General features: G+C 37.5%; 98 protein-coding genes (2 of these 98 cut by a window edge). 41 read left to right on the top strand and 57 right to left on the bottom strand.

Going from position 1 to position 115,343, the window contains the following annotated elements; translation table 11 throughout:
• Both AC0L6O_RS13435 and AC0L6O_RS13430 read left to right on the top strand, forming a co-directional pair.
• Positions 1-482, top strand: the end of a protein-coding gene (locus AC0L6O_RS13435) for an ammonium transporter (protein ID WP_473303026.1). 739 nt of this gene lie to the left of the window's left edge; 482 of the gene's 1,221 nt are visible here — the last part of the coding sequence; the start codon falls outside the window, past its left edge; its stop codon occupies positions 480-482.
• A 310-nt stretch (positions 483-792) separates the two neighbouring features.
• Entirely contained in the window at positions 793-1,881 is a 1,089-nt protein-coding gene (locus tag AC0L6O_RS13430; protein ID WP_473303025.1) for an outer membrane beta-barrel protein, read from the top strand.
• Positions 1,882-2,003: 122 nt separating this feature from the next.
• Here the strand turns inward: AC0L6O_RS13430 and AC0L6O_RS13425 are convergent, their stop codons facing one another.
• From AC0L6O_RS13425 to AC0L6O_RS13415, 3 genes are all read right to left on the bottom strand, one after another.
• Positions 2,004-3,341, bottom strand: a complete 1,338-nt coding sequence (locus AC0L6O_RS13425) for a Gfo/Idh/MocA family protein (RefSeq protein ID WP_473303023.1) — start codon at positions 3,339-3,341, stop codon at positions 2,004-2,006.
• A 41-nt stretch (positions 3,342-3,382) separates the two neighbouring features.
• The gene (locus tag AC0L6O_RS13420; protein ID WP_473303021.1) at positions 3,383-4,780 is read right to left on the bottom strand and encodes a Gfo/Idh/MocA family protein; all 1,398 of its coding nucleotides are present in this window, start codon (positions 4,778-4,780) and stop codon (positions 3,383-3,385) included.
• 137 nt (positions 4,781-4,917) lie between these two features.
• Positions 4,918-6,060: a hypothetical protein gene (locus AC0L6O_RS13415; protein ID WP_473303020.1), complete on the bottom strand. Its 1,143-nt coding sequence runs from the start codon at positions 6,058-6,060 to the stop codon at positions 4,918-4,920.
• Between the two features lie 409 nt (positions 6,061-6,469).
• Between AC0L6O_RS13415 and AC0L6O_RS13410 the strand changes: the two genes are divergently transcribed.
• From AC0L6O_RS13410 to AC0L6O_RS13400, 3 genes are all read left to right on the top strand, one after another.
• Positions 6,470-8,422, top strand: coding sequence for a DUF1592 domain-containing protein (locus AC0L6O_RS13410; RefSeq protein WP_473303019.1), 1,953 nt, complete (start codon positions 6,470-6,472; stop codon positions 8,420-8,422).
• A 259-nt stretch (positions 8,423-8,681) separates the two neighbouring features.
• Complete coding sequence (locus AC0L6O_RS13405; protein WP_473303018.1) at positions 8,682-10,061, top strand: DUF1552 domain-containing protein; 1,380 nt, start codon at positions 8,682-8,684, stop codon at positions 10,059-10,061.
• A gap of 24 nt (positions 10,062-10,085) precedes the next feature.
• Positions 10,086-11,579 carry a c-type cytochrome domain-containing protein gene (locus AC0L6O_RS13400; RefSeq protein ID WP_473303016.1) on the top strand — a complete coding sequence of 498 codons (1,494 nt, stop codon included), beginning with the start codon at positions 10,086-10,088 and terminating at the stop codon, positions 11,577-11,579.
• 77 nt (positions 11,580-11,656) lie between these two features.
• Here the strand turns inward: AC0L6O_RS13400 and AC0L6O_RS13395 are convergent, their stop codons facing one another.
• The 3 genes from AC0L6O_RS13395 to AC0L6O_RS13385 form a co-directional block, all read right to left on the bottom strand.
• Positions 11,657-13,900 (bottom strand): xanthine dehydrogenase family protein molybdopterin-binding subunit, encoded by a 2,244-nt coding sequence (locus AC0L6O_RS13395; protein WP_473303015.1) that lies wholly within the window; start codon positions 13,898-13,900, stop codon positions 11,657-11,659.
• A gap of 2 nt (positions 13,901-13,902) precedes the next feature.
• Positions 13,903-14,361, bottom strand: a complete 459-nt coding sequence (locus tag AC0L6O_RS13390) for a (2Fe-2S)-binding protein (protein WP_473303014.1) — start codon at positions 14,359-14,361, stop codon at positions 13,903-13,905.
• A 110-nt stretch (positions 14,362-14,471) separates the two neighbouring features.
• Entirely contained in the window at positions 14,472-15,383 is a 912-nt protein-coding gene (locus tag AC0L6O_RS13385) for a helix-turn-helix domain-containing protein (RefSeq protein ID WP_473303013.1), read from the bottom strand.
• A gap of 204 nt (positions 15,384-15,587) precedes the next feature.
• On the opposite strand from AC0L6O_RS13385, the gene AC0L6O_RS13380 reads away from it, so the two are divergent.
• Both AC0L6O_RS13380 and AC0L6O_RS13375 read left to right on the top strand, forming a co-directional pair.
• Entirely contained in the window at positions 15,588-16,052 is a 465-nt protein-coding gene (locus AC0L6O_RS13380) for a nuclear transport factor 2 family protein (protein ID WP_473303011.1), read from the top strand.
• Between the two features lie 136 nt (positions 16,053-16,188).
• Positions 16,189-18,420, top strand: coding sequence for a xanthine dehydrogenase family protein molybdopterin-binding subunit (locus AC0L6O_RS13375; protein WP_473303009.1), 2,232 nt, complete (start codon positions 16,189-16,191; stop codon positions 18,418-18,420).
• Between the two features lie 3 nt (positions 18,421-18,423).
• Here the strand turns inward: AC0L6O_RS13375 and AC0L6O_RS13370 are convergent, their stop codons facing one another.
• Both AC0L6O_RS13370 and AC0L6O_RS13365 read right to left on the bottom strand, forming a co-directional pair.
• Positions 18,424-19,191, bottom strand: coding sequence for a CDP-alcohol phosphatidyltransferase family protein (locus AC0L6O_RS13370; RefSeq protein ID WP_473303008.1), 768 nt, complete (start codon positions 19,189-19,191; stop codon positions 18,424-18,426).
• Positions 19,192-19,309: 118 nt separating this feature from the next.
• Positions 19,310-20,191 carry an RluA family pseudouridine synthase gene (locus tag AC0L6O_RS13365; RefSeq protein ID WP_473303007.1) on the bottom strand — a complete coding sequence of 294 codons (882 nt, stop codon included), beginning with the start codon at positions 20,189-20,191 and terminating at the stop codon, positions 19,310-19,312.
• A gap of 355 nt (positions 20,192-20,546) precedes the next feature.
• Between AC0L6O_RS13365 and AC0L6O_RS13360 the strand changes: the two genes are divergently transcribed.
• Complete coding sequence (locus tag AC0L6O_RS13360; RefSeq protein WP_473303005.1) at positions 20,547-21,689, top strand: N(5)-(carboxyethyl)ornithine synthase; 1,143 nt, start codon at positions 20,547-20,549, stop codon at positions 21,687-21,689.
• A 254-nt stretch (positions 21,690-21,943) separates the two neighbouring features.
• On the opposite strand, the gene AC0L6O_RS13355 is transcribed toward AC0L6O_RS13360, so the two are convergent.
• The 5 genes from AC0L6O_RS13355 to AC0L6O_RS13335 all read right to left on the bottom strand — a co-directional run bounded on the left by AC0L6O_RS13355 (position 21,944) and on the right by AC0L6O_RS13335 (position 29,974).
• Positions 21,944-22,381: an SRPBCC family protein gene (locus tag AC0L6O_RS13355; protein WP_473303004.1), complete on the bottom strand. Its 438-nt coding sequence runs from the start codon at positions 22,379-22,381 to the stop codon at positions 21,944-21,946.
• Between the two features lie 100 nt (positions 22,382-22,481).
• Positions 22,482-23,057, bottom strand: coding sequence for a Crp/Fnr family transcriptional regulator (locus AC0L6O_RS13350; RefSeq protein WP_111371723.1), 576 nt, complete (start codon positions 23,055-23,057; stop codon positions 22,482-22,484).
• 76 nt (positions 23,058-23,133) lie between these two features.
• On the bottom strand, positions 23,134-24,144 hold the full coding sequence (locus AC0L6O_RS13345) for a virulence RhuM family protein (RefSeq protein WP_473303002.1): 1,011 nt from the start codon (positions 24,142-24,144) through the stop codon (positions 23,134-23,136).
• Positions 24,145-24,231: 87 nt separating this feature from the next.
• Complete coding sequence (locus AC0L6O_RS13340) at positions 24,232-25,221, bottom strand: LLM class flavin-dependent oxidoreductase (RefSeq protein WP_473303000.1); 990 nt, start codon at positions 25,219-25,221, stop codon at positions 24,232-24,234.
• Between the two features lie 685 nt (positions 25,222-25,906).
• Complete coding sequence (locus tag AC0L6O_RS13335; protein ID WP_473302999.1) at positions 25,907-29,974, bottom strand: ThuA domain-containing protein; 4,068 nt, start codon at positions 29,972-29,974, stop codon at positions 25,907-25,909.
• Positions 29,975-30,138: 164 nt separating this feature from the next.
• Between AC0L6O_RS13335 and AC0L6O_RS13330 the strand changes: the two genes are divergently transcribed.
• Positions 30,139-30,852 carry an NUDIX hydrolase gene (locus tag AC0L6O_RS13330; protein ID WP_473302997.1) on the top strand — a complete coding sequence of 238 codons (714 nt, stop codon included), beginning with the start codon at positions 30,139-30,141 and terminating at the stop codon, positions 30,850-30,852.
• A 258-nt stretch (positions 30,853-31,110) separates the two neighbouring features.
• On the opposite strand, the gene AC0L6O_RS13325 is transcribed toward AC0L6O_RS13330, so the two are convergent.
• From AC0L6O_RS13325 to AC0L6O_RS13275, 11 genes are all read right to left on the bottom strand, one after another.
• Positions 31,111-31,956: an alpha/beta hydrolase gene (locus AC0L6O_RS13325; protein ID WP_473302996.1), complete on the bottom strand. Its 846-nt coding sequence runs from the start codon at positions 31,954-31,956 to the stop codon at positions 31,111-31,113.
• 152 nt (positions 31,957-32,108) lie between these two features.
• The gene (locus AC0L6O_RS13320) at positions 32,109-32,654 is read right to left on the bottom strand and encodes a TlpA family protein disulfide reductase (RefSeq protein WP_473302995.1); all 546 of its coding nucleotides are present in this window, start codon (positions 32,652-32,654) and stop codon (positions 32,109-32,111) included.
• Between the two features lie 250 nt (positions 32,655-32,904).
• Positions 32,905-33,705: a hypothetical protein gene (locus tag AC0L6O_RS13315; RefSeq protein ID WP_473302994.1), complete on the bottom strand. Its 801-nt coding sequence runs from the start codon at positions 33,703-33,705 to the stop codon at positions 32,905-32,907.
• Between the two features lie 204 nt (positions 33,706-33,909).
• Entirely contained in the window at positions 33,910-34,824 is a 915-nt protein-coding gene (locus tag AC0L6O_RS13310) for a nucleoside hydrolase (protein ID WP_473302992.1), read from the bottom strand.
• A 662-nt stretch (positions 34,825-35,486) separates the two neighbouring features.
• The gene (locus tag AC0L6O_RS13305; protein ID WP_473302991.1) at positions 35,487-36,206 is read right to left on the bottom strand and encodes an ABC transporter ATP-binding protein; all 720 of its coding nucleotides are present in this window, start codon (positions 36,204-36,206) and stop codon (positions 35,487-35,489) included.
• Positions 36,206-36,979 (bottom strand): ABC transporter permease, encoded by a 774-nt coding sequence (locus tag AC0L6O_RS13300; protein ID WP_473302990.1) that lies wholly within the window; start codon positions 36,977-36,979, stop codon positions 36,206-36,208. The genes AC0L6O_RS13305 and AC0L6O_RS13300 overlap by 1 nt, the downstream gene beginning before the upstream one ends.
• The gene (locus tag AC0L6O_RS13295) at positions 36,969-37,823 is read right to left on the bottom strand and encodes an ABC transporter permease (protein WP_473302988.1); all 855 of its coding nucleotides are present in this window, start codon (positions 37,821-37,823) and stop codon (positions 36,969-36,971) included. The genes AC0L6O_RS13300 and AC0L6O_RS13295 overlap by 11 nt, the downstream gene beginning before the upstream one ends.
• Entirely contained in the window at positions 37,813-39,042 is a 1,230-nt protein-coding gene (locus AC0L6O_RS13290) for an ABC transporter substrate-binding protein (protein ID WP_473302986.1), read from the bottom strand. Before AC0L6O_RS13290 ends, AC0L6O_RS13295 begins: the two co-directional genes overlap by 11 nt.
• A 307-nt stretch (positions 39,043-39,349) precedes the next feature.
• Positions 39,350-40,789: a SusD/RagB family nutrient-binding outer membrane lipoprotein gene (locus AC0L6O_RS13285; protein ID WP_473302984.1), complete on the bottom strand. Its 1,440-nt coding sequence runs from the start codon at positions 40,787-40,789 to the stop codon at positions 39,350-39,352.
• A 4-nt stretch (positions 40,790-40,793) separates the two neighbouring features.
• Positions 40,794-44,012 carry a SusC/RagA family TonB-linked outer membrane protein gene (locus tag AC0L6O_RS13280; protein ID WP_473302983.1) on the bottom strand — a complete coding sequence of 1,073 codons (3,219 nt, stop codon included), beginning with the start codon at positions 44,010-44,012 and terminating at the stop codon, positions 40,794-40,796.
• Positions 44,013-44,069: 57 nt separating this feature from the next.
• Positions 44,070-44,783: a DUF2064 domain-containing protein gene (locus AC0L6O_RS13275; RefSeq protein WP_473302982.1), complete on the bottom strand. Its 714-nt coding sequence runs from the start codon at positions 44,781-44,783 to the stop codon at positions 44,070-44,072.
• An 84-nt stretch (positions 44,784-44,867) separates the two neighbouring features.
• Here AC0L6O_RS13275 and AC0L6O_RS13270 point away from each other — a divergent pair, with 84 nt between their 5' ends.
• Both AC0L6O_RS13270 and AC0L6O_RS13265 read left to right on the top strand, forming a co-directional pair.
• Positions 44,868-45,035: a hypothetical protein gene (locus tag AC0L6O_RS13270; RefSeq protein WP_473302981.1), complete on the top strand. Its 168-nt coding sequence runs from the start codon at positions 44,868-44,870 to the stop codon at positions 45,033-45,035.
• 26 nt (positions 45,036-45,061) lie between these two features.
• Positions 45,062-47,371, top strand: coding sequence for a multicopper oxidase domain-containing protein (locus tag AC0L6O_RS13265; RefSeq protein ID WP_473302980.1), 2,310 nt, complete (start codon positions 45,062-45,064; stop codon positions 47,369-47,371).
• A gap of 6 nt (positions 47,372-47,377) precedes the next feature.
• Here AC0L6O_RS13265 and AC0L6O_RS13260 read toward each other — a convergent pair whose 3' ends face one another.
• Positions 47,378-47,857 carry a hypothetical protein gene (locus AC0L6O_RS13260; protein WP_473302979.1) on the bottom strand — a complete coding sequence of 160 codons (480 nt, stop codon included), beginning with the start codon at positions 47,855-47,857 and terminating at the stop codon, positions 47,378-47,380.
• A 248-nt stretch (positions 47,858-48,105) separates the two neighbouring features.
• Here AC0L6O_RS13260 and AC0L6O_RS13255 point away from each other — a divergent pair, with 248 nt between their 5' ends.
• The 4 genes from AC0L6O_RS13255 (at position 48,106) to AC0L6O_RS13240 (ending at position 55,153) form a co-directional block, all read left to right on the top strand.
• Complete coding sequence (locus AC0L6O_RS13255; RefSeq protein ID WP_473302978.1) at positions 48,106-48,651, top strand: RNA polymerase sigma factor; 546 nt, start codon at positions 48,106-48,108, stop codon at positions 48,649-48,651.
• A gap of 105 nt (positions 48,652-48,756) precedes the next feature.
• Positions 48,757-49,755: a FecR family protein gene (locus AC0L6O_RS13250; RefSeq protein WP_473302977.1), complete on the top strand. Its 999-nt coding sequence runs from the start codon at positions 48,757-48,759 to the stop codon at positions 49,753-49,755.
• 93 nt (positions 49,756-49,848) lie between these two features.
• On the top strand, positions 49,849-53,481 hold the full coding sequence (locus tag AC0L6O_RS13245) for a SusC/RagA family TonB-linked outer membrane protein (RefSeq protein WP_473302975.1): 3,633 nt from the start codon (positions 49,849-49,851) through the stop codon (positions 53,479-53,481).
• A 19-nt stretch (positions 53,482-53,500) separates the two neighbouring features.
• The gene (locus tag AC0L6O_RS13240) at positions 53,501-55,153 is read left to right on the top strand and encodes a SusD/RagB family nutrient-binding outer membrane lipoprotein (RefSeq protein WP_473302974.1); all 1,653 of its coding nucleotides are present in this window, start codon (positions 53,501-53,503) and stop codon (positions 55,151-55,153) included.
• Between the two features lie 293 nt (positions 55,154-55,446).
• Here AC0L6O_RS13240 and AC0L6O_RS13235 read toward each other — a convergent pair whose 3' ends face one another.
• Entirely contained in the window at positions 55,447-56,805 is a 1,359-nt protein-coding gene (locus tag AC0L6O_RS13235) for a PhoPQ-activated pathogenicity-related family protein (protein WP_473302973.1), read from the bottom strand.
• Between the two features lie 180 nt (positions 56,806-56,985).
• Between AC0L6O_RS13235 and AC0L6O_RS13230 the strand changes: the two genes are divergently transcribed.
• The 3 genes from AC0L6O_RS13230 to AC0L6O_RS13220 all read left to right on the top strand — a co-directional run bounded on the left by AC0L6O_RS13230 (position 56,986) and on the right by AC0L6O_RS13220 (position 61,503).
• Positions 56,986-58,389 carry a purple acid phosphatase family protein gene (locus tag AC0L6O_RS13230; RefSeq protein ID WP_473302972.1) on the top strand — a complete coding sequence of 468 codons (1,404 nt, stop codon included), beginning with the start codon at positions 56,986-56,988 and terminating at the stop codon, positions 58,387-58,389.
• A gap of 86 nt (positions 58,390-58,475) precedes the next feature.
• Positions 58,476-59,321 carry a glycerophosphodiester phosphodiesterase family protein gene (locus tag AC0L6O_RS13225; RefSeq protein WP_473302971.1) on the top strand — a complete coding sequence of 282 codons (846 nt, stop codon included), beginning with the start codon at positions 58,476-58,478 and terminating at the stop codon, positions 59,319-59,321.
• Between the two features lie 31 nt (positions 59,322-59,352).
• Positions 59,353-61,503 carry a hypothetical protein gene (locus tag AC0L6O_RS13220; RefSeq protein WP_473302969.1) on the top strand — a complete coding sequence of 717 codons (2,151 nt, stop codon included), beginning with the start codon at positions 59,353-59,355 and terminating at the stop codon, positions 61,501-61,503.
• Positions 61,504-61,581: 78 nt separating this feature from the next.
• Here AC0L6O_RS13220 and AC0L6O_RS13215 read toward each other — a convergent pair whose 3' ends face one another.
• The 4 genes from AC0L6O_RS13215 to AC0L6O_RS13200 form a co-directional block, all read right to left on the bottom strand.
• Positions 61,582-62,607 (bottom strand): IS110 family RNA-guided transposase, encoded by a 1,026-nt coding sequence (locus AC0L6O_RS13215; RefSeq protein WP_473302968.1) that lies wholly within the window; start codon positions 62,605-62,607, stop codon positions 61,582-61,584.
• Between the two features lie 359 nt (positions 62,608-62,966).
• A complete protein-coding gene (locus tag AC0L6O_RS13210; protein WP_473302967.1) occupies positions 62,967-63,926 on the bottom strand; it encodes a TRM11 family SAM-dependent methyltransferase in 960 nt (319 codons plus the stop codon).
• Positions 63,927-63,978: 52 nt separating this feature from the next.
• Entirely contained in the window at positions 63,979-65,301 is a 1,323-nt protein-coding gene (locus AC0L6O_RS13205) for a sugar phosphate isomerase/epimerase family protein (RefSeq protein WP_473302966.1), read from the bottom strand.
• A gap of 121 nt (positions 65,302-65,422) precedes the next feature.
• Positions 65,423-65,839 (bottom strand): LIC_13387 family protein, encoded by a 417-nt coding sequence (locus tag AC0L6O_RS13200; RefSeq protein WP_473302964.1) that lies wholly within the window; start codon positions 65,837-65,839, stop codon positions 65,423-65,425.
• A gap of 80 nt (positions 65,840-65,919) precedes the next feature.
• Between AC0L6O_RS13200 and AC0L6O_RS13195 the strand changes: the two genes are divergently transcribed.
• The 5 genes from AC0L6O_RS13195 to AC0L6O_RS13175 all read left to right on the top strand — a co-directional run bounded on the left by AC0L6O_RS13195 (position 65,920) and on the right by AC0L6O_RS13175 (position 72,100).
• Positions 65,920-66,543, top strand: coding sequence for a TetR/AcrR family transcriptional regulator (locus AC0L6O_RS13195; RefSeq protein ID WP_473302963.1), 624 nt, complete (start codon positions 65,920-65,922; stop codon positions 66,541-66,543).
• Between the two features lie 472 nt (positions 66,544-67,015).
• Positions 67,016-68,224, top strand: coding sequence for a glycoside hydrolase family 88/105 protein (locus AC0L6O_RS13190; RefSeq protein WP_473302961.1), 1,209 nt, complete (start codon positions 67,016-67,018; stop codon positions 68,222-68,224).
• 11 nt (positions 68,225-68,235) lie between these two features.
• Positions 68,236-69,645, top strand: coding sequence for a GntP family permease (locus tag AC0L6O_RS13185; protein ID WP_473302960.1), 1,410 nt, complete (start codon positions 68,236-68,238; stop codon positions 69,643-69,645).
• Positions 69,646-71,172: a galactarate dehydratase gene (gene garD / locus AC0L6O_RS13180; protein WP_473302959.1), complete on the top strand. Its 1,527-nt coding sequence runs from the start codon at positions 69,646-69,648 to the stop codon at positions 71,170-71,172.
• A 7-nt stretch (positions 71,173-71,179) separates the two neighbouring features.
• Positions 71,180-72,100, top strand: a complete 921-nt coding sequence (locus tag AC0L6O_RS13175) for a 5-dehydro-4-deoxyglucarate dehydratase (RefSeq protein WP_473302957.1) — start codon at positions 71,180-71,182, stop codon at positions 72,098-72,100.
• A 25-nt stretch (positions 72,101-72,125) separates the two neighbouring features.
• On the opposite strand, the gene AC0L6O_RS13170 is transcribed toward AC0L6O_RS13175, so the two are convergent.
• On the bottom strand, positions 72,126-73,073 hold the full coding sequence (locus AC0L6O_RS13170) for a hypothetical protein (RefSeq protein WP_473302956.1): 948 nt from the start codon (positions 73,071-73,073) through the stop codon (positions 72,126-72,128).
• 273 nt (positions 73,074-73,346) lie between these two features.
• On the opposite strand from AC0L6O_RS13170, the gene AC0L6O_RS13165 reads away from it, so the two are divergent.
• Positions 73,347-74,180 carry a putative zinc-binding metallopeptidase gene (locus tag AC0L6O_RS13165; RefSeq protein ID WP_473302954.1) on the top strand — a complete coding sequence of 278 codons (834 nt, stop codon included), beginning with the start codon at positions 73,347-73,349 and terminating at the stop codon, positions 74,178-74,180.
• A 222-nt stretch (positions 74,181-74,402) separates the two neighbouring features.
• Positions 74,403-74,870, top strand: coding sequence for a Dps family protein (locus tag AC0L6O_RS13160; protein WP_473302953.1), 468 nt, complete (start codon positions 74,403-74,405; stop codon positions 74,868-74,870).
• 142 nt (positions 74,871-75,012) lie between these two features.
• Here the strand turns inward: AC0L6O_RS13160 and AC0L6O_RS13155 are convergent, their stop codons facing one another.
• The 10 genes from AC0L6O_RS13155 to AC0L6O_RS13110 form a co-directional block, all read right to left on the bottom strand.
• Positions 75,013-75,789: a pseudouridylate synthase gene (locus AC0L6O_RS13155; RefSeq protein WP_473302952.1), complete on the bottom strand. Its 777-nt coding sequence runs from the start codon at positions 75,787-75,789 to the stop codon at positions 75,013-75,015.
• Positions 75,790-75,825: 36 nt separating this feature from the next.
• Positions 75,826-76,194, bottom strand: a complete 369-nt coding sequence (locus AC0L6O_RS13150) for a DUF1801 domain-containing protein (protein ID WP_473302951.1) — start codon at positions 76,192-76,194, stop codon at positions 75,826-75,828.
• Positions 76,195-76,272: 78 nt separating this feature from the next.
• Positions 76,273-76,731 (bottom strand): hypothetical protein, encoded by a 459-nt coding sequence (locus AC0L6O_RS13145; RefSeq protein WP_473302950.1) that lies wholly within the window; start codon positions 76,729-76,731, stop codon positions 76,273-76,275.
• A 4-nt stretch (positions 76,732-76,735) separates the two neighbouring features.
• Positions 76,736-77,473 (bottom strand): hypothetical protein, encoded by a 738-nt coding sequence (locus AC0L6O_RS13140; RefSeq protein ID WP_473302948.1) that lies wholly within the window; start codon positions 77,471-77,473, stop codon positions 76,736-76,738.
• A 30-nt stretch (positions 77,474-77,503) separates the two neighbouring features.
• Complete coding sequence (locus AC0L6O_RS13135; RefSeq protein WP_473302947.1) at positions 77,504-78,052, bottom strand: RNA polymerase sigma factor; 549 nt, start codon at positions 78,050-78,052, stop codon at positions 77,504-77,506.
• A 57-nt stretch (positions 78,053-78,109) separates the two neighbouring features.
• Positions 78,110-79,066, bottom strand: a complete 957-nt coding sequence (locus tag AC0L6O_RS13130; RefSeq protein ID WP_473302945.1) for a transketolase family protein — start codon at positions 79,064-79,066, stop codon at positions 78,110-78,112.
• A gap of 14 nt (positions 79,067-79,080) precedes the next feature.
• Positions 79,081-79,947, bottom strand: a complete 867-nt coding sequence (locus tag AC0L6O_RS13125; RefSeq protein WP_473302944.1) for a transketolase — start codon at positions 79,945-79,947, stop codon at positions 79,081-79,083.
• 91 nt (positions 79,948-80,038) lie between these two features.
• A complete protein-coding gene (gene bcp / locus AC0L6O_RS13120) occupies positions 80,039-80,491 on the bottom strand; it encodes a thioredoxin-dependent thiol peroxidase (RefSeq protein ID WP_473302942.1) in 453 nt (150 codons plus the stop codon).
• Complete coding sequence (locus AC0L6O_RS13115; RefSeq protein ID WP_473302941.1) at positions 80,491-82,380, bottom strand: M23 family metallopeptidase; 1,890 nt, start codon at positions 82,378-82,380, stop codon at positions 80,491-80,493. Before AC0L6O_RS13115 ends, bcp begins: the two co-directional genes overlap by 1 nt.
• Positions 82,377-82,985: a fumarylacetoacetate hydrolase family protein gene (locus AC0L6O_RS13110; RefSeq protein ID WP_473302940.1), complete on the bottom strand. Its 609-nt coding sequence runs from the start codon at positions 82,983-82,985 to the stop codon at positions 82,377-82,379. Before AC0L6O_RS13110 ends, AC0L6O_RS13115 begins: the two co-directional genes overlap by 4 nt.
• 92 nt (positions 82,986-83,077) lie before the next feature.
• Here AC0L6O_RS13110 and AC0L6O_RS13105 point away from each other — a divergent pair, with 92 nt between their 5' ends.
• Positions 83,078-83,911 (top strand): M48 family metallopeptidase, encoded by an 834-nt coding sequence (locus AC0L6O_RS13105; protein WP_473302939.1) that lies wholly within the window; start codon positions 83,078-83,080, stop codon positions 83,909-83,911.
• 16 nt (positions 83,912-83,927) lie between these two features.
• Here the strand turns inward: AC0L6O_RS13105 and AC0L6O_RS13100 are convergent, their stop codons facing one another.
• From AC0L6O_RS13100 to sucC, 3 genes are read right to left on the bottom strand one after another with little or no spacing between them, the layout of a single operon-like run.
• Complete coding sequence (locus tag AC0L6O_RS13100) at positions 83,928-84,773, bottom strand: mechanosensitive ion channel family protein (RefSeq protein ID WP_473302938.1); 846 nt, start codon at positions 84,771-84,773, stop codon at positions 83,928-83,930.
• Entirely contained in the window at positions 84,770-86,116 is a 1,347-nt protein-coding gene (locus tag AC0L6O_RS13095) for a TIGR00341 family protein (RefSeq protein WP_473302937.1), read from the bottom strand. Before AC0L6O_RS13095 ends, AC0L6O_RS13100 begins: the two co-directional genes overlap by 4 nt.
• Before the next feature lie 55 nt (positions 86,117-86,171).
• Positions 86,172-87,383, bottom strand: coding sequence for an ADP-forming succinate--CoA ligase subunit beta (gene sucC, locus AC0L6O_RS13090; RefSeq protein ID WP_473302936.1), 1,212 nt, complete (start codon positions 87,381-87,383; stop codon positions 86,172-86,174).
• 121 nt (positions 87,384-87,504) lie between these two features.
• Between sucC and AC0L6O_RS13085 the strand changes: the two genes are divergently transcribed.
• The 4 genes from AC0L6O_RS13085 (at position 87,505) to AC0L6O_RS13070 (ending at position 89,670) form a co-directional block, all read left to right on the top strand.
• Positions 87,505-88,155 carry an ABC transporter ATP-binding protein gene (locus AC0L6O_RS13085; protein WP_473302935.1) on the top strand — a complete coding sequence of 217 codons (651 nt, stop codon included), beginning with the start codon at positions 87,505-87,507 and terminating at the stop codon, positions 88,153-88,155.
• Between the two features lie 87 nt (positions 88,156-88,242).
• Complete coding sequence (locus AC0L6O_RS13080) at positions 88,243-88,536, top strand: type II toxin-antitoxin system HigB family toxin (RefSeq protein ID WP_473302934.1); 294 nt, start codon at positions 88,243-88,245, stop codon at positions 88,534-88,536.
• A 1-nt stretch (position 88,537) separates the two neighbouring features.
• Positions 88,538-88,894, top strand: coding sequence for a helix-turn-helix domain-containing protein (locus tag AC0L6O_RS13075; RefSeq protein ID WP_473302933.1), 357 nt, complete (start codon positions 88,538-88,540; stop codon positions 88,892-88,894).
• Between the two features lie 8 nt (positions 88,895-88,902).
• Positions 88,903-89,670 (top strand): queuosine precursor transporter, encoded by a 768-nt coding sequence (locus AC0L6O_RS13070; protein WP_473302932.1) that lies wholly within the window; start codon positions 88,903-88,905, stop codon positions 89,668-89,670.
• Here AC0L6O_RS13070 and AC0L6O_RS13065 read toward each other — a convergent pair.
• From AC0L6O_RS13065 to AC0L6O_RS13045, 5 genes are read right to left on the bottom strand one after another with little or no spacing between them, the layout of a single operon-like run.
• Positions 89,654-89,833 (bottom strand): FeoB-associated Cys-rich membrane protein, encoded by a 180-nt coding sequence (locus tag AC0L6O_RS13065; protein WP_473302931.1) that lies wholly within the window; start codon positions 89,831-89,833, stop codon positions 89,654-89,656. The two genes, AC0L6O_RS13070 and AC0L6O_RS13065, sit on opposite strands and share 17 nt — an antisense overlap.
• The gene (locus AC0L6O_RS13060; RefSeq protein WP_473302930.1) at positions 89,824-90,345 is read right to left on the bottom strand and encodes a YfiT family bacillithiol transferase; all 522 of its coding nucleotides are present in this window, start codon (positions 90,343-90,345) and stop codon (positions 89,824-89,826) included. The genes AC0L6O_RS13065 and AC0L6O_RS13060 overlap by 10 nt, the downstream gene beginning before the upstream one ends.
• 17 nt (positions 90,346-90,362) lie before the next feature.
• Entirely contained in the window at positions 90,363-91,547 is a 1,185-nt protein-coding gene (locus AC0L6O_RS13055; RefSeq protein ID WP_473302929.1) for a lipoprotein N-acyltransferase Lnb domain-containing protein, read from the bottom strand.
• A 15-nt stretch (positions 91,548-91,562) separates the two neighbouring features.
• Entirely contained in the window at positions 91,563-94,097 is a 2,535-nt protein-coding gene (locus tag AC0L6O_RS13050) for an ATP-dependent Clp protease ATP-binding subunit (RefSeq protein ID WP_473302928.1), read from the bottom strand.
• Positions 94,098-94,155: 58 nt separating this feature from the next.
• Positions 94,156-94,749: a WbqC family protein gene (locus tag AC0L6O_RS13045; protein WP_473302927.1), complete on the bottom strand. Its 594-nt coding sequence runs from the start codon at positions 94,747-94,749 to the stop codon at positions 94,156-94,158.
• A gap of 219 nt (positions 94,750-94,968) precedes the next feature.
• Between AC0L6O_RS13045 and AC0L6O_RS13040 the strand changes: the two genes are divergently transcribed.
• Complete coding sequence (locus tag AC0L6O_RS13040) at positions 94,969-97,704, top strand: OmpA family protein (RefSeq protein WP_473302926.1); 2,736 nt, start codon at positions 94,969-94,971, stop codon at positions 97,702-97,704.
• Between the two features lie 2 nt (positions 97,705-97,706).
• On the opposite strand, the gene AC0L6O_RS13035 is transcribed toward AC0L6O_RS13040, so the two are convergent.
• Genes AC0L6O_RS13035 through truA form a run of 3 tightly spaced genes read right to left on the bottom strand, consistent with a single transcriptional unit; the run spans position 97,707 to position 99,864 of the window.
• The gene (locus tag AC0L6O_RS13035) at positions 97,707-98,657 is read right to left on the bottom strand and encodes an L-threonylcarbamoyladenylate synthase (RefSeq protein WP_473302924.1); all 951 of its coding nucleotides are present in this window, start codon (positions 98,655-98,657) and stop codon (positions 97,707-97,709) included.
• Positions 98,657-99,118: a GNAT family N-acetyltransferase gene (locus AC0L6O_RS13030; RefSeq protein WP_473302922.1), complete on the bottom strand. Its 462-nt coding sequence runs from the start codon at positions 99,116-99,118 to the stop codon at positions 98,657-98,659. The genes AC0L6O_RS13035 and AC0L6O_RS13030 overlap by 1 nt, the downstream gene beginning before the upstream one ends.
• On the bottom strand, positions 99,115-99,864 hold the full coding sequence (gene truA, locus AC0L6O_RS13025; protein WP_473302920.1) for a tRNA pseudouridine(38-40) synthase TruA: 750 nt from the start codon (positions 99,862-99,864) through the stop codon (positions 99,115-99,117). The genes AC0L6O_RS13030 and truA overlap by 4 nt, the downstream gene beginning before the upstream one ends.
• Positions 99,865-99,956: 92 nt before the next feature.
• On the opposite strand from truA, the gene AC0L6O_RS13020 reads away from it, so the two are divergent.
• The 4 genes from AC0L6O_RS13020 (at position 99,957) to AC0L6O_RS13005 (ending at position 103,423) form a co-directional block, all read left to right on the top strand.
• Positions 99,957-100,535, top strand: a complete 579-nt coding sequence (locus AC0L6O_RS13020) for a pseudouridine synthase (RefSeq protein ID WP_473302919.1) — start codon at positions 99,957-99,959, stop codon at positions 100,533-100,535.
• A gap of 56 nt (positions 100,536-100,591) precedes the next feature.
• Entirely contained in the window at positions 100,592-101,995 is a 1,404-nt protein-coding gene (gene fumC / locus AC0L6O_RS13015; protein ID WP_473302917.1) for a class II fumarate hydratase, read from the top strand.
• Between the two features lie 35 nt (positions 101,996-102,030).
• Positions 102,031-102,330: a hypothetical protein gene (locus tag AC0L6O_RS13010; RefSeq protein ID WP_473302916.1), complete on the top strand. Its 300-nt coding sequence runs from the start codon at positions 102,031-102,033 to the stop codon at positions 102,328-102,330.
• A gap of 61 nt (positions 102,331-102,391) precedes the next feature.
• On the top strand, positions 102,392-103,423 hold the full coding sequence (locus AC0L6O_RS13005) for a YncE family protein (RefSeq protein WP_473302915.1): 1,032 nt from the start codon (positions 102,392-102,394) through the stop codon (positions 103,421-103,423).
• 108 nt (positions 103,424-103,531) lie between these two features.
• On the opposite strand, the gene AC0L6O_RS13000 is transcribed toward AC0L6O_RS13005, so the two are convergent.
• Positions 103,532-104,377, bottom strand: coding sequence for a DUF2911 domain-containing protein (locus AC0L6O_RS13000; RefSeq protein ID WP_473302913.1), 846 nt, complete (start codon positions 104,375-104,377; stop codon positions 103,532-103,534).
• A gap of 59 nt (positions 104,378-104,436) precedes the next feature.
• Here AC0L6O_RS13000 and AC0L6O_RS12995 point away from each other — a divergent pair, with 59 nt between their 5' ends.
• Entirely contained in the window at positions 104,437-104,979 is a 543-nt protein-coding gene (locus AC0L6O_RS12995) for an NUDIX hydrolase (protein ID WP_473302911.1), read from the top strand.
• On the opposite strand, the gene AC0L6O_RS12990 is transcribed toward AC0L6O_RS12995, so the two are convergent.
• Together AC0L6O_RS12990 and mnmA are read right to left on the bottom strand one after the other, a co-directional pair.
• Positions 104,966-106,594, bottom strand: coding sequence for a S8 family peptidase (locus AC0L6O_RS12990; protein ID WP_473302909.1), 1,629 nt, complete (start codon positions 106,592-106,594; stop codon positions 104,966-104,968). The two genes, AC0L6O_RS12995 and AC0L6O_RS12990, sit on opposite strands and share 14 nt — an antisense overlap.
• Before the next feature lie 48 nt (positions 106,595-106,642).
• Complete coding sequence (gene mnmA / locus AC0L6O_RS12985) at positions 106,643-107,749, bottom strand: tRNA 2-thiouridine(34) synthase MnmA (protein WP_473302908.1); 1,107 nt, start codon at positions 107,747-107,749, stop codon at positions 106,643-106,645.
• Positions 107,750-107,976: 227 nt separating this feature from the next.
• On the opposite strand from mnmA, the gene AC0L6O_RS12980 reads away from it, so the two are divergent.
• The 3 genes from AC0L6O_RS12980 to AC0L6O_RS12970 all read left to right on the top strand — a co-directional run bounded on the left by AC0L6O_RS12980 (position 107,977) and on the right by AC0L6O_RS12970 (position 110,175).
• A complete protein-coding gene (locus AC0L6O_RS12980; RefSeq protein ID WP_473302906.1) occupies positions 107,977-108,537 on the top strand; it encodes a hypothetical protein in 561 nt (186 codons plus the stop codon).
• Between the two features lie 114 nt (positions 108,538-108,651).
• Positions 108,652-109,161, top strand: a complete 510-nt coding sequence (locus AC0L6O_RS12975) for a PspC domain-containing protein (RefSeq protein WP_473302905.1) — start codon at positions 108,652-108,654, stop codon at positions 109,159-109,161.
• A 3-nt stretch (positions 109,162-109,164) separates the two neighbouring features.
• On the top strand, positions 109,165-110,175 hold the full coding sequence (locus tag AC0L6O_RS12970; protein WP_473302904.1) for a LiaI-LiaF-like domain-containing protein: 1,011 nt from the start codon (positions 109,165-109,167) through the stop codon (positions 110,173-110,175).
• Positions 110,176-110,232: 57 nt separating this feature from the next.
• Here AC0L6O_RS12970 and AC0L6O_RS12965 read toward each other — a convergent pair whose 3' ends face one another.
• The gene (locus AC0L6O_RS12965; protein WP_473302902.1) at positions 110,233-111,456 is read right to left on the bottom strand and encodes an ABC transporter permease; all 1,224 of its coding nucleotides are present in this window, start codon (positions 111,454-111,456) and stop codon (positions 110,233-110,235) included.
• A gap of 8 nt (positions 111,457-111,464) precedes the next feature.
• Here AC0L6O_RS12965 and AC0L6O_RS12960 point away from each other — a divergent pair, with 8 nt between their 5' ends.
• Positions 111,465-112,655: an exo-beta-N-acetylmuramidase NamZ family protein gene (locus AC0L6O_RS12960; RefSeq protein WP_473302901.1), complete on the top strand. Its 1,191-nt coding sequence runs from the start codon at positions 111,465-111,467 to the stop codon at positions 112,653-112,655.
• On the top strand, positions 112,655-114,184 hold the full coding sequence (gene guaA / locus AC0L6O_RS12955; RefSeq protein WP_473302899.1) for a glutamine-hydrolyzing GMP synthase: 1,530 nt from the start codon (positions 112,655-112,657) through the stop codon (positions 114,182-114,184). Before AC0L6O_RS12960 ends, guaA begins: the two co-directional genes overlap by 1 nt.
• A gap of 35 nt (positions 114,185-114,219) precedes the next feature.
• Here guaA and AC0L6O_RS12950 read toward each other — a convergent pair whose 3' ends face one another.
• Positions 114,220-115,343, bottom strand: partial view of a glycosyltransferase family 4 protein gene (locus AC0L6O_RS12950; protein ID WP_473302898.1) — the 3' portion only. 55 nt of this gene lie beyond the right edge of the window; only the last 1,124 of its 1,179 coding nucleotides appear in the window; its start codon lies beyond the right edge, outside the window — the gene reads right to left on this strand; its stop codon occupies positions 114,220-114,222.

The raw sequence follows: 115,343 nt of genomic DNA, 5'->3' as shown, positions 1-115,343 counted from the left end.
CTGCTGGTGGTGTTGGAGCGTTTATCTTCGATTTACTTAAAAACAAACAATATGATTTAACAATGATGTTGAATGGTATTCTTGCAGGTCTTGTAGGTATTACTGCCGGTGCTGACCAAATGAGCCCAATGGATGCAATCTTAATCGGTGTTATTGCTGGTATTCTTGTAGTGTTGGCTGTATCACTTGTTGATAAGCTTAAATTAGATGACCCTGTAGGAGCTGTAGCTGTTCACTTAATTTGTGGAATCTGGGGAACACTTGCTGTTGGTATCTTCGGAGCCATGAAAGGTGTTGACCAATTTAAAGTTCAATTAATTGGAGTAGCATGTTATGCAGTGTTCTGTATCTTAACATCTGGTATTATTCTTTATGCACTGAAAGCTACATTAGGCTTAAGAGTATCTAAAGAAGAAGAAATCGACGGTCTAGATGGTCACGAGCATGGAATGAGTGCTTATGGTGACTTTGTAACGAAATAAAATTCGGTTATACAATTTAGTAAAAGGGTACCCATTTTGGGTGCCCTTTTTTTTTGTGCTTGTGCTTGATCTTAAGACCTAGGAGTAAAGTGTAAAGATGAAACGGAAGATTGCTGTGTGGAATTGGCTTTTTGTGTAATTGTTGAAATTTAATGAGGTTCTTTGTGAAATTGTACAATTCTAATATTAATTAGTGAAGATTCTGAATTATGATAAAATATTAAAATAATATTTGGTCAATTATAAATAATGGCGAACATTTGTAACGGAACAAGTACAACGGAAACAATAACAATAAAAGAATAAAATAATGAAAAAAGTTTATTTAGCAATAGTATCTATCTTGACTGCATTTTCGGTTTCGGCTCAGGAAGGTGGCCCATTAACACTTTCAGGATATGTTGACACATATTATTTCGCAAATTTAAATGGTGTAAGCGGTCCAGGTGCAAACTTAGGAGCTTCAGGGTTTGAAAGAATTTTTGACCACAATGCTAACTCGTTTCAAGTTGGTCTTGCTCAGTTAATGACTACGTATGAAGCAGGTGCTGTTACTGGGGTAATTGATTTAACATTTGGTAATCATGGTGATTTAGGTAACTATGTATGGGTAAGTGGTTCTCAAACAGGAATGGCTATTAAGCAGGCTTATTTAAGCTGGGCTATGAATGATGTTTTTAGTCTTTCTGCTGGTACTTTTGGTACTAATGTTGGATATGAGGTTATTGACGCTCCAGCGAATTTTAACTATTCTTTATCTAACTTATTTGGAAACGGACCGTTCTACCATACTGGAATTAAGATGGATGTAGCAGTTTCTGATAAATTTGCTTTCATGTTAGGTGTGAATAACGGTCTTGATAGCAAAGATGATTTTAATAAGGCTAAAGGAATAATGGCTCAGATTTATACTGCTCCAGTAGATGGATGGGATGTTTACTTAAACTATTATGCATCTGACGAAGGACTAGCAGGTGCAACAGAGAAATACAAATGGTTCGATATCACTACATCTTACCAAGTAACTGATAACTTCTTAATTGGTTTAAATGCAGTTCCTTATGGTTCTTTGAATGATGGTGTTGATACTAAGAAATGGTCTGGTGCTGCCTTATATTTAAATGGTAGCTTAACAGAGAAATTTGGTCTAGGTGTTAGAGCAGAGCGTTTTGATAACTCTGAAGGAGGAATGTACTTACTTGACGAGAACGGTGATGGTTCTGCTGTTACTTCTTTAACGCTTACTGGTAATGTTGATATTACAGACCACTTAATGTTTAAGCCAGAAGTAAGATTTGATTCTTACTCTCCAACTTCTGGTTTTCAGTTAGTAGATGGTGACGGTGCAGGAAAAAATAATCAAACGACTATTGGTGCTGCAATGATATTCCATTTCTAAGAGAAAAGAATAAGTTTAACAAAGAAAACCCAGTCAACGATATGTTGACTGGGTTTTTCTGTTTTGACAATTTCTAATTGAAACGTCTTAAATAAAGCACCTCCTAAGGAGGTGGCTAGTTTTTAAAACTTTCTATAAGGAGCGTCTAAGAATGCATTGGCTTCTTCTTCTTTAAATTGTGCGGTAGCACTGTCCCAGTGTAAAGTTTGATTTGGGAACCTACCAGCTATTACACCCAGTAGAATAGTTTCTGTCAACCTTGAGGCATAAGAGAATGGTGCGGAGCACTCATCTTTTCCTAAACAGGCGTCCACAAACTGGTGGTAATGCCTTTTTCCTTCTACATCGTAGTTTCTGAAAACATCTCCAATTGCTCCTGAAGCTTTGAGTTCTGTAAGGTCTAGCTCTTCATATTTACCGTCAACTATTAGTTTAGGTAGCTGCATGAAGTGAGGAAGTAATAATCTACCTTTTTCGCCAATAAACATGGCTCCTTGGTCTGGTAATTCTTCACCGTTTGGCAATTTAAGGTCTGGATGACTCTGAGGAGCATTCACACCATCATACCAAACCCATTTAAGAGATTCAGCTGTATAAGGCGTTCCTGGAAACTCATAAGTAACTTTGTTTTCTTCTGGGAAACCAAAGCCTGTAGGCTTACGGCAATCGTTTATGATGGTTCTAGGTACATCTAATGCTAAAGCATTATAAGGCGTGTCAAAAATATGAACACCCATGTCTCCTAAAGTTCCGCAGCCATAGTCCATTATTTTACGCCAGTTTCCTGGGTGATACTCTCCTTCTTTATAAGGTCTTTCAGGCGAAGTTCCTAACCAAAGGTTCCAGTCTAAGCTTTCTGGAACTGGATCGCTTCCTGTAGGTGCAGGTCCATCATTTCCCCAGTTTTTAGGAGACCAAGCTCTCACGGTAGATACTTTACCAATTATTCCTGATTGAATTAAAAGCGTAGCTAATTTATAGTCATAAAAAGAGTGTACCTGAATACCCATTTGAGTAACCAGTTTCTTTTTAGCTGCTAATTTGCTCATGGCTCTTGCCTCAGATACATGATGGGTAAGTGGCTTTTGACAGTAAATTTGCTTGCCCATTTCCATGGCCATCATAGAAGCTGGTGCATGGCTATGGTCAGGTGTAGATACCACTACGGCATCTATATCTTTACCCATTTCTTTTAATAAATCTCTATAGTCTTTATATATTTTGGCATTAGGGTAAGTAGCTTTTACCATGTCTGTAGCCTTAGAGTCTACATCACAAAGTGCCACTACTTCCACAGCTGGGTGAGATGCTAAAGCCTCTAAATCGGCTCTTCCCATGCCACCTAAACCTATATGAGCAGTTCTTAAAACTTTCTTTTTTTCCATTGACCAAATGGCAGATGGCATGACGGTGAGTGACGCTAAGGCGGCGGCACTCTTCAGAAATTCTCTTTTTTTCATTTATGTTAGTTTATAATTGGTCGATAGAATGTTTTATTGATTTAACTAATAATACTTAAAGGTTTGGTGCTTTTCCAGTTACCTCTGGTAAAGTCTGGGAAAGGCTGAGGTGCTCCATCTGTAGCCACAGAGCGTTCGCTTAATGGTGATACGGCACTCCATAGGCAACCTTCGTAAACGTTTTGGTCTAAAGGCTGTCCGTTTTGAAGACATTCTACAATACGATACATCATCATGCCGTCCATGCCTCCATGTCCACTGTCTTTGGTTTTCTGATTTAGCCTTTTGTATAAAGGATGGTCATATTTATCATAGAGTAATTGAAGTTTTTCGCCTTCTATCCATTGGTGATGACTTTCTGTAGCTCCTTCAAAACCTCCTTCTAAAGCCACACGTGTAGGGAAACCGGCTAGTGTACCTTTGGTTCCCTGCACTAAGTTTAATCTGGAGTAAGGTCTAGGGCTAGTTTCGTCCCACTGCACCATTACGGTTCTACCCATGTTGGTTTTGATAATAGACGTATTTAAATCTCCTCCTTTATAGTTTAACTTATTCCATTTATGGTCCGAACCATAGTTCTTTTCGGCGTATAGTTTTCTGCCTAAAGATGGTGTAGAAAAAGAAACCAAACTTTTGAAGGTATCATCTGTACGACCAATATTCATATACTGAGCCACGGGTCCTAAACCATGTGTTGGGTATAGGTTACCGTTACGGTTGGCATAATGCGGTGTACGCCATGAGCCGGTGCCGCGTTCTTCTTCTTTCATCTGGAATCTTAACTCATGTATATAAGCTGCTTCGGCATGAAGTAATTCTCCTACCACACCTTGACGGCACATGTTGAGATACATTAACTCGTCGCGGTCGTAGTTAACGTTTTCCATCATCATACAGTGTTTTTGAGTAGCTTCTGATGTGTCCACTATTTCCCACATTTCTTGCGTAGTAAGAGCTATAGGAACTTCCACAAAAGCGTGAGCACCTTGTTTCATTGCCTCTATGGCCATAGGAGCATGGTTTGACCAGTTAGTGGCTATAAATACCACATCAGGTTTAACATCTTTCAGCATTTGCTTCCATTTGTCTTCTGCTCCATAGTAGACTTTTACATTCTTATGTCTTTGTCCTTTTCCAATTTCTTTGGCTTTTGCAGCCCACTTAGTGGCATTGTCTTCGTATAAATCAGAAATGGCTACTACCTCTGTACCTTCCAAATCTGCAAAGAATCTCATGTGTCCTGGCCCTCTAGCACCTACACCTATAAAAGCTGCTTTTACGGTAGGTAATTTAGGAGCAGCAAAATCTCCCATATAAGTAGCTGCTGCAGTTCTAGCAGAATGGGCTTCTGCATTTTGTGCTATTAAGGAAGCTGCAGTTATTCCTGCTGCTGAAAGAGAGGTTTTTTTAATGAAGTTTCTTCTGTTGATATTAGTCATATTTTATAATGATTGGGTTGAATATTAAATATTCAAAGTCAAAGGCTTAAAACATGCTCTGAAAGCTTGAAATGACCTTGAATTATTAAATTTATTTAAAAATATAATTTATGGCTTAGAATGCCTTATCAATTCCATTATTCTTTTGAAGAATTAATTAAATCCCAGACCATATCAGAATACTTCTCTTCACTCACTCCTGTTAGTTTTTCTAAAGTTTTGTAATAATTGGCATTTCCTTTTTCGTAAGGTCCGCTGTTTAATAATTCGAGTACAGCAGAAAATCCCATTTCTTTTTCTAGCTTTTCTATTATTAATGCGTTCGCCACATAATCAGCCATTAAGTGCTTCTCTTGGCTTTCTCCAAAGTCTTCTGGGTATTCTTTGTAATATTTCCAATCAATATCTTTTCTATGGGCGTAAGTTTCTTTGAACTTGGCCAAAATTTCTTCCCAGGTGTAGCCCCAGCTGCCACCATATAAATATGCACAGGCCTCATCCACAGGTCTATTAGTTTTTCTCCTGTTAACAGCTAAAGCCAAACGGTCATGCCATAGGTCATGTGTGTCAAACGTTTCAAAGCTTGGGTTACCGTTTCCCTGAATAATAATAGCTCTATTGTTTAAAGAAGCCATGGTAGACGCGTAGCGTCGTCCATTATAAGGAGCTAGGTAATTTATACCAATAAGGTTAAAAACATCAGTCAAGTTTTCCGTAAGATAGATGGCAGTACTCTTTTCAGGAAGTTTAAGTTTAGTATCAAATTCGGTAGTTTTCTCAATAAAGGTTGAGGCATTTTTTAGATTCAAATTACCTTGATCATAGAAGGTAGTATTTTGAAGGGTTTTAGACTTCCAGTAAATGGTGTTTCTTTTTAAAGGGGTAGAGAATTTAAAGGAGTTTGCTTCTTTATGTGCCATTAAAGTCAACTGAGCTTTTTGGTAGCTTTCATTATTCCTGACTTGTGAATAAGCCAATTGAATGAGGTAAGCCTTACTGTCTAGTTTCTGTATACTTAATAGGTAAGGTTTAAATGTGCTCGCATCAGTTATGCCTTCTAGTTCATCTAATAGTAAGAGGGTAGCCAGCTTTTCATCTTTTAGGATGGTTTCACTCTCTTTGTTGCCTTTGTCTGCCGCAAGCAAGAATTCGTTAAGCGAATTGTGAAAAATTCCTTGTTCTATGCTATCTAGAGGTATTTTGATATGGGATTGAATAATGACTTGAGCATTGCTGCTTAAAGAGCTAATAAGAATAAGTAGGAGTAGTTTTGATTTCATGTCTTGATATTTTGGTTTATTAAACCATAAAAATCATGAGATAAAAAGAGTTTTTGTGTTAACACTTTTAAAACGAAATGTTATCGATTATTAACACTTTGCTTACTTGTACTAATTGAAGGAAAACCTTTTTTGATTTAAATTATGAGCGATTTTAACGTCAAAAACGTAGAATTATTTGTCAAAAAAGAACCGTCAAATTAAATGCCGTGAGCAAAAAACTAGAGTAGCATTTAGATGATTTCAATATTTTATTTAATAAAACTAAGAGCTTAGGTGTGGTCAAATTTAATTTTCTAGGCTTTAGGTCATCAAAACTTAGCCTCATATCGATTCTATAAGGGCTTTGTTTTTTAGAAATAGAAGAATATGTTAGTTTTAATACGTATTCAATTCAACCTATCAACCATTGCAAACTAAAATTCTCATATTCTTAGCCCTGTGCTTTGTCAAATCAGCATACGCGGAAGAACCTCCTGTCATTACTTATGAAAAGGATATCAGACCGCTATTGCAAGATGAGTGTATAAAATGTCATAATACAAATACTGCAAAAGGTGGCATCAACATAGATAATTATAAAGAACAAGCACGTGTAATTCAACGTGGTTCTTTTTGGTTGGAGGTTTTGGGTGTAATTAAGGATAGGTCCATGCCGCCAAAAACGGAGAAACCCCTTTCCGAAGAAGTCTATCATAAATTGGTTAACGGCATTGATGCCATTTTGCAGGCATCGCTTGAAAAGAAAACTCCAGGAAAAGTGGTGATACGAAGGCTAAGTCATGCCGAATATCAATACACCATTTATGATTTATTCGGAGTTGATTTTGATGCTAGAGGCTATTTTCCGTCTGACGGGTCTGGTGGTGGTGGGTTTGATAATCAAGGACGAGCCCTATTTTTTACTCCCTTAAAATTAGAGAGGTATTATGACGCCGGTAGTCAGATTGTGGATGAAGCTTTGGCAGATAATGATAAATGGGACCAAATAGTGCCTTTTGCTTTTAAAGCAGGTGGCTGGCAGGGTTTTAAAAACTGGGTAAAGACGCTTTTCTCCGACAAGTATGATTACCTCAATAATTCTGATTTAGCTGCTGAAAAGGTGATTGACCAAGTAGCCAGTAAGGCTTATAGGCGATTCCTTAAGGCAGAAGAAAAAACAAAACTGCTAGAGCTTTTTCAATCAGTTTATGATGAAAAGGTAGCAATAAAGAATCCTTTAAGGTTTGACGAAAGTATAGCTCAGGTGTTAAAGGCGGTTTTGGTTTCACCCAATTTTCTTTACAAAGTAGAAGAAGAACCACAAAAGGAGGGGGCATACCCTTTGAGCGATTTTGAAGTGGCATCTAGGTTGTCCTATTTTTTATGGTGCAGTACGCCAGACCAAGAGCTGTTTGATTTGGCCTATGCAGGCAAATTGCATGATTCTACTACTTTAGCCACACAGGTCAAACGTATGTTGGCAGACCCAAAATCTAAACGCTTCGCTCAAGACTTTACCGTGCAGTGGTTAGGAATCACTAAGCTTTTAGACTCAGAACCGATGGTGGATGCTGAAATGTACCCAGGTTTTGATATGGAACTTAGAAAAGATTTGTATGAAGAGGCATCAAGTTATTTCCATCATGTACTTACCGAAAGTAAGAATTTTATGGATTTGGTAAATAGCGACTATTCTATGTTAAATACCTCTTTGGCTAATTATTACGGAATAGGAGGTGTAGAAAGTGACGATTTCCTGAAAGTACAGTTTGCAGATAATAGAAGAGGAGGAGTGCTGGGTATGGCTGGAGTTTTAGCCACTACTTCTATATCTACCAGAACTAGTCCTGTGTTGAGAGGGAAATGGGTCATGGAACAGATTCTGGGTGTATCACCACCACCACCTCCTCCAGAGGTTTCAGAACTTACAGAAGATAAGGGTATTCATGAAGCTTTGGGCCTACGCAAAATTTTAGAAAGACATAGAGCAGACCCAGAATGCCAATCTTGTCATGAAAAGATGGATCCGCTAGGTTTAGGCTTAGAAAATTATGACCCAATAGGTAAATGGAGAGATAGCTATGGAAAGGTTGATATAGATGCTTCTGGAGTAACAGCGGAAGGAGAAAAGTTTAATGGACCAGAAGAGTTAAAAAAGATATTGCTGACGGAGGAAAAGAAGATAGCACGAAACTTTTCAAAGAGAATCTTATCTTATGCCCTAGGTAGAACCATTCTGTTTACAGACGAAACAGCTTTGGTGAAACTAGAAAACACTTTGATAGAAAACGATTTTAACCCAGAACCTTTTATAATCGAATTGGTGAATAGTTATCCTTTCTTAATGAAGCAAAATGATTTTGAAAAGAAGAGTATATGATGTAAGGTGCTAGATGTTAGGTGTTGGATGCCAGATGTTCAGGTCTTTTGTCTAATATCTTTTGTCTTAAGTCTAGGTTTGGGTGTTAGATGCCAGATGTTCAGGTCTTTTGTCTTGAGTCTAGGTTTAGGTGTTAGGTTCCAGAAGTTCGGGTCTTTTGTCTTGAGTCTTTTGTCTAAATCTTGAGTCTAATGTCTAGAAGTGTAAAACTTATGAATCCACTGTTTAAAGAAGTCAAAAAAAAATAAAAGTATTAACAATGGCGAAAAGTTGGCAAATATCTAGAAGAAGGATGCTCCAGGGAATAGGAGCCACCATTGCTTTACCTGTTTTAGAGGCAATGGGTAAACCTTTTAATGCTGCAATGGCGGGAAAATCGCCTGTGCGTACTGCTTTTTTCTATATGCCTAATGGCGTGCATCCAGACCATTGGAATCCTACTTCGTATGGAAAAGACTTTGAATTGACTCGTCAATTAATGCCCTTGGCAAAACTTAAAGGGGATGTTTCTATTCTAAAAAACTTAATGAATAAGCACTCTATTTTTAAGGGTGCAGATGGTCATTATGCTAAATCTGCTAGTCTTTTGACCTGCGGTCAAATTCGTCAAACTATTGGTGATAATATTTTCAGTGGAGGAGTTTCCATTGACCAGATTATGGCTCAAAAACATGGTTCCGAAACGCTATTTCCTTCTTTAGAATATGGCTTAGATAGAATCACCACGGGAGTAGATATTAACGTCGGGTTTACTCGACTTTATGGTTCTAGCATTTCATGGAAAAATGCACAGCAACCAATGACAAAGGAAATTGACCCAAAACTAGCTTTTGATAGGTTATTTAAGTCTTTTGTGCCAGGAGCAAATGTGAAAGACGACCCTTGGAAAAAGAGTATTCTAGATACGGTTTTGGAAGATGCTAATTCTCTTAAAAGAAATTTAGGCCGCTCAGACCAAGATAAGCTGTCGGAGTACTTAGAGTCTATTAGGAGTGTAGAAAAACGAATTTTGAGTGAAGACCAACGGGAGAAATTTAGTTCTAAAATTACTGCCGATATTAAAAAAGAATTGACCAGAGTCAATCAAAATATTGAAGAGTATCAAGAAGTTTATTCTGGCGTAGATATTACAGAGAAAACACGATTAATGTTAGATATCATGGTGCTGGCCTTTTGGAGTGACGCTAGTCGTGTTTCGTCCTTTATGTTTGGTAATTCGGTGAGTAACAGAAGCTTCTCATTTTTAGATGGGGTCAAAGGAAACCATCATTCGCTTTCCCATCACATGAACCGCCCCGAATTAATGGAGGAGTACCTTAGAATATCGGCATGGCATGTGGAGCAATATGCCTATTTCTTACAAAGACTAAAGGATATCAAAGAAGGCGACAATACACTTCTAGATAACTCGATGGCAGTATTTACCTCTGATTTAAGAGATGGAAACAGACACTCCCCACGTGACTTACCTATCATTATTGGCGGACACGGCGGCGGAAAGCTTAAACAGGGTCAAAACCTGAATTTTAAAGAAGAAACGCCTTTGGCAAACTTGTATTTGACGATGCTCCAAAGTCAAAACTATGATATGAAGCAGTTTGGTGATAGTACTAATACACTAAGCCCTTTAATGTCTTAATAATTACCAGCAGAAGAATTAATAATGCCAGATAGACCTCTCGAACGCTTTCTTACAAAACCGGTTAATATTTTACTTTTGGGCTTTTTAGGTTTCTTGCTTTTGGGCTTGAAATTTATCAATATATCATTAGAATCGCCTATTTTGTTAACCATAGGCCGTTTTCATCCTATTCTTTTGCATTTTCCCATTGTGCTGGTTTTACTAGTTCTAGGGGCAGAGGTTCTGCGTTTTTTGAAAATTATTCAAATAGACAGTAAGGTATTTTTCTATTCCTTTTTGGTAATGATTGTGCTTACGCTTGTCTCTATTTTTTCAGGCTATTTGCTCTTTGCCTCTGGCGAATATTCAGGTTATCTGATGGAGCAGCATTTTAATGGAGGTGTATTAACTGGCTGTCTATTGTTTGTGAGTTTTGCCCTGTTTTTGTACCAATGGAAGTCAGGAAAACTCTATGCTCTTTATTTGATAGCCTTGCTGGCTACCAATGGAGCAGCTCTTTATACAGGTCATCAAGGTGGAAATCTGACGCACGGACAAAACTTTCTAACGGAGTATTTGCCCATGATAGGTGCGGAAGTAGAAGTGGAGTCAAAAGTAGATTCTAATCAGTACCTCTATGAGGATATAATTCAATCTATACTAGAAGCAAAATGCGTGGGTTGCCACTCTACTTTAAGGGCAAAAGGAAACTTTTCTGTGAGTTCTTTTGAAGATTTATTCAAAGAAGGTAAAAGTGGCAAGGCAGGCTTAAAACATTATTTACCAGACGAAAGTGAGCTTTACCTTAGAGTGATAATGCCCGATTCGGTGTCTGACCGTATGCCGCCTGCAGGGAAAACACCTTTGGATGATAAAGAAATTGCTATTTTGAAATATTGGATAGCAAATGGTGCCAAAATGAAGCAAGGTTTGGCGGATAGCACCACCGCAGACAGTACTAAAATAGAGATGCAATTGCTGGTAAACCAGTTAGAGCCAGCTCTAAAAAAGTATCGTTTTAATGTCCATAAATCAAAGCTGAATGCGGAGAAACTAGCTGCAGAACTAGAATATTTAGCCACCGATATGGAAGTGGTGATAAAAAGAGATGAGGAGGCGGAGGGTGAAATGTATACCCTATCGAATACTTTTCCACCAGCACCTTTTGACAGTGAAAAACTGGCTCAGCTAAAACCTTATTTAGATGTTTTTACCAAGGTTTCTTTGGTGTCGTCTCAGATAGATGATGCAGATTTATACGTCATAGCTCAAATGAGCAATTTGAAAGAGCTTTATCTTCAAAAAACAAAGTTAAAAGGTAGTGGGCTCATTCATTTAAGTCAGTTACAAAATCTCAAAGTTTTAAACGTGTCTTTCACTAAAGTGGACGACAAAGCCCTCTTAGATTTAGTCAAGTTTCCTGCTTTAAAAGAGGTTTATACCTACAGTACAGAAACTACCAAAGACGTAATCATAGCATTACAGAAATACAAGCCAACATTGCAGATTCATGCGGAGGAGGGGCCGTATTTTTAGTTCTTGTTGGAATTTGTACAAAAAAGAGGCTGTCTTATATTTCTTAGACAGCCTCTTTGACACTAAAGAATAAGCTTTTAAATATTCTCCATTTCACTTAGGAAAGGCTGATTATAATGTCTTTTTCCTGTGTTCTTGTAAAGAGCATTAGCTACTGCACCAAATACCGGAGGGAAAGGCGGTTCACCTAAACCCGTAGGGTCAACCTCGTTTTGAACAAAGTGTACTTCAATTTTCTTTGGAGCTTCATTATGACGAATCATACGATAGGTGTCAAAATTACTTTGCTCTGGCACGCCATTATTATGCGTTAAAGCACCATAAAATGATTGACCAATTCCATCAACCACCGCACCCTGTACCATATTTGTGGCGGCGTCAGGATTAATAACCACGCCACAGTCTACAGCAGAAAATACTTGTTCTACATAAGGTTGGCCGTCTTTTGAAACCATGTCTACCACATGAGCGGCGTATGAGTTATGACAGAAATAGGCGGCCACTCCACGGCTATATTTTCCGTCTTTGGCGGTAGTCCAGTTAGATTTTTCTTTAACTAGTTCTAGTACCCCAGCATACCTTTCAGCATCATAATCGTTGTTCTCACCTACAGGATTTTCTTTGGCACGTTTTAGCATTTCTAATCGCATTGCTATCGGGTCTTTGCCCATGAGTTCTGCTAATTCGTCTAAAAAAGATTGCTCTGCTGCTGCATTGAAATTAGAACGTGGAGCTCTAAAGGCTCCAATGGTGACATTAGAAGGTATTTCCCATGACTCAGCCAAATAGTTATCTACAGCACCAGCAGGGAATCTATTTGCATGAATAGGGCTTTCTGGAATTCCGCCACCTTTTACATGAAAGCCTATCAAATTCTTATTGGCATCTAAAGCTGCACGGTATGTAGCTGTGTACATGGGACGGTAAATGCCATAGGTCATATCATCTTCTCTAGAGTAAATCAATTTTACAGGAGCCTTAACTTTCTGAGAAATAAGTGCTGCTTCATAAGCATATTGAGCGTAAGCCCTACGGCCAAAACCACCACCCATTCTGGTCATTTGAATCTCAATTTTCTCAGGGGGTATTTTCAAAAGCTTTGATAAAGTAGGTTCCATCCACGCAGGTGCCTGAATGGGACCGGCCACTAAAGCTTTGTCGGCTTCTACATGAGCAAAGAAGTTCATGGGCTCCATGCAGTTATGTGCTAAAAATGGTGCATTATAGGTGCGTTCTAAAACCTGAGCGGCATTTTTAAAGGCCGTTTCGGGGTCACCATCTTTTCTTAGTTCTCTAGCTGGTTTATTGGCATATTCGGCCATCAAGTCGTGCTGTATGCTTGTAGACTCAAGCCTTGCTGGTATAGTAACTTCTCTTTGTCCACCTCTGCCATTCATGGTTTCTTTTACTTCACCAGCCGCTTCCCATTGTACTTTTAAGGCTTTGCGGGCATTCATCACTTCCCAAGTAGAGTTACCTACTATGGCAATTAACTCATTGAAAGTACGTGTGTCAAAACCTCCCTGTACAAAATCATCATCATATAATTTGAAACTAAAAACATCTTTAATACCTGGCATTTTTAGAGTTTGACTGGAGTCAAAAGATTTTAATTTCATACCAAAAGCAGGAGGATGCTGAATCATAGTCGTCAACATACCATCAACCCTATAATCCATTCCAAAAAGGGGCTTACCTGTCACCACTTTTGTCCCTTCTACATTTTTCTTTGACTTACTAATAATATTGAAGTCTTTAACCTCTTTGGTTTTGGCATCATTTGGTACAGGTAGTGTAGCTGCTTTGCTTGCAAATTCTCCGTATTTAGCCGATTTACCATTTGAATGCGATAAAACTCCTTCTTTGACCTTGATTTGGTCTGCAGGTACATTCCAAGTTTGGGCTGCGGCTTCCACAAGCATTTGCCTTGCTGATGCTCCTGCAGCTCGTAAAGGCTTCCAGTACATTCTTACGGAATTACTTCCTCCTGTAAACTGTGGGCCTAATTTGAGATTGTCATGAGGTCCCATTTCTACCTCTACATCTTCCCAAGCCACTTCCAGTTCTTCAGCCACCATCATGGGTAAAGAAGTCATTACGTTTTGCCCAAATTCAGGGTTTGGACAGAATATTTTTATGCTATTATCGGTTCCTATTTTAATATAGCCAGTAAGTTCAGACCATTCTTTAGGAAGGTTTAATTCTGCCAATGCTTCCGTGGCTTTTGCTTCAGAAAACCAATTGAAACTTAACATCAATCCACCTCCAGCTAGGGCAGATGACTTTAAAAATGAGCGTCTGTTTTGTTTGTTATTTTTCATCTTTATTTGGCTTTTGATGCAGTTTTAATGGCTTCTTTAATTCTCAAATACGTGCCACAGCGGCAAATATTACCACTCATGCTATTATCAATATCCTCATCACTTGGGTTCGGATTGCTTTTTAATAAAGCAGCCGCAGACATTATTTGACCAGATTGACAGTAGCCACATTGAGCCACGTCATGCTCTATCCAAGCTTCTTGCACAGGGTGAGACGCGTCTTCAGATAAGCCTTCTATGGTTGTTATTTCTGCTTTGCCTACGGCCGAAACTGGTAATTGACAAGACCTAACAGCCGTTCCGTCAAAATGAACAGTACAAGCCCCGCATTGTGCTATACCGCAACCGAATTTGGTGCCAGGCATATGGAGGTGGTCTCTCAGTACCCAAAGCATAGGAGTAGCCGGGTCAAGGTCTACTTTCTTTGTTTTTCCGTTAATATTTAAACTAAATTTTGCCATGGTTGTCTGTTTATTTTATAAAACTTATTACGTCAAATCTTATTACAAGTTAAAAAAAGATAATTAATTAGGGCTCTGCTCAAACTACTTCTAAGAACAATGAGGTTTTTCTAGTTTAAGCTCCTAAACTCATTGGGTGTTTTACCTACACGCTGCTTAAAGACTCTGGTAAAATGTTGTGGGTATTTGAAACCTAATTCGTGAGCTATTTCGCTTACCGTTTTGTTAGTCTCAAACACTTTACTCTTGGCCACTTGAATGGTCTTATTTAAAATATACTCTTTGGCAGATTTTCCTGTTTCTTTCTTTATTAAATCACCAAAGTAATTGGCAGACATGTTTAATTGATCAGCAAAAAAAGCCACAGAAGGCAGGCCTATCTTTTTGGGTTTTCCTGACTTGAAATATGCGTTTAACATTTCTTCAAAGTTTGCCAAGATGCCATTGTTTACATTTTCGCGGGTTATAAATTGTCGGTCATAAAATCGCTCACAGTAATTTAAAAATAATTCAATATTTGCGGCTATTAGCTTTTTACTATGCTTATCTACAGTTTGTTTTAACTCGTATTCTATTTTGGCTAAACTGTCCAAAATCATTTGTCTTTCATCCTCAGAAACGTGTAAGGCCTCATTACTTCGATAATTGAAAAATTTATAATCGCCAATGTTTTTCCCTAGGGACGTTCCGTTTAAAAAATCTGGATGAAAAAATAGACCATAACCTAATGGTTGATAAGGAACTTTTGTATTTTCAATTTCTACTACCTGACCAGGAGCAAAAAAGACGAGCGTTCCCTCTTGATAGTCATAATGGTGACGCCCATATGTTAAATCTCCACATTTAACATCTTTCAGGAAAATAGCATATAGACCATAATTAAATCTAACCGATTCTGCATCTCCCCAGTCTCTAAGATTAGCTTTTGAGAAATCTATTACTGTAGCTAATGGGTGTAGCGTTTTATGATTATTGAAAGAATTACACTCTTGAATACTATCAATGTTGACTACTTTTTGCATGTCTGCTTTTTATTAATCCTTTCCAAATTTAAACTTAAATAAACACTAGACTCATTAATCAGTAAAAATGGTAGAAGATGCAGTAGTTTATATACGATATAGTGTTTAAAAGGAAACGACCTTTGCTTAAAGACTAATATCAATTAGCTTCTTTATGATTTTTTTTAAAAGGCTAAGACAGTTTAATTATTAAATATAAAAAGTATGAAAAAAGTAAGAATCGTTTCTTTAATGTTTCTATTAATCTCTTCCATTTCAGTAATTTCTTATGGTCAATCACCTTCAAAAATTGAGCAAGAAGTTCTTCAAGTATCAAAAGATAAATGGGAGTGGATGGCCAATAAGGATGTGGTCAAACTAGGAGAGTTGTTTGATGCAAAAGCAAAATTTGTACACATGAGTGGTTCTTGGAAAACTGATAGAGAACTAGAGATTATTGAGTCTGGTAGCATTTGGTATAAAGAAGCCATAGTGCACCATTCGGCAGTAGAAGTTTCAAAGAAAACGGCAATAGTATGGAACAGAATTACGCTAGTGGCTCATGTAAGAGGAAATGACGTTTCTAACGAATTTACGGTAACTGAAGTTTATCAGAAAAAACATGGAGACTGGAAAATGTTAGGACTAACATTTAGTAGTGTGAGAGATACACATCAGATTGAGAAATAATTTAAAAGGAAGAATAAATCAAGAAGAGATAATCCATTTACTTGCTTTGTTGTTGACGTCAGGCGAGCAGCATTGACCTAAGTTTATTGACATATAATATATTTTCATTTTGAGTATTGTGTTGTAAATTGTTGATATGAAAAGTATTAAAACCAATCTTAACCGTCGCTCATTTCTTAAAACTTCGGTTTTAGCGGGTGGGGGTATACTTTTGAATATTTCTTGGCTTTCAGCCAAAACAAAAGAAGGTGTTATAGATGGTCAAAAGGAGTTTGTAGAGTTTAATGCTTTTATCAAAATTACACCTGATAATGTAATTGAAATAATGTCGCCAAATCCTGAAGGCGGGCAGAATATCAAGACTTCTATGCCAATGATAGTGGCAGACGAATTGGATGTCGACTGGGAAAATGTGGTGGTACAGCAAGCTGATTTAGACACCGAACATTATACACGTCAGTTTATTGGTGGTTCGCAGGCTATACGTCAAGGATGGAAAATACTAAGAACAGCAGGAGCTACTGCGAGAGAAATGCTTAAAATGGCTGCTGCTCAATCTTGGGCGGTTCCAATAAATGAAATCTCTACCTCAGAAGGTATTTTAAGCCATAAGAAATCAAATAAAACGGCTACTTATGGAGAAATGGCTACACTTGCTGCCAATTTACAAGTGCCTGAAAATGTTAGTCTTAAAAAACTTGAGGATTTCCATATTATAGGCACCTCGGTCAAAAACGTGGAAGGTGTAAACATAGTGACGGGAAAGCCACTTTTCGGTATTGACACCTTTAAAGAGGGTATGAAAATAGCCATGATAGTTCACCCTCCTGCTTTTGGGATGAAACTCAAATCTTTTGACGCTTCCGTGGTCAAACAAATGAAAGGGATTATTGATGTTTTTGATATCAAAGTCTTTAATGAAGACTATGAGAGAACCTTCTTTGATACCCTAACTTTTAACGAAGTAGTAGCCATAGTGGGTGAAGATACATGGTCTGTTATGAAGGCGAAAAAGGCATTAAAAGTAGCGTGGGAGCCATTTGAGGAATATTCATTTAAGCGAGACGCTTTTGGACGTAAGTCTACCGTTATAGTACCTTCTGGTTTAGAAAGTACTGAACTTAGCTTGGCAAAAATGGAGGAAATGGCATCTAATCCTGCCAGAGAAAAAAGAAAGGATGGCGATACAGATTTGGCGTTTAAAAACGCAACAAAAATTATAGAAGCCTCTTATTCAGCCCCTTTTTTAGTGCATAATTGCATGGAGCCAATGAATTTCTTTGCTCACGTGACCAAAGAAAAAGCAGAAATGATAGGGCCTTTACAGAAACCAGAACTTACCGAGCTGGCACTTTCGGCAAGGCTCGGCATGCCTTTAGAGAAAATTGACTTTAAAATGACACGCTTGGGTGGGGGATATGGCAGGCGTTCTTACGCTCATTGGGCCATAGAAGCCGCTTTGATTTCTCAGAGAGTAAAAGCACCCGTAAAATTGATATATAGCAGAGAGGATGATATGACTGCAGGCATTTATCGTTCTACCTATTTTGCAAAGTATAGGGCTGCTTTAGATAAAGAAAATAACTTAATTGGTTTTCATGTAAATGCAGGAGGAAATCCTGAATCCCCTCTATATGAAAACAGGTTTCCGGCAGGAGCTATTGACAATTATTTGGCCGAAGACTGGGAAATAGCTTCCAATATTACCACGGGTTCTTTTCGTGCACCACGGTCAAATTTTCATGCCGGTGCTGAACAATCTTTTTTAGATGAAGTAGCTGAGGCGACAGGCAAAGACCCTATAGACTTTAGACTGGCATTGCTTAAAAAAGCTAAAGAAAACCCTGTGGGAGATAGAAATGATTATGACCCAGACAGGCTTGCTGGTGTTTTAGAGTTGGTCAAAGAAAAGTCTAATTGGGAATTATTAAAAAAGACTAGAAACCTGGGTGTATCGGCTTATTTCTGTCATAATTCTTACGCCGCCGTGGTTGTAGATTTAGAAATCATAGATAAACAACCAAAGGTCAAAAATGTGTTTTGTGCCGTAGATTGTGGTATAGTTATTAACCCAGATGCAGCTAAAAATATGGCAGAAGGAGCCATTATAGATGCCTTTGGAAATGCTCTATTTGGCGGAATTAGTTTTAAAGATGGAGTGCCTGATAAAAGTAATTTTCATCAATATCGCATGATAAGAATGCAGGAGGCTCCCCAAAACATAGAAGTATATTTTGTAGACAATAAACTTGACCCAAGTGGTATGGGTGAGCCTACTTTCCCTCCAGTATTCGCAGCGGTGGCAAATGCCCTTTATCAGGCTACCGGTAAAAGGTTCTATCAACAGCCCTTTGCAGATAAGATTTAGAATTTACCTCAAACCTTTCCTCACCAAAATCATAAAAGGAAGCAATACTGTATAGCCTATAAAGAAGGGGATTATCAAGGTCATTTTGCCGAAGGCCAGAAAAAGGGCAATAATCAGAAGTTGAAAGCCAAGCCCATAGATAGAAACTAGGCTCATAAACCAGTTTGGGTAGTTTTTTGAGCGGTGAGCGTTCATGTCTAAAGCCTGAATAGTGCGGTCAAAAAAGCTGTATAGCACCTGAAATATTAGAAACATGGTATTGACAGTACTTTGCTTTTCGCCTTCAAAAGCCTTTGGAGCTTTTTGCTCAAAAACTTTACTCGTTTGGTCGCCATCTACGCTTATGTTTCGGAGAATGACATAATAGTAATTGTAGAGTGTACCTTGCATTTGTACGCAAATAAAAGCTAATAAAGTAAGCAATAGCGGCGATTGACTGAGGTAACCAATAAGAAGAAGTAGCATCAAATTGAGAATAATATCAAAAATGCTATCTAGATATCGACCTACATAGGAAGGAGTATTCTTTTGCCTTGCTAACTCGCCATCTGCCGCATCAAGAACTGATTTTAGGATTAGGAAAACTCCTGCTAAAATGAAATAGCCTTTGAAGATACAATAGACTGCGAATAAACCTGATACGCCAAAAGCCAGTGTAAGCTGAATGGGTGTTATTTTGGTATTGATTACAGTGGAAACAATAAGCTTAGCCAAAGACCGACCGTAGTCAGAGAAATCTAGAAACTTATCGTCAGGAGAAAGTTTGGACATTAGTAATCAATAGAGTGTCAATAATATAGGCTCCGATTTAAGAGCTTTTTAATACAACAAGTATGAAGCTAGAAAGATTGCATTTAGCAGATTAGAGCAACGGGTAGAAATTTAAGGCTTAAAACAAACCTGAAAAAAGAACAGGAACTTCTGTGTTAAAACGCATTTTTGATTTTGTGATGGGATGTGTAAATGCCAATACCCAAGCATGAAGACCAAGGCGTCTTATAGGATTACTGGTAGCACCATATTTACTATCGCCAACCACAGAATGCCTAATATCTTGCATATGTACACGAATCTGATTTTTACGTCCTGTCTCTAAATCTATTTTCAAAAGGCTGTAGTTTTTTGACGTTTTGAGTACTTCATAGTGCGTAACGGCTTTTTTCCCTTTGGTGGCATTTTGAGAAGAATAAACTATAAAGGCTTTGCTTTCAGTAAGGAAAGAGGAAATTGTACTCTTTGCCTTTTTTAGCTTACCCTCTATCACCGCCAGATAGCTACGCTCCAGAATGTTGTCATTCCAGTTTTCCTGAAGCATTTTCTGTATTTTTTGCGTCTTAGCGTACATCATGATGCCAGAGGTCTCTTTGTCTAATCGGTGGATTACAAAAATGCGATTACTGGCGTTTTGGTCTTTGACATATTCACTTAGAATACTGTATGCGGTATTGTCTTTTTGTTTAGCGGTGGCTATAGATAGCATTCCAGCTTCTTTATCTATAACTACGAGGTGCTGGTCTTCAAATATGATTTTAAGTCCTTTTAGCTTCTTATTTTGAAACTGCTTATCCTTTCTTATTTCTACTATTTGGCCTATTTTCAATATTTGATTGTATTGGCTCGTAGGTTCGTTTTCTACAAAAACCTGCTTGTCGCGGAGTATGTTTTTAACTACTTGGCGGCTTTTACTTGGCATAGCCGCAAGTAAGAAAATCAATAATTCTTTTTCTTCGGTAACATCGAATAGGAGGGGATTGCTCTTCTTTTTAATCATTAATTATTCTTATTACCAGTATTTTGGAGGTTCTCAAAGGTAGGCGTTAATTTTTGGTAAATACTTAATAAGTAAGCCCACTGAGTTTTCTTATGAAATATAGGCGTATAAGTATGATTATTATGGTGAAAGCGTAGCTTAATAATACTTGTGGGTTTAATTAGTGTATCTTACCAAAACAATTGATTATCAGTCGATATTAATCACCATCTCCGCTCCAAATAGTAGCAGTCTTCTCTGATTATTGAAACCTAGCCGTCATCTTAATGCCTGGTAGCTAGTAAGTAAACTCTTATTATCACGTGCCTCGCTCAATTCATTAATGATTCTTGGCCTCAATCAAAAGAAATATCTTATGGTATTATCGACAATGGGCGTTATCGGAACGTCTAAAAAAGAAGACGAAAGACGCGTCCCAATTCATCCAGAACATTTAAATAGACTTCCAGAAAACGTTCGTAGAAAACTGATTTTTGAAAAAGGATATGGCAAGCCATTCAATATAGACGATGAAGAAATTGCCAGTCAAACAGGTGGCGTAGCTTCAAGAAACGAAATTTTGACCGATATAGGCTCCGCTATTATCGCTAAACCTATTTTGTCAGATTTAAAGCAGTTAAAAGAAGGCGGCATTATTTGGGGTTATCCTCACTGTGCACAGCAAAGCGATGTTACACAAACGGCTATTGATAGAAAATTAACACTGATAGCCTTTGAAGATATGTTTGTTTGGTCGCCAAATGGTACCATTGGCAGGCATACATTTTATAAGAATAACGAGATGGCAGGTTACTGTGCGGTAATTCACGCTTTACAGCTCAAAGGAATAGATGGGCACTATGGCAACCAGCGAAAGGTGAGCATTTTTAGCTTTGGTGCCGTGAGTAGGGGAGCTATTTATGCTTTAAAAGCTCATGGTTTTAGAGATATCACCATATACATTCAAAGACCCGACCATGAAGTGCGAGAAGAGGTTTTAGACGTAAGTTATGCTCGTATTCAGAAAGGTGGTGTAAATGAACCACGACTAAAAGTGGTGGAACATGATGGCTCAGAGCGTCCTCTTTTTGATTTGATAAGTGAGTCTGATATCATCATTAACGGCACTTACCAAGACATTGACGACCCGCTTAATTTTGTTCTGGAAGAAGAAAAGGCTTGCTTAAAACCTGGTACTTTGATTATTGATGTAAGTTGTGACGAAGGCATGGGCTTTTACTTTGCCAAACCTACTACATTCAAAGAACCCATAATTAATGTAGATAAGGTAGATTATTATGCGGTAGACCATACACCAAGTTACTTTTGGGAAAGTGCTTCTCGTTCTATCTCAGCAGCGTTAATCGTTCATTTGCCATCAATGCTTGCTGGTCCAGAAGGTTGGGAGCAGAACAGCACGCTCAAAAATGCCATAAATACAGACCAAGGAAAAATTATGAAAGATTCAATTCTTAGGTTTCAAAATAGGGAAGTAGAATATCCTCATATGGTACAGTAATTTAGAGACTAAAAGTGGCTTTTAGCTTGTTTGAGTATTATAATTAACGTGAGTTCGATGTAAGAAAGAAGTTTTTAGCTCCAGAGGAGCGTAATATTGGTAGCGTAGGGCGTAAGCTCTAAGCAATCAATAGAATATAATAATTTGTTTGGCGAGATTTTGGCAAAAAAAGCCAAAATCATGACAAACTTTACCATAAAGTATCTCATTATAAGTAAAGTATGTTTTAGCCTTACGTCGAACTCATGTTATAATTAAGCCTTTTCGGCCAATTGCTTTAACTTTTCATTCATTGCTATGAAGCCATTTTTAGTGTTTTTATTCAATTGTGATTTGAAGATGGGTACCAATATTCCCTTGAAAATTTCACTATGAATAAAAGTAGTAGTTCCGTTTCCGTGGTCTTGAAGTTCAAATTTATGTGTTCCATCAAATATCCCAGAAAATAGAAGATGTCCTAGCCAGGACAATTCCTTATTCTCAACGAATGTCAAAACTGTGGGTTTGAAAGTCATTTCACTAGCATCTGGAGGAGCTATTCTAGCTGTGATTTTTTGCCCTACAGCTACCTGACCAGTAATTGACTTTATAAAAGGGTTCCAATTTGGATATGCCTCAAAATTGGTAAGAATGCTCCAAACTTTTTCTGGAGATGCGTTTATCGTAATTTCTGTTTTGATTTCGAATGCCATTGTTTATGTCTGTTTATATGTAATTGTGAATAGCAATTTGCCTTTTAAAACACAAATATCTAAACCAATTAGCTGCTTGTAATTGACATAAATCAAGAAATCAATCGAGCTGTTTTCTTCTTATTCTGCTGAAGGTTTCCGGTGTCATACCCAGTAAAGAAGCGATGTGTTGGAGTGGAACTTGATGGAATAATTCTCGATTTTGCTCAAAAAAGGCATTGTATCTTTCTTCTGCAGTCATAGAGAGGTGTCCGAAAATTCTATCTTCCATGAGGGTAAAACAGCGAACAATGAATAGCTTCTCTAGGTGATGCCATTCTGGGATAAGCGTACCAATTCTGTTGTAAGCGTCTCTACTGATAGCATAACACTCGGTATCTACCAGAGCTTGAATATTCCATCTAGAAGGGGTTTCAAAAACCAAACTAGAAAGGTCGGTCGCAAATTGACCTTTTGAGGAAATCCATTGCGTGATTTCTTTTTCCTCTGTTTCTACAAAAACTCTCAAAAGCCCAGACTGCACAAACCCCAACTTATCTGACTGACGCCCAGCTCTCAAAAAGTAATCCCCTTTCTTTATGAAAAGAGGTTTAAACAAAGCACTTATTTCTTTAAGCTGGTCTGCTTTTACCACACCAAAGTAAGATTTTATGTATTCTTCGAGTTGGTTTGTCATTTAAATTGAATGTTTACTTTATTCGTTTTAAAGGGAAGGAATAAAGATGAGTTATTTAAGACAAATTTTTTGCACCCTATTTTAGGCGATTTTTCAAACTGTTTTCAAGCTGTTTAAGCTCTTGTAAATCTTCCTCATCTGCTTTCAGGGCATCTAGTTCTTTTCTTCTATCATTGAATTGTGTATAAATATCATTTACTCTTTGTTCCATTTGAGCATGGCTAATGCTGCCTTTTCCTGAAAGTAATGGTCTGTCATTAAATTCTAAGATTTTATCAATATTCTCAGTCCAGAATTTCATTGTAATATCGATACGGTCTTTAACACGTAATTCAGCGGTTTCTAGAAAGATTATTACCAAGCGATTTAAAGTATCTATTTCATCCTTGGATAAATAGTTTTTGGCTACCAGAATATCTTGTTTTCTCACTTTTGTTCCTTTCCAGTTTGTGAGTGCCATATTTGGGCTATTTTTATCAGCCCTTGAAACTATGATTTCGGCGGCAGTCTTTTGAGTTACTGCATATAACAATTTGTTTTGTGCCTCGGCAAAAAACATTTGGGTAGCCTTGTCGGTTTTGTCGTAGTCACTACTTAAGGCAAAGAGTTCTTTTATCTTCTGGTAGAAACGTTTTTCCGATGCACGAATCTCTCTGATTCGCTCCAGAAATTCGTCAAAATAATCAGGTCGACCATCTGGGTTTTTAAGACGTTCGTCATCCATTACGAAACCTTTGACAAGGTATTCTTTTAGATGTTGGTTTGCCCAAACTCTAAACTGTGTGCCTCGTTTGCTTCGAACTCTAAAACCTATCGCCAGAACCATCTCAAGCGAATAAAAAGTAACCTTATAATCTTTACCATCGCTGGCAGTTGTTAAGTAATCCTTAATAACTGAATCTGGGTGTAATTCATTGTCTTTAAGTATGTTAGATATGTGTGTGCTGATGTTTGGTATTGAGGTCCCAAAAAGCTGTGCCAATTGATTTTGGTTCATCCATACCATTCCATCTTTGGCATAGAGTGATACCGATGCTTTTCCATCGGTGGTATTATAAATGATTATATTTTGCTGTGTCTTGTCCATGATTTGCAATTTGCATAAAAATCATAAGGAATTCTATAAACACCAAAAGCATAAACTTTAGCTCACATAGATTCTAGAATTTGTATCTCACTCCAAAGCCTCCTTTAAAATACTAAACGATTTCAATTTAGCATCCAAATCATAGATGTGTGAAGTGACTATGAGCTCGTCAATGGCAGTGTCTTCTATAAATCCGCTTACTTTGGTTTTGATACTTTCTTTGTTTCCTACAAAAGTGCAGGCCAACATGTTGTCCACCGCATTCTTGATTTCTGGGATATGATATCCTTCTGGAACTTCTTTTAGCGGTCGAAGTGGCTTTCTGGTGTTCGTGATAATGCCTATAATTAAGCTTATTAGGCTGTTTAAGAGAATAGTAGCTTCTTCCTCCGTGTCTGCCGCTAAAACATTAACACATGCCATTACATAAGGTTTAGCCAGTTTTGCCGATGGATTGAAATTGCTCCTGTAAATAGCTATTGCCTGTCTAAACTGGGCAGGGGCAAAGTGAGCGGCAAAAGCGTATGGAAGACCAAGTTTTGCTGCCAAATAGGCACTGTCTGTACTAGAACCAAGAATGTATAGCGGAATATCAAGTCCTTCGCCAGGAAAAGCACGAACCTTTGCCTTACTGTTTTCTTTGCTAAAATATCGCTGTAAATGCCCAATGTCTTCAGGGAAGTTTTGAGAGGCATTCATGTTGTTTCTTCTTAAAGCCCAAGCAGTTTCTTGGTCAGAACCAGGTGCACGTCCTAAGCCCAAATCTATTCTGCCAGGGTACATGGTTTCTAAAGTGCCGAACTGCTCAGCTATAACCAGTGGACTGTGGTTGGGAAGCATTATTCCACCAGAACCTACTCGTATTTTGCTGGTTTTTCCTGCCACATGGCCTATCAAAACAGATGTGGCTGAGCTGGCAATGTACTCCATGTTGTGGTGCTCTGCCATCCAGATTCTATTGTAGCCTAAGGCTTCCGTATGTTGGGCTACTTTTACTAGGTTATCTATAGCAATCTTGTGGTTACCGCCGTCTACTACGGTGGCTAATTCAAGAACAGAAATCGGTGTTTTTTTCATAATTGTCGATGATATCTATATAAAACCTCAAAGCTTTTTAGAAAGTTTGCTAGAGCTGAATGAATGTTTGAATCATGGTAGTTTGCTCTATGTTTTGTCATGTTTTTTGCTTTAAGGCAAAAAAACACGCCAAAAAACGGGGTTTTGATTGGTGAGCCTTTTACCCATGTCTTGTCCCTACGGGAAATTACAGTTATCAGGTTTTAAAAAATGTTTGAAATAATGGTGCCCCGTAGGGGTACAACATCGGTAGAACAATGTGATAACAACAAGGTATAACGTTGCCCCTTAGGGGCAAAACATCGGTTTTTTATCATGTTTTTTGCTTTAGGGCAAAAAAACACGCAAAAAAAGTGAGTATTGGGTTGAGGATTTTTTTACCGATGTCTTGTCCCTACGGGACATTACAGTTGTCAGGTTTCAAAAATGTTTGAAATAATGGTGCCCCGTAGGGGTACAACATCGGTAGAACAATGTGATAACAACAAGGTATAACGTTGTCCCTACGGGGCAAAACATCGGTAGCCGCCGGTGAAACCCGTGGTATAAAATTGCATCAATACGAATATGTTATTTGGCGAGATTTTGGTCGTGAAAACCAAAATAATGACAAAATGAGCCTGCAAACACAAAAAAGGCGAACCTCATTTTGAGATTCGCCTTTTAAACAAATGATTCGTTTGTGTTACTTCATCTTCTCAGCAGTAACATCAAACATGCCCATTAGGCTACCTTTTAGGTTTTGCTCATCTTCTTTTTTAAGCACGACGTTAAGGTCATAATTCATCATATTGAAATAGATGGTTACGCTATCTTCTGTTTCTTCCACTTTGTCAAGAGTTACGGCTTCAGCACCAGCTTCAGTAGGAGTAATGGTACCTTTTAAATCACCATTCTCTCTTTCCATATGAAGAATTAGTTCAGCGTCTCCCTGCGGAGTACCGATGAAGGTAGTCTTCCAGTTTCCTGCGAAAAAATCAACTTTTTCAACCACACGTTCCGATGTCACATCAATCATGTTCATCAGTTTACCACTTAGATTATTGTCGCCTTCTTTGCTCAAAGTCACGTTAAGGTCATAGTTCATCATATTGAAATAGATGGTGATGGCCTCTTCTGTTTCTTCTATTTTATCTAATTGAACGGTTTCTGCATCTGGCATATCCGGTGTAATACTCCCTACCAAGCCTCCGTCTTTTCTGGCAATGTCTAAAAGCAATTTGACATCTCCCTGAGGAGTTCCTACAAACATGGTATTCCATTTTCCTACAAAGAAATCGGCATGATTTGATTTTGGAGCTTTAATGACTTCACCTTCGGCTAGCATTTTAAATTCAATGCCCATCACTACCATCATGGATTGCGAACCCGCATCAGGATTTACAAAAACAGCATAAAGGTCTTGTAATTTATCTGCAGTTCCTTCTGGTAAATTAATGTTGGCTGTAATGAATTTGGGTTCAAAACTCATGGCTTCGCTAGGTTCTAAAAACTCAGTTTGACCTATTAGCTTGCCTTTAGCACTGCCTAATCTTATTTGAACACGTCCACCAGAAGCATTTAACTGAGGTTTTGGTGCAGTAGCTGCAAATTCTATTGCTTTAATTCCAGAAAGGTCAACTTGCTTTAAGGCCATATATGAACCATTTTTTGAAGGAATGGCTAGTTTGTTTCCACCAAAAGCCATTTTGTTGATGTCTTCATAAACATCAAAGTCATGAGGTCCCAATTTAGAATTTCTTAATACAAAAGACTGCTCAGAACGAAGCGAAGGCATGCCCATGGCACCTTGGTCTTCGTAAGAAGCACGAACTATATATACGCCTTGTCCTTTGTCTGCAGCAGGTACTTTGGCCGCAAATGTTCCTTTTACAGGAAGCGTTTTGGCCGCAGGCTTTTCATTAGCAATGTTTAAGATATACTTCACCATTTCAGAAGCATCTTCTGTAGACAATGAAGGGTGCCCCGCCATGGCTGTTTCTCCCCAAACACCACTTCCGCCAGAAATTACTTTCTTGGTCAATGTTTCTAAAGCGGCTTTATCGCCTTTGTATTTATTGGCTACGTCTGTATAACTTGGCCCTATAGATTTCTTGTTTTTGCTATGGCACGCCATACAATCACTTCCTTCTATCAGTTTTCTGCCTTTGGCAAAAGCAGCAGATGCATCCGCCGAGCGGTGTCCACGGGCTATGTCTACTTTGTCAAAGCCTTCGGCCAAATAGTCAATGCTCACAGCTACTTGGTCTGGTTCAATTCCGTTTGCTAATGAACCGTCTTCTTTATCGGTCACTTTGATGTCGTAGTCAAACGTTCTGTTTGCCACAAAAAAGCTTTTGTTACTATTCGGCATTTCTAAGCTCACTACCGGAGGCTCATTACCTACAGTCACTTCCATGCTTTGGCTATTAGTGCCGCCTTTTCCGTCTTTGACGGTCAATTTTACTTGGTAAATACCAATTTCTTTCAGCGTTAGTTTTGCGTTTTGACTGTTTACAGCTGTCGCAAAATTATCACCAGTAATTGTCCAGTTATACGTTAATGCGTCGCCATCGGCGTCAACAGTACCATCAGAAGAAAGTTCAAGATTAAAAGGAGCTGCACCGCCTAATTGGTTGGCAGTCATCTGAATTTGTGGTTGACGGTTACCGCCATTATATTCTATTCTAATCAAACGAGCATCGTCATTTCCCGTAAACCAACCAGAACCGTACTCCAACATATATAAATCACCGTTGTCGGCAAAGACCATATCCATTGGGTTACTGAATTTGTAACTTGGCATAAAACGCTCCATAGACTTAAAGTTTCCTTCTTTATCCATTGTTACGGCCATTATCCAGCCACGCATCCACTCATATTCTAAAAACTTTCCGTCGTAATACTTAGGGAAAGCTCTTTCAGCTCCTTTAAAATCATCCGAATAGAAAACTGGGCCAGCCATGGCGTTTCTTCCGCCAGTACCTACCAATGGAAACTCAGGAGACTCACCATAAGGATACCATACAAAAGCGTCTTTTGCAGGAGGGAGTATTTCTAAACCGGTGTTATTAGGAGAGGTATTGGTAGGTGCAGCAGCATCCCATTTTTCTAGTGACTTTTTCTTAGCAAAGTCATACTTGTTATAAGCCTTATTATTACCTACAAAATGTGGCCAGCCAAAATTACCAGCCTTGCGAGCTTGGCCTATTTCGTCATGTCCTGCTGGGCCTCTGCCTTCTTGTGGGTCGTTGGCATCAGGGCCAACTTCGCCCCAATACACAAAGCCAGTATGCTTATCTACTGAAATACGGAAAGGGTTACGGTGCCCCATGGTGTATATCTCAGGTCTTGTTTTCGCTGTTCCTTTGGCAAATAAGTTTCCTTCTGGAATAGTGTAAGTACCATCTGGCTGAGGCGTAATTCTTATGATTTTACCTCTAAGGTCATTTGTGTTTGCTGAAGATTTTTGAGCATCCCAAGCACTTCTTCTTGGTCTTTCATCACTTGGACTATAGCCGTTTGAACCATGAGGGTTTGTATTATCACCTGTAGATAAAAACAAGTTTCCTGCTTTGTCCCATGCTATGGAGCCTCCAGTATGGCAGCACTCTTCTCTTTGCGTAGGGATTTTTAGCATCTCTTTTTCTGAGTCCATCAAAAGTTCGTCGCCTTTCATGGTAAACCTAGAAAGTACATTATATGACCCTTTGGTAGAGGAGTAGTACATGTAAATCCAATTGTTTTTAGCAAAGTTTGGGTCTTTATTTAGTCCTAAAAGCCCGTCTTCAGCTACTGCTTCTTTTCCTTCAGCACTTACATACATTTTGCTCACAGGAATGTTGGCAATAGTTTTAAGCTCCTTGGTTTGGTTATTATAAAGTCTAACTTCTCCCTTACGCTGAATGAAAAGTACGCGGTCTTTGTCTAAAAGTGTAAGCTCCATTGGCTCATCAAGTTTGTCTTTCAAAACCACTTTGGTAAATCTGTTTTCCTCTGGTCTGGCCTTTGAAAAGTCAATGCCTGCAGGAGAATCTCCACCAGTGGCGTATTTTATTCCTGCATATAAATGATTTAGGAATAAAGGCTCAGAATAAGTCTCATCTGTATGCCCCATTGAGGTATAAAAAGAGCGACCACCGTCAAATTCCTGATACCAACTCATTGGGTGATTATCACCATTGGTTCCTCCTATATAAGAGCTTTCGTCAATTTTCAGTACTACGTTAATCTTATCAGAGATGTTTTTGAAAGCATAAAATTCATCAGTTCTTTCAAAAGATTCTGGCATACCTGCGGTCAAAGCATTTTTCTCTGTCACATAGTAACGTCCTTTTTGAACATTACTTGGTGTCATAGGATGGTCTTGAAACCATGCTCCAGCTAATTTGTTATACCAAGGCCATTCATATTCTGTATCTGTAGCGGCATGAACACCCACATAACCGCCGCCAGCTTGAATATAGCGTTCAAAAGTAGCTTGCTGTTTGTCGTTAAGAATATCACCAGTAGTGTTTAAGAAAACTACGGCATTGTAATTTTTCAAATTTGACTCGGTAAAAAGAGAGGCGTCTTCCGTAAAGCTTACAGTAAAGTCTTTTTCTCCAGCCATTTTTTTTAAGGCAGTTTGACCAGCTTCAATAGACGCATGCCTAAATGCTACTGTTTTGCTAAAAACTAAGAGGTTTAGTTTTTTCTGTGCTACGGCCGACTGTACCATAAGTAGCACTGTCAGAGGTAGTATGAGGAAGAATTTGAGCTTTGAAAATCTCATAGTTAGTAAAGGTTAATTTTATTTCAAGCTTAAAGGTATTAAGAAAAACTTTATTGTCTATTTTTTAGACATTAATTTTGTGTAAGTTTATATTTGAATAATGAAATTTGAATTAAACGGTTGATAAAGTAGATAGCGGTATTTTTGAGGATAACATGGAAGGAATGAAATTGTTTAAAGCAGAAGAATACATTGACCAACTCTCTATAGATTCGGTAGTTTTTGGTTATAAGAATAAGGAACTGAAGGTTCTGGTAGCAAAAGTCAATTTTGAAGGTGACTTTTGGTCTTTGCCTGGTGGTTTTGTTTATAAAGAAGAGGGGACTGATTTGGCGGCAGCCAGAATTTTAGAGGAACGTACTGGACTGAGAGATATTTTTCTGGAGCAATACCGGGTATTTGGGCAAGAGGGGAGGAGTAACAACGTACTTTTTGAAAATCTATTAAATGCCCCTAAAAGTGATTTTTTTACAAAGGAAGATTTTAAGTGGTTGAGTCAGCGTTTTGTGTCTATTGCTTATTATGCCTTAGTAGAAATTGACAAAGTAAAACTGAGTAAAGGCGTGTTTGATGAAAAGGTGGAGTGGGTAGATTATAAGAAACTTCCCAATTTAATCATGGACCATGGTCTTATGGTGGAACATGCTTTGGAAACGCTGCGTTTAAATTTTGATAGAAAGCTTATTGGTTTTAACCTGCTTCCAGAAACCTTTACCATGCGTGAACTTAAAGAGCTATACGAAGCCGTCTACGACAAACCATTTGCGAGAAATAACTTCCAAAAAAAGATGCTAGACTTAAACGTACTAGAGCGTTTAGATAAGAAGTATACCGGTGCTGCCAATAAAGCTCCTTACTTGTATCGATTTAAGCATTGATGTGGAAGCTTATTTGTTTTAGTTATCTCCTTTTAAGAAGGTGTGTGGGAGCTAGTTCGAAATGAAACTTTTGTTGTTTTACTGAAAAAATTGACAAAGTTTTAATCTAGGTTCACAGTTTTGGTAAACGGTAGCTTTGATAATCAATGGTCTGCCGACGGAAGTTTTTAAACCAATAGCAGAGATATTTTCTTTACAAAAAAGCAATGAAAATTCTACAAAAGAACAACTGAATAGATCTTAGACGGAGCGTTTTTTTTACTCCATATTAATTTTAGGCTCCTCTTTTAAATAACCCAATGATTTTAAGAAGGAATCTGTTTTATGAACAGTTTTCTTATAGAACTCAAACTTTGCATAATTGAAGAAGCCATGACCTTGTTCGTCATATAAATGTAAGTCACATCTGCTATCTAATTTATTCATGACAGTTTTATAATACTGCATGGTTTCCACAGGAATCAAATGGTCTTTAGTTCCGAGGAAAATAATGGTAGGGGGTGCACCTTTTTGGATGTTATGAAGGGGAGAAAAATTCTTATACTCATTCCCAATTCTTTCAAAACCATAGCCACCAGGGCCATTATCTATAACTGGATTAAAGAGAACTAAGGCATCAGGAACGGCACTTATGTTCAAATTATCGGTGTCCTCATTATAATCATTTATCAAAGCTGTAGCGGCGGCTAAATGCCCACCAGCGGAACCTCCTGATGCCACTATCATAGAAGTGTCTACCTGCAAGTTGTCGGCTTGTTCTTTAATAAATCGAATGGCAGATTTTGCATCTTTCAAAGATTCGAAAGGTGTGGTGTGTTGTCTGCTGGCTACACGATAATCTACCAAAAAACAAATCATTCCTCTTTTGGCAAAGTACTTAGCATGCGGTTCAAACTGCTTCACAGAACCTCCATTCCAACCACCGCCAAAAAAGAAAACAATGGTAGGGTACTTTTTAGTGGCATCAATATTATCAGGACGATACACCTCCATAAATAAGCTAGTGGAGTCAATCTGTTTGTAAACAATGCGTTCTTGCGAATACACCGACGAAGCTGCCATTACTGAAATTAAGAAGAGGGTGAAAAAGTGTTTTCTTGGCATTGATTTCATGGTTTTAATAAATGCGTCTAGCTATACCTTTTCAAAAGTATCAAAATACTGTTTAAATAAGTGGATTTTGTTTAATAATGGGTCCTAAATATCATTAGTGCATTTATATGAGACCATTGCTAAAAGATTGACACCAAAAACCATCACTCCAATAAAGCCCTAACTTTATCACTGTTCCAGTCGGCAGCACCGGTTTTTTCAATCAAAACAGCCCCAGATTCGTCAATTAGATAAGTGGTGGGTAAGCTGTTTCCTTCTAAGAGGGTAGGAGCTGGGCTTAGTGCTTGGTAAATGGGTAGATTAAAATGACGTTTGGCTATGAACTTGTCAATGGCTGCTCTATCATCATTGGTCACGAAAACGAAAACGGCTTTATCTTTATAATCGTCATATAATGCTTGCATGCTTGGCATTTCTGCAATGCATGGTGGGCACCAAGTAGCCCAAAAGTTGACCATTATTTTTTTGCCTTTGAATGCCTGAAAGTTCACCACACGGCCATCTAAGTTTCTTAGTTGCCATTGATAGTCTTCCAGTGTTTTTCTGTCTTCCACAGCTTCTACGCTAGGACTGAATGCTATTAGCCTATTAATAAACACTTTGATGGGAGTTCCTGTTTGAGGAATAAAAAGGAGTACTATAAAAAGTCCCCAAAGCACATTTCCGTAATTTTTCTTTATCCAGTCCATTAATGCAAATTGAGTTTTTTATAATGATAAATGGGTGAGGTTTGTTACATGAGAAACATACAGGTTAAAGATAGATTAAAAATGTCACCTAATTTTTGCTCTGCAAAGCTTCCTCCTAAGGCGGATAAATCTAGCTTTGCCGGAGTGGTATTCAGCCTCAGTCCCATATTATAAATCTTTATGTTAAAGTAGAAATAACTCATACAGGCCAGTGCTTGTGGACGCTTAACCTAAGCTTACAAGAAAAAAATCATCTAAAAACTCGGGTATTATTAATTTGTTTTTTCCAAAAGAAAAAACCTTTGTCTGTCAGTTCATAGCTGAAATTATGCGGTCCGGTTGTTTTCGTAACTATATCTTGAATTAAGAATTTTTCTTTTAAGATATCGTTTAACCCATCGGGGAATTCACCTTTATTTCTGATACTAATTCCAACTTCTAAGAAAACATTGGAAAGGTCAGAGTCGTGAAAATCATTGTATTGATTTTCATATGATTCAGTATTATTAATTACTGGAATAGAACCAGCTTCGATTAAACTATTTAATTCTTGGTTTTGATTTTTCAATTCTTTTAAAGCCTGAAAACTAGAATTTAGTTCAGCTTCTCTTTCGTCTAATTGTTTTCTTAATTGTTCAATTTGTTTGTTAGAGTCGGCCCTCTCTCTATAATTTGCTTTTAAATCTTCTAACTTACTTTCCTCAGCCGCAATAAGTTGTTTTCCGCGGAAGTCAAGAATGATTTGATTTGTTAAATTATTTTTCCTGCCTATTGAAGACTTCTTTATTAATTCATCAATTCCCCACATTAAATAGGGAAGTACAATGACATAAAAAAAAGCAATAGTTATTGGTACAATTAAATATGTTAAAATTGAAGTATATTTTTCATCAATAAGTTCAATTCGTTCAAGAATAGTCTTTTCAGAAAAAAAAACTATGGAAATAGGCCTCCAATTCAGTAGTATCCATGAAATTGTAAAAGTCCCAATGAGTGGATTCTTAATTCTTTCATTTGAAGTCTCAAAAAATGATTTAAAAAGTTCTATCATACTACGATTTTATTTTTAGCAATGTCGTGGACTATATAATCCATAAAGATAAATGAGCTAAACAGGTAATATAGAAGTTATTTAAATTCAAAAGTATTAAAATCTTGGCATCTAACTGAAAAGAGAGTTGTGATTTGGAGAAAAAGTAAGAAAAAATGCAGAACCCCCAAAAGAAGCTCTGCATAAATAATAAGTCCAAAATACCTATCTCAAACTATCCATCAACTTCTCATGATAATCTTCCACTACATCATAACAATAGGTTACGGGGAAGCCGTTTGGTTTTTCATCGCAGAGTAAATACTGCTTGAAGGCTTTTCTTTCCGTGTCTTTTACGGTGTCGTCGGGGTGTAGTTCTAAGCGTGCATATAGCTTCTCAGAGATGATATCTTCTGGGCTAATGATATAATGACTCGCCAAAACGTCAAAAGGGTTAAAACCTGCTGCACCTTGCTCTACCCATTGTGCAAGCCATGCTTCGGAGGCTTTAGAAATCCATTTGTTGGCAGCGTCTCCTTCTGCTAGTTTTTCTAAGTCTGTTTGTTTTACCCAAACCTTATTAGAAATTTCAAAAGGACATAAAACGGTTTTTACGCCAGATTCTAGCAAAATTCTAAAGGCGTCATTGTCCAAATCGAAATTGAGGTCTTTGGCATGGTTTCCCATGTTGCCTATCTCAAAATAGTCTGTTGGTTTTCTTCTTCCTGCTACTAATACCACTTCCTTTATTTGGTCTTTTAGCTCTGGGTGTTTCAAAAGCAATATGCCCACATTGGTGGCTGGCCCTATCGCCATTATCGTCACTTTGTCTTGTTTAAGAGCAGCTGCCATGGCTTCTACGGCATCGTTTGTGGCTAAGTCGGTATAATCTAATTCTTTTGACGCTCCTTCATAAATAGGGATTTTATTGTCGGCAAATTCCTTACTCATGAATCGGCTGAGTGCTAGGGCATTTTCTAATGTGGTGTTTCCAAAAACTGCAGAAATGCCTAAGATGTCTACTTTATCAGATTTCATCAGTTGAAGTACTGCATAGCCGTCGTCTACGTCGCAGTATCCTTCTCTGGTGTGTCTTTTCATGCCTACGGATAGGTCGGTGTCAATCCAAACTTTTTTCATTTTTGTGTTTTTTTAATTTTAATATTTAAAGCCCTTGTTTTCGATTGGGTCCATATCCTCAAACTAGTCTAAGCTTATTCTTCCCTTCACCTTCCGGTGTGGACGTCATTTTTTTTTGAAAAAAAACGAAGCAAAAAAAACATCGCTATATAAACTCACACATTCAAAATTCTTATGGTTATCCCCATTGTATTAGCACTTCTCCCTGAATTTTGCCTGTGCTTAGACAGTACATAGCTTTATACGGAATTTCTTATTTCATTTTTATTAAAGTTCTTTGTTCGCTTTCCAGAGTGGGGAGTTCATTTTGCGAGGCGTCGCACCGTTCGAAAAAAACGAACCGGGAGGCGTTCCTCCCAAAAAACATCGCTATGTAAACTCACACATTCAAAATTCAAATAGTTTTAGTGCCTTTGAAATAACATTTGTTCTTGAATTTTGCTTGTGCTCAGACAGTACATAGCTTTATAAGGTATTTCTTGTTTCTTTTTCTATCTGTTCTAAATACTCTTAGCTCCAGAGGAGCGGTATGTTAATAGATATATATTTGAACAACACCTCTCCGTTTTGTTTGGCGGGATTTTTGGCTTTTGTGCCAAAATCATGACAAACGCTTTCTTCTTTTATACCTTAAAACTTCGTTCCGCTTTTTTCTTGCTATTCTATTTTAAACTGCCCCAAAAATTAATTTCGTTTTGGACACCGGTGCTTGGGTCTTTTATGAAATCTTGTTTGTTGGCATATACCTTTAGGTTTCCTTTGTCCATAAAACCGATGCTGTCTCCCATAAGTACAGCCTCTTTTAGATCGTGGGTCACAAAAATGGAGGTAATACCAAAAGTCTCTGTCAAATTCTTAAAAAGCTTTTGCATTCGCTCCCTTGTGATGGTGTCTAAACTTCCAAAAGGCTCATCTAGCAGCAGCAGCACAGGATTAGTGATAATGGCTCTGCCAAAAGAAACACGCTGTCTCTGTCCGCCAGATAGCTGATTTGGCATTTTATTTTCTTGACCTTGCAGCTCTAAACTGCTAATCATTTGCATGACTTTCTCCTGTACTTCGGCTTCAGAAGTATTACGTAATCGCAGTCCAAAAGCAATGTTTTCAAAAGCGTTTAGATGCGGAAAAAGTAAATCTTCTTGATATAGATATACGATGTTTCGCTGCTCAGGTATTACGTCATTGATAACTTTTCCGTTTAAAATAATCTCACCTTGGTCTGGAGCCAACAGGCCGCTAATAGTTTTAAGCATGGTAGTTTTACCACAGCCAGATTTACCCAAAATACTCAAAGTTTTATTGGCCTCTAGCTCAAAATTGAGGTGGCTTACCACCGCCTCCTTATTAAAACTCTTATGCAGGTCTTTGACTTTTAAAAACATTATACTAGGCTTTTGAAAACGTATTTTTTATTGAAATATAGGAGTAAAACGGGCGGAAAAATCAACAAACAGCAACTCAGTGCTCCATAATAATAATTGGCTTCTTTGATGTACATAAACACCTTGATGGTGAGGGTTTGCACTTTGCCCAGGCCAATAACGGAAGTAAGTCCGTATTCAAACCATGAAATAAGGAAGGTTTGAAAAAAGCATATTAAGAGTAGGCCTTTTGCCAGCGGCAGCAAAACCATGATGTATGTTTGAAAAGAATTACCGCCTAAAGTAGTTACCAGTTCTTCATAACTTTTGATTTTTTTGTTCCAAAAACTGCTGAAGAATATCAAGGCAAAAGGATAGGTGATAAGAAACTGTGCCGCCACCACGCCAAAGGCATTACCAAATAAGCCCATTTTGATAAAGAAATAGCTAAAACAAGCCGCAAAAACTACAGGTGCTAAAATGTATGGGAAGTAGGTGAGGAGCGTCAATAGCTTATTATTTGGATGATTATAAACTGCCCTGCTGCCCCAAAAACCAGAAATGGTAGACACAAAAGCTACCGACAAGGAAATAAGAATAGATTCAAAAAAACTAGTCAAAAGACCTAGCTCAGAGCCTAAAATGGTTTTCCAGTTTTTCAAACCTAGATAGCTAGGCAAGATATTGGGATATTGCCAATCTGACGCCAATGAGAGCATTACCAAATAGACAAAAGGGAAGATGATGAGCACTCCCGCTATGGCCAGCAATATGGATTTTATATTAGGTTTCATGCAGGGCTTTTTTTCTGGAAAGGAATAAGAAAACCACACAGGCCGTCACCATCAAAGTATAAATTACGGCAATCACGTAACCCTCCGACATTTTAGTCAAATCATATTGTCTAATTTCTCTTAAAATAAGAATGGATAACATTTCGGGTGATTGCTGCCCAAGAATAATGGGCACTTCGTAGGCTCCCAAGGTCGCAATGAAATTTAAGACTATCAAAATCCAGCTTTTGCGAAGCATCAATGGCAAGAAAACCTTACGTGTAATTTGACGTTTATTTGCTCCTAAAGATTTGGCCAAAACAGAGAGTTCTTCCACTCTTTCGTTTTTATAAATATTAAGAAAAAGCAGCAGGAAAAAAGGTAGAGCAAGGGTTATAAAAGAAAGCACCATGCCTATGGCGTAGGAGTCGTTTACCATTTCAGGAAACTGATTTGCCTCTGAAATAATGCCTAGTTTATAGGCTATTCTAGAGAAAAAACCACCTTTAGAAAGTAGCTGAAATGTAAAGAAACCTGTCACAATTCCAGGGACTGCCAGTGGCAAATAAATCAAAAAAGAGTAAATGCCTTTTTCTAGTTCTTTTCGGAATTTAAGGCTAATCCACAGAGCACCCGAAACGGAAAGGAAGGTAGAAACTGCGGCTATGGCGGCACTGTAAAAGAAGGACCTAAAGAAATCGCCAGAGCTTAAAACGGTTTTCCAAAACTTTAGCGTGAAGCCATCATTTACCACGCCTATAATGCCCAAACTGTATAAAAGAGCATACAAAAAGGCAGATAGAAAGGGCAGTATGACGAATACCGCAAAGAATAGAATGCCGATATTAAAGCGTTTACTTTTCAATAACTTGGGTTCTAAAGTCTTCAAAAAGCTTAATCATGTATTCTGCAGCAGGTTCTGCCATGGCATAGTCTTTAAGGTCCTCCATATTTGGACCATAGTCTCTCTGCATGGTTGTTTTAAACTTGTCTTGAAATTCAGGATTTAACCTGTCAATATCTAAAATTGTATTTGCATCCATACCGTCTTTGCTGGCTTTTTTTAGTTGAGCCTCAGGCGACATCAAAAAATTAATAACCTGCATGGCACCTGCTTTTTGTGGTGCATTATGCAAAATTCCTAAATAATTTGAGTTTTTAACTGTACCGTTTTTCCATGGATAACCCACCGTACTTTTAGGATAAAGCCCGCTGTTTACTTTGGTTTCAATGTTGCCTTCGCCAAAACCATAAAGAACATAAAGCTCACCTATGGCGTAAAGCTGATTCATTTTTGACTGCTCACTAGGAAAGGTTTGCCCTTTTTTCCAAAAGTCTTTTTTGTTGGCATTCAAGTAGTCCCAAAGCTTAGTAGAAAGTTTAGCGTATTTTTCTTCGTCAAAGGCTCCATCTAGTGCATTGTTCCCACCTCCTAATTCAGCCAAAAAGCTTTTTAAGAGTGTCATGCCCGTAAAGTCGTTAGAAATGGTAAATGTACCAGGGTACTTTTTCACAAAAGTGGCTAGTTCGTCTAAAGTAGCAGGAGGAGCAGTACTAAGTTTAGTGCTATCATAAATCATACAAAACTGATTTATACTCCAGGGAGCTTCCATATACGCTACAGGTTGCTGAAAATCCATACCGATGTATGGGTCATTAAAATTGACCAGTTTGGCGTTTGGTAATTGCTCCACAAAAGGCCCCCAAAGTCCTTTTATTTGTCTCAGTTGGAAAAAGGTTTCGCCGTTAATCCAGACTATGTCCACCTGTCCATTGTCAATAGAAGCGTCTCTTTCGCTCATGACCAACTGCACTATTTCTGGACCTTGGCCACTACTGATTTTCAGGTCAATGTTAAACCTATTTTTCACCTCAGGAATCACATAATTATTGATGTAATTATTTATGACAGTGCTGCCCTGCCACATCATGAAGTTGACGGTTGTGCCTTCGGCTTCTTTTGAGATTTCTTCCCAAGGGGCACTTTTTAAGTACTCTTTATCTTCTTTTGGCTCTTGATTACAACTAGTAATTATTACCGTAAAAAAGAGTCCTATTAATATGTTTAGTTTATGATTGTTCATTTAGAGCTTATTGTTCTTATGCAAATATGGGGTAATATTTTTTTGAGGGTTCTAAAAATGTTTTATCCTTCATTTAAAACATCTTCTTGTCTTAATTCGATGACCCTCTTACTTTTGCTCTCCTTCCGGAGGGGAGTTCATTTTGCGAGACGTCGCACCGTTTGTAAAAAACGAATCAAAAAAGGGTTATCCTGTAAACTCACACTGGAAAATTCATTTAAATGAATTTTCTGGTCCTCAGACAGTACAGGATATTATAAGGAATTGTTATTTCTTATATCTCTGTTCGTTTTTGTTTGAAAGGTGCTTACCGTTTTTCCCACCAGCCTTTGCTGTTGATGTTGTCTCCGCCTATTTTGTCTGCTGCTGCTCGGTAGTTGGCGGCGTTGGTTGCTTGTTCCGATTCTGGGTATAAATATCGTACTGGATATTTGCCATCATTTAGGTTATCTGGGCCTGCGGTTAGAGCAGGAATGCCTGTTCTTCGGATGTTAAACCAGGCTTCGTGCCCTACAGAAATTAAGCTCATCCATTTTTGGCTTAAGATTTTTGTTAAATCATCAGTGCCGTTTAAGGCAATGGCGTCTGCACTTAAATAATCTGCTGGTAAAGTCACTTTATAATAATCAAAACTGGCTTTGATACCGTTTTGGTAATAGGTTTCTACATCGCCTGAGATATAACCTTTTTTGGCAGCTTCTGCCAAAGCAAACTGTAATTCGGCATATTGCATAAACTGAGCGTCTACACCGTTCGGAACATCTCTAAATATAGAGCCAAACAAAGAAATATCGTTCAGGTTGATGCCTTTTGTTCCTATTGTTTCGCGGCTTTGACCGTTTAAAAGTCCTTTATATGCTGGTGTTCCATTATTTACACTTAGCTGAGAGGGTTTATAGAAAACCGCCACACGTGGGTCATTCCAAAGAGTCAAAACAGAATCTACTGTTTGCGTCATTCTGTGTTCTTGGTAAAGTCCAAGGCTTTCAGAAGCCATTGGGAATTGGTTTGGAGCGGAGCTCAAATAAGGTATTACGGCATTATCTTCATTGGACTGCATCAATTTGCCAGAATTGGCAAGAGCCTGCATCTCTGAGTAGTCAGAAAGTCTGTTGCTCGCTCTTAGCAAATACCTAAAACGAAGCGAGTTGGCAAATCGAACCCATTTCTGCAAGTCACCATTAAACATGATATCGCCCTGAATTTTATCTCCTGTAGTTTCTAAAGTTGCTGCAGAAGCTTTCAAAACCGCTAGAATACCTGTTTGTGGGGCCATATAGATACTTTCCTGAGAATCATAAACGGGAGTGTAATTACCATCTAAAGCCCCCACAGCATCACTGTAAGGAATATCACCCCACATATCAGTTAGCTGGGAGAAAAGGTAACTTTTCATGATGTCGCCCACGGCCTTGTATGCTTGATTTTCGCCGGCCAACTCTTGCATGGAGCGTATGTCTGAAAGCAATTTGTAGGTACTATTCCAGTAAGCACTGTTAGAGCCCATTTCGTAACGGTCTATTCTTTCAAACTCCACACTAGCAGCAAAGTGTGTCAAATAGTTTGACAATCTAAAACCTTGTTCATAAGCGTTTTTGTCAGAGGAAATAGAAAGTACGTTTGTCAGTAAAAACTGAGGACCAACATTCTGAGGAGAGTTTGGGTTTTGATTGAGCTCCTCAAAACCATCTGTACAACTCACCGAGGAGATGCCCAGAGCAAATATTGTTATTAATATATTTTTCATATTCTTAAAATTGAGTTTTTAAACTAAGACCAAAACTTCTGGTAGATGGGTAAGAGAAATCTTCTACACCGGCTATAATGCTGGTCTCTTGCAATGCATTTAACTCTGGGTCAAAATGTGGATTCTCTGTAAACAAGAACAGATTGCTACCTACCAAACCTAGTTTCAAATTCTGCAAACCAATAGATTTGACTGCCTTAGCAGGCAAGTTGAAATAGAGACCTACCTGCCTCACTTTTACGTAAGAGGCATCATAAAGGGCACTTGCCTCGTTTCCTCGGTCATAGAAATTATTGTAAAATTGACTGGCTGGAACATTGGTGGTGTTGGGTACATAATTAGGAGCTTCTACAGTTCCTATGTTCATTACACCATCGCCTATTACGCCATTTTCTCTTCCCACTAAGGTTTCTGCTAATACGCCAGAAGTGCTTCCTAGAGCTTTGGTTCTAGAAACTATAGTGACGCCTTCTCTCCAGTCTACCAGCACTCTTAGTTCTAAAGATTTATAGGTGAAACTGTTGTTGAAGCCCATTGCAAAGTCAGGATTGTAGTTGCCTAATACTCTCAAATTTCCGTCTTGTACAGGAAGGCCGTTAGCTCCAAATAATGTTTTCCCATCAATTTCCACAAAACCAGTACCGTACATGTCGCCAACTCTTCCACCTTCTTTGGCTATGTAAAATACCGTGTTTGAGCCTCCTGAGCCACTAAATACATTGGCAACGCCTGTCACAAATTGGTCTACACCATCAGGAAGTCGGGTTACTTTGCTGCGGTACATGGAGTAGTTTACCGAAGAATTCCATTTGAAACCACCTTTATTTATGATTTCCGCACTTAGCATTCCTTCAAAACCTCGGGTTCTGACCTCTCCACCGTTTACGTTGAAATTGGAAAATCCAGAGGAGTTAGAAATAGGACGCGAGATGATTTGATTTACACTTACGTTTTGATATCCGGCTATGTCTAGTTGAATTTTGTTTTTAAATAACCATAACTCCAAACCTATTTCAGAAGCGTTTAATCTTTCTGGTTTTAGGCTGGCATTTTTTAATACGCTCTCATTAGTTACCCTAAAATCTGAACCATAATTTTGGTTAAAAAGGTAGGTTTGAGCATTCTGATAAGGGTCTGTGTCGTTTCCTACGCTGGCTGAGCTTAATCTCAAATTAAGCAATGAAATGTACTCCGGCATGGTAAACATGTTTGAGATTACATAGCTTAAACCTGCCGAGTAGTAGCCAAAAGAGTTATTGTCTGCTGGCAAGGTACTCGACCAGTCGTTTCTGTAGGTCAAATCTAAATACAGCGAGTTTTTATAAGCCAAGTTTCCTGTGGCGTACAAACTGTTGATTCTTTTTTCAAAGTTTAAACTTTCTCGTTTTAGCGGAGTTCTAGAGTTGGTCAACGTATAAATCCCTGGAATGGCCAATTGCGAAGCTTCAGAATATTGGTAGCTGATGTCTTGGTCAAATCGGTTAGCACCTCCAGAAAGTGTGTATTTAAAATCGTCGTTTATTCTGTCTTTATAAGAAAGTAAAACGTCGGTATTTAGCTCTTTAAAGGTTACAAAATCTTCTCTGTACGTTCCAAAAGGATTACTATTAGTACTCACCGCTCTTTGGGTAACTCGCTTATCGGTATAAGTGTCTAAACCATTCCTGATGCTCAGGTTTAGTTTGTCTGTAATGGCGTAATTGCCAGATACATTTCCAAGTATCCTGTTTTTGTTAAAAGCATTGGTGTTTTCATACTGCGTCAAATATGGGTTTGTCAGCCATAAATAGTTAAAATCATAATGCTGAATGCCTTCTTGACCGGCCTGCCAGTAGTTTCTCAGGGATGCTATGTCTGTTTGACGTCCCGTCCAGTTAAAACCGTACATCACGTTTTCGTAGCCGTAACCTAGATTTGGACGGTTTTTGCTTCGCGTATTGATGTAATTGACATAAGAATTTATACTGAGCTTTTTACCCAAAGCTTGGTCTAAGCTAATAGAAAGGCCATCTCTTTTAAAGTCTGTATTTGGCAAAATGCCTTTGTTTCTTAGGTTACTATAAGAAATTCGGCTGCTTCCGTTTTGTCCCGAAGAGCTTATCGCAATGTTGTTTTGACTGGTAACTCCCGTTTCAAAGAAGTCTTTCACGTTGTTTGGTCTAGAAACCCATGGGGTAGCCGTTACGTCTGTATAAGAGCCATCTGGGAAAGTTCTAGAAATAACATCTCCTGCACGTACCGGATTTCCGTTCACATCTACCGATGGACTATCAAACTGTTTTACCAAAAGGCCTTGGTCTAAAAGTGGTCCGTAACTGCTAATTCCGCCATCGTTTATTCCAGCACCTATTCCGTTTTGAAAGGCGTATTGGCCATTTGAGCCACCACCGTAAACATTTTGGTAGTCGGGAACGGTCAAAAGATTCTCTACTGTTAAGGAACTGCTCAAACTTACACCTAGACCTTTGCTGTTGCTTCCTCTTTTGGTGGTGATTAGTATAATACCATTTGCTGCTCTCGCCCCATAAAGTGCGGCAGAACCTGCTCCTTTAAGTACTGAAATAGAAGCAATGTCGTCAGCACTAAAATCTGCACCGCCATTTCCGTAATCTACTTCTTGCAGTCTTCCATTGTTTGATAAATTGCTGGTGATTTGCTCATTGCTAATGGGTACACCATCTACCACAAATAATGGCTGGTTAGTGCCGCTTAAAGAGTTTTCTCCTCTAATAACTATTCTGGAAGATGAGCCCACGCCTGATGAGCCATTGGTGATTTGAACACCTGCTACTTGCCCAGCAAGGCTATTAACAAGGTTAGTTAAAGGAACGTCGGTTAGTTCTTTTGCACTCACGGTGGTGATAGAGGAAGCTAATGATTGTCGCTCTCTTTCTATGCCTAAGGCAGTCACCACTATTTCGTCTAATTGCTCCGAACTGGTTTCTAAAACTAAGGCGGCTGGAAGGTTGCCGTCGGTCACATTTACTATTAATTCTTGATAACCGATTGAGCTGATTTTTAATGTGAAATTTGGGCTTTCTGAAGAAATGGAGAAAACGCCATCCTCATCAGAGGAGGCTACTTGTGAGGCGTTTTGCACAATCACGGTAGCAAAGGGTATTGGTTGGTTTTGCCTATTGGTCAATTTTGACTTAAAGGTTGACATTTGGCCATAAGAAATGGTCAAACATAGCTGCAGCACAGCTAATAGAAATATTTTCATATCTGATTATTGAATTACTAAATGGTAAAATTTAGACACTGAGAAATTCAGGTCTGTTTAAAGGCTATTTAGCAATAGGGAAGGAGGACCTCTTAGTAAGAAGTTGTTTGAAAAAACTTGTGGGAGTTTTATTCTATGAGCTTCTATCTGACTAAGAAGCCTTTTAGTAAGATTTAATAAGATAAACTTAACTAAATGTATTAATGAAGAATGCTGAAGGAGGGCGTACAGCGATGTTTTACTGTCTAAATCAAGAAGTTCTGAAAGCGTATTAAAGCGTAGCTCTTCCTGATGAGCATAATTAATTAGGTCTATAAAAAGCCCTGTTTCTGTCCATGAAAGGGCTTTAAATTGGTCTTTTTTGAAGGCATTTTTGTGAATGCCTATCAGGTAAATACCACCATCTAATGATGGTCCAATTATTAAGTCTTGCTGCTGTAGCTGGCCTACTGCATTCGAGAGCATTTCGGAATTCAGCTCTGGACTGTCGTTTCCTATAGAAACTATACTTTGGTAGCCTTTCTCAAAAACCGTTTGAAAGGCATTGGCGTATTTTTCGCCGAAAGTATCACCAATTTGGTTTTTCTCATCAAACCAAAAAACATCTAAGCCACTTTCTTTCGCTAGTTTTTTGGTGCCTTCAATTAATTGATGAAATAATCCTTCCGTGACGGCTTTCTTTCCATTACCAAATAGTGCTTTCCTTTCTGCCTCCAGCTTAGCTGAGAGGGAGAAAACAAGAAGGGCCGTATTTGATTTGGCAGTGTTCAATGTTAGCGTGTTTAAATTCTAATATTGGCACTTACGAGAGAAATGGAAGTAAGGACTTATGCGGCGATGAATTTTTATGAATAAATGGGAAGTGGTTTAAAATCAGGCATTAATAGGCTAGATGTGATAAGTTTTTCAGTAGTAGAAAATGATTTTATAAATCTCATCGCTTATTCTGTAAAGACTTCGGTTGGTTCTGACCTTAGTTTTGTGCTTAGGCTTCTGGCTCAAGGAATGATTTCTTATACCTAATGGTAGGGCCTTTTAAAATTAAGATTATGATGCGAATACTATTACTACTTGTCTTTTTGGTGAATTTCTCGGCTTTAGGGCAATCCGACACTACGGTTTATAAGCTCAGTATCAGTAATGTGATGGTTAACAAAACAGGTAAAAGCCAGATGGCCATGGCTATTAATGGTAGCATTCCAGGTCCTACGCTTACATTTAAAGAGGGGAATTATGCTGTGATTTACGTGACGAATACCATGAGCGTAGAAACCTCTCTACATTGGCACGGTTTACTGTTGCCAAATTTCTACGATGGTGTTCCATATTTAACCACACCGCCTATTCAGCCTGGCAAAACGCAGAAATATGAATTTCCACTTATTCAGTCTGGTACTTACTGGTATCATTCACACACCATGCTGCAGGAGCAGAGTGGACTCTTTGGTTCCATCGTGATAGAGCCCAAGGAGAAAACCTTAGATTATGATAAAGAGCTTGTCTTGGTATTATCAGACTGGACCAATGAAAAGCCAAAGAATGTATTACGAAACTTAAAAAGAGGAAATGAATGGTATGGTGTCAAGAAAGGTACAAGTACGCCACTGAATAAAGTTATTGCCAGAAAAGGTTTAGGAGCCCAAATGAACTTCTGGAAGCAAAGAATGGAAGGGGCAGACATTGCGGATATTTATTATCCAGCTTTCCTTTCAAATGGAGAAAGAACTAAAGATTATCCTGAATTTAAAGCAGGTGAAAAGGTAAGACTCCGCATAATCAATGGCTCGGCTTCTTCACAGTTTTGGATGACTTTTGGTGGAACAGATCCGCTCTTAGTGTCTTCGGATGGTATTGATGTGGTTCCTGTTAGGAGAAACAAAACCTTTATAGCAATAGCAGAAACCTATGACTTTGTAGTGGATATTCCTGAAAATGGAAAGATGGAATTTAGAGCTACCGCTCAAGATGGTTCTGGTCAAACATCTATTTTTCTAGGTCAAGGAGATATAATAGCTGCTCCTGAAGTTATGCGACCTGATAAAATTGGGATGATGAAGTCTATGGCAAAAATGGATATGAAAATGGGTGCTCCTGCCATGAAGTCACGGCCAGGTGTAGAGGAACCTCAAAAGATGAAGACTGAATGGGGAATGCAAATGGATGATTCTAAAATGGATATGGACCACTCCAAAATGAATCATTCAGAAATGGGGCATGATATGGATATGTCAAAAGAGGCTGATAAGAAGATGCCAGAAGACGATTCTAAAATGAAGATGGAGCACGCTAAAATTAATCATTCTACGGAAGATGGCAGTATGGCTATGGACATGTCGATGTACGACGATTATACCTACGATTATTTAAAGTCGCCAACGCCAGCTACTTATGATGCTAATAAGCCAGTCAAAGAAATATTATTGAATTTGACCGGAAATATGTGGCGATATATATGGAGTTTGAACGGAGTGCCACTTTCTGAAGCTGATTTAATCAAAATCGAAAAAGGAGAGGTGGTTAGAATAACTTTGAATAACCTTACCATGATGCATCATCCTATGCATTTGCATGGTCATTTTTTTAGGGTTTTAAACGCCAATGGCGACTATTCGCCTTTAAAGCATACCGTCAATGTGCCACCTATGCAGCAAGTGTCCATAGAGTTTGATGCTAGTGAAGACGGCGATTGGTTTTTCCACTGTCACGTATTATACCACATGATGAGTGGGATGGCTAGAGTTTATAGCTATGGTACACCTAGAGATAGCCGATTGGCTCCCAACAGCCTAGAAAAAGTATTGAAAGAAGGCAGTCATTATTATAACTGGGGAACATTGGAATTAACTTCTCATATGACAGAGCTAAATTTACAAAGTTCTAATATCAGAAATCAATTTAACCTGACTGCTGAGTATGGTTGGAATCAAAATATGGAAGCGGAGCTAAGTTATGAGCGATATCTATCAGATTATTTCAGAGTTTTTGTAGGTGTAAATGCCGAAAACGAAATTGAAAATAGTCTGGACGAAATCTCAACAACGGCTGTGGCAGGAATAAGATACTTTACGCCTTACATGTTTAATCTTGACCTAAGACTTGACAATAAATTAAGACCCGAAATTAGACTTAGTCGTGAAATAATGATTTTTCCAAGAACCAGCATCTTCGGTAATTATGAATACAAGGCAGACTTAGGTTTGGTCAATGAATTGTCAAATGAAATGGGTCAAAAGAAATCGTTTTTGGGAGAAACCACCTGGTCTGTAGGCCTAGACTATCTAATCTCTAGAAACTTTTCAGCCACTGCCAGTTATGATAACCGTTTTGGTGCTGGAGCCGGTTTAATGGTACGGTTTTAAACAACTTCAGGGCAAGAGCCCACGCAGCACCTTCACCCAAATGTTCCATTTAGTTCTCTTATTGGTGTTTGATAAACCATTCTCCAGTTTATCAAAGGCATCTTCTATCAAGGCATTGTGTAGAGGGCGTATCACAAAAATCCAAGCTAGTGTTGCCTTTCCTGATGTTTCCATAGCTATAGTATGAGTTATTTCGATTTCTTGTTGGGATAACTCACTGATTTCTAATTTATGAATGCCATCAAAGCCCCTTGGTCTTGAAAATCTGAATTCTATTATTTGAGTCGGGTCATATTTCTCCACTGTATATCTAATAGGACCATGACCACCTTTGGCTCCAAGCCTAATTTCCTCTTTAAATCTCATAGGCGGCCATTTATCTAAGGGCCATATTTCATCATCTTCTTTTGATAAAGAAAGCATTGATTTTTCAACTTGTAGTTTGGATGCCTTAAGAATACGTTTGTGTATGTTTTCTACCTTCATGTGTGCTCTAAAGCTTTTTATAGCTTATATGGTTATAAGTCGTCAAATTTAGGGTAAAAGGCATTTACTATAGTTTTTTTAGTTGGAGGTCTTTGTAATGATTCATTATCAGGAAGTAAATTACTATTTCCATTTGAGATTATGTAGAACAGCCAGAGGAGATTTTAGTTGATTTAATAATTCTTTAACATGGATTATTAAACATCTCCAGGGAATTGATAGAAATTTGTTCTTAATGATATTTGCTAATGGATAAGGACATTCAACATTTATTTGTTCTTCTTACTAAAGGGTCTTCTAAGGCCTTCGAAGAGATTTATGTGCTTTGTCATGAAAGCTCACTAAGGTTTTGTACTTCTTTGATTAAAGACAAAGCTGAGGCTGAAAGTATAGTGCAAGATGTTTTTACTCACCTATGGGAAAAGCGGGCTAAACTGGACGAAGGCATAGAGTTTAAGTCCTATCTTTTTGCCTGCCTAAAAAATAAAACCTTTGACAGGTTAAGAGTTATTAAGAGAAATCAGGAAGCTATTGATTTGCTTTGGGGCAATATTGAAAAAGTACAATCTATTCAAGAGGAAGAGTTGAGTGATTTAAAAATAGATTCACTTCTTGATGCCATAGATGATTTGCCACCTGGACGTAAGCGAATTATACAATTAAGATATCTGAATGGGAAATCTTATAAGGAAATTGCAGAGCAGCTCGATATATCAAGTCATACCGTTAAAAATCAATTGATTAAGGCAAAGCATCACCTTAAAAGTAGTGTGGGATATCAACTGACTTGGTAGCTCGCCTCTAGCCTTGCCTATTTTTTAGAGGCATCTTTCATAGTTTACATTTACTTAACATTGGACACTAGTCCATAACGTATTCCTTCTCGTTATCCGTTTGAAATGAATAAAGAGACAATACATAGACTTATAAAAGATTATATCCTGAATAAAATCACTAAGCAGGAGTTAATCCAATTTTTGGATGGCTTCAATGAAGAGGAGATTCAAGAGGAATATGAGATAGTGCTCCGTTCTTATTTTGATGAACTAATTGCTAATGCTGGTGAGTCATTGGAAACTGAGGTGTCGAAAAGTAAGGCTAGAGAAATAACTCGAGGGAAACCGTTTTACGGAACCTTTAAGGTTACGTATATGTATAAGCTTGCAGCTTCTGTAGCTATTCTATTAGGATTGTTTTGGGTAGGGCAGCAATGGTTTAAGGAAGATAGCGGTAAAGCAGCATTCGCAGAAGTTACTTACAAAAATGACTATGTGCCTAAAGGAGCCAAAAAAGATGTGCTGCTTAAGGATGGAACATTAGTCAAACTAAACTCTGACAGTAAGCTATCCTATCCTGAGGAATTTGACAAAGAAGCAAGAAATGTAAAACTCACTGGAGAAGCATTTTTTGATGTCGAAAGAGATGAAAGCAGGCCTTTTACCATCAATACTTCGGCTTTTGATATTAGGGTTTTAGGAACATCTTTTAATGTAGAAGTACACGAAGCAGGCCAAAAAGCAGCTGTAAGCGTGAAAACCGGTAAAGTGCGGATAAGCTTGCTTCAATCTGAAGAAGTTTATGAATTGACTAAGAACAAGAAATTGATTTTGGATTTAAGCACTGGAGATGTCACACTTCAGGATACAGATGTTGATTTGGCTCTTAAATGGACTAAGGGCATCTTATATTTTGACAAGACACCACTTACTGAAGTAGAAAAAAGCTTAGAACGGTGGTATAACATAGATATTGACATTAAAGACAACTCGTTAAATAATAAGAAACTATCTGGCCAGCATAGTAATGAAACCTTGGAGGAGGTGCTTGAAACACTCGCTTATTTATTAGAATTTAAATATGAAATAGATGGAGATAAAGTAACAATTAAGAAAATGTAAAGACGGTATGAAAAAGCCGTACAACCGAAGTGTTTTTGTTAAATCTTAAAACGAAGTGAATAAAATCTTTGAACAATTGAAAACTATTAAACTATGAAAAGAACTATACAAAAGATGCTCTATCAGGTAGCATTAGTGTTGCTCATTTTTCCAGTTGGCTCTCAAGCCTTTGCTCTAGATAGCAATCTAAAAAATACGAGAATACATCTAGGATACGAGAAAGCCAGCGTATCAAAAATTATTAAAGATGTAACGGCTAAGACGGAGTATAACTTTCTTTATGAAGAAAATGTAAGAGAAAACTTAAACCGTGTGGTAAGGGTAGGAAAGGTGTCAAACCTTTATGATTTACTAAGTTCGGTTTCTGTTCAAGCTTCTTTAGAATTGAAAGAATTGAACAAAACCATTATTATCAAAAAGGCTTCTGCCAAAACGGCTACATATCTCAAGCCAGCTGATATTAGGGTGTCAGGAAAGGTGATTGACGAAAATAACGAGGATTTAGTAGGAGCAAACATTACTATAAAAGGTACCACAAAAGGTACTATTACGGATGTTAACGGCGAGTACTCTATTGATGTACCAAATGCTGAAACCATCTTAACTTTCTCCTACATTGGTTATAATGTGACAGAAGAGCTAGTAGGTAACAGGTCGGTAATTGATGTGGCTTTACAGCAATCTTTGAATTCGTTTCAAGATGTGGTAGTTACGGCCCTAGGTTTAGAGCGAAACGAACGAACTTTAGGTTATGCCGTAGCAAAAGTAGATGGCGGTGAGGTAACCAGAGTAGCCCAAGAAAACGTATTGAACGGAATGGCTGGAAAAGTACCAGGCGTTACTATCAATTCTACAGGAGGAACTGGCTCATCTGTAAGTATGGTGATAAGAGGTGCATCTTCGCTTAATAGCGATAATCAACCTTTATTTGTCGTAAATGGTGTTCCTATCTCAAATACACTGAATAACATCTCTCAAATAGGAGGTGATAATAAAGTGGATTATGGAAATGCTATTTCTGACCTTAATCCAGAGGATATTGAGAATATTTCTATTCTTAAAGGACCTAGTGCCGCAGCACTTTATGGTTCGCGTGCTGCCAATGGTGTAGTTTTGATTACCACAAAATCTGGTAAGGGTGTTAGAAAAACTACAGTAAGTATTTCGTCAAGTACTGTATTTGATAATCCTTATAAATATTTAGATTTTCATAGCTCCAATGCCATTGGTGTAAGGCCTTACACGCCAGATAATAATCCTTATCCAGGAGGGATATTACAAATAGAAGAAGGTTCTTCTGCAGGAAATGGACCAGAACTAGATAAAGGTTACAAAGCTATTCAGTGGAACAGCCCTTTAGATGCTGATGGAAATAGAATTCCTACTGACTTGGTTTCTTATAAAGATAACGTTGCCAATTTTGTAAATACTGGAATTACTACCACGAATACCGTAGCTATTTCAAATAATACGGAGTTGATGAATTATCGTGTTGGTTTTACCAATATGCTGAACAATGGTCTTGTTCCAAATTCAGATTTATTCAGAAATAATATTTCAGTTAGTTCTGATGTGAATGCGGCTAAAAATTTGGTTTTCAGTACCAATGTAAATGTTAACCGTTCTTGGTCAAATAACAGACCTTCAGGAAACAGAGGTACTAATCCATTAGAGGCGGCTTATAAGGTGTCTCCTCATATCAATATCTTAGAATTAGAAGATTATTGGGTTCCTGGTCAAGAAGGTTTACGTCAGTTATCTCAAGCAGAAGGGGAGTATAATAATCCTTATTTCTTAGCTAATGAGGTTAATAATGGCTTCACTAGAAATAGAGTATACGGAAACTTAAAAGCTGATTGGACCATCGCTCCATCGCTTAAACTAATGGTACGTTACGGTATTGACCAATATTCGGAGCAAAGAGAAACGAAAATTGCACCGAGCTATACCAATGAAATTTACGGAGCTTTCGGTTTGATAAATCTAAATAGGTATGAAAGCAATGCTGATTTCTTAGCCACTTATACTAAAGATATTTCAGACTTAAATGTCTCGGTATCTGTAGGAGGAAATACACGTTATGAAAAAGGGGATAATACCAAAAATGCAACAAGAAATGGCGGTTCTGGACTGATAGTTCCTGGTGTATTTACATTGAGCAATACTGCTTCTGATAACTTAGATTTCTCAAGTTATAAATATGAGAAAGGTGTTAATAGCCTTTATGCCATGACCACTTTTGGTTATAAAAGACAGCTTTATCTTGATTTAACAGCCAGAAACGATTGGTCAAGTACATTACCAAAAAGTGAAGCGTCTTACTTCTACCCGTCGGCTTCTGTGAGTGCCATCTTAAACGAGATGATTCCTATGGGAACTGCCATTAACATGTTTAAGCTTAGAGGTGGATGGGCACAGGTAGGTAATGATACCAGCCCATATCAGTTAATTTCAACACTTAATAATAATGGTGAGTGGGATGGCGTTCCGCGTCTTTCTGTTCCTGGTAATTTATTGACCCCAGACCTTAAACCAGAGATTGCCACTTCGTGGGAAATAGGAGCGGATGTGTCTGCTTTTAACGATAGACTTTTTTTACAAGCTACCTATTATCAAGTCAAAAACAGAAACCAGATTTTTGAGGCGTCTTTAGCTCCATCAACGGGTTATTCTTCTAAGAAGGTAAACGCTGGTCTTATTCAGGGAAGAGGATGGGAATTTCAGATTGGTGGAACTGCCGTTCAAAAAGGAAACTTGAAGTGGGATGTTAGTGCTAATATCACAAGGTCAAGAACTAAGATTCTAGAATTGGCAGAAGGAATGGATGTGTTTAAGCTTTGGTCGGACTCTAGAGGTGGTGCTTGGACATACCTTGGAGAAGACATAGGAGATATTTATGACAGAAAACTAGTAACTGTAGAAGATAAAAGCTCTCCATATTATGGCTATCCATTGTTAGATGAAGATGGCTCATGGCAAGATATCAGTCAAAACAGTGCTAGAAATAAGGTGGGAAACTTTAATCCTGATTTTATAGCAGGACTTCAGTCTAATCTGTCTTATAAAGGATTCTCTTTAAACATGTCTTTTGATTGGAGACAAGGCGGAGATTTTGTTTCACAAACCTACAGATACTCCGAGTCTGACTTAAGAACACAAAGATGGTTAGACTTACTTATCAATCCGGGAGATAGAAGTGGTGATGTGCTAAGAGATTATCTCGTAGCAAACGCTGACCAGTTTATTACGGATGGTATCAATGTAGTAGGTGGTCCTGGTGATGCTTATGGCGGATTTCCTTTCACTTATGGTGTAACTATTAACGATGGTGTTTTTAACCCTGGTGTGATAGGAATTTATGAAGAAGGTCAATTAGTAGGCTATCAGGAAAACTTAGGAGGAGAAGGCACTAAGATTATTCCTTATGCTGATAACTACCCTTGGTCGTTCTTTAAACCTGCTATGTTTGATGCTTCTTATGTAAAGCTTAGAGAGGTTTCTCTTTCCTATAAGCTTCCAGTATCGCTTGTTAATAGAGTGGGAATAAACAATGCCTCTGTATCGGTTTACAGTCGTAACATCATCCTTTGGACAAAAGCTAAAGTGGGTATTGACCCTGAAAATGCTTTCCAACAAGAAGATGGCTATTTCAAACAAGGTATAGAACGATATAATGTAACTCCTTGGGTGTTGCCTGTAGGCTTTAAATTAAACCTAAGTTTCTAAAGATTAAACTTCTAAGAAAATGAAAACATTAAATATAAAATCGATTTTAACAATTGGCTTAATGCTCTTCGCTACTTTTTCTTGTAGAGATTTGGAGCAGCTAAATGTAAACCCAAATGGCATCAACCCTGACGGAGTAGTGCCTTCTCAAATGATGGCAACGGTTTTGACCGAAACCTCTATGAGCGTGTTAAACTTGGGTTTTCAAGATATTTCAGGCGTGATGCAGCATACGCAAAAAGATGCATGGTTTTCAGGACATAATGATTACGACTGGGCTGACCAAAGCTGGGCTAATTATTATAGAATTTTGAGAAACAATAGGCATTTGTACGAAAGATCAGTGGCTTTAAATCTGCCTTTTTATGAAGGAGTATCTGTAGTGATGAAATCTTATGTTTCTGGTTTAATAACAGACCTTTGGGGCGACGCTCCTTATACTGAGGCTGTAAATGCGGATAATGGTGAAATAACGCCAGCTTTCGATAGCCAAGACCAGATTTATGCAGGCATATTGGCTGATTTAGAAAAAGCCAATGATATTCTGATTGCTTATGAAAACGGAACGCCAATAGAAAATTTTGGTGATGATGTGATTTATAATGGTGATGCTACTCAGTGGAGAAGGTTCGCTAATTCGCTTCAATTAAGGTATTACATGAGAATATCTGATAAAGACCCTGCTACAGCTAAAGCTGGAATAGAAAGACTTTTATCTGACCCATCAAAATACCCTCTTATCTTAAGTTCGGAAGATGATGCCACTATGGATTACGTAGGTACTGGCTCTAATAACTCATGGCCTTCGAATTCAGTTTTTGATTCAAGCTCAGGAAGTGATTACAGAAGAATTAAAATGTGTGCTACTTTACTAGAAAAGCTTCAAAACTTAAACGACCCAAGAATTGAGGTTTGGGCAGCTAAAATAGAAGTTCCAATAGTGGTGGATGAAACATTGCCAGCGGGTTCTGATGAGGTGAAAGATGGCGTAAGGTATATTTCTTCTGACAAGTTTATAGCAGGACAGGTTAATACAGACCCAGAGTATGTAGGTTTACCACCTTCTGTATCTGCTTTGCCTTCTAGTTATAACTTAAACCCTACACCAGGTCAGCTTTCATATAACCCTCACGTTTCTTTCTTAAGTGAGGTTTATTCTAAGGCAAGCGACCCACTTTTAAAAGCAAGGTTATGCTCAGCGGCGGAGGTTAACTTCATACTGGCAGAAGCAGCTTTAAAAGGCTGGAATGTAGGTCAAAATGCTAAGACTTATTATGAAGAAGGTGTAAGACAATCTTTAAATACTTGGGGTGTGGCAAATTCGTATGATAGCTACATTTCTGGTGATGCAGCCTACAAAGCTTCTGCTTCTGTAGATGATCAAGAAGAGCAAATTATTTCCCAAAAATGGATAGCAAGCTGGACAGCCACTACGGAAGCTTGGTTTGATTACAGAAGAACGGGTTATCCTGTACTTTCTGCTGGGCCTGCGGCCAAAAGAGAAGTATTGCCATTAAGGTTTTACTACATGCAAGATGAGCTTATGCTTAACGAAGAAAACGCTACTAATGCGGTCAATAAATTAGAAGAAACCTCCTACACACAGGCTGATGGAAAGAATAGTCCTTGGGCTAAGTTTTGGGTTCTTCAAGGAACAGGAAAACCTTGGTAAAAGTTATTTGACATACTAAGTTTAACTTTAATGATGGCCGCTTTTGCGGTCATTATTTTTTGTTCCAATCCAACGTTTGAATCTTAATAGAAAGCCGTAGTTAGGGCATCAAATAAAACCTATTTATAGAAGGGATAAGCCTTCCATAATATTGCTTATTTGCAATTGATTTAATCGAAAAATAAAAGCCATCTCAAATTTGAGACGGCTTTTGCATAAGACCCCATTGGGGAGAGATATTGTTAGCAAGGAGTTTAACTCCTTGCATAAAATCAAAATCTATACCTATCTAATTAAAGTAATTCGGAGGCATTTGTTACGAAGGTTCTAGTACTTTCAGTGAAAGTTCCGCCATTAGCATCTTGGTATTGTAAATCAATATACTGGGCTTTGAAAGCACTTTTCGCATAACTCTCAAGTACATCAACACTCTCCACGTTTTTAATGCCAAGGCTCTTAGAAGTCCATTCGTCATCTCTAAAGTCACGGTCATCTGAATTTGCAGTCCACACAATAACATCTACTAATTTGTCTGCGGAGGTTTTTACGTTTATCGCTAATCCCTTATCAGTTGCTTCGGTAGTCCATGTACATTTAGGATATGCATTCTTTTGAATAGTATTTCCAAAAAAGGCACCTAAAGCTTCAAGTGCTTGCTCTCCACCTGCTAAGTCATGACCAGCGTTTGCCACAATATGAATATAGTTTTCACCAGGGATGCTGTCATAATAATTTTTCATCGCGTCTATCGGCCAGTATGGGTCGTTTGTGCCAATGAAAATCATCTTAGGCATGTCTAGTTTCTTTCTGTAAGAATATGGGTCAATCATGTCTACTAAATAAGCACCTGTATCAGAAGCCATAGATTGAGGTATTTCAAGAGCTACATAGTCCTGAATTTCGATGCTGTAATCGTTCCAAGTAGAAATTTGATATTGTAAACTTACTGGCATGTTTAGCACATCTATAACCATTGGCCCTATAGCTTCTACTCTGCTATCTTGAGAGCCCGTAAGCCATGTAGTCCATCCTCTTTTTGAAAGTCCTGAGATAGTGAATTTTTCTATCTTCTTGTTTAAGTTTTGCTGTCCAAACTCCTGCACGGCATCCATACCTCTTACAGCACTTTTAACCATAGGGAAAAGAAGTGGCCATTCGTAGTTTCCGTCTTTTTTGAAATTATGTAGGGTATAAGATATTAAAGCATCTTCGGTTAGGTCGCCATAAAGAGGTTGGTTAGGCGTTTGTCTTAATAAAGAAACCACCGCTTTGTTTTTAAGAGCAATGCTCGCCAAACCTGTGGCTAGGTCGTCGGTATTACTTCTAAGGTGTGGTTCTGAGTTTTCATTTTTTCCTCCTGAAATGAAAAGAAGAGAGCTGGTATAATCTACTTCCGTAGGTACAAAAACGGTTAGTTGATGTTTCCAAGTAATGCCTTGCCATACTTGCGATGTCATGATAAGTTGGTAGCCTTTGATACCTTCCAGTTCAAAACTATCTGTAACCGACCATTGAAACGCAGTGTCGGGTTTAGCAACATAGGTTTCTAAAGCATTTTTAGAATTAACTACTACCTGTGCAGGTTCTTTTCTGCAGGATTGAAAAACTAGGCATGAAGCCAGAAATAAGAAAATAATTGATTTAGTTCTCATTGATAAAAGATTAAAAATTGGCTTTCGCCAATTGTGAAATAGGATGTTTTTTTGAAATACTTTTAAAACTGAATAGTCCATTTTTATAAACTAAAAGTCTTAAAGGTGAATATCAGGAAATATTCGAGGTAAGAACTTGAACAAAAATACTAATCTATTTTAATAAATCAAACCTATAATATGAAACTTAAAGATAAGTTAAGGTGCTTTAAATTAGTGCTTTGTACGCTTTTTCTTTGTTCGATTCTAAGTCCAGTTTTTGCTCAAAAAGTAGAGCATTCTCATGGTGGTGATAAACATAGTCATGGCTACGCTCATCTAGATTCATTGATGAGACAGTATCCTGATCATAAATTGCTTTTTCCTAGCAATGTTCCTGACAGAATCATCTTAAACCTTACTGAAAATCCACTAACATCGGTTGCGGTTAACTGGCGTACCTCTTTAAATGTTACAGAAGGTTTTATCGAATATGCAAAGGCATCACATGGTCCTGAGTTTAGACAAAATCCTAATCGCATTAAGGCCATAACGGAAAGCTTAACAGTAGCTCGTGAAGAAGAGCCTATAGTAAAAGCAAATTACCATTCAGGTATAATCGAAAACTTAGAACCTGGTCAAAAGTACGTGTATAGAGTAGGAGGAGGCGGAAGCTGGAGTGAGTGGTTTCAGGTAAGTATGCCGGGTAAAGATTCGCCTATTTCTTTCGTGTATTTTGGCGATGCTCAAAATGATGTGAAGTCGATGTGGTCTAGAATCATTAGAGAGGCTTACCACACCATGCCACAGATGGATTTTTTATTACATGCAGGTGATTTGATAAATAGGCATGATAGAGATGTGGAATGGGGAGAGTGGTTTCATGCAGGTGGTTTTATCCATTCGCAAGTTCCTAGTATTATGACACCAGGAAACCATGAGTACAAAAATGTAAAGCTTTCTCCGCAGTGGAGACCACAGTTTAATTTGCCACAAAACGGTGTTCCGGGCTTAGAAGAGACCAATTATGAAATAAATTACCCAGAAATGAAGGTGATTTCATTAGATGCTGAGCAAATAGACGAGTCTGTTTTTTATAGAAAGGCCCAGGCGGAATGGTTAGATTCGGTTTTGACATATAATCCTAAAAAGTGGACAGTAATTACGTTTCATTACCCTATCTACTCTACCAAGCCAAATAGAGACAATGTTAAACTAAGAGATACTTTCAAACCTATTTTTGATAAGCACAAAGTCGATTTGGTTTTGCAAGGCCATGACCATGCTTATGGAAGGGGAACTGCCAATAATGTAACTACAGGAGCATCAGTAAGGGAAAAAAATAGTGGAACCATGTATGTGGTTTCGGTAAGTGGTCCTAAAATGTACGACATGACTTATGAGGAAAGTTGGATGCAACGTAAAGCCGAAAATACGCAGCTTTTTCAGGTAATTACAGTGGCTGAAGACTTAGTTCATTACAAAGCCTTTACGGGCAGAGGAGACCTTTATGATTCTTTTATTTTAAAGAAAAACGGCAATGAGCCAAATAGCATTATAAATCAAATTCCAGACACACCAGAAAGGAGACACATTAAAGAATAGACTACAACATATATTCAACCGAAAAAAGAGAGCGGCTTTATAGTCATGAAAACTTATTAATAGCCTTCTCAACCTTATACTTAACTATGAAAATTAAACATTTAGCAAAATCAGTATTGTTCTTCTTTTTAGTTAGTCCTGTGGCCATAGCCCAGGACTATCTTCAAGAAGCTTTTTTTGCTCAAGATGCCTCAAAAGTCTTGGTAGCAGCTCATAGAGCCGCTCATAATTTTGCTCCAGAAAACTCCCTTCTTGCCGTAGAAAACGCCATTAGAGAGGGAATCGATATTATAGAAATTGACATTAAAACCTCAAAAGATGGTATTCCTATGCTTATGCATGATGGCACCATAGACCGTACTACCAACGGTACAGGAAGGCTAGAAAACTATACGTTTGAAGAATTAAGAATGCTTCGTTTAAAAAATGTGGATGGCACATTAAGTGAGCATCAAATCCCAACATTAGAGGAGGTTTTTCAATTGGCCAAAGGGCATATTCTGATTGACTTAGATTTGAAATTGAAAAACATTAAGCCGGTAATAGCAGAGGTTCAAAAATCTAGCATGCAGTCGCAGGTTTTCTTTTTTGATAGTGATTATGGTGTTTTGAAGAAGATTAAGAGAATAGACCCAAGTTTGTATTTGATGCCTAGAACACATTCTGACAAAGAAGTAGCTAAGGCCATTCGCATTTTTGACCCGGTTATAGTCCATATAGACCCTAGTTTTTACACAAAGGCTTTGGTGGACGATTTGAAAGCTAAAAATATCAAGGTTTGGATTAATGCCTTTGGCGACGTTGATAAATCATTGACCAATGGAAGTAGTAAACGTTTAATGGACTTCCTTAAAAATGGAGCTAATGTTTTGCAAACTGACCAACCAGAAAAAATGATTTCCGCCCTTAAAGCAGAGGGTTTACATCACTAGAAAACGACAGAAATATTAAAATCAAATTGCTATGAGAATTTCCTTATTGCTCGCACTTTTTTTGTCTAGCTGTTTCGCTGTTTTAGGACAGCAAGAAGACAAACCATTTAAACAATACCTATCTGTTAAGTATAACGTTTCAGAAGAGTTTTTGGCGGCTACGCCAAAGAAATTGGTGGTGGATTATAATGACGCGGTTTATATTTTGACCGATAAAGGTGTTTTTAAGGAATTTCCTGATAATCAGGTGGCAAAAGACAATAGCTACGCATCAATTGCTTTCAAAACTGCTCTTGATATTACTACCAGAGAAACATCTGGTGAGCTGTATTACTTATATCAAGATGGCTTTTTGTCAAACGCTTTTGCAGGGCGAATAGGAGTAAAGTTTGATAAAACAAAGGCCTATAAACTAATGGCTGTAAATGCCGCGGGTGAGGTTTTATTATTGGCAGATAAACACGCTACACTATATGACGGTAATGTCAAAAAGAACGATTTTACTACGCCAGAGCAGCTAACAAAGCTTTATGCTTTCAATGGTGGTTTTTACGCTCACTCCAAAACCGCGATTTATAAATTAGGAACAAAATCTTGGCAGAAAATTTACACTGGTGGCGGTATTGCCAGTTTGACCTTTGATGGAAAACAAATTTATGTAGGTACCGATAAGGGTTATTTAAGTATTGACCCTTCGGGTAAATCAATACAGAAACTAGAAAGTGCCTTGCCTGTGGTCAATATTACAGATTTGGCAATAAGCTCAGATAAAGGTTTATGGTTTGCGACAGCACAGGGAGCTTTTACAAAAGAAACAGACCGTTACCGATATTTTGCGTCAAAAAGATGGCTGAATAGGGATGAGGTCATTGATATGGACATAGATAGCAAAGGAAATGTCTTTCTTTTGACCTCAGATGGTTTGAACCAAATCAATGCGGCTTCCATGACTTTGGCCGATAAGGCTACGTTTTTCCAAGACCGTATCAGAAAACACTTTTTACGTTATGGTTTTGTGTGTGCTCCACGCCTTACCACGCCTTATGATTTTAGTTCTGAGCATATTATTGACCATGATAATGACGGACTTTGGACCTCATTTTACTTAGGAAGTCAGGCTTTTAGGTATGCCACCACAAAGGAGAAAGAGGCTAAAAGGTATGCTTGGGAGTCTTTTGCTCCTTTTGAAAGAATTATTGACATTAACCCTATTGAAGGTTTTCCTGCTAGAACTTTTGAGCGTGAAGGTTTTAAAGTATCTGATTTGGACAGATGGCGAATGTCTCAAGAGGAAGGTTGGGAATGGAAAGGAACCACAAGCTCTGATGAGTACATTGCTTACCTTTTTGTGGCTTCTGTGATGGACCAGTTTGTGTCGGAATCTAAAGAAGAAAAACAGCGTGTGGCAAACTTTATAGATGCCATTATGACGCATATTATTACCAACGACTATAAATTTATAGACCATGACGGCAAACCAACTACATGGGGTAGATGGGACCCTGAATATGTAGAAATGTATCCAAAGCATGTGTATGACAGAAAGCTTAATAGTACGCACTTAATTACTGGATTACAGCTGGCTTATAAGCTTACGGGTAAAGAGATTTTCAAAACAGAGATGTATAAGATGATAGACGAGTACGGCTATCTGGAAAATATGATGGCAAGCTTGAAGGAAATGCGTGCCGACTCTATTCCTTATATGGAGTATACCATGGGAGATTCTTGGAATCATTCGGATGATGAAATGGCATTTTTGACCTACTGGCCTATGTATCATTATGCTCTCAATGATGACTTGAAAAAGAAGTATGCTTGGATTATTGATGAGCACTGGGAAGTGGAATTGCCAGAAAGAAATGCCGCATGGAATTTATTAACCTATGGTACTTCTGGTAAAATAAACACAGAAGATGTTTTCTGGCATTTGCGTGAATTTGGGCTAGACCAAATGGAGTACGTGGTAAAAAACTCGCACAGAAAAGACCTTAAACTATTACCGCCAAACTTCAGAGGGCAAACCACAGAAGTACTGCTTACACCAGGAGAAAGAAGAACGCACAGACATAATGCAAACCCATTTAGATTAGACGGCGGAAGCCCGGGAACTTCTATTTTAGCAGGTGATGAATACCTATTGCCTTATTGGATGGCGAGGTATTTAGGGGTTTTGAAGTAAGGGGGGTAAGCATGTAGAAGACCTTATCAGTGGGTCTTTCCATTGTCAGGTCGAGATAGCTAAGATACTTCCAAGTATTTAAGCTGCTTTTTGATGAATAAAATCTTCGTCGTAAGGAATCCCGGACCTTACAACTGCAAAGACAGTTTGTACCATTTTATTTTTAATATTGTTCATAACAACAAAGCCCTTTTTTCCTTCTTTCTTTTTCTTGGTATGATAGTCTTTGATTCTTGGACTATTCTTTATTGCTGTCATAGCTGAAGCATGGAGTAACCCCTTTAAGAAGCGATGTGCATGGTTGCTAACATGGCTTCCTCTTCTTACAGAACTGCCTGAAATTTCTTCGAATGGAGCGATGCCAACTAATGAGGCAAACTTTCTAGCATTGGTATTTTCAGTGAAGTTCCTTGTATATACTATCATCCATAGGCAGACCACTTTACCTATGCCTTTTACACTTGTAACCAGCTCTACTCTTTCTTTAAGTCCAGAAGTTTTCTCTATCAATTCGTCTATAATTTTATCAATGTCTTTTATTGACTTCTTTAATCCTTCAATAGCTTCTTTACACCCTTTTTCTACAAGTTTATAATTCTCTTCCCCACCGTAGTTTTTCAATTCTCCTAATGGTGTGGTGAGAGCTCTTAAGCTTGTTTTAAGCCTGGTTCTAGTGGTTAAAAGGTCATGTAACTCAATAAGCCGCTTATCATAAAGTTCGGCTAGCTTTAGTTTAAATCTATTGCCTAGAGCATACTCAGCGATTCTGAAGGAGTCTATTTTGTCACTTTTCCCTTTTACAATGCCACCAGCCCTTTTGATAACGTAGCCTGATTCCATACATAAGTCAAAGCCCTTGTCTTGAATGAACATTCCTAAGAGTCTACTATAAACTCCAGTGTGTTCCATACAAAATAGAACTTCACCTTCTGAGTAAAACTCGCCTAGCCATTCAAGACAGGATTCAAATCCAAAAGCATCATTTTTAAACTTTTTGTGGCCAAGTCTAACACCAGCATTGTTTACCACTCCAACATCAAAAACCACTTTTGACACATCAATACCAATGAATAAATTATAATCTTTTTTAATTGCATTCGTCATTTTCCTTTAATTTTGAAATGAAAGAAAACTTGGCCTAAGTAAAACTCAAATCTGCGAAAGCCTTTATTAGGTTGATCGTCTACCAACGATTCCTTGATAGCTAAATAGCGTTGATTAGAGTGAGGGAAGCAGGGCCTTGATCTCAGCCTGAGTTAATTCTCACACAGTCGAATAGGTTACTCCTGCTTCCCACTTAGGACAAATTACCGTCGTAAATTTATCCTATTTACTCTACAAGATTTCTAAGTGCTAATCTAAAGGCGATAGTCGAGACCCTCTTACATTTCCCAAAACGTACTATTCTTCTTTTCTGTCGCCAGAAAAGAAGAATAGTACTTTAAGGAGGGCTTAGGAGTATTTCAACCCTCCCGCTCACAAACCCAAATGCTCCGTGTGAATTTTGATTTCCCTTTTTTATCTACTGTGCAGAAATCAGCGACTTCTAATCCTAACTTGTTGATTTTGGATTCTATATCTAAAATAGAGACAATGATTACTCGCTCGCTTAGTTTAGCTGCTGACTCTATGATGTTTGTGATGATGCTATCATCAGAGTAGGAGTATAAATTATATGGTAGGTCAATGATTACTGCGTCGTATTGTTGGTCAAGTTCCTTTATGTCGGAGCAATGTACTTTGGCTGTATAATTATAGTATTCTAAGTTTTCTCTGCTGTGTTTAACGGCTTTATAATTTATATCGCAGCCTTCTATATTAAATCCAGAAAAGCAGGCTTCTAACATGGCTGTGCCCACACCGCAGCAGCCGTCTAAAAGCGTATTGGTTTTAATGCCTTTGGAAGCTATGCTTACAAGGGTTTTAGCAATATCCATATTGATGGAGTTACTAAAAGAACATGGCTTTTTCTTATGCTCATGCCAGCCAATTTGATGCTTTTCTAAAATGCCGAAGTACCATACATTTTCACTTATTCCTAGGGCATAAGTTATGGTGGGGTTTTCAAAATCCGGTTCACCTTCTATGCAGTGCCCTATGTCGTTTTGTTTGGTACGCCTCTCCGTAAAATGTGTAGAGTCACCATCTAGAATCAAATAATCTACATTAAAGCCTTCTACACGGATATTCTCGATTTTGACTTTTTCTAAGAGTGCAGCGTAACTATGGGCAGATAGAATGATGTCCAATCTACCTTTTATAAATGGACTGATACTAGGGTCTATTTTTCTATCAGAAAACAGGACTTTGCCATCTGCTTCTTTCCCAAATAACTGTCTTGACTCTAACTTACTTAATTCCGTATGATGGATGTCGTATTTAAAAGAATATAGGTAGCTGTGCTTACTTGTTTCTAATGTCAATTTGTTGATTTTTTCTTTTTGGCTGTCCTAAGCAGCTACTTTGCTCGCCAATCTACTCAAGAATTTTATGATAAAGGTATTCCCAAGCTAATTTGACACTATAAAGTGGTGGGTAATTATAGTCTTCTACCTCTGCAATTATATACTTTAAACCGGCTTTTTCATCATATTTAAATATTTCTTCGAAATCAATTTTGCCGCTTTGGCCCAATTCTTTGTAGTCTTTTATGTGCCAACTTATAAACCTATTAGGGTATTTATTGAAATAATCAATGGGTTCTACGCCACCCACTTTCATCCAATACAAATCAGCTTGAAAATGAACATAATCAGGATTGGTATGTTCTAAGAAATAATCATAAACTCGCTCGCCATCTACATATAAAAATTCGTCTGCGTGATTGTGAAAAATGAATTCCATGTCGTTTTCAGCACAGAGTTTACCTACCATGTTATAGTAGTCGGTATATCGCTTCAGCTCGCTTTTGTCTTTAATCTCCTTTATTTTGTTGTTAGAGGTTGATAAGTATTTAACACCTGCTTTTTTGTGGTCCTCAATGCACTTTTCCCACCATTTGATGGCTTCTGTCATGTCATCATCACTTGGCAAATTATAGAAGGTCATAGAGCCCAAAAACTTCATTCCTGTGTCTTCTACCAAAGTTCTAAAGGCAGAAGGGGACATGCCGTAAAACAAGCCTTTTGAGTAAACAAAAGTTTCCACATAGCTGTAGCCCATCCTACCCAGCTCTTGCAGTGTTTTTTGAGGATTGGCCTGCATATCTTTATGAACAGACACTAGCTGAATTCCAATGTCTTTATCCTTTGGGTTTTGTTTGACGTATCTCGTTTTCCAAAGGCTTTTGTTAGCGTTATCAAAACCCTCTACCACTACATCGGTATAGCTATTGAAAGTGAAACTGACACGCATGGTATTATTTCCGTCCAAATCTTTGTCCTGCATGGTCCAGTTACTGCTGCTTTGAAACTCACCTTCTCCGATAAACATTTCTCCACGGCTATTCTTGCCAAAAGCACGAATGTTATCTTTTGAGCCATCGTAGGCTATTAATTCAAACAAGGTGGAAACATATTTACCGTCTTTTTTCTGAAAAACCTCTACGCCTAAGCTTTGGCCATTAAGCTTTAATTCGCTCACCATTTTTATGTTAGGGAAACTTGAGAGACTGTCAGTGCCAGGATGTAAAGAGCTATACCATTCTCCTGAGTATTGAGTCAATCGGTCTTGCTGAGATGTTATTTGATAGCTTTCTTGTGCTTTAAGTAAGCCAATATTTAGTACTGAAAATAGTACAATGAGCGTTTTAAGAAAAGAGGGTTTCAATCGGATTTTACGGAAGTAAAGGGTTGTCATATTTAATTAAATATTGTTTAGGGCCTTTTTAGATAGATGAAATTGCAAGTAATCAAAAATATCAGCTCATAGAATGTGACGGATTGCACCTTAAAATGTTGCATAAAATGTATGCCAAAATTTAGGAGACTTTTTGCTTTAATAATGAAAAGGTAAAAGCTAAGAATGAGATTCCTGTAAAAGCAATGGGAACCGTAAAAAAGTACTTAATTGACAATGCTGTGCATATGAAAGATATGCATATGTTTAGCCATAAAATGTTTCTAGGAATCGGAGGTTCTTTAAGATTCTTTAATAACGTGAGATTAAGTAAACCGAAAGCAAAAAGTAAAAGACCCATCATCAAGCTAAAACCTTGCTGAAGAGAGAATACAGTGGTTTCTGTTCCTGCTAAATTTAAAGTAAAAGCTTTCATTGTTTCTCCTAGGTGAATTAATTCTGGAGATTTAGGGCCGAATAAGTCTGTAGCAGTATGGCCAATACCGACGAGAATGAATGCCCAACAAGCAACTTTAAAACTAACTTTTGAATAATGCATGGTCAATTTTTATATTTTAGGTCAAATGTACTAATAATGAAACATTAGGTCAAGTTTACTAATTTATTTATCTTTGAAGTATGAAAAAGACAAGCGAAAAAATAGTGGATACAGCCTTGCGTTTATTCAATACAGAAGGCTTGTCACAAGTTACGCTTCGTACCATTGCAAAAGAAATGAAAATTAGCCAAGGTAATTTGAATTATCATTTCAAAAAACGAGAAGATATTATTGAAACTCTGTATTACCGGCTGGTAAAAGATATGGACGCTGGCATGGCTGGAATAGATAGTTCCCAAGTGGGCTTATCGCAAATTTTTGCCATGTCGGCGGCTTTTATGAAAAGTGCTTTTAGATACCGTTTTTTCTTTCTTGATTTTTCTCAAATAATTCGAGATCATGATGCTATAAAAATACACTACAAAGGGCTTTTAAACATTAGAAAATCACAAATGATTGGCTTGTTTGAAGCTATGGTGGGAGCGGAGCTAATGCGTGAAGAACAACTACCAAATGAATTTAGCAACCTCTATAAACGAATACAAATTTTTGGCGATTTCTGGATAGCTTCAGCTGAAATTGAAAAAGAGAAATTGGAAGAAAGTATGCTGAATGAGTATTTAGAAATGATAAGGCAGGCTCTTTATCCTTACCTCACCACAAAAGGAGTGAAAGAGTATGCGATGTATACCGATGGTATTTGACAATTACCTAGTGATTATAGACGTTAAACTTAGCTTTTGAGAAGCTTTGTATTAGGGAGGTTCTAGTTATAGTTTTTTTAGAAAATACCATCTCACCCTAAATGTGTCAAGCTGTTTAGAGTGAAAACGTATGGCTTTTGCGTAATCTATATCATGATGTAATAGTAGATGTTTTTGGGATGGTAAAAAAGACTATAAGTCTTTCGGCATCGTTCCCGATAACGATTGCGTTAATTAATCCACTTTTTTGTTATTAGAATACAATCTTCAGGGTTAAAATTGTATCAGCGTAGATGCAGTATGCTCTACCTTTTTACCTAATTTCTTACATATACAGTTTAAGGTTTATGGCGAAGGTGCTTGTTAGTCATATTGAATAATGGGTGCCTTCGTTATGTTTTAAACATTTTATTAAGTCGTTCTCAATACAAATCCACACAAACTTTTATTCATTTTTTTTTAATTGTAGGTCATGTTTAAACTTAACACAAGTCTCTTAATTTTTTCAGCCACTGTTCTTTTTACCGCATGTCAAACTGAATCAGAAGAGAAACAAGAGAAAATAGAAATCTCAAATGAGCTTAAATGGTCGGAAAGAATGGCCATTTCTATCCTAAACAGAAACCCAGACCCAAGAACTTTAGTAAGCAAACAAAAAACGAAATGGAATTATAAGACCGGTTTATTGATGAGCTCACTAGAGCGTCTTCATGAAGAAACCAATAAAGAAATATACTTTGATTACATGCGTGATTTTGCTGATAAACTTATTGACGAGAATGGGATTATTTTGGAATACAATTTAGGCAGTTATAACATCGATAATATTAATGCCGGGAAGTACTTGTTCTACATGGATGATAAATCAGAAGACAAGCGGTATCGTGATGCAATAGACACACTTAGAAAGCAACTTGAGACACATCCTCGTACTAATTCTGGTGGCTTTTGGCATAAAAAAATATACCCTTATCAGATGTGGCTAGATGGTCTTTACATGGGAGCACCATTTTATGCCAAGTATAATGTGATGTATGAGCATGGCGATAAGCTAGATGATGTAATTCATCAGTTTGATGAAATTCAAACAAACCTTAAAGACGAAGAAACAGGGCTTTTTTACCATGGTTGGGATGAAAGCAGACAAATGGATTGGGCGGATAAAGAAACGGGACGCTCTCCTGAGTTTTGGCTTAGGTCGCTTGGGTGGTATGCCATGGCATTGGTAGATGTTATTGACATTCTACCAGAAGATTACCCTAAAAGGGATAGTCTAATTACTTATTTAAATGACTTTTCCGGTAGCCTTAGAAACTTTCAGGATGAAGAAACTGGACTCTGGTACCAAGTGCCTACGGAGCCTGAAAAAGCAGGAAACTATTTAGAAGCCTCTGGTTCAGCTATGATTACTTATGCTTTTGCTAGAGCTGCTCATCAAGGCTATATAGATGAATCTTTTTTGGTAGCAGCAGAAAAGGCTTATGATGGAATAATTCATGACTTGATAGAAGTAGAAGAAGACGGCATGGTCAATATTAAGCAGGTATGTCAAAGTGCAGGTTTGGGTGGCGACCCTTATAGAAATGGCACTTATGATTACTATATTAGTGAGCCCATGTTGGTAAATGACATTCACGCATTGGGCCCTTTTATTTTGGCTTCGTTAGAACTCGATAAATAAAAAACTGTAGCATGAGCTCTATCTTTATTATTTTGATAGCCACTGCGGTGGTACTTTTTTGTATCATTCGTTTAAAACTTCATGCTGCTGTCTCTCTTTTAATTGCGGCTCTTCTTACGGCCTTACTTACCACGCCAGAAATGATAATGGCCTTTGGGGAGCAAAAAGGCATGTCTGCGGCAGAAATTACTTCACTTACAAATTTGACCGTAGGTAAACGGCTTGCCATAGCCTTCGGTAATACCAGTGCTAAAATCGGAATTCTGATTGCTTTAGCGTCCATCATAGGTACATCACTTATGCGAAGCGGGGCTGCAGACCGAATTATAAGGGGTTTGTTAAACCTATTTGGCAAAAAGAATACCTCGCTAGCTTTACTTTCAGGCAGTTTTACTTTGGCTATTCCTGTATTTTTTGACACTGTGTTTTACCTGATGATACCTTTGGTCAAAACATTGACCATTCGTGAGCCGCGTAAATTCAGTCTTTATTTAATGACCATCATTGCAGGTGGTGTCATGGCACATTCGCTTATTCCACCCACTCCAGGGCCATTATTTGTGGCAGAAGAAATGGGTATTGACCTAGGAGCAATGATTATAGGAGGTTTGGTTATAGGTTCCATAACCGTTTTTGCAGGTTATTTGTACGCCCTCTGGGCAAATAAACGGTGGGATTTGCCAATGAGAGACACGGCAGATATCAGTGTGAAAGAGTTGGAGAAATTTTCTTTAAAGTCTACCTCAGAACTTCCATCTTTAGCTTGGTCGCTATTGCCTGTTATTCTTCCTTTGGTTTTAATAACTGGCAATACCTTTTCATCGGTTTGGTTAAAAAAAGGTAGCCTTGCCCAAAGAGTATTTGAGACTATCGGTGATGCTAATATTGCCTTATTTATTGCCGCCATTTTATCATTAGTAATTTTATGGAAACACCTGGGCGACCAAAGTTTGTTTAAGAAATATATTACGGAAGCCTTAACTAGTGCCGGAATGATTATTCTGATAACATCGGCAGGAGGAGCCTTCGGTCAAATGTTACAACAAACCGGAATAGGCTCTCAAATAGGAGCTATGGCATCTAATTATCAAGTGGCATTATTGCCAATGGCCTTTGTTATCACGGCTCTGGTTAGGTCTGCACAGGGTTCTGCCACGGTGGCCATGATTACCGCCATGGGCGTAATGAGTGGTGTGGTTAATGCTGAACTGGCCTTTCATCCTGTATATTTAGCTTTAGCTATAGGCTGTGGTTCTAAAATATTTGCCTGGATGAATGATAGTGCTTTTTGGATAATTACCGAAATGAGTGGCATGGAAGTAAAAGAGACTCTGAGGCATTTTTCCGCCTTACTTATGGTCATGGCTTTAGCCGGTTTAGTGTCTATTATGATTTTGTCAACCCTATTTCCGTTTGCATAAATGAAATCTGAAATACTCGTAATTAAATTATCTGATTTGGATAATGTAGCTGTAGTCCCGCATGCTAAAGGGCTCCAGAAAGGTACAACATTAGACGATGAACTGATAGTGCAAGAGTATATTCCAATGGGTCATAAAGTAGCCATAACAGATATATTAAAAGGCGAGAGCATCATCAGATACGGTCAAAAAATAGCAACCGCAGACGATGATATTAAAGCAGGACAATGGGTAAATGAACATAAAATTTCGCTTCCTGTTCCGCCTGATTTAGATAGTATTTTATATGTAAAACCGACGGTTCAAAAAACAGAACCTTTGGAAGGATACACTTTTGAGGGTTACAAAAACAATGACGGAAGTGTAGGAACTAAAAATTTACTTGCCATTTCGAACAGCGTTCAGTGTGTGGCGGGTTTAACAGAATTTGTAGTCAAAAAAATAAAGAAGGAGTTACTACCAAAATACCCAAATGTAGATGGGGTAGTAGGGCTCAATCATTCTTACGGATGTGGTGTGGCTATCAATGCTCCAGGGGCTATTGTGCCTATAAGGACATTGAAAAATATAGCTTTAAACCCAAATTTTGGTGGTCACGCTTTGGTGATAGGCCTTGGCTGTGAAAAATTAAGGCCTGAAAGTATTGTCAATAATGCTAGTGACGATACATCCATATTTTACATGCAAAGTGAATCTAACGAAGGCTTCATGGCTATCGTGGATGATGTGATGAGTTTGGCTGAAAAGCATTTAGAAGCCTTAAATGAAAGGAAAAGGGTGACCTGCCCAGCTTCTGATTTGGTGGTGGGAATGCAGTGTGGCGGTAGTGATGCATTTTCTGGAATTACGGCTAACCCTGCCGCAGGTTTTGCAGCGGACCTTATAGTAAGAGCTGGTGGTAGTGTGATGTTTTCGGAAGTAACAGAAGTGCGAGACGCCATACATTTACTGATTCCAAGAGCTGTGGATGAAGAGGTAGCTGATGCCTTAAAAAGAGAAATGCTGTGGTATGACGATTATTTAAAACTAGGGCAAGCAGACAGAAGTGCCAACACATCGCCAGGGAATAAACGAGGCGGATTGAGCACCATAGTAGAGAAGGCATTAGGCTCAATTGTGAAGTCGGGTACTTCGCCCATTGTTGATGTTTTAGGGCCAGGTGAAAAAATAAGAAAGAAGGGGCTAAACTTTGCGGCTACGCCCGCAGGGGATTTTGTTTGTGGAACATTGCAGCTAGCTTCAGGAATGAATATGCACGTATTTATGACCGGAAGAGGTACTCCTTATGGACTTGCAGAAGTTCCTGTTATTAAAGTTAGTACCAACTCTGTTTTGAGTAAAAGGTGGTTTGACCTTATAGATTTAGATGCAGGAGAAATAGCTACTGGAGCCAAATCTATTGAAGAGATGGGCTGGGAGCTTTTTAAAATGATTTTGGATGTGGCCAGCGGTAAAATGCAGGTGGCAGCCGACAAATTAGAATTACATAATGACTTGGTACTTTTCAACCCAGGTCCGTTAACATAAAATACTGATGAACTTACAGAAAATTATTGACGCCCTAGGCAATGGCCTTTTATCGTTTCCAATTACTGACATGGATTCCGCAGGGAATTTTGACCAAAAGTCTTATGAAAACAGACTGGAATGGTTTAGCTCAAAAGAGATTTCATCTGTTTTTGTAGCAGGCGGAACTGGGGAGTTTTTCTCTTTATCAAAAGAAGAATATGGTCAAATAATTCAAAGTGCAGCCAAGGTAGTAGGGGAGCGTTTGCCCGTAATTTCTAGTGTAGGCAGAAGTATTCCTGAGGCTATAGAATTTGCAAAAATGGCAAAAGATGCAGGAATGCATGCACTTTTACTAATGCCACCTTATTTGACAGGATGTCCTAAAGATGGTTTGGTGAAGTATGCCGAAACAATAATGAACAATACTTCATTGCCTGTGATTTACTATAACAGAGGAAACGGTATTTTATCTGCACCAGAAATAAAAGAGCTGGCTGATAAGTGTGAGAATTTTATTGGGCTAAAAGACGGCACTGGAAATATGCAGGAGCTGAATGATATTATCAAAACAGTAGGGGATAGGCTGGTTTATATTGGTGGTGTGCCCACTGCCGAGATTATTTCAGAAGCTTATTTGGCCATTGGTGTCAATACCTATTCTTCGGCGGTTTTTAACTTTGTGCCAGATTTGGCCATTCGTTTTTACAAAGCTCTGCGTGCTGGAGAAAAGGAAATAGTCACTCAAATTATCAAAGAGTTCTTTATTCCTTTTGTGAATCTTAGAAGCAAAAAATCTGGTTATGCCGTTAGCCTTATCAAAGAAGGAGCAAAGCTGATTGGCCAGAGTGCTGGTGACGTAAGAGCACCTTTAGTAATGCCAAATACGGAAGAGTCTAAAACCTTAGAAGCTTTGATTAGTAAGGCCAAAGAGCTTTCTAAGAGATAAAACGAACATTATAAATGGAGGAATCTTACTTCTTCCTTTTAAAGGTTTTGATAATACTTTGAATTTCTGTTAAGGTTTCTTTACTACTGGCTAAATAATTAGCCACAAAAATGTAATAGGTATTGTCTGAATCAAACAGAATGACTTGGTACATTTCGTCATTGCTATCATCGCTAGTTTGGGCAAAAAGTCCGAAACCGCTGAGCTCGTCTATTTTAATATTACGGACTCCTTTGGCTTCAATAACTGTATAATCTTCAGGGTATTCTTTTAGCCTTGAGATGCAAAACGATTTCTTATCCTCGATTGCCATTTTAGCAAAAGACTTGTCAACAATTAGTGTCGCCTTGTCAGGGCTTTCGGTAGGTGTTTTTAGGTCTCTGTTAAAAAGTATTGCATTTCCCATCACAGAGTGAAGTTTTAATGTGCTAACACCCTCATCTATGGTGTAGTTTAAGGCGTCTCTCGGATTGGTTTCCAAATTTGTATCTACAACGGTAGTTAGTATACTTTCTTTAATTTTCTCTCCTATAACCGTATTATCTTGAAGGTAAACACCATTAATAAAGGTGGTTTTTGTTTCGTTACCATAGATTAATAGAAGCTTTGAAAATACCATACCATTAGCAGCTTGGTCGAGCTCAATTAGTAAGCCATCGAACTTATCAACTTTGATATTTTTCTTGGTTTTTAACTCCATCCCTCTTGCTTTTAGCATTTCAGAATTAAAACCTTTTGTGATTTCAGCATATGGGCCAGGGATTTCAATTGCCATAATCATAGACGTCTGATCAAAAGGTTTTGCGAAGCCTTTGAAATTGCTAGAGGATTCAAACTCGGTTGGAGGAATCATGAATATGTTTGTTCCTTCGATTTGAACATGATTCTCAGATTTTTCTGTTGGTAATACCTGTCCAAAACCAATGAAAGAAGCGAAAACTAGAAAAGCTGTGTACCTAATTATATTTATCATATTTTCCCGAATAGCGATGATTTCAATTTCCTCAAAAATATTAAAATAGTTCTAGAAAGCATTAGCTAATGTGTTTCAATTCTGTGGGAATTAGCGTATTCTAGCTAGTTTTTCAATGTATATAGGCTGGGAGTTTACACGCTTTGATGGTAAACTGTTACCCGAAATTTACAGTCAAAAAAGTATTTACAAAAACATATATATTCTATTGCAATTAACATTAAAAAATACCGCTCAATCTCTGCTAAAAAAGCAAACAATTTAATAAAAACAATGAAAAAACAGAGACTCACAAATGTGTTACTAGCCCTTTTTATAGCGGCATCTTTTATTCTTACATCATGCTCTACGGATGATGACATTACTCCACAAAACCCTGAAGGCGAAGACGGTGCCATTACACTTTATACCGTAAATGGTGCATCTATTACAAAGAAGACTGATTTTCTAGTTACTAGTTCAGATTTAGAGGACCAATTAAGTACGGAAAAACATGACGAAATCTGGGAATTGGCTAAAAAGGTAATTACACCTGAATACTTAGCTAAAATCAAAGAGTTTGTATTATACAATGGCGTCTCTCAGAATAGCGATGCCTTTGTGGCTAAAATAACCGACGATTTAACAGAGTGGAAAATAGGTGTGGCTATTAACTATGCGTACGAAGACGGTTATAATCATGATGGCTCCCTTCAGAAAAGCTTAACCCATGAGTTTGGGCACCTTTTAAGTTTGAATGATTCTCAATTAGACGGATTAACGCCAGAGGCTAGTTGTTCAAACTACTATCCAGAAGATGGATGTGCTAAAACCGACGCATATATCAATATTTTTTATAACACTTTTTGGACAAGTGACTTGGTAGAAGAGTTTGATAACAATGCCAATAACACCCAGTTTTACAATGACAATAAGGATAAGTTTGTATCAGAATATGCAGCCTCTAGTCCTATTGAAGATTTTGCTGAAGTCTTTGCTCAATACGTTATTCATGATTTACCTGCGGCCAATAGCACAGCTATAAAAGACCTGAAAGTATTATCATTTAATAACCATCCTGAGTTGGTAGCTTTAAGAGCTACTATTAGAACTAATTTAGGTTTGTAAGAGCCACTTTATAAAAGGAGTTATTAGGAAAGACCGTAAGCTTAGAAAGCCTATGGTCTTTCTTTTTTTGTGCTACTTAATTAGGTCTACTGAATTACTATTTTTTAATAAAAATATAAATGCCGTTTCAGGTAAAAACGATTTAAATCAGCTAGAGAAGTAACCAAAGTCACATTAAATTTATCAAATCGGAATTACCTTTATAAAAACAAAAAGAAAAGCATGAAGAATTTAATAGGAATAGACAAAGACAAAGCTGAAAAATTGAGTGTTAAGCTAAATGATTTATTAGCCAATTATCAGTTGTTTTATCAAAATTTAAGAGGATTACACTGGAATATAAAAGGGAGAGAGTTTTTTGAATTACACTTGAAGTTTGAAGAATTATACAATGACGCAATTCTTAAAGTAGATGAAATAGCCGAACGTATATTGACTTTAGAGGCAGAGCCATTACATACATTTTCTGATTACCTAAAAACGGCAGAAATTAAAGAAGAAAAAAGTGTTACTGTTGGTAAGCAAGGTATTGAGATTGTGGTGAAAAACTTCTCTACTTTGATACAAAAAGAACGTGTTATTCTTTCATTAGCAGCAGATGCAGAGGATGAAGGTACTGTAAGCCTAATGAGTGATTATATTTCTCAAACAGAGAAAACCTTATGGATGCTTAATTCTTATTTGAGATAAGTAATAATTACAATAAAACCCCTTTTAAAGCCCTTGCGACCTTTTGCAAGGGCTTTGTTGTTATTGGAGCAGAAGCTTAGTTTTCAAAATACAAGTATTGACGATTCATCTCTTAAATTTGAGAGTGGATGAATTTGGAAGGTTATCTCGGTGCATCTTCCACCAATATTCCATCTAACATGTGCCCCAAAATAGGCCTGCATTTTTCATCGCAAGCAGGATAAAATTGTTTGTGTTTCCATTGGTCAGATTTGGGCGATAGCCCCCACCAAAATTCAGCCATGGCTATGGGTTGCATTTTGTTTTGAAAGGCATATTGTAGAAGTTTTGGCGTAGCACATTCTCCTGCACCCGCAGGTGGATTTCCATTCAGGTTGTTTTTGAAAATCTCTCTAATGCTTTTCTCCTCGCCATGTTTGTTTAAAAAGACATATTGGTCAAAGAGCTTTTCTTGAAGTGCTTGCGAATGTTTTTTTCTGGCTTCTTTAAGGGCAGTAATTTCTGTGGCTGAGGCGGTGTTTTGAAGCTTTTTGATGTTATCACCCATTCTAGTAAGTTCCTGCATTCCTACGTTAAGGAAACTACCTTCTACCAATGCATCATAAACGGGTGGAACAAATTTGGGGTGAATATTTCCTCCAGCTAGTTTACCGGAAAAAGCAGCCAGGTATCCAATTTTGTCGTCCTGCGTTTTAACCACCAATACACCAAACATTTTACCAATGATGGTTCCTTCCATATCAGGAACTAGTCCAAAATTATGTACCCAATCTTTTTGCTCTATGAGATGCTTTTGAAGCTGTTTGACAGCTAATAAACTTATAGGACTTACTTCGTAATCAAAAGGATAAGTAAAGCGTTTTGGCAAGTCGCCAATAGTATCTTTAGAATCAAATGGAGTGAAAAATGGGTCAGTCAAATGCTTATTCTAGGTTGGATTGAAGGTAAACAGGATTTATTTCAGGGCTATGATTCCATTTCTATACAAATTTAGAGCTTGGTTTAGTAAGAGCTCTATGGTATCTATAGGTAAATCCTCTGATGGATTCACAGTAAAAGTCTTCATACGAGCTCTTTTACCAGCTTCTAAGTTAGGATGTTCTAAATGTTTGCCCTCTACAAAAAGAATATAAGGTTCTTCCGTTTTTTTATCTGTCCAGAGGTAGCAGAACATCTTTTTCTTATAACAGAAGCATGGCATGCCATACTTTCTGGTTTCTGTTACGTCTGAGTCTTGTAGAAGAATAATATCTCGGAGCGTTAAAAGGCAGCTTTTATTTGGCTCCGATTTAGTCAGATAGTATTGATTGTATTCTTCATTCATTTAAAGAGCGTTTTTGATAAGGTGCTACCAATTTATCAAAATTGAATTTGAAATTTAAGCTTAATAAGTAGTATAAACTTAGTTGTTTCTTTCTCTTCGTCTTTCATGAAGCTCTCTAAGTAGCATTTGATTAAACTCTCTTTCTGCTAGTACTAAATCAGAATATTGTTTGGCCGAAATCGATTGTAAAAATTCAGGACGATATTTCTTAGCTAAATCAACCTCTTTTGCTTTAAGAGCAAAAACCTCATCTTGCCTTTTAATCTCTTCTTTTTCTGTTAACTCACGTCCAGCATTGAGTTTCATTTTCTCTCTCAGCGTTCGGCTTAATTGTCTTTTTTCACCTTCAAACTTATTATAAGTTGGCCAGAATGTCTTGGCTTGCTCCTCGGTCAGTTGTAGTTTTTCTGTTATCAAACCCACTTTCATGGCTTTAATCCTTTCCATATTGCCCCCTGAACGTCCGGATGGCTTTTGAGCGAAGCTTAAAACCGAGAGAAATAATAAGAAAGTGCTAAGTAAAAGTTTGGTTCTCATAGGTTTAAATTTCATCAGTAAATTGAAAGTCAATTAGTTGTAAAAGTTCTTCTTCAGATAATTCTTCTGTATCCGTTGTGTTAGTCAGGTCAAATGCGGTATTTTCAAAAGCATTATCATCTAATGTGTTGAAATCATCCAAGCTTAGATTTTCCTCCTGTAAGTAAGCGTAAATGCTTTCCGTATTAAGTTCAGCTAGAGTTAACTCTTCGCTGCTGGAAGTAGCCTCTTTATTATTATAAATACTAAGCCCTAAAAAGCCAACTATAACAAGGGTAGCAGCTACTCTTATAATATTCCCATAATTCCTCCAAATGGTTTTGAATGGCGAATTTGATTCAGTGCTTTTATCAGTGGTCTTACTATAAATTTGCTCCTCAATCTGGTCAAAATAGCCAACTGGTGCTACAAACGGATGAGCTATGTTTTCCTGCAGAGAAAAATGTTCTGTAGTAGCACTAAGTACCTTTTGTTCTAAAGTGTCAAAATATCCTTCAGGTGTAGTGAATGGATGAGTGACGTTAGCTTCTAATAGATATGAAGTGTTATTCACCGTATTCGCTACAACTGTAGCTTCTAATGCCTCAAAATAACCTTCAGGTGCCACAAATGGGTGCTTCACATCAAGAGGCAAATGAAATGCATCTCCTAAAGCTTTAGACAGTATGCTTTCTTCCAAAGACTTGAAGTAGTCATCGAAGGATTCTTTTCTGTTGCCGTTATTTTGTTTTTTATCTTCCACGTTCATTAGATGTCAATTCGACACAAAGGTTTAACGCTTGCCTAAAATATCTTCAATTTTCTTTTTAGCCGCATGGTAATTGGCTTTTAGCCCACCTACGGTAGTGTCTGTCACTTCGGCTATTTCCTCGTAAGTCATGTGTTCAAAGTACTTAAGGTTAAACACTATACGCTGTTTTTCAGGTAATTGAAGCACGGCTTTTTGAAGAGCCATTTGAATATCATCACCAGAAATATGGAAGGTTGAACTCCCCGATTCTAGCAAGTTCATAAGCTCAGGATTTTCGTCTACAGAAATATTTCTGGCATCTTTTCTTCTTCTTAGGAAGGTTAGAGCCTCATTGGTTCCAATTCTATAAAGCCAAGTGTACAAACTGGCGTCTCCTCTAAATTTCTCAAGGTTTTTCCAGATTTTGATAAATGCTTCTTGAAGCACATCATCCGCATCGTCATGGTCAATGACTATTTTACGAATAAGAAAATACAAGCGTTCCTTGTACTCTTTTACGATAAGCTTAAAAGCTTCAGGATGCGACTCCTTACTAAGGAGAAGCTCTTTTATTGTTTCTTCTATTGTCATAAAAAAAGGGTTTCCCGATATATGTATCAGGAAACCCTTAAAATTAGGAATAAATTCTTAGTTTTTTCTACCGATTACCTTTAGAGCTTTCTCAGTGATGTTTTCAGCTGATAAACCATATTTGGCCATCAATTGCTCTGGCTTGCCAGACTCACCAAAAGAATCATTAACTGCAATGTACTCTTGAGGAGCTATAAAGTTCTGAGATAAAACCTGTGCCACAGCATCTCCTAAACCACCATTTGCTTGGTGCTCTTCGCAAGTTACTACACACTTAGTTTTTCTTACAGACTTAAGAATAGCTTCTGTATCTAAAGGCTTAATAGTATGAATATTGATAATTTCTGCACTTATGCCTTTTTCTGCCAAAGCCTCACCCGCTTGTATGGCTTCCCATACTAAGTGACCTGTTGCAAAAATGCTGACATCTGTTCCTTCGTTTACCATCCATGCCTTACCAATCTCAAATTTCTGATTTGGGTCAGTGAAAATAGGCACTTTCGGACGACCGAAACGTAAGTAAGCTGGGCCTACATGGTCTGCTAAAGCTATAGTAGCAGCCTTAGTTTGGTTATAATCACAAGGATTAATAACGGTCATGTTTGGCATAGCTCTCATCATAGCAATGTCTTCAAGAATTTGATGCGTAGCACCATCTTCTCCTAAAGTAAGACCTGCGTGAGAAACTGCTATTTTAACGTTTTTGTCAGAATATGCTATTGACTGTCTGATTTGGTCATAAACTCTACCAGAACCAAAGTTGGCAAATGTGGTAGGGTAAGGAATGAATCCTCCGATAGTCAAACCAGCTGCTATTCCCATCATGTTTGCCTCAGCAATACCTGTTTGGAAAAAACGCTCTGGATTTTCTTTAATAAATGTGGCTGTTTTTAAAGAACCCACTAAATCAGCACATAGTGTCACTACTTTAGGGTTGGTTCTTCCTAGTTCGGTCATGCCATCTCCAAAACCCGAACGTGTATCTTGTTTTTCTGTGAATGTATATTTCTTCATGATATGTTCTGGTTTTAGTAATCTCCAATAGTTTCAGGTAATTGAGCCAATGCAGCTGCTAATTGCTCGTCGTTAGGAGCAATTCCGTGCCACTTATGACTACCCATCATAAAGTCTACGCCAGCACCCATTTCGGTGGTCATCAAAATCATGATTGGCTGTCCTTTACCAGAAATTCTTTTGGCCTTACGTAGTCCTTTAACTACTTGCTCCATATCATTTCCGTCAGCTATTTCCATCACTCTCCATCCAAAAGCTTTGTATTTGGCTTTCAAATCACGGTTAGCCATAACTTCTTCCGTAGAACCATCTATCTGCTGACCATTAAGGTCTATGATAGCAATAAGGTTATCTACTTTATGGTGTGGTGCAAACTGAGCTGCTTCCCATACCTGACCTTCTTGCTGCTCACCGTCGCCCATTAATACGAAAACATTTCTGTCGTCGCCATTTAATTTCTTAGCAAGAGCAGTACCAATAGCTACAGACATTCCTTGTCCTAATGAACCAGATGCAACTCTGATACCAGGAAGACCTTCATGAGTAGTAGGGTGACCTTGAAGTCTAGTATCCAATTTTCTGAATGTTGCCATTTCTGCAGCATCAAAATAACCTCTTCTAGAAAGCACAGAGTAAAAGAGTGGTGAAATGTGACCGTTAGAAAGGAAGAATAAATCTTCGCCTATACCGTCCATTTTAAAAGACAAGAAACCGCCTTTACCTTTTCGATTATTAATTTTCATTTGTTGGAAGTATAAAGCTACCAACAAATCTGTACAGCCTAGGGAACCGCCTGGGTGACCAGAAGCACAGCCATGTACCATTCGTACAATGTCCCTTCTCACCTGAGAAGCTATGTCCTGAAGTTCTTTGATTTGCATTAAAAAGTATTATTTGAATTGAAAAACTTCACAAAAATAGAGAAATATGGAAGAAATGAAAGAGAAAACTTAATAAATGTCTAATTGACACTTATTGGTTTAATATCTGACTAGTATGGTCTTTGGCCTTGACGTCAGAAATAATATTGTCAATGATACCATCTTCATTGATGACAAAAGTGGTTCTCACTATGCCCATATAGGTTTTACCAAATGTCTTTTTTTCTTGCCAGACCCCATATGAGTCAATGATTTCATGCTCTGTGTCTAATAATAGGTCAAATGGAAGGTCGAATTTTTTGATGAAATTTTGATGAGCTTTATGACCACTAATGCTAATTCCAAATACTTTTATGCCAGCATCTAAAAAAGCCTGATAGTTATCTCTGATGTTACAAGATTGGACAGTGCAGGTGGGTGTATTATCTTTTGGATAGAAATAGATGACCACTTTTTGACCTTTGTAATCAGAAAGCCTTACCGTTTTACTGTTTTGGTCAATAGTTTCAAAGTCCGGAGCTGAATCTCCAATTTTTAATGTCATTATATTGTCGTTTTATATATTTTCTCGTTGTCACAATTGTCTGTTACTTTTAAAACTACTTCCCCTTTAAAAGGTTCATTATTTAGTTTTTCCGACCAAAGCAAGCCATTCTTGTATTCGTATTCTAAGAGCACCCATTTTCCATCTACGTGGCATTCAAAAGATTTGATACCCGATAAACCATCACGAATGGTAAAAGAAAGTTTTGAGGCATTTAATGTTCTGGGAGTAATGCTTGGAGCGGTTTCGTCTCTTAAAATCCCATATGTTCCTAGTTCTTTAGGATGAAAAGTGACAACACCATTCTTCCAGTTACCTCCCACATATCTGTTTCTTCGGCCTCCTATAAGATAAACCTTGTTTTTAGCCTCTTCTTTATCCGGTCTTTTCCATTTAACATCAAACCTTCCTCTAAGAGGGTGCACATCTTTATCTAATCTTAATTCAGAATTGGCATCCTCTAAATTCAAATAAATAGGATGGTAGAGCACCTTTTTAAAGTCAATTTCGAATGAATTGCTAAACACCGTATTAAATCGTTTTGAAACTTCTTCTCTCACCGGTGATGGAACAACTTCCTGCCCATCCATAAAGCTAGAGAAATAGTTCTCTTTCAAATTTATGACAAAAACCTGTTCTGAAGTATTTTCATAGCTTGGCTCAATTTCTTTAGAAAAATTTCCATCCACCAAGTAGAAGCTCTTGTCGGATTTCTTTCTAATAATCTTCATGAAAGGCCCTCTTATGTCCACTTTTCTGGTTTCGCCACCTCTAAGTTCAGAGTTAATGCTTTTATCTTGGTTGGCATTGCTGTTAAGCGAGAAGTGTACAAAACTGGTGTTTTCAAAAGTGTCCTTCAGTTTTATTTCAATTCTATGCTTTTTACTATCCCTTAAGTCCAAAAGTCCTTTTTTAGCATTATAGCTATAGAAATCCATTTCATTTCCTTCCTCAAAATAACCTTTATGCAGTTTTTTGTTTTGCTCCACCATTCGCTCGTAGTTGGTGTGCAAATTCATGTCTATTTTGTTATGAAAGGCGAGCTTTCCAAGCTCAAACTTATATTCCGACACATTGTCATTTTTTACTTCAATGTACTTAAGTCCTAATCTAAAAGGGCTTGTTTCGGCTTTGTCGTAGGCATAAAGCTCTACGCCAATATCTCCCCAAACGTCAATGTTTCTGTTAACAGTATATTGACCAGAACTAGTTCTGGTTACCGGATAATCAAACGTGCCAAACTCACCATTGATTCTAGCATCTGCTGAAAGACATTTTAGGCTAATGAATTCAACTTTTGGCGGAACATTATCCTTAATTTCTTTGAATCCGAAAAGTGCAGGGTCTAAAGTGTTTTCTTCCTCGTCTCTAATTTCAAAATGAAGGTGAGGACCACCACTTCCTCCTGTGTTTCCAGAAAAAGCTACTAATTCACCTTTTTTGACGGGTAAGTCGGTAGGTTCAAAGTATATATCTAAGACAAAAGTCTCTTGGGCGTATTGTTCGGCTACTATTCTCTTTTTGATGCTACCCGCATACTCTTTTAAATGGCCGTAAACGGTAGTGAGTCCATTTGGGTGTGTTATGTAAAGTGCATTTCCGTAACCGCCATTCATGACACGGATTCTTGAAACATAACCTTCCGCAGCAGCATAAATGTTTTTACCTTCTACGCCGCCAGTTCTAATATCTAAGCCAGCATGAAAGTGATTTACCCTCAAATCTCCAAAAGAGCCGGAAAGTGATGTTTGCACGCCAGGGCTTAAAGGAAACATAAAGTAGCCTTTGGTGTAAGGGTCTGCTTTTTCTACCACTACTTCAGTTTCTGGTGAAGGAAAGCTAAAGAGCAGGAAAAAGTAATAGATTATAGAGAAGCCATTAAAAATCATTTTACGTCAAAATCAAACATGAGTTTATCTTCCATATAGCCCTTTAAATTATCTCCAACTTTCACTTCTGCTACACCTGCTGGTGTACCAGTGAAAATTAAATCACCAATTTTTAAGGTAAAATATTGGGATATGAAGCTTATGATATAGTCAAACGAATAAATCATTTTAGATGTATTTCCTATTTGTCTATTATCTCCATTAACTTCAAGATTGAAGTTAAGATTGTTCATGTCATAACTTTCTTTTGACACAAATTTTGAAATGGGAGCAGAGCCATTAAAACCCTTTGCCAAATCCCAAGGTAAGCCTTTACCTTTAAGTTCAGATTGCAAATCACGAGCAGTAAAATCTATACCTAGAGCAATTTCCTCATAGTATTTATGAGCAAATTTTTCTTGAATATTTTTACCCAATTTACAAACCTTCAAAACTACCTCAACCTCGTGATGAATAGAATTAGAGAATGTTGGATAATAAAAAGCATCGTTTTTTCGTAAAATAGCAGAGTCAGGTTTTGAAAATATGACTGGAGCCGTAGGGAAGTCATTTTTTAATTCTTCAATGTGATCAACATAATTTCTTCCAACACAGATAATTTTCATCCTTTTTCGTTTTCTTTCGTATCTTTTTTACAAATTTACCAAATACACATATAACAAACCCCTTATTTTAAAGGAAAGAACTAGGACCAATTATGAAAAAAACAAAAAACTTACTTTTAGCAGTTTTTGCAGTTGGATTTATTGCAATGTCTTGCCAAAGAGTGCCCCTTACTAATAGAAAGCAGTTTGTAGGAATGGTTTCTTCAGGTCAAATGATGGAGCTAAGTTTTGCACAGTATGATGGTTTTAAAGACAGCTCAAATGTGGTACCATTAAGAAAGGCTGATGCTGCAAAAGTGGCTAGGGTAGGAGCAAGAATAAAAACTGCAGTAGAAGATTATTTAATTCAAAACAACTATAGTGCTGTTATTGATGGTTATAAATGGGAGTTTATCACTGTTGAAAACGAACAAGTTAATGCATGGTGTATGCCAGGTGGTAAGGTTTGTTTTTATACAGGTATTTTACCTATCTGCCAGTCAGAAGATGGTATAGCTGTGGTAATGGGGCATGAGATAGCCCACGCTATAGCAGAACATGGTAGGGAGCGAATGAGTAGAGCTATGGTAGCTCAAGGTTTAACGCAGGCTGGTGCAATAGCGGCAGGTGTTATTACTCAAAATGAGCAAATAATGAATACTGCTGGTCAGGTTCTTGGAATAGGAACTCAGCTAGGAGGTGTTTTACCAAATAGTAGAAAACAAGAATCAGAATCAGACCAGTTAGGTTTGATATTTATGGCTATGGCAGGATATAATCCTGCGGAAGCTGTAGCATTTTGGAAAAGAATGGCAAAAGCAGGAGAAGGCTCTCAGAAGCCACCTCAATTACTTTCAACGCACCCAGCTGATGCTCAAAGAATAGCCGACTTAGAAGCTTTATTGCCGAAGGCGATGAAGTATTATTACGCTTACGGTGGAAAATAAGGATTGAAGCTAAGGCTTACAGTTTTCCACTTTTAACATGAAGGTCTCTCTGAGGGAATGGTATTTCAATGCCATTCTCTTTGAATTTATGGACTATGCTAAATCTTAAATCAGACTTTGTATTCTCAATCAAGAAGCCATTTCTGCTCCAGAATAATACCTGAAAGTCAAGGGAGCTGTCGCCAAAGTTAGTAAGCCTAACCACCGACTTGTTCATTTTATTATGGGTAACATCTTTGTTTTCTTCCACACATTCTAAAAGAATTCTTTTCACTAGCTCTGGATCACTTCCATAGGCTACACCTACAGTTACCGAGAACCTTGTCAATGTGGCATTATGGCTCCAGTTGACCACATTTTCAACTATAAACTTATGATTAGGCACAATGATGATTATCCCTTCTCTAGTTTGAATTTCACTGGTTCTTAAATTGATTTTGGTGACTTTTCCTATCAAACCGCCATCCACTTCCATTATGTCTCCAAGTTTGACACTCCCTTCTACCAGAAGAAAAATACCAGAGACTATATCAGAGAATATTTGCTGAAGGCCTAAACCCAAACCAACTAGTAAAGCTGCCGAACCAGCTAAAAGAATCGTTACTTTAACACCAAGCGTTTCTAAAATAAGGACAATGGCTATAATCCAGACAAAATACTTAAAGAGCAATTGAAAACTTTGACTATTTCTAGCATCTAGGGTTTCACTTTTTACCATTCTGGTAAGAATAGTTCTGAAACCAAAAATGATAAGTCTTGTAACCAACACTATAAGGGCTACAATAATTAGGTGAGCCACATCAAAGTGATAGTCTTTGTATTCGAAAAACCTAAAATCTAGAATGTCTTTTATACTATTCAATTTTGAACGATGTTAATTTTTTCAGTCTTTAATCTAATCTTAAGCCATTCTTTCATTTTCTTTAAATCGCTATTTCTAATAGGTTTGACGGCATTAATGTAAACCATGGTTACTGTATCTACGGCTGCATCTTTATGATGGATTAGCATAGTATTAAAAGCACTGGCATCTATTTGAGGATACTGTACTTCTAATTCTTTACAAACATCAGCTTGAATTAGTTGATTACTCTTGTAAGCTGAGAGTTCTTTTTCAAGCAAACCAATTTTTTCGTCTTTGTTTTTGACCAAATCTTCATTTCTCCTGTAAAGGTCTTCAATAATCCCAGTACGCATACTTTCAGCATCTGGTAAATCAAGGTTTTGCTGATTTTGTCTAATAATTAACTGAGCATCGGCTAAGTTATAGTCGGCAAGTTCAGACTCTAATCGCTTTATTTCTAGAGCGTCTATTGGTGAGCCAAAAAGGAAAACTTCAATCTTACTGTCTTTTGGAGTTACGTCATGTTCAATGACGTTAGTGTCTGGGTAATCGAATTCGTTTTCAATGAAAAGGTTTGCATTTCTGGCGAATATGCTTCGTTTCACAATATCTACAGCCATGAAAACACTTGGAACAATAGTCACAATAGCTACAAGGAAAACATACGAACGCATTTTCTTTTGCTGTTTTTCATCAACCCATTTCTTACTCGGTATTTTCAAGAACCGAATAATTATCATACTGGAAATACTGATGAACACACTGTTTATAAAAAACAGGTAAAAGGCCCCCAAGAAGTAGGTGAGGTTAAGCGTGGCAATGGCATAACCAGCAGTACAAAGTGGTGGCATCAATGCTGTAGCAATGGCCACACCTGGTATGGCATTACTCTTATCTTTTCTAGTAAAAGCCACGATTCCGGCAAGACCACCAAAGAAACTAATTAGCACATCCCAAACAGTTGGGGTAGTTCTAGAAAGTAATTCTGACTGTGCATCACTTAAAGGAGATAGGGCAAAATAAAGAGCAGAAGCCAAAACAGAAATTATAACGGCTGCCGCCAAACTTCGGAACGACTTTTTGATTAATTGAAAATCATAAATACCAACCCCTAATCCTAAACCAATAATTGGTCCCATCAAAGGAGATATAAGCATGGCTCCAATGACAACGGCAGTGGAGTTCATATTTAAACCAACCGAAGCAACCAAGATGGCGAATATTAAAATCCATAGGTTAGTACCTCTAAATTCTACTCCAGCCTCTATTCGCTCAATAATTTCATTATAGGAAGCCCGGTCTGACTCTAAGTCAAGAAACCTTTTGGTCAGTCCTTTTATCTCATTCCAAATCTGTATCATAAAAAAAGCTCCGTGAAGGGTTAATTCACGGAGCCAATATTAGAAGTAATTCTTCTTATTTTAAAACTTTTTGTATCAATTCGGCCGCTTCTTTCAATTTAACCGCAGAAAATACTTTTAAGCCTGATTCATTGATAATTGCAGCACCTTCTTCAGCGTTGGTTCCTTGCAATCTTACTACAATAGGAACTGGTATTTCGCCAATTGACTTATATGCTTCTACAATACCTGTTGCTACTCTGTCGCATCTTACAATTCCACCAAAGATATTAACGAAAATTGCTTTTACGTTAGGATCTTTTAAGATGATTCTGAAACCAGCTTCTACAGTAACGGCATTTGCAGAACCTCCAACATCTAAGAAGTTAGCAGGCTCACCACCGTATAACTTAATGATATCCATAGTAGCCATGGCCAATCCAGCACCATTAACCATACAACCTACGTTTCCGTCAAGTTTTACATAGTTAAGGTCACTTTCAGAAGCTTCTACTTCCATTGGGTCTTCCTCAGCCTTATCTCTAAGAGCCAATAATTCAGGATGACGGTATAAAGCGTTATCATCTAAATCAACTTTAGCATCAACCGCTAAAATTTTATCATCTGATGTTTTTAAAACTGGGTTAATTTCAAACATTGCAGAGTCTGAAGCTTCGTACGCTTTATAAAGAGAGAAGATAAACTTCACCATTTCTTTATTAGCTGCACCAGTAAGACCAAGTTTGTTAGCTACTTTTCTAGCTTGGAAACCTTGAAGACCTACTCTTGGGTCAATCCACTCTTTGAAAATTAATTCAGGCGTGTTTTCAGCAACTTCTTCAATGTCCATTCCACCTTCGGTAGAGCACATGATTACGTTACAGCCTTTAGTTCTATCTAAAAGGATAGAGACATAAAATTCTTTAGGCTCACTATCTCCTGGATAATAAACATCTTCGGCTATTAATACCTTGTTTACTACTTTACCTTCAGGACCTGTTTGGTGCGTAACCAATACATTTCTTAAAAGGTTAGAAGCTGCAGTTTTAGTGTCTTCAGCTGATTTAACTAGCTGTACACCATGTTGCTCCATTCCCACTATCTGGCCTTTTCCTCTTCCACCAGCATGAATTTGAGACTTAATAACAGCAAACTTCGAGTCTGTCATTTTTGCAATTTCCTTATAAGCAGTAACTGCACTTTCAGGTGATTCTGCAACGATTCCTCGCTGAATTCTTACCCCGTATTTCGCTAAAATTTCCTTACCTTGGTATTCGTGAATGTTCATTATTTGAGATTAAGAGAATTGAACTTTTCTAATTTTTGGGCAAATTAGGTAAATATTCGTTTCATTCATAAGATAAAAAGCTAAAAACTGATAATATTGTTTATTAAAACGAAATAAATTGATGCTCAAAGCAGAAGGTGTATATAAGAAATATGGCGAACTAGAAGTTTTAAAGGGGATTGACCTATCCATTGGTTCGGGGGAAATAGTAGCCATAGTAGGACCTTCTGGGGCAGGTAAAACTACCTTGCTTCAAATTCTAGGCACTTTAGATTCATCGGATTCTGGGAAGATTTATTTGGATAATATGGAGGTGAGTTCTTTGTCTGAAAAACAAATAGTGAAGCTAAGAAATGAACAACTAGGTTTTGTTTTTCAGTTTCATAACCTCATGGCGGAGTTAACGGCCTTTGAAAATGTTTGTTTGCCAGGTTGGATAGGCAAGCGAAGTGAGACTGAGGTGAAGGAAAGAGCCATAGAACTTCTAACTACGTTAGGCTTAAAAGATAGAGAAGAACACTTACCTTCGGAACTATCAGGCGGAGAGCAGCAGCGAGTGGCGGTAGCGAGAGCTTTAATAAATTCACCTAAAATCATTTTTGCCGACGAACCAACAGGGAATCTCGATACCCAAAATGCTCTTGATTTACATAATTTGCTTCTTGATATTAGAGAGAAGTTTAATTGTGCTTTTGTGATAGTGACTCATAATAAAGAACTAGCCGAAATGGCAGATAGGGTTATTACGCTAAAAGATGGGAGGGTGGTTTAGGTTAAATCGAAAGGGAATTTGTACAAAAGTGATAGAAAAAGTTACCATATTGGTAACTTTTTCTATATTTGTATATAATGTTTAGGCGTGAGGATAATTGCTAGAAGAACTTTAAGAGATTTTTGGGAAAAACACTCAGACTGTGAACAACAGTTAAAATCATGGTTTAGAGAAATCGAAAAGACTAGTTGGCAAAACCTAAATGAATTGAAACGGGAGTATCCGAGTGCAAGTATCCTAAAGGATAATCGAATTGTCTTCAATATTAAAGGAAATAATTATCGTCTTATAGTAAAATTTAATTTCGATTATCAATTATGTTTAATTAGATTCATTGGAACTCACGCTGAATATGATAAAATAGACGCTAATATTATTTAATATGAACATAACACCGATAAGAAACGAACAAGATTATCAAAATGCTTTGGAAAGGATTGATGTAATCTTTGATGCTAAGAAAGGCACGGAGAAAGGTGACGAGTTGGAAATATTATCTATACTCATTGACCAGTATGAAAACGTCAATTTTCCTATTGATATGCCCGACCCAGTAGAAGCTATAAAGTTCCGGATGGAACAAATGGGCATGAAGCAAAAAGACTTGGCAGCGGCGGTTGGGTTTACTAGTAGAGTAAGCGAAGTTTTGAACAAAAAGAGAAAATTGACTTTACAAATGATTAGAAAGTTAAGTTCTACACTGAATATTCCAACCGAAGTGTTAATTCAAGACTATTAAGATTATAAATGGGCTCTAAAAAACAAAAACTCTACATTGTACTTTGTGGTATCTTTTTGACCAATGCCATTACGGCGGAGATTATTGGTGCCAAAATATTTAGCCTAGACCAAACATTAGGTTTTGATGGTTCGGGTATTTCGTTTTTGGGTTTTGATATGAGTTTTGCTTTGACAGCCGGCACTTTGAATTGGCCTATTGTCTTTATAGTTTCTGATGTAATCAATGAGTATTTCGGTAAGAAAGGGGTGAAGTTCATTTCTTACCTTACGGCAGCACTAATTACTTTTAGCTTTTTAGTGATTTACCTAGCCGTTTACGTCGAACCTGCAGCTTTTTGGTTAGATGTAAACGCGACCGACTCTAACGGTCAGGCAATAAACATCAATGAAGGTTTTAAAATGATATTCCGTCAGGGATTGGGCATCATCCTAGGTAGTTTGTCCGCCTTTTTGATAGGACAAATATTAGATGCCTTCGTTTTTCATAGGTTGAGAAAACTGACAAAGAATAAGTTTATTTGGCTGAGAGCTACGGGTTCTACTGTGGTATCACAGCTTATTGATTCCTTTGTAGTGATTTTTATAGCCTTTTACGTTTTTGGAAATTGGTCTTTAGAGCAGGTAGGTCAAGTGTCTACCAATAACTATATCTTTAAATTCTTTATAGCTATTGCTCTTACACCACTTATTTACCTCGCACATTTTCTGATTGACAGATGGCTAGGAAAAGAAGATTCCGATGAACTAATTGACGCCGCTACTTCTGCTGATTAACTATTTCAGGAAAGACGACAGGATTATTGTTGACAGAGCATCCTCCTGAACATGAACTACAACCACCGCCTTCAGACGAAAACTGTTTGTAGACCATTTTTATAAGGAAGCCTATGGCTAATCCAGCCAAGGCGATTATGATTATGTTTTCTATTATGACCATTCTCCTTTACAAATTTTAATGTGAGCAATATGATGAGCACCATGCCAAGCATAAAGAGCCATCACGCTTTCTAAAGTAAAGCTATATTCGGTTTCTGGGTGTACATAGCTTCTGTTAAGTGTTTCTTTGTCCAGGTTCTCTAATATTGCTACTACTTTGGCATGAATAGCTCTTAGCATATCAATTGAAGTTTGATATGGCAAGGAATAATCAACAAGATTAGCCCATCTGTCTTCGTAATATGCTTTAATTCTTGGAGAATCTTCGGTCAAAGTCCATTTTAGACGAGTCAGCATATTCATATGACTATCTGCAATGTGATGAATAACTTGTAATGCTGTCCATCCTCCGGGCCTATATGGTGTAGCTAGTTGTTCATCTGTAATACCATCAACTACTTTCTGCAATTCTTCAGGAAATGCCTTTAGCGTTTTTAAAAACTCTGCAGTCTCCTGCTCAGTATAGTCTTTTTTGACCTTGAACTTTCCGATTGGGTATTGTAGATTTTCCATAACCTAATAACGATTATTTAATTTGAAGAGTTCTTTCTTTTCCATATTAAGAATGACCTTAAAAGAATCATTCCTGCAATAGGGAAAACCGCAGGATGAAAGCCCTGAGGTAAAAAAGAAGAGCCCAGAATACAAATCATAGCTAGACCAGCTTGTACCATGAAAAGTCCTTGTAGCCCTTTTTGGGTACCTACTTTTCTATTTAAGAATAATACAAAAGGAAAAACTGGCGGGAATGCCCAAAGCAAGTTTAGGTTCTCGTTCATTACACCATGGTCTGTTAAAAACCATAGTACAAGAAGAAAATAGCCCAATAGTCCTGTTATACTGAATAGTATTTTGTCAATAATTATAAACCATTTTTTCTTTTGATATTCTAAAAATGTAAAATATGCCAGAATCAAGAAAAGAATGCAGAACAGTATAAATGGCTTAATTGGTAAAGGTTCGTGGTCTATGCTAGCATTATTCAAATCTGACTTCCTTAATACTAAACTTTGAACTACACCGTTTTTAACAACTTTTGCAGAGTCAAAAGCTGCCATTAAATTATCAGGGATAAACATGGCTCTATTAGCCCCAGTAAGTTCATCAGATGGCAATCCAAGGGCTAAGTTCATTCCAAACTCGGTCCAGTCATTATTACTTTTTCGGTTGTAAATATCCAACCATTCTCTAAAGCTTTTGTCTGCGTTTAAAGTTTGACTAAAGCTTAGGCTATCTCCACAGGCTTCTTCTAAAACATCCCTTACACGAGTAGAACAATTGTCGTAGAAAAACTTATAGCGATATTCCCGATTTTCAGGTTGATAGTTGTTCATCAAAAAATCAAAAACTCGCTGTTTCTGAACCAAGCTAAGATTTAAAACCTGTTCGGTTACCGTTCGGTTTTCTTGGAACCAATATGGTACTTCTTGACTGAACTTGTATGCCCCAATTTGATAAGGAAGTGTTCCTTTTAAGAACTTGAGATAAAAACCTTCCGTTCTAAAATCAAAAACGCCGTAATTAAAGTTGATGTCAATACCTGCTTGCGTGTCTTTCACTCTGATAGCTGTATGACCAGCAAAAGAGAAAAGCTCATGCCCAGGAGCAATGGTCAATAATGACACTTCACTGTTTTCTGATAGTGTCTGACAAAAAAGTCTGTTACCCGAAAAGAGTAACAGACTTAAAATTAGTAATACTATATTTTTATTCATTCGAATAGTCAACCATTATTTAGACTCTACAGCAGCTTTCCTTTTCTTTTTAGAAAATGTCAACTCTTCTGCATCTTTGACATAATCTACTAAAATAACGTCACCTTCTTTTAGACCACCTTTTAGTATCTCTTCTGCCATTGGGTCTTCCACATATTTCTGAATAGCCCTGTTTAAAGGTCTAGCACCATATTGTTTATCATATCCCTTATCTGCTACAAAATCTTTGGCTTCTGTACTTACCTCAATTTCATAACCTAAACCGTTAATTCTAACGAATAGTTTTTTCAGAAGAATATCAATAATCTGATGAATAGACTCTTTTTCAAGCGAGTTGAAGATAATCACATCGTCTAACCTGTTTAAGAATTCAGGAGAGAATGTTTTTCTAAGAGCATTTTGAATAGTACTCTTAACTGCCTCATCCTGATTGTCTTTTCTCGCTTGCGTTGCAAAACCAATTCCAGCACCAAAGTCTTTCAAGTCACGTACACCAATATTTGATGTCATGATGATGATAGCGTTTCTGAAATCAACTTTTCTTCCAAGACTATCGGTAAGAACACCATCGTCCAATACTTGTAACAAGATATTGAAAACATCAGGGTGAGCTTTTTCAATCTCATCCAAAAGAATCACTGAATAAGGCTTTCTACGTACTTTTTCAGTAAGTTGACCACCTTCTTCATAACCTACATAGCCTGGAGGGGCTCCCACGAGTCTTGAGATACTAAATTTCTCCATGTACTCACTCATATCAATTCTGATAAGAGCTTCGTCTTTGTCAAAAAGATATTCCGTAAGAGCTTTGGCTAATTCTGTTTTTCCAACACCTGTAGGTCCTAAGAAAATAAAGGAGCCAATAGGTTTTTTAGGGTCTTTTAAACCAACTCTGGTTCTTTGAATAGCTTTTACCAATTTGGCAACTGCATTATCCTGACCTATGATTCTATTTTTAAGAGAATCGCCCATTTTGAGCATTCGCTCACCTTCATTCATATTAACTTTGTTAATTGGAATTCCAGTCATTTGAGCTATTACTTCACCTACATTATCTTCTGTAACTAGGTGTCTCTTTTCTTTGCTTTCTTCTTCCCAAGCTAGTTTTACTCTGTCTAGTTGGTCTATCAGTTTTTTCTCTTTATCACGTAGCTGAGCTGCTTCTTCATAACGTTGGCTTTTGACCACCGCATTTTTTTCTACCTTAATATTCTCGACAGACTCTTCTAAATCAATGATTTCTTGAGGAACGTGAATGTTATTGATATGAACTCTAGCACCTACTTCGTCAATGACGTCAATAGCTTTGTCTGGTAAAAATCTATCAGAAATGTATCTATCAGAATATTTAACCGCAGCTTCAATAGCTTCATCAGAATAGTTTACGTGATGATGCTCTTCGTATTTGTCTTTGATGTTGTTCAAAATCTCTACAGTTTCTTCTACCGAAGTAGGGTCTACCATAACCATTTGGAACCTTCTAGCTAATGCACCATCTTTTTCAATGTACTGACGATATTCATCTAATGTGGTGGCACCAATACATTGTACCTCACCTCTTGCAAGAGCAGGTTTAAACATATTGGAAGCATCTAAAGAGCCACTTGCTCCACCAGCACCTACAATGGTGTGAATTTCATCAATGAAAAGAATGACATCTGGAGATTTTTCGATTTCGGCCATTACAGCTTTCATTCGCTCTTCAAACTGCCCTCTATATTTAGTTCCAGCTACTAAAGATGCCAAATCAAGTGTTACCACACGTTTGCCATAAAGTACTCTAGAGACTTTCTTTTCTACTATTCTTAAAGCTAAACCTTCGGCAATGGCAGTTTTACCCACACCTGGCTCACCAATTAGAATTGGATTGTTCTTCTTTCTTCTTGAAAGAATTTGAGCAACTCTTTCAATTTCTTTTTGCCTTCCTATAATCTGATCAAGTTTACCAGCCTCAGCCATTTTAGTCAAATCTCTTCCGAAATTATCTAAAATAGGTGTTTTTGATTTTTCAGTTTTGGAATCTCTTGAGCCTGTACCCTTTCCACCAGGACTAGAGAATAATCTTCCCTCTTCATCGTCAGTGTCGGCATTTTCCATACTAGGGTTTTCTCCAGTTAACTGGTACTCTAGCATTTCTTTGATAAGCTCGTAATTAACCTTGAAACGATTAACTATTTGACAGCCCAAATTATCAGAATCTCTTAAAATAGCTAAAAGCAAATGTTCAGTTCCGATTACCTCAGAACGGAAAATTTTAGCTTCTAAGTGCGTAATTTTTAAGACCTTCTCAGATTGCCTAGTTAAAGGAATATTAGCAAGGTTTTTAATATTATTAGTGGCTGTGCCACGTGTAGCAGATTCAATGCTCTGCTTTAAGTCAGTAATTTTTATGCCGGTCTTTCTTATTAACTCTAGTCCCATGCCGTCGCCTTCGCGAATCATACCTAAAATTAAATGCTCGGTGCCAATGTAATCATGACCCAAACGTAAAGCCTCTTCTCTGGCCAAGGAAATTACCTCTTTTACTCTCTGCGAAAATTTGGGTTCCATCTATTATTATTTAGTTCACACGTTTGTGATAGTTTCAAATATAACGAAAATAGAATGTTTAGTGTTCACTCCAACTTTGATTTGTTAAGTAACGGTAAGCTTCTGGGCCTTTGCAAAACAATAAATCTATTATGGATAGGTTAGGTACAAACTCATTGCCAAAGTTTTGTAAATAAGGTTCGAAATGGTGTTTTTCGGGTAAAACCTTTGATTTTATGTCAATTACGTCACTATCGGCATTTGGCGTTGCCTGACATATTGTCTTTTTAAGTTGAAGTGCTTTCAGACAAAATGTCAAACTGTCGATTTGCAGATCAATTAAGAAATTATACTCTTTTTCAAAAAGTGGTATCATCAAGTAGTCGTAAAACTGATAAAAGGCCGAACTTTTGTAGGCAGCCTCTATAGTTCTCAACTGGGTTCTTTGCCATTGTGATTTGTTTTCTATGCGAACATCTTTGCTAGGGGTGACTGTGGAGCTAGCGTTTACTGGAATTATAAGGTTTTCAACTTTATTGGCTCCCAAGATTTGAGCTCTGTTTCTATACGTTTGTTTTACATAAACATCCTCCATATTAATGTTTATGCTGTCTGTTTCCATGATTTTTTGGAAATAAGCAATGGATGGCAGAAAATTTGGTGTAAAAAACATATAATAGTGATACGTGTGATTTCTCGGTTGAGATGTCTAAAGCTTTTTCAAACTTATAATATTTAGTTTTTATATCGTTTTAGATCAAAGAAAACCTTTCCAATTAGTGGTAAAATGACAAATTTTTATGAAAATTGCTGTATTCCTGATAGATGTAAAACGTATGTCAATTTAGATTTGAGATATATGTTTTAAAAATACCATTGTGCTATTCTAAAAATGATTTTAAATAAAAATACTTTATATAAGACTTTATCCTGCTTAAGCCTGCTACTGCTTTTTGCGTTTGGAGCTAGTGCTCAAAAAAGAATTTACCTGGAAGCCGCTGATTCCTTTAGTGGTGAGAAAATTAAAGTGGAGTGGCGAGCTATTTCTGGAAAGACTAATAATTCCTATGTCATCAAAACAGAGGACGGGCTTCAGTTTATTGATATTGTTGGAGATGATGAGGTACAGCTAAAAGCTATCAATGATTTATATTATGTAGAGGAGAAAAAGGTTTTTGCGGCAGATATAAATGATGGTGAAGAAATTAAAATTGGGATTGAAAAAAGACCTACTGCTACTTTAAAAATAGTAGCTAAATCAAAGGAGACAGATAGAGATGAGCCAGCCTCGTATGAAATATTTTTTGAGGGCAGAATGGTTGGTAGAGGAAACACCACTAGGAGTTCACTTACATATGAGTTAGTGGTGCAGCAGTCTGGTTCTTATCAGATAATTACCAAATCTCCGGGTTATTCTGAAAGTAAAACTGATTTTGAGGTTCAAATAGGAAACCCAAGCAACCTAGTAGAAATGGTGGTTTACCTCGAAAAACCAGGTAACGAAGTAGCCATTAGGTTTACAGATGAGCAGTCTGGGAAACCTGTTAATGCGGCTGTAACTATTGCAGAAACTTCTTCAGGGAAATTAGTTTACAATCAACCAGCTCCTAATGGTGTGGTCTTATTTACTTTTAAAAATGGTATCAATTATAAGATAACAGGAACGTCTAAAGATTATAGAGAGTATAGCAAAACGCTGGAAGGTTCTCAGAGAGAAGACTTGAAAGCTGTGATGAGACCTTATGCTTTTATTGAGTTTAAAATTACCGACAGTCGTACTAAACGACCGATTCCAGCATCTATAAAACTGATTTCACCTAGTGGCAAGTCAAACACATATGCTTATAAGGAAGGAGAGAAAATAAGACCAGAAGAGACGGGAGATTATAAAGTTGAAATTCAAAGTGATGGTTACGTGCCTAGTTCGGGTACGGTAGGTGTAGCCAGTTTATATGGTAGTAGTGTAGAGCCTGTGTTTAGTTTGGTAGAGGCTGATAAACAGTTTTTCATAAACGTGATAGACCATTATTCTAAAGAACGTGTAGTCAATGCAGATTTTAGGGTATTTGGCCCGGGGGGAGAAGAAATGCCAGGAGTTAAGCAAAATGAGAATGGAGCCTATCACTTTATAACTGACCCAGAGAAAAGCTATTTCATAGAATCAGGAGGGAAGGGTTACCAACCAGTGACCAAATCTTTAAAAGAAGATAATAAACGTTTTACCCTAGAGCTCTATTGGACACCAGAAGTTACTCATTCGTTCAAATTGATGGAACAGTTTACCAATAAACCTGTGACTAATGCCAATTTGAAAATCATAAATGGTTTTGGAGAAGAGCTATTTGTTTATGATACCAAAAAGGATGGCGTCTTTTTGACCCGAATGGAAGAAAAGATTAACGTTAATTATTCGGTTACAGCAGAAGGTTATCAATCAGACGCTATTCCAAAAATAATTTCTAGTAATGCTCAGGAACTTTACTTAACACCAATAGGGAATGCGACTTATAATGTTGAGGTGATTGATGGTTTGACCAAAGAAAAATTAAAGGCCAGCATAAAGTACTTTTTAGATAAGAAAGAGATTGACCCTGTGTTGTTTGACGGCTCTGATAGGGTAGAGGTGTCTTACGGGGCCGATAGAAATTATACTATGGAGGTTCGCTTAAAAGGATTTACCTCATTTACGGGCCCAGTAACATCCCAAATGATTAAGGGAAATAGTATTGTAGTTCCTTTAAGCAAAGATGCGTATTTGGTAAGCTTTAAAGTTGTTGGGATTGACGATAATACAGCCTTAAGAAAAATTCAACTTAGGATAAATGCTAAGGGAGGTGAAAGAGCAACAGAGAAGTTTGTAGCAAAAACAGGGCTTTATGAAGCGGAATTAGCGGGTGAGGATAATTATACTATTCAAGTGCTAGCCGATGGTTTTGAGACTTATGCTGATGCTTTTAAAGTAGCTGACTTAATGGCTAGTAATTTTGTGAAAACAATTTCGCTTAAGAAAAGTCCAGAGCCTGAAAAAGTAGAATCTGAGCCAATTGCGGTGGTGGAAGAACCTGAACCGGAGCCAATACCAGAGCCAGTTAAGATTGAAGAGAAAATAGAGAAGGAACCCGTAGCAATTGTAGAAAAGCCAGTTGTGAAAGAACCTGTGGTGGAAAAGCCTGTTCCGCAACCGGTTAAAAACCCAGTGGCAGCACCTAAGGAGAAAGTGGCGGCTGCTATGCCAAGAAGTGCCAGTGAAATGCAAGCTGAGTTTAATAAGGCAGCTTCTTTAGGAAAAAGGTATTTATTAGAGGATGTTTTCTTTGACCAAGGAAGTTCTAAAATTAGGGATGCTGAGGTTGCTGAGTTAAATGAGTTGGCAAGAACCTTAAAAGAAAATGAAAACTTCGTTATTGAAATAATAGGTTATACGGATAATGTAGGCGACCCTCGACTAAATCTTGGACTGTCACAATTTAGAGCGAAAGCGGTGGCTAATTACTTGTTTTTTAAAGGGGCTGACCCAGACAGAATTCGTAGCAACGGTTTTGGACAAGAGAAAGCAGTAGCCGAGAATGATACCGAAGAAAATAGAGCTAAGAACAGAAGGGTAGAAATGGTGTTGATAAAAAACTAAATCTATTTGGCAGCAGCTCTTTTAAGTCTATCATTAATGGCTGTACCTAATCCTTCTTCTGGAACGAGTTCAATTAAAACCGTTTCAATGTCCAATTGGTCTAAAAAACGCAAACCTTTAAAGAGGTTTTGAGCAGCTTCATTAAGGTCTTTTTTAGGCGAGAGTATAAATTGATTCTTTTCCGGAATGCTTGGCATAGTTTCGCAAAATCCTAGATATCCAACCTTATTGAGATTAATATCCTCAACAAAGTCCGATTTGAAAATAACTTTTTTCTTAGGAGCATAATGAGATTTTAGCATACCTGGAGCAGCTGGGTTTGAGCTTGAATGCTCTTTTAAATTAACCCTCCCTACTACTTCTTGAATACTTTCAATGGACAAACCACCCTTTCTGTAAACAGTTAATTTGTCATTCTCAAAGCCAATGATGGTAGACTCTAAACCCACCTGGCACTCGCCGCCATCTAAAATATATTGTATTCTTTCGCCTAGTTGGTTTTCTACATGCTGAGCACTGGTAGGACTTATATAGCCAAAAGGATTTGCTGAAGGAGCCGCTAGAGGAAAGTCAAGTGATTTTAGCAAAGCTAGACTGAGAGGATGATTCGGGATTCTTACCGCTACTCGCTCTAAGCCTGATGTAACCAAATCTGATATGATGGCTTCTTTAGGAAGCAAAACAGTTATAGGACCAGGAGAAAATTGATTCAATAAAACTTCTAAATCAAGCGGAATGTATTTGACAAAAGTTTTCACCTTTTCAATAGAATCAGTATGAACTATCAAAGGGTCAAAAGAAGGTCTATTTTTAGCTTCAAATATTTTGGCAACTGCTTCCGGGTTAAAGGCGTTTGCTGCCAAGCCATAGACAGTTTCGGTTGGTAGACCAACCAATTCACCGGCTTCCAGTAGGGCTTTAGCCTTTACTATATCTTTTCCTATTTCTGCCATTAGAGTTCTTTTTGAAAATAAAGTACGGTAGCATCGGGGTTATAGTTGTATGCCTTGGTTTTGACAAAGCCCAACTGCTTATAAAGCTTAATGGCTGGCTTTAGCCTTTCAATGGTATCTAACTTCATAATCTTATAATTCTTAGCTTTAGCTTCTTCCAAAAGAGCTATTGCTAATTTTTTGCCATTGCCATTTTTTCTAGCATCGGGAGCTACGTACAAACGTTTCATTTCGCAAACACCATCTTCTAGCTTTTTTAAGCCTACGATGCCTTGAAGCTTGTTTTTTACATCTTCTATAACTAAAAGACACCCTTCAGGCTCTGCGTAAACACCAGGAAGATTTTCTAATTCTTCGTCAAAGCTTTGAAAGCATAAGTCTACATTAAGCTCTTTGGCGTAGTCTTTAAAAAGGGTACGCACTATTTTCATTTCGCTTGGTAATGCTTTTCTTATTTTCATTCGGCAAAATAGTTTTCTGGGTAATTCACTTCTTCTAGGGTGAGTCCATGAGCCTTTGCTGCACTTCCTGCTTTTCTTCTATCCTGAGAATTTAAAATGTCTTGAAAATCTTTTTCAGAAACTTTTCCAAGTCCCACATCCAGCAAAGTACCTACCACGGCTCTCACCATTCCCCTTAAAAACCGATTTGCTTTAATATGAAATTCTAAATGATGGCCTTTTAAAATCCATTCGGCTTTTTGAATATCACAAATAAAATTATTGACCTCTGTTCTTACTTTGCTGAAGCATTGAAAATTAGAATGGTTTAATAGCAATTTAGAAACTTCATTCATTTTGTCAATGTCTAAGTCTTTTCTAAAATAGAGGGAGTTTTCTGTGCAGAAAGGGTCTTTTTGAAGGTTTATTCTATAAATGTATTTTCTGTCTGTGGCATCAAATCGGCTATGTTTTTCTGGGGAAACTTTGACTATTCTACTAATCGAAATGTCTTTTGGTAAAAAACTATTCAATTTCCATGTCAAATCATTTTCGGACATTTTCAAATCTTCAATTTCGATATGAGCGTATTGCTGCCTCGCATGCACGCCAGTGTCCGTTCTGCTGCTTCCATTTACCCTGATTTCTGTTTGGAGAATTTTTGCTAGTCCTTTTTCTATGCATTCTTGTATGCTTATTTCTCGAGGTTGAATTTGCCAACCATGGTAGTGAGTGCCTAAATATGAAATTTCTAAAAAGTACCGCATTCTGAATATTTACGCAAAAATAAACTTTTAGGCATCTTGAAAACCTAAATTTATTTCAAAACTTGCGGTCACATTAAATATTTGATAATAAAGTGGTCTATTATATAATTAACAAGCCTTACGGGATGCTATCTCAGTTCACCTCAGAAGGTGGACATAAAACGTTAAAGGACTTAGATTTTGACTTCCCGAATGACGTTTATCCAGTAGGAAGACTAGACCATGATAGTGAAGGCTTATTGATTTTGACTAATGATAAGACCTTGAATCAAAGAATTTTGAATCCAAACGCTAAGCTCTTTAAAACTTATCTGGCTCAAGTAGATGGGGCTGTAGATGGTAAAGCACTTTGGGAACTAGAACGTGGTGTAGAGATAAAACATAAAGGAAAAGTTCATTTTACAGCTCCTGCAAAGGCGAAAGCGTTTGAAGGTGAAATACCCGAAGAAAGAAACCCGCCTATTAGAGTAAGAATGAGTATTCCTACCAGCTGGATTACTTTGTCTATTGCCGAAGGTAAAAACAGACAGGTAAGAAAAATGACTGCTGCTGTGGGATTTCCAACTTTACGTTTGATTAGAATTCAAATAGGAAGGCTTTCATTGAATAATTTAAAGTCTGGGGATATTCGGGAATTACGCTATCAGGATATTAAGGAAATCTTTGGCTAAATATCTTGAAAGGCTCTTAAGCCTCTTGTATTTTTGTTGCTCAATTACTAACACTCATGGAATACAGAATAGAAAAAGATACTATCGGAGAAGTGCAGGTTCCTGCCAATGTTTATTGGGGAGCTCAAACGCAGCGTTCAATACAAAACTTTGATATCGCAAGAGATATCAATAAAATGCCAAAAGAGATTATCAAGGGTTTTGCATACCTAAAGCATGCAGCCGCTTTGACTAACCTTGATGCAGGTGTTTTGGATAAATCAAAGGCAGATTTGATTGGTAAAGTTTGTCAAGAAATATTAGACGGTTCTTTGGACGACCAATTTCCTTTAGTGGTTTGGCAAACAGGTTCTGGTACACAAAGTAACATGAACTGTAACGAGGTGATTGCTTACAGAGCTCATGTGTTAAATGGAGGTAGCCTAACGGACAAAAGCAAAGCACTTCACCCTAACGATGATGTAAACAAATCGCAATCGTCAAACGATACTTTTCCTACGGCAATGCACATTGCAGCCTATAAGATTCTTGTAGAGTGCACCATTCCTGGAATTGAAAAACTTAGAGATACTTTAGAAGCAAAATCTAAAGAGTTTATGAATGTGGTGAAAATAGGAAGAACTCACTTCATGGACGCTACGCCTTTGACAGTAGGACAGGAGCTTTCTGGTTACGTCTCTCAGCTAAATCATGGCTTAAAAGCTATTAGAAATACATTTGACCATCTTTCTGAATTAGCATTAGGAGGAACAGCAGTAGGTACTGGAATAAATACACCAGCCGGATACTCTGAAAATGTAGCCAAGCATATCGCTGTTTTAACAGGTTTACCTTTTATAACGGCAGAAAATAAATTTGAAGCTTTAGCTGCTCACGATGCTATAGTGGAAGCTCACGGTGCTCTTAAAACAGTTGCTGTAAGTTTAATGAAGATAGGGAACGATATTAGAATGTTGTCTTCAGGACCACGCTCTGGAATCGGGGAATTATCAATTCCTGCTAATGAGCCAGGGTCTTCTATTATGCCGGGTAAAGTTAATCCTACGCAGAGTGAAGCCATAACTATGGTAGCGGCTCAAGTTTTAGGAAACGATGTAGCTATTAACGTAGGTGGAGCAAATGGACATTTTGAACTGAATGTTTTCAAACCAATGATGATTTTCAATTTCTTGCATTCCGCAAGGTTAATTGGAGATGCATGTGTTTCATTTAATGATAACTGTGCGGTAGGTTTAGAGCCACTTCATGACAATATCAAGCGTCAGTTAAATAACTCGCTAATGTTGGTAACAGCTCTTAATACTAAAATAGGTTACTATAAAGCAGCAGAAATAGCTCAAACAGCTCATGAAAGAGGAGCTTCTTTGAAGGAAACTGCTGTAGATTTAGGTTATTTAACGGCCGAAGAGTTTGACCTATGGGTGAGACCTGAAGATATGGTTGGAGAATTACCAAAATAATGGCTATCTTCGTATTATAATTAAGGCTAAGAGAAATGAGAAAAGTAATTGTCGCTCTATTTTTATCGTCGGTTTTCGTTTTAGGTTCTGGTTTCGGAGCTGTAGAAAACAATAGCTATGTGAGAACAGAAGCTGTTTCGGCTGAAAAAGCAGTGGAGAAAGTGGAGAATTCTTCACTTGACATTTCTACGGTTACTTTAAATGAAGAACTTGAAAAAGTTATCCATTTAGAATCATCAGAAAGCTTTTCAGAAAAGGTAGGAGGTTTTATTGTAGAGTCTTTCATTTCTGTTTTGAAATCTGTTTCAGCCTTTTTACTAACATTGATACATTAATTTAGTTTTTAGAAACTACAGACATACTTAAAAGCGTTGCTATTATGCAACGCTTTTTTTTATGAATAGACTTACCGTATTTTTTCTTTCCATCATTGTTATGGTTTCTTGTAAATCGAAGGATTTAGAACCGACCGTAGAGAAACTAACAGATGTGGCCTTCGTGGTTTCTGGAGGCTCTGGTACGGTTGAGGTGATTGACTTACTAAACCAAGAAGTTCTAACTACCTATAAAGTCACTACTGACGCCAATAGGTTTCCACATCATGTTTATATTTCGACCGATAAAGAAAGGCTGGCTATAGCAAATCCTGCTTACGACTTTTCACAAGGTCATCTTGGTTTACATGGGAAAGAAATAGCTGGTGGATTGGTAGTGTTAAATGCTCATTCGGGAGAAAAACTTCATGATATCGAAGTTCCATTTGCTAATCACAATGCTATTTTTTCGCCTGATGACTCTGAGATTTGGACGGCAGGCTTCAGCCATTCTGGCAAAGCTTATATATATGACGCCAATACGGCAAGTTTGAAATCAGAAGTGCAATTAGATGCGGACCCTTCAGAGTTATTATTTTCAGAGGATGGGAAAAACGCTGTAATAAGAAGCGGTGAAAGTACTTTTGTGCAGTTTGTGGACATAGAAGAAAAATCTGTGACAAAAATTGTAAAGGTAGATTTATCAACGGGTAACGTTTGGCCAGGATATGACAATCTTATTTTGGTGTCAAATGGAGCTAAGAACTCTGTCAATTTTGTCAATACTTTAACATACACTGTAACAGATTTTATTGACTTTGATTTCTCTCCCGGCTTTCTGACCTATAACGAATTGACCAAAGAACTTTGGGTGTGTAATTCCACAGATAACAGCTTGGAGATATTCAAGAAAGAAGGGGGAACTTGGCTGCAAACAGGTGAGATGCTATTTCCAGAGGCCGACCCACACATGCTTAAGTTTTACGATAATGGAAAAAAGGCCCTCTTGGTCAACCAAAAAGAAAACACGGCGGTTTTTATAGATGCTGTTAACAAAGAGAGCCTTAAAACTATTGCAGTAGGGCAGAAGCCGAATGGGATTGCAATTCTTTAGAACATTTGTCATGATTTTGGCAAAGAGGCCAAAATAACGCCAAATTAATGAATCCAATTGAACTGTTTTTCTACTATTTACTTATCGCTCCTCTGGAGCTAATACGATTTAATTTTTCGCAGGAACACTAGCTCTTAATTCTGTAATAGCCTCTTCTACGGCTTCTTTATAAAACTGATAAACTGGGTCATTTGCACCTAAGTTTTGAGCTTTTAATGCCATTTTAAGTGCATCGGTGTTTCTTCCCATTTGTTTTTGAATAACAGACTTTATCCAGGTGTTACGGAAAGTTTCAGAAAGCATGATGGATTTATCAATGTATTCCAAAGCTGTTCCTAAATCCATGTTTTTGTTTACCATGTATTCAGCAGCTTGCTGAAAAGCCCCAGCAGCTTCATCATTTCTGGCAGTAACTTCAGAGATGATGGCTTCTTCATTATTAACGCTTAACCGTAAACTCACACCAGTGTGTTCCCAGTAAATATTAAGTTTTGCCATGTCTTCATGTACATCAGAAATGTCAATGGTGAAAGTCTCTGTAAAATCAACCTTATAAGGTTTTACAGTAACAGTAAGGGCATCTTTTGATTTATCGTAGGTGTTTTGGTTGGTAGTAGTTACGGTATTGAAAACTACTTTCCATTCTTGTTGACCAGGAAAAGATAAGATGGCATATTCACCAGCTTTAAGTGTTTGACCATTTACTTTGATATCATTAGATACTTTGATTTTGGTTGCTGCATTGGCACCTGTTCTCCAGACCTCGCCATATTTAAGAAGGCCACCAAAAATAGTTCTAGCTTTAACGCCAGGTCTAGAATAGTCAACACTTATTTTAGTTATTCCTAAAGTTTGAGAGAAACTAGCTCCAGGACTTGGTTGTGGTGTAACTTGGGCTTGCGTGGCAAAAGAAAGAGAAGCCAAAAGCAAGAAAGACAAAAATGACTTTTTCATTGATTGTTTTTTTTGAAAATTGCGATGTTGTAAAATTTTATCAAAACTAACATTATTAGATGAATCGAAACGACCTGATAGTCAATTTAACCCATTATGCAGCTTATAATGAAAAGGAGGAAGCAATAAGAGAAAAGTTGCTTCCTTTTGTGAGAGAACATGAAAACTGTTTTGAAAGGTCTTTATTGATAGGTCATGTAACTGCTTCCTGTTGGGTAGTTAATAAATCAAGAAGTAAAGTATTGCTGATTCATCATGCAAAGCTTAACAAGTGGCTACAGCCAGGTGGGCATTGTGATGGAGATGAGAATACATATGGAGTAGCTGAAAAAGAACTGGAGGAAGAAACAGGCTTGATAGCATTAACTAGCAACACAGACATTTTTGATGTAGATATCCATGTAATACCTGAAAGGAAAGGAGTTCCAGAGCATAAACATTATGACATCAGATACTTGTTTGAGGTCGACGAGACAGCTCCATTAGTTCAAAATCATGAAACGCTTGGTATGAAATGGATTGCTATGAAAGATGTTCCAAATCTTACATCAGAAGAAAGTATCTTGAGAATGAAAAATAAGCTAGAACTTAGTCCATCATGATACGCTCTGTAGATGAGAAATTCTCATTATAAACCTTAAGAATGTATAAGCCTGCTGGAAGGTCATTTGGTGTAATGGCTAATTCGAAAAGCTTACTTCTAAATGAATCTTGATAAACTTCTACACCAAGTGTATTCGTCAATGTTACATTGAACTCAGTTCCGTACTCTTCTTTTGCTACCAAAACCTTCACTTTACTTGTTGCTTCCGATGGATTTGGGAAAACTATAATATCTTTCTCATTTCCATTCAAAATCTGTTTTATGGAAGCTAAGTAGTGAGCTCTTTCAAAATTCGGAATTCCGTAACCCAAGAAATTATCTGGCTGACTTGCTTGTGTTCCTGAAGCTAATAGGATTTCTCTTATTTGCATAGCCGTTAAATCGGGAAAAGCTTCTTTAATCCCTGCTACTAAACCAGTAATTAACGGAGCGGCAAACGATGTTCCGTTAGACATACCAACAAAATTACTTGGTGTGGCTACTGTGGTGGCTCCTCCTTTTGCAGCGACGTCTGGCTTTATTTGAGCATCGGCACTTGGCCCAACTGAACTAAAGTTAACGTATTCTTGCTCAGAATTTACAGCTCCCACAGCTATTACCGAATCGCCATCGGCTGGAGCGGTTATATATTTCCAAGCTTTGTTTCCCTCGTTTCCGGCAGATACTACTACCACAACACCTTTTGCTGTTAGCCAATCAGCCGCTCTAGTTATGAGTGCGGTATTGCCATCTAAATCTTGGTAAGAATAGTCTTGCTCTGTACCCTGAAAGTCTGCATAACCTAATGAAGAACCAACAATGTCAACACCTGCAGAATCAGCTCTTTCTGCTGCAAATAGCCAATTAGCTTCTTCCAATTTTGTTTCAGAATTTACATTCTCAGTCACATAAAGTAAGAAGGAAGCATCAGGAGCAGTTCCTAATAATTGCCCATCTAAACTAGAAGCGATACAGCTTAGCACTGAAGTTCCGTGTGAATGAGCATCGTAAACAGACTCATTTGTATTGACAAAGTTATATGTTTCTATAACTCTGTTTTCGGCAAAAAGTGCTTCAAAAACGTCTAATTCATCAGCATTTAAATAACCAGAATCTAACAAACCAATTAATACACCCTTTCCTGTAAAACCTTGTGCATGCATGGCATCAGCCCCTAACATAGCTAATTGATTCAATGAACTTCCAGGGTCTATCATGGTAGTTCCCAAGCTCTTATTACCTGAATTTTCACTTTTTAGTCTGAATGAAGGGTTTTCTAAACCGTTTGGATATTGACCTTCTAGTCCTTTTACAAATGATAGTGCTAATACTTCTTGTAATTTGCTTTGCGGAATATCTATCAAAGCAGCATTAAGCCATTTACTTGTAAACTTTACGGGAACGCCCGCTTCGTTAAGAGCTTGAATGTAAGCTGGATTTACTGGTAAATCTTGTTCCGTGATATTTATGCCTTGCTTTTGTCTTCTATCTATAGCTTTTTGAGATAAAAACTCTTGAGGCTGCTCAATACTATAAGGACTATTTGCTTTGTCATTAAAAACAACTAAGTATTTGTTTTGAGCAAAAAGTAGACTGCTTTGCAAAAGCAGTAAAAGGCATAAAATCTTCTTCATATTACAAATTGTGAATTAAAAATACGCAAGTGGCAGTAAAAAAGAGAGTTATGCGTTAAAACTTTTTAAAATCCAGCCACCACCTATCACATCATCTCCTTCATAAAACACCGCAGCTTGTCCTGGAGCTATGGCACTTATTGGCTCTTTAAAGATAACTTCCATTTTATCAGGCCCTATTTGGGAAGCTATTGCCGGAGCAGAAGGTGTTTTGTATCTAATCTTAGTGAATGTCTCTTTTTCTTGACCCAATAAGTCAGGGTATTTTTGCATGTTTAGTTTACCTACATGCATAGCATTTTTAAAGAGGTGTTTCTCTACACCCAAAATCACCTCATTAGTATCCTTTCTAATTTCTGTTACATAAACGGGGTAGCCTAAAGCTATTCCAAGTCCTTTTCTTTGACCAACGGTATAAAATGGATAACCTTCATGCTTACCTACTTTTTCACCACTTTGTAAGACAAAATCTCCTCCTTTTACTCTTTCTTCTAATCCGTCTACTCTTCTTTTTAGGAAACCACGGTAATCATTATCAGGTACAAAGCATATTTCGTAAGACTCCGATTTGTTTACCAAATCGTAGAAACCTCTTTCCACAGCCATTTCTCTTATTTCTTTTTTTGTCAATTGACCTAAAGGCAATTGTGTTCTAGAAAGGCTTTCTTGAGAAATTCCCCAGAGTACATAACTTTGGTCTTTTAAAACGTCTTTTCCTTTTGAAATAACGTGACGGCCATTTTCTTGTCTGATGTTGGCATAATGGCCAGTGGCCAAATGTTCACAGCCAAGGTTGTTTGCTCTTCTGAGCAAAGCATCCCATTTAACATGCGTATTACACAGCACACATGGGTTTGGAGTTCTTCCTTCTAAGTATTCACCAGTAAAATGGTCAATCACATAGTCGCCAAACTCTTCTCTGATATCTAATATATAATGTGGGAAACCTAAATTGACGGCAATATTTCTTGCGTCATTTATAGAATCTAAACTGCAGCAGCCTGTTTCTTTTTTACTTCCTCCTGAGGCGGCGTAGTCCCATGTTTTCATGGTCATGCCTATAACCTCGTAGCCTTCTTCGTGTAACATTACTGCAGCTAAAGAGCTGTCAATACCGCCACTCATGGCTACTAAAATTCTTCCGTGTTTGCTCATCTAACTAAATGGGTTGAATGCCCATCGTTTATATTTAAAAATAATTTGTGACAAAGGTACAAACAAAAGAAAGCTAATTGGGTAAGAATTAGTTCTATATAATAGGTAAGATTTGATTATTTGCTCTTCTAATTTTCTATATCTTGAACATTTGACTTCTTCTTTTGACCGATAATTATGTCTTTTCTTAAATAGAAGTCTATTTTTGCCTCAAATAAACCGATGGTATGTTAAAGAAAGAAGTTTTAGTTAATGGCATTTCTAACCTTTCAGATGCACGTTATTGTGCTGGAATGTTTGTTGACTATTTATGTTTTGAGTTAAATGCTGAACACCCAGATTTTATTCCAGTAGAGAAAATGGTTGAAATTAAGAATTGGGTAAGCGGTCCAAAAATTGGAGGAAGAATTTCCATTTGGCCGGAGAATATAACGCAGGAACAATGGCAAGACTTAGCTTTAGATTATTTGATAATTAGCGATTCGAGTTTGATTAATACTGCTAGAGCTAAAGTAGGCGAGTTGTTTTTTGAAGTAAAGGGTTCAAATGGTAATCAAGATTTAAGTGATTTTGAACATGTATTAATTTCGGATGCTAGTTTAGTAGATGAAATAAACCACTCATCCTTATTTGTTGGAGGGAAAATTGACCTTGATAATCTGGAAGAGAAAGTAGAAAATATTGATATAAAAGGGCTTGCTTTAAAGGGGAATCATGAAGAACGACCAGGTGAAAGCAAATATGAAGACCTAATGGATGTGTTGGAAGCTTTAGAAGATGAGGATTGAGAGTTCTCAAACCTTAATTTCACAGTTTATCCAGTTTCTTTACCATTCGTGTAGTTTGTATTACATAGTACCCATTGCGGGGCTACCTTTGAAATGAATTAATACAAATTATAAATGGAAAAGAATGAAAAAAGACTTAGAAGAATTAAAAACGACAACTCTGTATTAGGAGGGGTCACAGAAGGTTTAGGAGAGTATTTTGACATAGACCCAACTATATTTAAGGTTCTTTTTGTGGTTATGTTTTTTACTCCTTTACCATCAGTAATCACTTATTTAATTTTATGGGTAGTTTTACCAGAGGAAAATAGAGCATTTAGCTACGCCAATGACAACTACCAATCAACATTTAAAACATCAAATTTCACTATGAGCAATCACTCATCAAAAAACGGAAACTTAGTAGGTGGCGTTATTCTAATTAGCTTGGGAGCCATTTTCGCATTTCGCACTTTCTTCGACATCAACCTATTTAGCTATATAGGTAAAATGTGGCCATTGTTTCTTATCGGGCTAGGAGTTTGGATTATTGTCAGAGACAAAGAAGATGACAATTTCAATCAGAATCAGAATCAGAACACTGGTGGAACCATCGATAATGAAAACACTGGCGAAACTTTTTAGAATATGAGGAGGAGAAGTAATGTGTTTTTAGGAGCTATTTTGGTAGCCGTTGGAGCTATCTTTTTAGCTTTCAATTATGACCTAGTTGATTTTAATTATTCATTCAGAACTATTGCAAAGTTTTGGCCTGTATTATTAATATTAGCTGGTGTGGCAGTTTTACTGCATGAGCGTAGGAGCTTTTATAACCCTACTACAGCCCTTTTAGTGGCTTTTGCAATTCCACTTGGAATTTATAGTGCAGCCTCTGATGGGGTAGACAATCTAAAGTCTGATTTTAAAGATGATTTTCATTTTGACTGGCAAGATGAAAAAGATTGGGATGAAAGTGATGACAATAAGGAATATAGCTATGGTTCAGAAGAGCGAGAGAGTGGCGATAGAATAGAGCAAGTTTTCAATGTTCCAATTTCAAATAATACAGATGAAGCGAGCCTTAATTTTGGAGGTGGAGCTGCAGAGTTTCATTTAAAAGAGACTACAAGTGACTTATTTAAAGCCACTACATTGCTTAACGCAGGTAGTTATAGACTTTCCGATGAATTAAAAAGTAATCATCATCAGATTGACTTTGAGATGAAATCTAGAAAGAACAAGAGTTTCAATTTTGGAGACAACGACCATAATGAGATTTTTCTAGAGCTGAACACTAAACCTATTTGGAATATAGAAATGGGGATAGGAGCTGGCGATTTAGAGTTTGATTTTAGTTCTTTTAAAGTGAAATCTTTAGAGATTAAAACTGGAGCAGCAGCAGTGGATGTAAAATTAGGCGATAACTTAGAGCGTTCTGAAATACGCGTAGAAAGTGGTGTAGCCAAAGTTGATATTTCTGTACCTGAAAGTGTTGGTTGCGAAATCAAAATGGATGGAGCCCTAAATTCAAAAGACTTTAGTGGTTTTGAAAAAGAAGCTAACTCTAGATGGCGTACACCTAATTTTGATGATGCTAAAAAGAAGATTTACATAAAAGTTTCTAGCGGCCTTTCTTCAGTAACGGTTCGTAGACACTGATAAACTCTTAAATATATTTTTTCGAAAAGCGAGCTTTCTTCTAGAGAGTTCGCTTTTTTAGTTTTTATACTTCAAGGCTTTAACTGGACTTATCTTTAAAATTGATAAGGTAGGTAGAATGACTATCAAACTCACCAAAATTATTGTGGCAATATTAACTAAAAGGAATGTGAGCCAAGACCAAGAAACGGGTACATAAGACATGTAATAATTTTCGGGGTCAAGCGGAATAATTTTAAACTGGTCTTGTATCAGACAAAAGCCCAAGGCAATGAAATTTCCCCATGCCAAACCTTTCATAATGATGATAACAGCGTTGGAAACAAAAATCTTTTGAATCATGCCGTTCCTTGCTCCTAAAGACTTTAGCAAGCCTATCATGGGAGTTCTTTCCATTATCATTATTAGCAGTACGGATACCATATTGAAACTAGCCACCACTATAATTAAGAACAATACAATGATAATGTTCCTATCTAAAAGGTTAAACCAGTCAAAAAATTGTGGCAATAGTTGCGTTATTCTATGAATCTGCTGGTCTTGCGGAATAATGTTATAAAGTCCGTCTACGGTTGGCTCCAGTTCCTCAAAGTCTTTTAAAAATACTTCGAGATGGCCTATTTCATTGGGTTCCCAATCGTTAATTCTTCTAATAAGGTCAATGTCAACAATGGCGTATGAATTGTCAATGTCTTCAATACCAGTATCGTAAAACCCAACAATCTCTACTTTTCTAGCTCTTGGTGGATTTTGAATGAAATTTATTAGAATGTCATCACCTAATTTTACATTCAAGAGTTTCTTTAAGGTATTACTCAGGATGATTTCCTTGCCATAACTGGCTGAAGTGTCTTTTTGTAAAACTCTACCTTCTTTGATATTCTCTTCAAAAAGTTGCCAATTATAGTTTTCATCCACGCCTTTGAGCAAAACGCCCGATATTTCTTCGTCTGAACGTAATAATGCAGATTTTAAGGCAATTGCATTTATCGAAGCTATGCTTTCATTATTATTAATTAATTCGGAAGTTTTCTCATTAATTACAAAAGGAGCTTCTTCAAAAGATTGATTAAGCGTAATTTTACTTATCTGCAGATGAGCAGACATGCTAAACAGCTTTTCTTTGATAGTGTCCTTAAAACCAAAAAGGACGGAGAAGGAAAGCATGATAGCTGCAACACCAATTGCAATACTTGTAATACCAATATTGATGACAGAAGAAGAAAAGGTCTTACCTTTGGTTTTTCTTATTTTCTGAGCCAAGAAGTATTCAGTATTCATCAATTATTATGGACAAGATATTAGCCCTGCTTTTTGTTATTCTTTTAGGCATATCGCCTTTGAGCTGTAAATCTAAGGCAAACTCTTCAAATACTCCCGAAAAAATTAAGGTTGGTGCAGAAGCTATGCAGGAATATCTTCCTCTTTTAAAAGGAAAACGAGTTGGTTTGGTCATAAATCATACTTCTACTATTGGTGAAACGCATCTTTTAGACACTTTATTAAGTAGCCATGTAAATGTTACGGCTATTTTTGCTCCAGAACATGGATTTAGAGGAGATGCAGATGCTGGTGCTCATATTGACAATTCTAAGGATGCTAAAACTGGAATTTCAATAGTGTCCCTTTACGGAAAAAATAAAAAGCCAAGCCCTGAACAAATCAAGGATATAGATATTTTATTATTTGATATTCAAGATGTGGGAGTGCGATTTTATACTTACATCAGTACACTACATTATATTATTGAGGCGGCAGCAGAAAGCAATAAGCCATTAATAGTCTTAGACAGACCAAACCCAAACGGACATTATGTAGCAGGCCCAGTGCTTGAAAAGGAGTTTAAGTCTTTTGTCGGAATGAATGAAATTCCGGTGGTTTATGGTTTAACCATGGGAGAGTTTGCGGAAATGGTGAATGGAGAATCTTGGGCAAGTAAAGCTAAATGCGATTTGACCGTTATAAAGTGTAAAAACTATGACCACACTTCTAAATATGATTTGCCAATAAAGCCTTCCCCAAATTTACCTAATGCTCAATCCATCTATCTATATCCGTCTATTTGCTTTTTTGAACCTACACAGATAAGTGTAGGTAGAGGAACTGATAAACAGTTTCAAGTAATTGGTGGACCAGATAAGAATTTAGGAAACTATCATTTTATTCCTACCGAAAAGCCTGGAGCTCACAATCCTGTCAATAAAGGAGTAGATTGTTATGGTTTAGATTTAACAAAGGTAGATGCCTTTGCTAATGGATTTGACTTAAATCTTCTTTTTGACTTCTATAATAAGTTTGAAAAGAAGTCGAGCTTTTTTACCAATGAAAAGTTTTTCAATTTGCTAGCTGGTAATAGCTGGATTCTGAAAGACTTAAAGGCAGGTAAATCAGTTGAAGAAGTTCAGGAGAAATGGCAAGCCGACCTGACAGCATTTAAAACATTAAGAAAAAAATACCTTTTATACCCAGATTTCGAATAATGGACGAGAAAATAATAATTATTGATTTTGGTTCTCAGCTAACGCAATTGATAGCTCGTAGAGTTAGAGAGCATAATGTTTATTGTGAAATTCACCCTTTTAACCATGTACCAGAAATAGACGACACGGTAAAAGGTATCATATTATCAGGAAGTCCGTGTTCTGTAAGAGAAGAGGATGCTCCAATGGTTGATTTGGAACATTTAATATCAAAGGGGCCTGTTTTGGGTGTTTGTTATGGAGCTCAGTTATTGGCCCATCGTTTAGGTGGTAATGTAGAGGCATCTACTACCAGAGAATACGGAAGAGCTATTTTAGGTAAAATAGAAGACAATAATAAATTGTTTGCCAACATTGCTGTAGGCAGCCAGACATGGATGTCGCATGGAGATACCATTACTAATTTACCTTCAAATGCTAGAGTAATAGCTTCTACGGATTCTGTAGAGATGGCAGCTTTCCAATTTAGCGATAAGGAAGTTTATGGAATTCAGTTTCACCCAGAGGTAACCCATACTACAGACGGTAAAGCATTACTTAAGAATTTCCTAGTTGGAATTTGTGGTTGTAATCAGTCTTGGACTTCTGATTCTTTTGTAGAAACTTCGGTTGCAGAATTGAAAGAACAATTGGGTGATGATAAAGTAGTTTTAGGTCTTTCTGGTGGCGTAGATTCTTCTGTGGCGGCTATGTTGATTCATAAGGCTATTGGTAAAAACCTTTACTGCATATTTGTGGATAACGGTTTGCTACGTAAAAATGAGTTTGAAGAGGTTTTAGAATCTTATAGAGGTCTTGGCTTAAATGTTAAAGGAGTTGATGCCAAAGAAAAGTTCTATGAAGCTTTGAAAGGTTTGACAGACCCTGAGCTAAAAAGAAAAGCAATAGGTAAAACCTTCATTGATGTGTTTGATGATGAATCTCATCAAATACAAGATGTAAAATGGTTGGCACAGGGTACTATTTATCCAGATATAATTGAGTCGGTTTCCGTAAAAGGACCTTCCGCTACAATAAAATCGCATCATAATGTAGGTGGTTTACCAGATTACATGAAGCTGAAGATAGTGGAGCCTTTGAAGTTATTATTTAAAGATGGAGTAAGAGAGGTCGGTGCAGCTATGGAAATGCCTAAGGCTATTCTTAGTAGACATCCATTCCCAGGTCCTGGCTTAGGAATTAGAATTTTAGGAGATATCACGGCTGAGAAAGTAAGAATTCTTCAAGAAGTTGATTATTTCTTCATTCAAGGCTTGAAAGACTCTGGTTTATATGACGACGTTTGGCAGGCTGGCTCTATGCTTCTTCCTGTACAAAGTGTAGGAGTAATGGGTGATGAGCGTACTTATGAAAGTGTAGTAGCTTTAAGAGCTGTAACAAGTGTAGATGGTATGACTGCCGACTGGGCACATCTTCCTTATGAGTTCTTAGCAGATGTCTCAAACAAGATTATAAACAACGTAAAAGGGGTTAATAGAGTAGTTTATGATATTAGTTCAAAACCACCAGCAACTATTGAGTGGGAATAATTCCACTCTTTAAATAATTGGAAATTAAAAAGAAATCAATTCTTAGAAATGGAACCTTCCAAATCTAGAGTTGATTTTTTTGTTCTTGAAGAGCCGTTAAAATTTTGATTTAACTTGGTTCTGTGGTTTCTAAATCTCCTAACTTCTAGCCACTGACTGAACGCTAAATATATAGCGAAAACAGAAATTACATAGATAGAAAGAGCCGTGTTGCTAAAGAAACTTCTTAGGCTGTAAGTGAAAATAGAAAGGGCAATAGTCATCCCGTAAAGTGTTAATGAAGACGCCAAGTGAGTTAAACCATTATCTACTAGTAAATGGTGTAAGTGTAGTCTATCTGCTTCAAAAGGAGAACGTCCTTTTAAAATTCTAACACCAAATACTCGCAAAGTATCAAAAATAGGAACGCTAAGTAGAGAAAGTGCTAATACTGGTGCACTTACGAAATGGTGTCCTGGCGAAAAATTAGAACTTTCGTTTAGGCTAATAAAGCTTATAGCTAAAATGGTAACTAAATATCCTATAATGAGCGAACCTGTGTCGCCCATGAATATCTTGGACGTTTTGGAGTAATTATACCGTAGAAATCCTAATAATGATGCCGCCAATGAAAAACCTAAGCAAGCCAAAGACCAATGCTCATTAATAACAAACCACCAACTAAAGCCAGCACTAGCTATCATCGCTATACCGCCAGAAAGGCCATCAATGCCATCAATTAAATTGAAAGAGTTAATTAGGGCTACGAATATGAAGATGGTAAATAATACACTTATGACATACGGAAGTTCGTGAACACCAAAAATTCCAAAGAAACTTGTGATTCTAAGGTCACTGCCTATTACCACTAAAACGGAAGCTAAAACTTGAGAACCTATTTTTTTCAAGGGAGCTAAAGCATATAAGTCGTCTTTGAGGCCAAGGAAAAATAAGATTAGAAGACCCGCAAATATCTTATGCATGAGAAAGCCTTCATCTTCGAAGTTCCAAATCATGTAACCAATCAGCGTACCAGCAAAAATGGCGATTCCTCCGAAAGTTGGGGTAGGCGAACTATGGGAACTCCGTTTTACTGGATTTTCCATCAAACCTCTCAACATACAGATATTCCTTATAACAGGAATTGAACGCCAAGTAACCATTAACGACAAAATTATAC

The organism is Arcticibacterium sp. GJ41-1 (assembly GCF_055808875.1).
Note: the sequence above shows the minus strand (reverse complement) of the source record. Positions and strands in the feature narration are given on the sequence as shown.

What these genes read in the sequence shown, in the direction of transcription:
- AC0L6O_RS13430 (WP_473303025.1), top strand. Translation starts at nt 793, where the DNA reads ATGAAAAAAGTTTATTTAGCAATAGTATCTATCTTGACTGCATTTTCG.
- AC0L6O_RS13425 (WP_473303023.1), bottom strand. Translation starts at nt 3,341, where the DNA reads ATGAAAAAAAGAGAATTTCTGAAGAGTGCCGCCGCCTTAGCGTCACTC.
- AC0L6O_RS13420 (WP_473303021.1), bottom strand. Translation starts at nt 4,780, where the DNA reads ATGACTAATATCAACAGAAGAAACTTCATTAAAAAAACCTCTCTTTCA.
- AC0L6O_RS13415 (WP_473303020.1), bottom strand. Translation starts at nt 6,060, where the DNA reads ATGAAATCAAAACTACTCCTACTTATTCTTATTAGCTCTTTAAGCAGC.
- AC0L6O_RS13405 (WP_473303018.1), top strand. Translation starts at nt 8,682, where the DNA reads ATGGCGAAAAGTTGGCAAATATCTAGAAGAAGGATGCTCCAGGGAATA.
- AC0L6O_RS13400 (WP_473303016.1), top strand. Translation starts at nt 10,086, where the DNA reads ATGCCAGATAGACCTCTCGAACGCTTTCTTACAAAACCGGTTAATATT.
- AC0L6O_RS13395 (WP_473303015.1), bottom strand. Translation starts at nt 13,900, where the DNA reads ATGAAAAATAACAAACAAAACAGACGCTCATTTTTAAAGTCATCTGCC.
- AC0L6O_RS13390 (WP_473303014.1), bottom strand. Translation starts at nt 14,361, where the DNA reads ATGGCAAAATTTAGTTTAAATATTAACGGAAAAACAAAGAAAGTAGAC.
- AC0L6O_RS13385 (WP_473303013.1), bottom strand. Translation starts at nt 15,383, where the DNA reads ATGCAAAAAGTAGTCAACATTGATAGTATTCAAGAGTGTAATTCTTTC.
- AC0L6O_RS13380 (WP_473303011.1), top strand. Translation starts at nt 15,588, where the DNA reads ATGAAAAAAGTAAGAATCGTTTCTTTAATGTTTCTATTAATCTCTTCC.
- AC0L6O_RS13375 (WP_473303009.1), top strand. Translation starts at nt 16,189, where the DNA reads ATGAAAAGTATTAAAACCAATCTTAACCGTCGCTCATTTCTTAAAACT.
- AC0L6O_RS13370 (WP_473303008.1), bottom strand. Translation starts at nt 19,191, where the DNA reads ATGTCCAAACTTTCTCCTGACGATAAGTTTCTAGATTTCTCTGACTAC.
- AC0L6O_RS13365 (WP_473303007.1), bottom strand. Translation starts at nt 20,191, where the DNA reads ATGATTAAAAAGAAGAGCAATCCCCTCCTATTCGATGTTACCGAAGAA.
- AC0L6O_RS13360 (WP_473303005.1), top strand. Translation starts at nt 20,547, where the DNA reads ATGGTATTATCGACAATGGGCGTTATCGGAACGTCTAAAAAAGAAGAC.
- AC0L6O_RS13355 (WP_473303004.1), bottom strand. Translation starts at nt 22,381, where the DNA reads ATGGCATTCGAAATCAAAACAGAAATTACGATAAACGCATCTCCAGAA.
- AC0L6O_RS13350 (WP_111371723.1), bottom strand. Translation starts at nt 23,057, where the DNA reads ATGACAAACCAACTCGAAGAATACATAAAATCTTACTTTGGTGTGGTA.
- AC0L6O_RS13345 (WP_473303002.1), bottom strand. Translation starts at nt 24,144, where the DNA reads ATGGACAAGACACAGCAAAATATAATCATTTATAATACCACCGATGGA.
- AC0L6O_RS13340 (WP_473303000.1), bottom strand. Translation starts at nt 25,221, where the DNA reads ATGAAAAAAACACCGATTTCTGTTCTTGAATTAGCCACCGTAGTAGAC.
- AC0L6O_RS13335 (WP_473302999.1), bottom strand. Translation starts at nt 29,974, where the DNA reads ATGAGATTTTCAAAGCTCAAATTCTTCCTCATACTACCTCTGACAGTG.
- AC0L6O_RS13330 (WP_473302997.1), top strand. Translation starts at nt 30,139, where the DNA reads ATGAAATTGTTTAAAGCAGAAGAATACATTGACCAACTCTCTATAGAT.
- AC0L6O_RS13325 (WP_473302996.1), bottom strand. Translation starts at nt 31,956, where the DNA reads ATGCCAAGAAAACACTTTTTCACCCTCTTCTTAATTTCAGTAATGGCA.
- AC0L6O_RS13320 (WP_473302995.1), bottom strand. Translation starts at nt 32,654, where the DNA reads ATGGACTGGATAAAGAAAAATTACGGAAATGTGCTTTGGGGACTTTTT.
- AC0L6O_RS13315 (WP_473302994.1), bottom strand. Translation starts at nt 33,705, where the DNA reads ATGATAGAACTTTTTAAATCATTTTTTGAGACTTCAAATGAAAGAATT.
- AC0L6O_RS13310 (WP_473302992.1), bottom strand. Translation starts at nt 34,824, where the DNA reads ATGAAAAAAGTTTGGATTGACACCGACCTATCCGTAGGCATGAAAAGA.
- AC0L6O_RS13305 (WP_473302991.1), bottom strand. Translation starts at nt 36,206, where the DNA reads ATGTTTTTAAAAGTCAAAGACCTGCATAAGAGTTTTAATAAGGAGGCG.
- AC0L6O_RS13300 (WP_473302990.1), bottom strand. Translation starts at nt 36,979, where the DNA reads ATGAAACCTAATATAAAATCCATATTGCTGGCCATAGCGGGAGTGCTC.
- AC0L6O_RS13290 (WP_473302986.1), bottom strand. Translation starts at nt 39,042, where the DNA reads ATGAACAATCATAAACTAAACATATTAATAGGACTCTTTTTTACGGTA.
- AC0L6O_RS13285 (WP_473302984.1), bottom strand. Translation starts at nt 40,789, where the DNA reads ATGAAAAATATATTAATAACAATATTTGCTCTGGGCATCTCCTCGGTG.
- AC0L6O_RS13280 (WP_473302983.1), bottom strand. Translation starts at nt 44,012, where the DNA reads ATGAAAATATTTCTATTAGCTGTGCTGCAGCTATGTTTGACCATTTCT.
- AC0L6O_RS13270 (WP_473302981.1), top strand. Translation starts at nt 44,868, where the DNA reads ATGGGAAGTGGTTTAAAATCAGGCATTAATAGGCTAGATGTGATAAGT.
- AC0L6O_RS13265 (WP_473302980.1), top strand. Translation starts at nt 45,062, where the DNA reads ATGATGCGAATACTATTACTACTTGTCTTTTTGGTGAATTTCTCGGCT.
- AC0L6O_RS13260 (WP_473302979.1), bottom strand. Translation starts at nt 47,857, where the DNA reads ATGAAGGTAGAAAACATACACAAACGTATTCTTAAGGCATCCAAACTA.
- AC0L6O_RS13255 (WP_473302978.1), top strand. Translation starts at nt 48,106, where the DNA reads ATGGATAAGGACATTCAACATTTATTTGTTCTTCTTACTAAAGGGTCT.
- AC0L6O_RS13250 (WP_473302977.1), top strand. Translation starts at nt 48,757, where the DNA reads ATGAATAAAGAGACAATACATAGACTTATAAAAGATTATATCCTGAAT.
- AC0L6O_RS13245 (WP_473302975.1), top strand. Translation starts at nt 49,849, where the DNA reads ATGAAAAGAACTATACAAAAGATGCTCTATCAGGTAGCATTAGTGTTG.
- AC0L6O_RS13240 (WP_473302974.1), top strand. Translation starts at nt 53,501, where the DNA reads ATGAAAACATTAAATATAAAATCGATTTTAACAATTGGCTTAATGCTC.
- AC0L6O_RS13235 (WP_473302973.1), bottom strand. Translation starts at nt 56,805, where the DNA reads ATGAGAACTAAATCAATTATTTTCTTATTTCTGGCTTCATGCCTAGTT.
- AC0L6O_RS13230 (WP_473302972.1), top strand. Translation starts at nt 56,986, where the DNA reads ATGAAACTTAAAGATAAGTTAAGGTGCTTTAAATTAGTGCTTTGTACG.
- AC0L6O_RS13225 (WP_473302971.1), top strand. Translation starts at nt 58,476, where the DNA reads ATGAAAATTAAACATTTAGCAAAATCAGTATTGTTCTTCTTTTTAGTT.
- AC0L6O_RS13220 (WP_473302969.1), top strand. Translation starts at nt 59,353, where the DNA reads ATGAGAATTTCCTTATTGCTCGCACTTTTTTTGTCTAGCTGTTTCGCT.
- AC0L6O_RS13215 (WP_473302968.1), bottom strand. Translation starts at nt 62,607, where the DNA reads ATGACGAATGCAATTAAAAAAGATTATAATTTATTCATTGGTATTGAT.
- AC0L6O_RS13205 (WP_473302966.1), bottom strand. Translation starts at nt 65,301, where the DNA reads ATGACAACCCTTTACTTCCGTAAAATCCGATTGAAACCCTCTTTTCTT.
- AC0L6O_RS13200 (WP_473302964.1), bottom strand. Translation starts at nt 65,839, where the DNA reads ATGCATTATTCAAAAGTTAGTTTTAAAGTTGCTTGTTGGGCATTCATT.
- AC0L6O_RS13195 (WP_473302963.1), top strand. Translation starts at nt 65,920, where the DNA reads ATGAAAAAGACAAGCGAAAAAATAGTGGATACAGCCTTGCGTTTATTC.
- AC0L6O_RS13190 (WP_473302961.1), top strand. Translation starts at nt 67,016, where the DNA reads ATGTTTAAACTTAACACAAGTCTCTTAATTTTTTCAGCCACTGTTCTT.
- AC0L6O_RS13185 (WP_473302960.1), top strand. Translation starts at nt 68,236, where the DNA reads ATGAGCTCTATCTTTATTATTTTGATAGCCACTGCGGTGGTACTTTTT.
- garD (WP_473302959.1), top strand. Translation starts at nt 69,646, where the DNA reads ATGAAATCTGAAATACTCGTAATTAAATTATCTGATTTGGATAATGTA.
- AC0L6O_RS13175 (WP_473302957.1), top strand. Translation starts at nt 71,180, where the DNA reads ATGAACTTACAGAAAATTATTGACGCCCTAGGCAATGGCCTTTTATCG.
- AC0L6O_RS13170 (WP_473302956.1), bottom strand. Translation starts at nt 73,073, where the DNA reads ATGATAAATATAATTAGGTACACAGCTTTTCTAGTTTTCGCTTCTTTC.
- AC0L6O_RS13165 (WP_473302954.1), top strand. Translation starts at nt 73,347, where the DNA reads ATGAAAAAACAGAGACTCACAAATGTGTTACTAGCCCTTTTTATAGCG.
- AC0L6O_RS13160 (WP_473302953.1), top strand. Translation starts at nt 74,403, where the DNA reads ATGAAGAATTTAATAGGAATAGACAAAGACAAAGCTGAAAAATTGAGT.
- AC0L6O_RS13150 (WP_473302951.1), bottom strand. Translation starts at nt 76,194, where the DNA reads ATGAATGAAGAATACAATCAATACTATCTGACTAAATCGGAGCCAAAT.
- AC0L6O_RS13145 (WP_473302950.1), bottom strand. Translation starts at nt 76,731, where the DNA reads ATGAGAACCAAACTTTTACTTAGCACTTTCTTATTATTTCTCTCGGTT.
- AC0L6O_RS13135 (WP_473302947.1), bottom strand. Translation starts at nt 78,052, where the DNA reads ATGACAATAGAAGAAACAATAAAAGAGCTTCTCCTTAGTAAGGAGTCG.
- AC0L6O_RS13130 (WP_473302945.1), bottom strand. Translation starts at nt 79,066, where the DNA reads ATGAAGAAATATACATTCACAGAAAAACAAGATACACGTTCGGGTTTT.
- AC0L6O_RS13125 (WP_473302944.1), bottom strand. Translation starts at nt 79,947, where the DNA reads ATGCAAATCAAAGAACTTCAGGACATAGCTTCTCAGGTGAGAAGGGAC.
- bcp (WP_473302942.1), bottom strand. Translation starts at nt 80,491, where the DNA reads ATGACATTAAAAATTGGAGATTCAGCTCCGGACTTTGAAACTATTGAC.
- AC0L6O_RS13115 (WP_473302941.1), bottom strand. Translation starts at nt 82,380, where the DNA reads ATGATTTTTAATGGCTTCTCTATAATCTATTACTTTTTCCTGCTCTTT.
- AC0L6O_RS13110 (WP_473302940.1), bottom strand. Translation starts at nt 82,985, where the DNA reads ATGAAAATTATCTGTGTTGGAAGAAATTATGTTGATCACATTGAAGAA.
- AC0L6O_RS13105 (WP_473302939.1), top strand. Translation starts at nt 83,078, where the DNA reads ATGAAAAAAACAAAAAACTTACTTTTAGCAGTTTTTGCAGTTGGATTT.
- AC0L6O_RS13095 (WP_473302937.1), bottom strand. Translation starts at nt 86,116, where the DNA reads ATGATACAGATTTGGAATGAGATAAAAGGACTGACCAAAAGGTTTCTT.
- sucC (WP_473302936.1), bottom strand. Translation starts at nt 87,383, where the DNA reads ATGAACATTCACGAATACCAAGGTAAGGAAATTTTAGCGAAATACGGG.
- AC0L6O_RS13085 (WP_473302935.1), top strand. Translation starts at nt 87,505, where the DNA reads ATGCTCAAAGCAGAAGGTGTATATAAGAAATATGGCGAACTAGAAGTT.
- AC0L6O_RS13075 (WP_473302933.1), top strand. Translation starts at nt 88,538, where the DNA reads ATGAACATAACACCGATAAGAAACGAACAAGATTATCAAAATGCTTTG.
- AC0L6O_RS13070 (WP_473302932.1), top strand. Translation starts at nt 88,903, where the DNA reads ATGGGCTCTAAAAAACAAAAACTCTACATTGTACTTTGTGGTATCTTT.
- AC0L6O_RS13065 (WP_473302931.1), bottom strand. Translation starts at nt 89,833, where the DNA reads ATGGTCATAATAGAAAACATAATCATAATCGCCTTGGCTGGATTAGCC.
- AC0L6O_RS13060 (WP_473302930.1), bottom strand. Translation starts at nt 90,345, where the DNA reads ATGGAAAATCTACAATACCCAATCGGAAAGTTCAAGGTCAAAAAAGAC.
- AC0L6O_RS13055 (WP_473302929.1), bottom strand. Translation starts at nt 91,547, where the DNA reads ATGAATAAAAATATAGTATTACTAATTTTAAGTCTGTTACTCTTTTCG.
- AC0L6O_RS13050 (WP_473302928.1), bottom strand. Translation starts at nt 94,097, where the DNA reads ATGGAACCCAAATTTTCGCAGAGAGTAAAAGAGGTAATTTCCTTGGCC.
- AC0L6O_RS13045 (WP_473302927.1), bottom strand. Translation starts at nt 94,749, where the DNA reads ATGTTTTTTACACCAAATTTTCTGCCATCCATTGCTTATTTCCAAAAA.
- AC0L6O_RS13040 (WP_473302926.1), top strand. Translation starts at nt 94,969, where the DNA reads ATGATTTTAAATAAAAATACTTTATATAAGACTTTATCCTGCTTAAGC.
- AC0L6O_RS13035 (WP_473302924.1), bottom strand. Translation starts at nt 98,657, where the DNA reads ATGGCAGAAATAGGAAAAGATATAGTAAAGGCTAAAGCCCTACTGGAA.
- AC0L6O_RS13030 (WP_473302922.1), bottom strand. Translation starts at nt 99,118, where the DNA reads ATGAAAATAAGAAAAGCATTACCAAGCGAAATGAAAATAGTGCGTACC.
- truA (WP_473302920.1), bottom strand. Translation starts at nt 99,864, where the DNA reads ATGCGGTACTTTTTAGAAATTTCATATTTAGGCACTCACTACCATGGT.
- fumC (WP_473302917.1), top strand. Translation starts at nt 100,592, where the DNA reads ATGGAATACAGAATAGAAAAAGATACTATCGGAGAAGTGCAGGTTCCT.
- AC0L6O_RS13010 (WP_473302916.1), top strand. Translation starts at nt 102,031, where the DNA reads ATGAGAAAAGTAATTGTCGCTCTATTTTTATCGTCGGTTTTCGTTTTA.
- AC0L6O_RS13005 (WP_473302915.1), top strand. Translation starts at nt 102,392, where the DNA reads ATGAATAGACTTACCGTATTTTTTCTTTCCATCATTGTTATGGTTTCT.
- AC0L6O_RS13000 (WP_473302913.1), bottom strand. Translation starts at nt 104,377, where the DNA reads ATGAAAAAGTCATTTTTGTCTTTCTTGCTTTTGGCTTCTCTTTCTTTT.
- AC0L6O_RS12995 (WP_473302911.1), top strand. Translation starts at nt 104,437, where the DNA reads ATGAATCGAAACGACCTGATAGTCAATTTAACCCATTATGCAGCTTAT.
- AC0L6O_RS12990 (WP_473302909.1), bottom strand. Translation starts at nt 106,594, where the DNA reads ATGAAGAAGATTTTATGCCTTTTACTGCTTTTGCAAAGCAGTCTACTT.
- mnmA (WP_473302908.1), bottom strand. Translation starts at nt 107,749, where the DNA reads ATGAGCAAACACGGAAGAATTTTAGTAGCCATGAGTGGCGGTATTGAC.
- AC0L6O_RS12980 (WP_473302906.1), top strand. Translation starts at nt 107,977, where the DNA reads ATGTTAAAGAAAGAAGTTTTAGTTAATGGCATTTCTAACCTTTCAGAT.
- AC0L6O_RS12975 (WP_473302905.1), top strand. Translation starts at nt 108,652, where the DNA reads ATGGAAAAGAATGAAAAAAGACTTAGAAGAATTAAAAACGACAACTCT.
- AC0L6O_RS12970 (WP_473302904.1), top strand. Translation starts at nt 109,165, where the DNA reads ATGAGGAGGAGAAGTAATGTGTTTTTAGGAGCTATTTTGGTAGCCGTT.
- AC0L6O_RS12965 (WP_473302902.1), bottom strand. Translation starts at nt 111,456, where the DNA reads ATGAATACTGAATACTTCTTGGCTCAGAAAATAAGAAAAACCAAAGGT.
- AC0L6O_RS12960 (WP_473302901.1), top strand. Translation starts at nt 111,465, where the DNA reads ATGGACAAGATATTAGCCCTGCTTTTTGTTATTCTTTTAGGCATATCG.
- guaA (WP_473302899.1), top strand. Translation starts at nt 112,655, where the DNA reads ATGGACGAGAAAATAATAATTATTGATTTTGGTTCTCAGCTAACGCAA.